Below are 109,620 nucleotides of genomic sequence, written 5' to 3' on the forward strand. Positions count from 1 at the left end.
TGTTTCTAAATCTGATGGAGCAATATCTGTAATCAATTACCATTCGGTCCATTTCGTACAAAGGAGATATGCATTAGAGATTGTGAAATCATTGTAGCTGCCGCTTGTCTAATGAAGGGAAGCAAATTTATGAAGAATATGAAGAACTGAAGAAGAAAACAATTAAGGTTATACTAAGAAAGAACTGCTCAATTAGAATTATTGACCAAAAATTTGAGGATGATAACTTAGATCAGTTTTACAAAGAAGTTACGAGATTGTTATTTGAAAGGGCTCTGAAAAAGAAAAATAAGAATTGACAATCAGGGTAACTGTGGAATGTAACCGAGCCTCCAATTCAAAATAAATTTCTCTAACATTCTTTTTTTATTTAAAGAGGGACTGTATATCCCTCTTTAAAATTAAGCCTTAGATTGCTGCTGGAAGTAATAAAAATTGTACTTTTGATCAAACGCTTCTTCGCTTCCACATAGAAAAATAATGAATTCAATAAATGCGATAATAGACGGAATACCAGTCCAGCAAAACAAAATATATAGAATACCTTGTCCTACTCTTCCCAAATAAAACTTATGTATTCCCAGACCCCCGAAGAAAAATGCTAATAATGCCGCTACAATTTTGTACTTCTTGCTTACCATGACTTCCTCCTAGTTCATTGCTACCTTTTTTTAAAGTGATGCTTTCATATTTATAATGCATTTCCACCATAAATCGTGAAAATTTTGTAATTCTTTTGAGATATTTTTATTTTATTAAGAAATGAAAACTCATATAATTGATGGTTTTGGGAGGCGTTTATTCAAAATCTATGGCCAAAGATTACGTCAATTACGAAAGGCACACAAATTAACAATGGAACAGTTAGGTGAGAAAATTGGAATTGCAAAATCAAGTTACGGTGGGTATGAAGCTGAAAGCAAAAAACCACCATTGGACAAATTGGTTACTTTAGCTAGACTATAAGATGTTTCAGTTGATTACATACTTGGGTTAACAGATGATCCTGATCCTAAAGTGAAAAGAAAGAATCTAAAAGAGTTTTTAGAAATCCGATATTCACTGGGATGGATATAAACTTACCCCTGAGATGTTAGATCCTATCCGGAAAATTTTGAAGTTGATTACTGCAAACAACAATTAGTAAAGTCCGCATAAGGGCTTTTGCATAAAACAATTATTTTATTGAATTTTCTGGACTCATTTCAAGAAGTTTATTCAAGATGATAGCTAAACTTTCACCAGCTTTTTGTGGCTTCTCACCTGGTTTTATCAGAGTAATTAAAGCACTTAAAAAGTCCACTAAGCAATTTCGATTTATTTCAACTGTTTCTTTATTAGCTTTGTAAGCTTCCTCAAACTGATCAAATTGCACACCCTTCATAGCAGCAACAGCTAATTTATCATAAATATTCCATATGACTCTGTTAAACTAAAAAATCTTTTGACATTGATTAGTAAGGCAATGCACTTTAAATAATCGTACCCCAGACCAATATGTAAATTGCCTGCAGCAAACAGCAAATCGTTCAAAACTGTGTACGGTTCACCATTCCTTGCAACTGTCTCAATCCCTTTGTATAAGTATAATAAAAAGACAAATGAATTTTTATCTGTGGAACGCTCAGGTAATAAGGACACTATAATAACTTACTTTAAGCCAAAACATCCAAATAAAAAAGGCTGGTTATAATTATTATAAAAATCAATAGGAACTATAAATATATAAAGAGGGATTGCTATGGCAAAATTATATACATGTTTAATTTGCGGATATAAAGGATTAATTCAAAACCCATTAAACAATGAGGGTGAGTATCAAAAAACATTTGATATCTGCCCTTGTTGTGATTTTGAATACGGATACAGTGAAGATCATGACGTAAGCTTAGGTTTTATTGTAACTCCAGATTATTTAATTGACGCTGCAATTCAGTTATACCGAAAACAGTGGATTGAGAATGGAATGAAAATTGCAAATCCTGAAGATATTCCAGAAGAATTAAGAAACGGTGACTGCTTAAAATTCGAGGTGTTGTTAAAGCAATTGAATAGCCTAAATCTCGATACAGAAAACTTTGAAATCAAGGGATTTAATGGTTATTAGGCAGCTTCAAGCCCCCGGTATGGGGGCTTTCTTATTATTGTAAAGACTATCAGAAGACTGTTTAAGTATTAATATCATTGATTATTCTTTCTCCATATTCCCCTGACCAACACTTCAACTTCTTTAACCTCAACTGTTTGCTGCATCACATCCCTCCTTTTTGTTTTTCGTGTATCAAGCTTGTACAATGACTTCATCAAGCAATTCAACATAGATCACTTCTTACCTGAAGACGAATATCATCCAAGCTATAATATCGCTCCTTCACAAAACATCCTTACAATCATTAACGATGGATCAAACAACCGTCTGGTCAAACTTAGATGGGGGCTTATCCCTCCTTGGGCTAAAGATGAAAAGATAGGCATAAAATGATTAATGCTCGAGCTGAAACATTGGCCGAGAAGGCAAGCTTTCGAAAACCGCTCGTAAGTAAACGTTGTATCATACCCGCTGACATTTTTATGAATGGAAACGCCTTGATCCAAAGACTAAGATTCCTATGCGGATTAAACTTAAAATCGGCGAATCTCTTTGCTTTTGCCGGCTTATATGAAAAGTGGAACACGCCAAAAGGCAATCCTTTATACACATGCACAATCATTACAACTAAACCTAATGAACTTATGGAAGACATTCATGATCGCATGCCAGTTATCCTTACTGATGAGAACGAAAAGGAATGGCTTAACCCTAAAAATACTGATCCTGATTATCTACAAAGCTTACTGCAACCTTATGATGCTGATGACATGGAAGCATACCGGGTTTCATCTTTAGTGAATTCACCTAAAAACAATTCACCTGAGCTCATTGAATCCCATTAAGTACCACTGCCATATCGCTTTATATATCACCTTCGCTTGGCTAATATGTTCTAAGTAGGAGGTGATATTTTGTTTGTATCGCCAAAGCTATTGCATTCAATAAAAGAGCCATTTGACGACGAGAACTATATCACTGAGTTTAAGTTATCAAGACTAAATTTAAAATAATATAGATAAAATAAGGGGTCACACATATAATATATGTCTAATATGTATGACCCCTTTATTCAACAAACGCCCCCGTTTGTTGAAGTGCATTCTTTCACAAAATACAAAATTACCACAATCGATGCTATAACAATGTGCAGTTATTTTACATTTGGATTCATTATAAACTTAATCACTCTCTGTTCTATACGATAAATATTCTAAAAACTTTTTGGATGCAATAGAAAGTGATTTATGCTCTCTTGTTGCAATACCAATTTTTCTGAAAGCAGGTACTTCAAGCTCTTTTGCTATTATTTTGTGAGGAATACGCTTCAATATTAATTCTGGCAATATACTGATTCCAAGTCCGTTTTCGACCATAGACATAATTGCATAATCATCCCATGTGGTAAAATTAATTTGTGGTGAAATTTGATGTTTCTCAAAAATCTCGGAAATTTCTGCTTTTGCTCCCTTTTCCAATAGCATGAAAGGGTTATTCATTAATTCCTCAATTGGAAACTTTTCCTGATTAGCAAGAGGATGATCTTGCGGAATCACTACGAGCAATCTATCTTGTTCTAAGAATGTTGTTTCAAGTTCTGCTTTTGATGGTAATCGCAAAAAGCCGAAGTCAACACGTCCATTTAAAATCCAACTTTCAATCTCTGTATAATCACCAAGCAAAATTTCAAAGTCAATTTTAGGGTAATCTTTCTTAAAAACTCTAATAATGTTAGGTATCCAGTGGGATGCTATGCTAGAAAATGTCCCAATACGTATCATACCAGACTCCATATTATGTAAGTCTTCGATTTGCGTCATTAAAATTTCCTGCTCATTACAAATCCTTTTTAATTGAGGTAGTAATTTTAATCCATCCGTTGTTAAATTGATACCTGTTCGTCCTCTTTCAAATAGGAAAACCCCCCATTCCTTCTCTAAATCATTAATCATACGGCTAATTCCAGACTGCGTGTAGCCCAATACTTCCGCAGCATTTGTAAAGCTGCCAAATTCTACAGCTTTTACGAATGCCTTATATTTTTGGATATTCATTCCCTTTCCCACCCATCTGTTTTTGTCATGGATACTATGCTAAAAATTCGTTTTTGTAATACATGTGAACATGATATGTTATTACTATTATAAATTCAAGTTAAGAAAGGAAAGGGATATTAAGATGTTTTTTGTTAGTGATATTTTAGAAAAAGCTCCAGATAGCTATAAGTCTCCACTTCAAGAAAAGGTCTATAAAACACTGGAAAACTTACAGATTTCATTTGAACGAGTCCTTACAGATGAAGCCATTTCAATGGACGACTGTATCGAGATAAATAAAAAATTGGATATGAAGATGGTAAAAACACTATTCCTCTGCAATAATAACAAGACTGAATTTTATCTATTTATTACTACTGCCGATAAACCATTCAAGTCAAAAAATTTCAGCAATGCACTTGGCATTTCTCGTGTATCCTTTGCTCCAGTAGAGCTTATGGAACATATACTTGGCGTAAAAGTTGGGGCTGCTACTGTATTCAGTGTATTAATGGATCAGGAAAATCTTGTTAAGGTTGCTATTGACAACGATGTGCTTTTAGACGAGTGGTATGGTTGTAGTGATGGAACGACAACTGGATATTTAAAAGTTAAAACGAACTTAATCGTCAATAACTTCCTTACCTATGCAAATCACATTCCGACAATTATTGAAATGTAATATTAAGAAAAAGTTGTACTAAAAAGTTAAATCTAGCTCTAATAAACTTTTTCGCACTCGATTGGACGTAGATAAAGAAATAATGAATTAAAAGGAGGAATATGATGAATCAAAAGCGACTATTCCTAAATTATGGATTATTAGTTTTTGTCACAGCTTTATGGGGACTTAATATGGTTATGATTAAAGTTTTGGTGGAGGTTTTACCTCCACAAACCATGACGGCTTTTCGAATTATGATGGCTGGAATTACAGCATTAATTTTAATTGTGCTTGGGAAATCCTTTCGTCGTTTATCAAAAAGAGAATGGCTATATACACTACTTGGAATGCTATTTAGTGTCATTCTTCATCATGGGCTTATTGCAGTAGGTTTAACAATGATTGATGCTTCGAATGCTTCTTTAATTCTTGCATTAGTGCCGCTTACAACAGCAGTTCTAGCTGTCCTTTTTTTAGGTGAACAATTAACAAAACTACGAACAATTGGTTTTATCCTCGCATTAATTGGTGTATTTTTTATTAAAGGTGGTTCAATTAGTAACATACAATTCTCTCAAGGAGAAATAATTATATTTATAGCTATGTTAGTTCAGGCAATTAGTTTTATTTTTGTAAAAAAGGCAACAGCAACACTTGATTCAAAACAGGTAACAACTATAATGTACCTAGTAGGTTCAATAGGTTTATTAATTATAAGTTTTATAACCGAACCTAAAGGCGTTAGTGAGATGGGTTCCGCCAATATATATATTTACTTACTATTCATTTTGTCGGGGGGAGTTGCAACAGGAGTTGGGTATATTGTTTTTAATGCTTCGATTCAGCAAATTGGAGCAGGAAAAACTGCCATATTTAATAACTTTGTTCCTTTTTTTGGTCTTGTGTTCTCCGCAATATTCTTAAAAGAAACCATTAAATCTTCACAATTAATTGGATTTTTATTTATTGTAGCTGGAGTTCTATTTGGGACAGGTTATATCGAAAAGAAATGGGCGAAAAAGCATAATCGTGTTGATAATACCAGTAAGAAGAGTATAGTCTAATTAACACTATTTTTCATTCGCCACTATAAAAGAATTACAGGAATTATTTCAATTAGATAGAAAAAAACCGATCTTATATTTATTATTAAGGTCGTTTTTTTGGTTTAGTACTATTTATAGTTAAAATATCAAGTAGTTCGTGAATAAATGTATGCCATGTTTGTGACACAAGAAAGATTCTCTTCATTTATTACAGGAATGCTGCCACGATAGTTGCATAAGAAAAAGCTCCACATTAGAGAATATGGAGTTTTTAGTGCGAGTGTTTGATGTTTTTATACATTATGCTTTATTTTCTTTCTCAAGTTTTTTTATTCTTCGTCTCAAGTTTTATTTGCTCTTGATTTGGCACTATGCTTACCCCTTTCGGATAAAATAAATATTTTATTTTTATTCTGTAATTCATCACCAATCCAGTTCTAAATCGTTCATAATACTTGTCAAAGCATCGTGCTCTTCTGCTGTTATTCCGTAATCAGCAAGCCTGTTTAAATAGTCTTCTCGTTCGTGTTTGGTCAATTCTTTTCCCTCTTTAATTCCAATCCGAAACTGTTTGATATACCCTAACGCCAGATTCCGCTTTCCTTCAATCACAACGTACTCCAACTTGATGCGCCAAGTGTTTCGTCAGCCGCCAGTAGATGGATTTTTTCGTTTGACTTCGTCATTTACTCGGTCTCCTCTTTCAAAGGTCATATTAAACCTTATAAAATACCCTACCAAATCCTGATTTTTATAGTATACAAAGCACTTTTCCTTAAATACCCAAAAGTTTACAATAAAGATGCATCATAATTTAAAAGAATGGAGATGGTTAAAATTAATTACAAAAAAGTGCTGACGGGCTCTGTTTTATCACTAGGTCTTTTAATTCCAGTTTCTCCAACTTTTGCAGCAACAATCGATCATAACTCAACCCTAAACGTAAGAGCTGATGCTCCTCACGTAGAAAGTAAAGCTCAAAAAATTCTAGTAAGAAAAACAGTTTCACAAGTCTCGATGGATATAGCTAGATGGAAGGTTGAAATTGGTGACACTATTAAGTATGATGAAAATGGCTATTATGGTACTTTAACCGCTAATAGAGCATATTCTTCTACTGACAAATACGGCACCAAATACTATGTTGAATATGTTGGGTATGCGTATTCTGATATTGGTACTTGAGTCGAGAAGGCGGGATTTTCCGCCTTTCGTTCTTTCTCAAATGTTTTTATGTGATTGCCTTCGCATCAAACCCTTACTTTTGTTCCGTTTTCAAATTCATTATTAAAAGCAGCTACTTTCTCAGTTCCTGCATAAATACATTTATACTTGCAGTCTCGACTACATAAGTTTTCATTATCTCCGCTCCTTGGAATCTAATTAAAATCACGATTTTAAGTTAACTTTAAAGTACATCGTCTTGAGAAATTCACCTTTAATTGGTGAGCTGGCACCTAGGATCATACAAAGCAGGTGATGTCTTGAATAAAATAATCGGAATAATTGGATTAATTGTTTCCTTAATTGTGCAAGGGTTTTCAGCAAGTGGTTCGTTGACTCATGAGATTGCTATGGCTTGTCTATTTGTATTCCTAATAATTTATAATTTTGAACATGCTAAGGATTTCTCAAAAAAATCTCTAATTGTTTTAGGAGCAACCTTTATAGTTCTAATGCTAGGGATTTATCAACTCATTTTCTTTACCGGTGATTACTTTGATAGGCTTAACTTAAATATTGGACTTATCATCTTACTTGAGAACGCTTTGATCATTGTTTTGGTATCTATTGCAGTAAATTTAATGAAACTTATTGCGAATCGGTTAAGGAAAACACCTCCTGGTAAAGAGTTTTAACTCATTGCCTTGTGGTCTCTTATGTATGAAATCAAATGCTTTCCCTAATTCCTTCTCTTCTGTTACGCTGAGTAATAACAATTACTTGCCATATCTTATATTGCATAATACGGTTAATCAGTCGAGATCATTGAGGGATCAAAATATGGCCAAATAAAAAAACGATGGATGTTCCATTTCCATTAAAAAGACAAAATTAAATATGTAGTACTTCACTCAGAACATTTTTCTTATTAAAGATATAATAAGTGTTCGTATTAATTTTTCCTGTTACGATAACGATCAAAAACAGAGTTATCTTTCTCAATTCAAACTAGAAATTATTGTGCTTTTTTAAAAATTTTTCTTTACCTTCACTTTTATATATGCAATCACAAAACATTCGAGCGGAACCATTATATGTAACTGAAATGCAGGTATAAGCGCTATTATATAGGGATTTCACTACCAATATATAGGGGGTCTATTAACATCCAAATACTCAAAAACAAGAACGAATGTACCCATAGCACTTCCATTTCCACCCCTTTCCCAAATTTTCATTTTCCTAATTCCACCTCAAAATCACCCTTTCCTTTACATCGTAATCGTTATCGTAAAAGCCTTTAGTATCAACGTTTTTCCTTCTTAAAATTTTCCCTTTTTCATCAATATCTCCTTAAAACAACCACTTTCCCCTACTCCCGCTTATGTTTTCCGATCGTTTACCCCCTATTCACTAATTAAAGTATCAAAAATCCTTATGTTTACTGTCTTTTTTAGCTCATTATAAATTTTTACGATAAGCATGTTATTCGTGTACGATATACGACTTGACTGTATTTGGCGACAATTTGACAGAGAAATTTAATGCACTTCTAACTTTTTTGACAGCAATGGGGATCATTGTTGACCCTACAACTCAAGGTATTTCTGATAGTGAACAAGCAATGGATTATGATTCACCGAGATAAAATCCCTACCCTTCTCTTAATTGAGGAGGGTATTTTTTCGTTTTTTAAGAAAACATTAATCTTCCTTATTCATTTAAATATGATAAAATATTACATATTTAGTCTATTGGATACATAGAGGGAGGGATTTTAATGGAGCAATTAATTCCGTCATCCACAGTTGGAGTTAAAATCAATGAGTGGTATAAATACATACGGATGTTCGCCGTTCCAGATGCAGAGATATTAAAAGCAGAGGTTGAAGAAGAAATAAAATATATGAAGGAAGATCAAGACTTATTGCTGTATTATTCTCTAATGTGTTTTCGTCATCAGCTAATGCTGGATTACCTTGAACCTAAGTCATTGAATGAAGAACGCCCTAAAATTTCAGACTTATTAGAAAAGATCGAAAGCAGCCAAACAAAGCTTAAAGGTGTCCTGGAATACTACTGCAATTTCTTTAGAGGAATGTATGAATTTGATAAGAAGGATTATATAAATGCAATAAGATCATATAAAATTGCTGAGAAACAGCTCGCTTTAGTAACAGACGAAATTGAACGAGCTGAATTTTATTTCAAAATGGCTGAAGTGTATTATCACATGAAACAAACCCATGTATCAATGCACTATGCAGAAGCAGCCCTTAACATTTATAAAGGCCAAAAAACTTATACTGTTCGCCGAATTCAATGTGCATTTGTTGTAGCAGGGAACTTTGATGATTTGGAAAGTCACGAAAAAGCTATTCCACACCTTCAAAGATCCTTGAAAGATTCGAAAGCTATAAACAAGCACAAACTAATTGGGGCATCATTATATAATTTGGGAAATTGTTATTATAAGATGAAAGAGTATGACAAAGCTGCTGAATATATTGAACAAGCAGTCTTATTGTACGAAAACGATAAAAGTGATCTTCTCCCTCATACGTTATTTACATTGACACAAATTTACTTCAAAATGAAGGATATTGAAAAAGCCTTTATACTTTATAAAAAAGGAATCGAGAAAGCGCAAGCCATAAACGATGATGTTTTAGTTGCTGAGTTTAATTACTTAAAGGCTTTATATATCGACTCTATAGATAAACGCACAGTTTTTCAAACTTTTTCTGTACTTAAAGATAATGTAATGTATCCAGATTTAGAGGAATTAGCACTCGACACGGCTAATTATTGTAAGGAGATAGGGCAATATGAAAACTCAACCACCTTTTTTGACGTTATGGTGGATGCCCGAATCCAAATACAAAGAGGAGAGTGTTTATATGAAATTTAAACTTGCATTAGCCACCTTGTCAGTTGTCGTTGGATTAGCAGTGTTTAGTGGCTTTTCATCCTCGAATGACAAAGAGTTCCATGAAGCTAAAAGGAATATTACTTCTATTCAACCGACCAAGTTTAATGTTTAACTCACTAGAAACATTATCGAGCAATGGGTGCTACGAATTTGTCAACTCTTGATTAATCAATAGCTAATTAAATTTAAAAAGACCGCACTACGGAAAAACAGTCAGTGTGGTCTTTTGTCTTCCACATAAAATTTTAATGGAAAGTTTGTTACCACAAATGCAAGGCAAGAAACGAAAGTGCCCATGCAAATATGCCGAACATTACGAAGAACCTAAGAAAAGTTTCATATTTTGTAAGTCTTCGTTCTCTTTTTATTTTACTCAATCTCCAATAAAGAGCGTAGCCAGAGAACAATAAAATTATTTGTCCCAGTTGTGACACCGATTCTAAAAATTCTATCCCATTCATTGATTTTCACCTCGTTTATTTATGAGAAAAGTAGGTTTTATTATCTCAGATGAAAAAACCATTTCCAACTGTTTAAGTAAAAATAAGTAAGCCATATTGTGTCTAATGGTATAAGAAAAGATGTCCTCTGTGTCTAGTAAAACCATAGTGTATGGTGGCAGAATACTTATGTTTCTCTATTAAAATTAGCAAATTAACATTGTAGTTTTATCATCTTAACTTTATGATTTATGTCCACCAGTCAGCTCTGCTCTTTGAAGCGCAGTACCAGCAGATGTATAAGAAACTGCTCTAAGAATCGCTTTCGATCCGTATTTACCTCTAATCCCATCCATTACAAACCCAAGTTTCCTTCTCTTTTCATTATCCACTTCAAATAAACTCAACTGTTGATTAACATCATCCTCAATATTTGATAACGTAACTGAGATACTTCTCACTGTTTTACCCAGTAAAACTTATCAAGCAACATCTATATATGTCCATCGCGATATTTGTGGGAAGATCTATTGTTTTGGCTCGGTGAAATCCACCACCAAGATCATCTTTACTGTATCCAATACCCAGGCTGATTGTTCAACCAGCTTTGTTGTCTGCACCCTTACCGGAAAACTCGGTGTCATCTAGGTCAGCTACAGACTTAAACGCTTTTTTAAGCTTCACCATTAGCGACCTTAGTTACTTGTACTCTTTAGTTCTTTTGTCTGCTTCTGAGAGCAATGAATCAGCTTCAAATACCTTCATATTCTCCTTCCTAGACTACTCTATGTAAATTTTACCACAGTAATCTATTTGAATAACAGAAAAAGACAGCCAAAATGACTGTCTTATACATCACACTATCTTGTTCTATAATAATTTTCTGCGGTATAGTAGCGCCAATCCCAAAAAGGTTCCCCATTGGCCAATATATACCGGTCTAAAAATATTTCAAAGTTTACATTTAATGGATTATATTCTAAACCACTTTCAAATATATAGAGATAGTTGGGATCACCTTGGTTCACTTTATCTTTATCGATCATTAAATGGCATTCTTCCAATAAGTAGCCAATTGGAATACCATTGATATCTTCAAACAAATCCTCATATTTTAACTCCTCTTCAATCTCTTCAAGGCTAAATAGCTGAAGTCCTCCACCTATATTCTCCCCATCAGAAAGAATCTCAAAAATTTTCGCACCGTTATGCAGTGTCATGAACTTCTGATAATCCTCTGGAAGGGTAATCTGATGTTTAGCTTCAAAGCTTTGAATGTCGTTAAGGGTTGCTTTGTCCTGTGAAAATGTAACAAGGAACTCCATGATATCCCCTTCAGAACAAAACAATTGAATGGCTCCTTTTTCATCTACAAGACTTTTCAAGCCATTTACCGTCTTATGAACAAAGTTAGTCACATACATCACCCCTTTATTTCCTTTTAACAATAACCCTTCAAATTCCAAAAGATGTGAACAGATCGTGATAGGTGCTCTTTTCAGTGAATATAATGCAATAAATTCTAAAAAGAGGTGCCTCTAAAAATTGAATTCTCTAATGAATGATGACATGGTAAAGATCATTAGAAATGGCCTTAGCGCATCGCAGCATCCAAAGCACATTCTTGTTATAGGAGCTGGATTGTCCGGGCTTGTATCAGCATCTTTGCTGAAAAATGCCGGTCACAGAGTAACGATTCTCGAAGCGAGCGGCAGAGCGGGCGGCCGTGTCTGCACTTTGAGAGCTCCCTTTAGTGATGATTTGTATTTTAACGCTGGCCCGATGCGCATACCGAATAACCATTCGTTAACCTTAGAATATATAAAAAAATTCAAATTGCCAACAAATGTATTTATCAATAGAACCCCTATGGACATCATTTATGCAAATGGAATCAAAACACGTCTCCAAGTTTTTGAACGAGCTCCTGGAATATTGAGATACCCAGTTGCACCACATGAACAAGGGAAAACGTCTGAAGAGCTGATGCTTTCTTTACTGCAGCCTATTCTAAATTTTATCAATCAAAATCCAGCGAGAAATTGGCGGATTGTCGAAGAACAATACAAAAATTATTCGTTAAGCTCTTTTTTAAACACGTATTTTTCATATGGCGCGATCGATATGATCGGTGTACTTTTGGATATGGAAGCGTATATGGGGATGTCCCTTGTTGAAGTATTGCGGGAATTTATCTTTTTTTCATCGCCCGCTCACTTCTATGAGATAACCGGCGGCATGGATCTGCTGCCTCACGCGTTTCTTCCTCAATTAAAAACAAACATTCTATACCATCAAAAAATGATGAAAATGTCTCAGGGTGAAAATAGTGTTACGATCCATTGTCAGCATCAACAAACGGCAGAATTCACATCATTCACAGCTGATCTCGCTATTGTAACCATTCCTTTTTCAACATTGCGATTTATAAAAGTCGAACCATACCATTCATTCTCGTACTATAAACGGAGGGCAATCCGTGAGCTAAACTATATCAGTGCAACAAAAATCGGCATAGAGTTTAAAAGCCGATTTTGGGAAAAAGCCGGGCAGCGCGGCGGCAAATCTATTACTGATCTACCGATTCGTTTTTCGTATTATCCAAGCAGAAATATTGGAGCAAATGGACATGCCGTCATTCTGGCCAGCTATACTTGGGCTGATGAGGCACTGATATGGGACAGTCTTTCAGAAGGAGAGCGAATCCAGTATACTTTACTGAATTTATCTGAAATCTATGGCGATATTGTATGGTCTGAATTTGTGTCTGGCACTTCTTTTAGCTGGAGCCAGTACCCGTATTCTGCGGGAGGTTTTACAGCTTTCGAACCAGGACAAGAATTAGAGCTGTATCCCTATATCCCTGTCCCTGAGGGCAGAATTCATTTCGCCGGAGAACACGCCTCACTCACTCATGCGTGGATGCAAGGCGCGATTGAATCTGGAATACGTGTTGCTTATGAGGTCAATCGCTTACCTTAGATCATGCTCACCTTCTGTACTAAAAGATTATTACATTTCATATAATAAGATCTTGATTAGACGGACAAATTCAATCACAAAAACAAAGTAATCCTTGCATTCCTTCGCCCTCCATGCTATATTCATATAGCGATGAGCTGAATTGTGTAAGCCGATGTACATGCCCTTTGCGGCACACACGAATGTGGCGTGTGGTGCATTGCCTCAATACGCAAAGACGTTTGCCTTAGGCAAACGTCTTTTTTGTGTTATCCGATTTTTGTGCCGTTTGAAACAGGCTGATCCGGCTGCAGCAGAACAACATCGCCCTGGCCGGGAATGCCGCCGAGGACCAAGACTTCCGATTTAAATCCGGCGATCCGGCGGGGCGGAAAGTTCACGACTGCTATGACTTGCTTGTTGATGATATCTTCCGGCTTGTAACGCTTCGTGATTTGTGCGCTGGATTGTTTTATGCCGATTTCAGTCCCAAAATCTATCACAAGCTTGATTGCCGGTACTCTTGCTTCAGGAAATTCTTCAGCTTTTACAATTGTTCCCGTTCTGATATCCAATTTCTCAAAGTCTTCAATAACTGCCATATCAATAACTCCTTTTTCTCCTATTGTAAAGGAGATATACAATATTCTTTTAACGAAAGAGCCATCATTTTTTATCCGAATATAAGGTGTTTCGATACAGGCGGGGCGACATTCCTGTGCTTTTCGTGAACCATCTTGTAAAAGAAGAAAGGTTTTGAAAGCCCAGCGCCTCGCTCACGACGGTAAGGGTTTCATTTCTCTCCATCAGCATTCGTTTTGCTTCCTCAAGGCGAAGGTCGGCAATATAGTTCTGAGGGGACTTCCCTGTCTGTTTTTTGAACCAGCTTGAATAGTAAGCTGGGTGATAATGCTCGATTTCTGCCAGCTTCTTAATCGTCAGCCGCTCAAATAAATGGCTGTGAATGTATGCAATTGAGGCATAGCTATGGGATTGAAGCTTTTCTTTTATGTATTGTACTAGCATATGAAGCGAGTTGGCTGTTCCGGCCTTTGCTTCCTCTGTCAGCAAGTACCTGATCGAAGACCAGAAAGGATCGAGTGCAGCTTCAATTCCCGATCCTGCACGAAACTCATCAATTTTCATTGCATGAAGCGGAACATCCAGTACAAGACATTCATTTCTTCCGATAGAACGGAAGCGATGCTCGCACTGCGGCGGAATATATAAAAAATGATCCGGATTTAATTTCACCTGGCGCCCCTCAGTCTCAAGATCTATACTCCCTTCAAGCGGAAAAAGAAATTGGCTGTACGCGTGCTTATGTGAATGATATAGGCGTGTGTATGTCCGTTTTTCGCAAATCATCTCTTGAAGCGAATCCATCAGCAACCCCCTTCCTTTGGTCATCTTTTAATCCGGTAATGGTGTTCCGATATAGGCGAAAATCCGATTTATTCATATAAAGAAACTGCCGCCAGATTTTCTTTCATCACTTGTAAAAACATGCGTTCCGCTCCGTTGTTTTTTGCCCATTCAGTCAACACCCTGATCACTTGGGTTCCTGCCCCTTTTCCTCTGTGCTCCTCAGCTACAACGATATTACTAAGTCCGCCATAACCATCAATGACAGAAACCGTGCCAAGCGCTGTCAGGCTTTCTTTGTCATACATCTTGAAAAAAGTTTTACACGGCGGCATGCGTTCGAAAATGTGTTTGTAACCTTTGTGACGCTCGGGCGAAAACCCTTCTAATTGAATAAATTCATCTATCCAAACAGATGATGGCTCTTGTTCCCACTTGTATGTAAATCGGCTGTTGTCATTTGTTCGGCTCATAATCGACCGGCACAACGCTGTCATCTGGAAGCACTCGTCTACCTTTTCATAACAGCTGTCTGCCAATGCGCCATCAAGCCCTTTCGGTGATGCGTTGCTAATATGAAAACAAACAGGTAAGCCTAAACTTTGATAAAAAAGTTCGGCTTCTAGCTGAAAATTCCCTTCAGGCATATCCGCAGACGTCCATACGCTATTTGCCCTTTTGGTTACGCAAAAATTCGCTCTGAGAAGCCATTGCCCTATGCTTTTTTGAAAATAAGCCGGCCATGAAGCTGCCGCTAATCGTTCAATCTTGTGAATGTCATCCAATTGCATAATGCCTCTCCCCTATGTATACTCCCTTGATATTATACAATATTCAGAAATATAAGACATCCATTTGTTTGTTTACATAATATTTTTATTGTTTATTAATAATCCTGACAAAAATGTCCTAACTGAAAATGATAGGCTTTCTAAAATGTCCTCCTCACGTTCAAATGCTTCTTTTGCGATTAAAGCAGTAAAGCCATGCAGCAGGCTTCTAAGCCCCCTTGTCGCATGAATGGCAGTCTTTTCACTTGCATAGCCGTTTTCAATGAGCAGCTTCGTCACAAGACAGACAATTTGGTCAGAGACGATTTCCGTCCGTTTGTCCTGAACCTTAAGCAGAGCCGCTTCATAATATCCGGGATTTTCAATTGCAAAATCAACATATGCATGAGCTAAAGAAAGCATAGCGGAATCTCCCTTTCGTTCGGTTACGGAGTCCGCCATTTGATCAAAAAGCTTTGTCAGTCCTCTGACAGCAAGTTCTGCTCTGATCGCTTGCAGCCCGTTGATATGGTTATACAATGACGGGGGGCGCACATTCATTTTTTTAGAAAGTGCTGCAAGTGAGACACCATTTACCCCTTCCTGATCGGCAATCTCCGCTGCAGCGTCTACAATCATTTTTTGGGTCAAACCTATTCTCGGTGACATGCTCATCATCCTTTCTTTGCTTTTTGGATCGACTGTCTCATCCGCTCTGAAGGTGATCGCAGGAATTTTCCATGTCCGACAGCGAGACAGGAAGGCGCCTTATCGGCGAGCAATTGTGCACTTTTGATGGCCTCCTCCTTATTCCATGTAGCGAAAGCGGGAAAAGGAAACGTCCATTTTATCTGGCCTGAAACAGCGATTCCTCCGCGCAACTGAAACGCATCTCCTGCTATTAAAGTGCCGTTTCTTGTATCAAGAAATGACATGCTGCCCGGTGTATGGCCCGGTGTTGGAATGGCAAGCAGGGAACCAATTGTTTCACCGCCCGTCAGCAGTTGGTGAGGCTTTGTTTGTATGTGTTTCGGAATACCTCCTTTTATAGGCGTCTGCGGCTCATCTTGCCGCAAGGATGTGTCACCTTGAAGCAAGAATGAATCCCGTTCCGAGATCATGACCTTTGCATGCGGAAATGTTTGTGCCAATGTATCCAGTGATCCGACATGGTCCCCATGTGCATGAGTCAGTAAAATATGCTGAAGCGGTTTTCCAAGCTGATTCACAGCTTGAATAATCCCTTTATAGCTGCCTGGCAGTGCGGCATCAATAAGGGTGACTTCGTTTTCTTCCTCTACTAAATAGCAATTAACCGGAAACAATGCTGGAAAAAAAGTCAGCTGCCAAACCGTTTGGTACTGAGTAATTCTCATCTTTTTATTCCTCCTAACAAAAACTAATGGTGTTAGTTTTATTATTAACTAACACCATTAGTTTATCAAGAGTTTATTATTTTTTTATCGCTACATAAATGTTAACTTGTGCTCGCTGTGGCACTGCGGCACTTTGATCATACATCTCAAAGTCACCTGTAAACGTGCGCAGATGCCGCTTATCCCAAGTCCAAATTTCCTTCCACGTTTCAAGCACAATCTCTTCAATAGGGCCGATTCTGGAAGTGAAAACGGCGTAAGCGGAAGCCGGCAAATTAATGTTTTCATATGGTTCCGGAAGAGTACTGCTGTGTTCCTGAAACGTTCCGACTGAAAACGTATAAAACCCATTCGTCTCTTGTTCATAATTCGAATATAAGGCAATAATGCTCTTGTCTTTTTCAGCCTGTGATAAAAGAGCGCTCATATCCTGCTTCCAGAATTGATCCCACAGTGCCGGAATCCTCCTTTCTTCCGTCATTTCCAGTGCGTTGCTTGTCCGTTGTGACAGTCCGGCAAATCGTTTCCGGTCTAAGTGTGTTATATGTGAAAAGCCCATACGTTCTCCTCCTTTTGTTAAGATTATAGACAAAGAAACCTGACAGCAGTGTGTCAGGTTTCATATATTTTTTGCATGTGATGAATGGTTTCTTTTACTTTATCCCGTATATGAAGAGGCTGCAGAACCTCAATATCCTTTCCGAACTGGAGCAAAAAACCGATCAGCCATTGATCTTCTGGAAGTGAAATCACTGCCCGGCAGATTTCATCTTCCTCACAGTGAAGGACATCATATCCGAACCATTCACCTATACGCTGACGTGCTGCCGGCTGAACAAGAATAACCAGTTCAGTTAAACGGCCCTTCTGGTACCAATTCTTATCCCATGGCAAAGTATCCAGCTGAATGTCTTTTCTGATAAAGGTTTGATGTAAGATAGCCAGATCTTTCATCCGGTTTAGTTTAAAAAAACGAAAATCATTTCTTACCAGGCAGTAGGCATATAAATACCAGTGCCCCGCCTTGCAAACCAATGTATAAGGTTCAGTTTCCCGAAGTAGTGTTTCCCCGCTTGCGCTTGTATATGTAAAAGATATCGTTGACAATCGATCGATGGCGGCGCTTATTTTCTCGCGCAGCGTCTTTTGATCCTCAGTATGGCCCCATGCCGTCATGTCAATAAACCATTTTTCTGTTTGGTGCTTAAATGCTTGAGCAGATTGCTTAGGTATAAGGTGTTTGATTTTTTGATAGGCTGTGCTGTGAGAAACGGGTTCATACATAGATGAAACGCTCTGCAAAGCGGAAGCAATTGCAAACAATTCCTCCTCCTTCAGCCACTCTCTTTCAAGCCGATACGTTTCCATGATGCCAATTCCGCCCCCGGAACCCTGTGAGGTCACAATCGGAATACCAGCCCTATTGATCGTCTCAATATCACGGTAAATTGTTCTGACAGATACTTCAAACAGCTCAGCAAGCTCTGCAGCCTGCACTTGTTTTTTGCTGATCAATAACACAACCATCGCTAACAAACGTTCCAGTTTCATTCTGCGCACCTTTTCTTCTTGTATTTTCCAACAAAACAATCATAACATTTTGATAAAGCTTGGGCATATCTATTATGCGGCGGAATACACCTCGCATATGCTATGAAAACAGGGGTTTCCCCTTCTTTTTTGTGTTCAGTATTTTATTTCAGCTACTATTTCCAACCGGATAAGCATACACTTCTCAACGGAGGGGATTTCACATCATGCATCTTACATTTCAGAGCGTTTATCCTGCCATGATCATCATCTTTTTTCTGTATAAAAAAATTAAAAGGTCCATCGGATACCAGCCGCTGAAGCCCCGCTGGCTGTTCACCCGCGTCATTCTTTTCTCGCTGTTTGCTTTTGGCCTTTCAATCTTCAGCGCCATTCACCCTTTTTTATATGGATATCTCATTTTGGGCATTCTTGGCGGATGGCTCCTTGTCTTTTTCGCTAAGAAAAACATCTCCTTTGAAAAACGCAGAGGAAAGATCTATTTTCGGACTCATATTTGGGTAGAAATGATTCTCTTAACCTTATTCCTGTCAAGATTTCTATATCGAGTGACAGAGCTTTATCTTACCTCGCCTGATCTAAACCGCCTTGGATCATACAGTCAGTCAATCGGAACGGACCCTCTGACAATTGGCGTCTGTTTTCTGATAGCCGTTTATTATATCGGTTTTTCTTCTTTTGTCATCAAGCTCAGCAGAAACGAACTCGAACAGCACGGACACAATAAAGAAAAAGACATCCTTGCCCGCTAGCAACGAGTTAAGCAAGGATGTCTTTTTCAATCATGCTGTGTATGATGGATCATTTGCTGAAGAACATCTAAAACATGTTCATCCTCCGGAGAGTAATAAATCGATGTTCCTTCTCTGCGCGATTTGACAAGTCGAAGATTTTTTAAAAATCTAAGTTGGTGGGACACGGTGGATTGCAGTAAATTCAGCTTTTCTGCAATTCCGTTTACTGCATGCTCACCCTGGGACAATAAATGGAGAATTCTGATTCGGGTAGGATCAGAAAGCGCTTTGAATGTTTGCGCGACTAGAAACAGCGTCTCCTCGTCCAGATCAGCAGCCGATTGTTCCGTTTCTCTAAATTCAGTCATATGTATCACCTTTCTTTATTCATAGTTTTATCTTATAACAAATGCGCTTGAGTGCAAACCAGCCTGCTTGTATTCCATTTCAATCTCATAGTTTAAATTTATGTTTCAAATCAGGTTTTTACTTGGTCTGATATACCGTCTTATGTCATAATAAAAAAGGTCATACTGCTCCAAACATTGAGGGTGAAACACAGTGAAGAAAAAGAGAAAAGGCTGTTTCGCTGCTGCGGGTTTTATGATGATTTTTGTCTTTGTCATCGCCTCTTTTTTATTGGTCCTGCTTTTTTTCAACCGGGATTTAATCAAAAAACTTCCGATCGATACGAAAACGATTGTTTTGGAACGTTTAACCGATTACAAACCCTTGGTGGAAGAAGAGCTTGAAAGCCAAGGACTCTCTAATTATACATCACTCATATTAGGCATGATGTATCAGGAGTCAAAAGGAAAAGGCAATGATCCCATGCAGTCCTCTGAATCTCTGGGGTTAAAACGCAATGAGATAACAGACCCTCAACTCAGTGTTAAACAAGGCATCAAGCAATTTACCCTCATGTACAAGACCGGTAAGGAAAAAGGCGTGGATTTGGATACCATTATCCAAAGCTACAACATGGGGGCAGGTTACATTGATTTTGTAGCTGAACATGGAGGAACGCATACTGAGGAATTGGCAAAACAATACTCCGAGCAGCAAGTCAAAAAAAATCCTGATCTGTATACTTGCGGGGGAAATGCGAAAAATTTCCGCTATCCGTATTGCTACGGTGATTATACGTATGCAGAAAAAGTAAAAGAAAAAACAAAAACTGTTGAAGAATCTTTGCAGGTTGCAACACTTGAAACCATGGAATCCAAGGCTCATGAATAAGAGTCTATCAATTTACTGACAAAAGCCCAAAAATGATTTTGGGCTTTTGCCATGTTTACATGTAAAAAAAGCCATACTGAGTATGGCTTTTAATAATACGGTGAAATCATCAAATATACAATAACGCCTGTAAGGCTTACATACAGCCATAGAGGCATTGTCCATCTCGCAATTTTTTTGTGGCGCTCTACCTGCATGCTGAAGCCTCTGATCAGCGTAAACAGCGCAAGCGGCACAATGATTGCAGAAAGGCAGATATGTGTAATTAAAATAAAGAAATAAATCGGGCGCATAATACCTTCTCCGCCATAGAGCGTGTTTTCCGCAATCGAGTGGTACGTCACATAGCAAATCAAAAATAGTAATGTTGTTGTGAATGCGGCCAAAATAAAGCGTTTGTGAGCTTTGATATTTTTCTGTTTAATCATAATCAGCGCGGCCAATAAGAAGATAAACGTAAAGCTGTTGAATATCGCATTCAGCATTGGCAAAATGTGAATATTCGCATGGCTGAACTGATCTAATTTAGGCATAAAAAACAGCACTGCGATTAAACCGTTAATCAGAACTGTCAGCGTAAGGACAATTCCCGTGTAATTTTTCGGTTTATTTTCTGTTTGGTTCATTTGGTGACCTCTCCTAATTTGTACTGGCTATCCAAATCGTATGCAAATTCAAAGAAGATGTCAACGGTTTCGATTGCTTCGTCAGAAATTAGACACACTTCAAAGGCCGGAGGCTATTAGCCCCGGCCTGTTAGGTTTACGCCTCTTTTATCAAATGTTCAATGACCTTATGTTCATTTTCATTCAGCAGGTTCTTTTGAATTTTCGAATGAATGGGTTTATTCATATGCTGATCCAAGATATCGGCCGTTTCTTTATCCCCGGCGATAACCATTCGTTCCCATCTTTTCGCGGCAGCTTTTTGATCAAGGCTGGCAGCCAGCCGCTTATACAGTCTCGATTGGTTCTCTGTTACATGTTCCCTCATCCGGTTCTCTTCAAATCGTGCCGCTTTGTCTACAGCGGAATGGCAATTCTTCCAAGACTCATTGATCATATCATACTCATAACGCTCCACCGCCTCAATTTTTCCTAAAACGGTTTCAATAATTTTCACTTCATGCTGCTGAGTTAAAATAAACGCCGTACTTGGGTATGCCTGGCGCAAACCCTTTAGCTGATCCAGGACAGCTGTTTCTTCCCAGTAAAATCTTGTATCTACAGGGACTTGAAGCTTAATAGGCTCCCATATGCCGCTGTCGGAAACAAAAAACACGAGACTGCGGGGCATGTCTTTTCCTATTGCATTCAAGTATTGATTCATTTTAGCTCTGATTCCATCCAGACACTTTTCCTCCTCTGGATCACTAACTGCCAAATACTCTTTTAATCGGCTGAATCCTGACTTTAGGGCAATCTTCCATTCTCCCCCCTGCTGCTCTGGATCTCTCATGTCTGTATTGAGATACAGGGAGAGAATTTTATCCGGCGGTTCCAATTGGACATACTGTAATTTGTTAATCAATGAATCAATCGCCATTCTGATTCCTCCTTTTTCACAGGTTAGTTTTCTTTTTCCTCTCTTAAAAACGATCAAACCTGACTTTGCGCTAATTTCTAGTAATAATGGAATTGTTGTTTACAATACGCCTCTCTTCTAATACAATTGGTAACTGTGTTTCTAAGCTGTTTTTTGAAAGGAGTTTGATCTTGTTTACTATTAAAGAAAAAAATCGTCAAGAGCTTGAAGAAGAATTAAATGATTTAGAATTTCAAATTTATCGCATGCAGGAGAATATGAAGGATTTATCTAAAGATGCCAAAGTGCTTGGTATTGATCAATCGAACAATGAAGAATGGATGATTGTTTCCTCGATTGATGATGGCCAAACATGCAAAATTATGCTAACTGATTGTAAAACGGCTTACCGAGGAAAAGGCTGTTTTTCACTTGTAGCGTCTTACAAGGACGATGCCATTCATATAGGCGATATAAAAGGCCCTCCGAATCACGGGTTTGGTTCCATTTGCATGAAATATTTAAAAGATATAGCAAGAGACCACAATATACCGAAAGTCACCGGAGACATCGCCAAACGGGATTGGAATCATGTAGACCGGCTGATTCACTTTTATGAAAAACATCAATTCAAAGTATGTATCGATCATGATACCCAATCCGGTAGCATTAAGTGGGTTGATTTGTAAAAAAGTCTGGAAGAAAGAGCCAAGATATGCTGTAATGGTATAAAACCATTGATGGAGGGTTCTATGTACGCCTCAAAACTGAAAATGGGAGACGAAATCCGGATCGTGTCTCCCGCGACCAGCATGTCTATATTATCAAATGAAGCAAAAATCCAAGCAAAAACGGCGTTAGAACGCTTAGGTTATCGGGTAACCATCGCTGAACACGCAAATGAATGTAACGAATTTGATTCATCCTCTATCGAGTCAAGAGTCCAAGATCTGCACGCTGCCTTTTTTGATCCAGGCGTCAAAGCGATTTTAACGACACTCGGAGGGTTTAATTCAAATCAGCTGCTGCGTTATCTTGATTACGAGAAAATCAAACGACATCCAAAAATTCTGTGCGGCTATTCCGATATAACCGCTCTTTGCAACGCTATTTATCAAAAAACGGGTCTTGTTACGTATTCAGGTCCCCACTTCTCAACATTTGCAATGAAAAAAGGACTCGATTATACAGAGGAGTATTTTCTTTCTTGCTGCGCTTCGGACGACCCGTTTGAAATTCTTCCTTCAAGTGAGTGGAGCGATGACCGCTGGTTTTTGGATCAAGAAAACAGGCGTTTTTATCCTAATAACGGCCCTGTTGTAATCCAAGAAGGTTATGCGGAAGGCACTTTAATTGGCGGAAACTTATGCACGCTTAATTTGCTGCAGGGAACGGAGTATTTTCCTGAAACAGAACATACTATTTTATTGATTGAAGATGATTATATGTCAGACATCCACATGTTTGACCGCGATCTGCAATCACTCATCCACCTCCCCGCTTTTTCATATGTAAAGGCGATTTTGATCGGCAGATTTCAGAAAGCATCAAACGTATCAATGGATCTTGTAAAAGCCATGATCGAAACAAAAAAAGAATTATCCGGCATCCCGGTCATCGCAAATATAAATGCCGGACATACCTCGCCAATTGCCACGTTCCCTATAGGAGGAACATGCAGGATTGAAGCTATTTCGGGCACATCACGAATATGGATTGATAAGCATTAATCAGCTTGTAAATTTTTTTACAAGCTTTTTTAGCGCAATCGGTTATGCATGCCGCACGAGACATGACAAATGTCATATAGGAGGCATGATGTGTGCTACTACAAAAGACTTCTCTCATTAGCGTATACTGAACCGAGACACACAATGAGAGGATACTTACTATGACTGAACAAACCATTGCACATAAACAAAAACAGCTGACAAAGCAAGTCGCTGCATTTGCTCAGCCTGAAACAAAAAACAGCCTGATTCAGCTTTTGAACACGTTTATCCCATTCTTCGGCCTGTGGTTTCTTGCTTATCTCAGCCTCGATGTCTCCTATCTTCTTACGTTAGCATTAACGGTGATTGCCGCAGGTTTTCTAACAAGAATTTTTATCATCTTCCATGACTGCTGCCATCAATCTTTTTTCAAACAAAAACGCTATAACCACATTCTCGGTTTTCTGACAGGTGTCCTGACTTTATTCCCGTATCTTCAATGGCAGCACAGCCATTCGATTCATCATGCAACTAGCAGCAATCTGGATAAACGCGGAACAGGAGACATCTGGATGTTAACAGTAAACGAATATAAAGCTGCATCCAGACGAACAAAGCTTGCATACAGACTTTATAGAAACCCGTTTATCATGTTTATTCTCGGACCGATTTATGTTTTTCTGATCACGAACCGTTTTAACAAAAAAGGCGCAAGACGCAAGGAACGTGTAAACACATACCTTACGAATCTGGCAATTGTCGCGTTGGCTGCCGCTTGCTGTCTGATCTTTGGCTGGCAATCGTTTTTACTGGTGCAAGGCCCGATATTTCTGATTTCAGGTTCAATCGGTGTTTGGCTGTTTTATGTGCAGCATACCTTTGAAGATTCTTATTTTGAAGCGGATGAAAACTGGAGCTACGTTCAGGCTGCTGTTGAAGGCAGTTCATTTTATAAACTCCCGAAACTGCTTCAATGGCTAACAGGCAATATCGGTTACCACCACGTTCATCATTTGAGTCCAAAGGTGCCTAACTATAAGCTTGAAGTTGCTCATGAACATCACGAACCATTAAAAAACGTACCGACAATCACCTTAAAAACAAGCCTGCAATCACTCGCCTTCCGTCTATGGGATGAAGATAACAAACAGTTTGTGTCATTTCGGGCTATAAAACATATACCTGTAAGCCTTCCGCCTGATTCACCAGAAAAACAGAAGCTGCGGAAGAATGCCTGATGATAAAGGAGGTCTTCTAATATACTAGAAGGCTTCCTTTTTATTGTTGGAGGGTGCATTCTGGCTTTCACAATGATAAAGTTACAAGTAAGATGAAAAGCTGAAAATGAGGTAAGATCATGATTAAAAATCATTTTACATTTCAAAAACTAAACGGGATTACGCCCTATATATGGACGATATTTTTCATCCTCCCCTTCTACTTTATATGGAAATCATCATCTACATTTGTTATTATTGTCGGCATCATTTTGACGCTTTTATTTTTTTCGGTATATCGATTTGCTTTTGTCTCAAAAGGCTGGACCATTTATTTGTGGGGATTTTTATTAATTGGCATTTCAACCGCCTCCATTACCCTGTTCAGTTATATTTATTTTGCTTTTTTTATCGCGTATTTTATTGGAAACATTAAGGAACGCGTCCCTTTTCATATTTTATATTATGTCCATTTAATAAGCGCAGCCGTCGCAGCCAATTTCAGTCTCGTATTAAAAAAGGAATTCTTTCTGACACAAATTCCTTTTGTCGTCATTACCCTCATCAGCGCAATTTTATTGCCCTTTAGTATAAGAAGCCGCAAGGAGCGCGAACGGCTTGAAGAAAAGCTCGAGGATGCAAATGAACGGATTGCAGAACTGGTAAAATTAGAAGAGCGTCAGCGAATTGCCCGCGATCTCCATGATACGCTTGGGCAAAAGCTTTCTCTTATCGGGTTAAAAAGCGACTTAGCAAGAAAATTGATTTACAAAGATCCCGAACAAGCAGCTCGTGAGCTGAAAAGCGTTCAGCAAACAGCGCGAACTTCTTTAAATGAAGTAAGAAAAATCGTTTCCTCTATGAAGGGCATCCGGCTCAAGGATGAACTGATCAACATCAAACAAATTCTCGAAGCAGCTGACATTATGTTTATCTATGAAGAAGAGAAATGGCCTGAAAATATCTCATTGCTGAATGAAAACATTTTGAGCATGTGCTTAAAGGAAGCTGTCACAAATGTCGTCAAACACAGCCAGGCTAAAACTTGCCGAGTAGACATTCAGCAGCTCTGGAAGGAAGTTGTGATTACAGTCTCTGACGATGGAACATTCAAAGGAGAAGAAAATTCCTTTTCAAAAGGACATGGCTTACTCGGGATGAGAGAACGGCTTGAGTTTGCAAACGGAAGCCTTCACATCGATACCGAAAACGGAACCAAGCTTACCATGGCAATTCCTAATAATTCAAAATAAACATAAAGGATGGCTTATATGATTAGTATATTTATTGCAGAAGATCAGCAAATGCTGCTGGGCGCTTTAGGATCACTTTTAAACCTAGAAGACGATATGGAAGTCGTAGGCAAAGGTACAACCGGCCAAGATGCTGTTGATTTTGTCAAAAAACGCCAGCCTGATGTATGTATTATGGACATTGAAATGCCCGGAAAAACAGGGCTTGAAGCTGCTGAGGAGCTAAAAGATACAGGCTGCAAAATTATCATCTTAACCACCTTCGCCAGACCCGGTTACTTTCAGAGAGCTATTAAAGCTGGCGTTAAAGGCTATTTGTTAAAAGACAGTCCTAGTGAAGAGCTGGCCAACGCCATCCGTAGCGTCATGAATGGAAAACGCATCTATGCACCTGAGCTGATGGAGGACTTATACAGCGAAGCTAACCCTCTTACAGATAGAGAAAAAGAAGTGCTTGAACTTGTGGCTGACGGTAAAAACACAAAAGAAATCGCTCAGGAACTCAGCATCAAAAGCGGGACGGTGCGGAATTATATCTCAATGATTCTAGAAAAGCTTGAAGTGAAAAATCGAATTGAAGCCATTACCCGGTCAAAGGAAAAAGGCTGGTTTAAATAAAAAAGGATCTTGGCATCTGCCAGGATCCTTTTTTGTTAACCTGAAATTCCCGTTTGAGAACCTCGCCGCAACCAGAATTAAATTGATCCATATCCTTGCTCCTATACCCGCTGAACGATTGCTTGGTTAACAGCCCAATAAAAGACTGGATTGAATGATATCCCTGTTAAAATGGTCGGCCATTGCACATCAGCAGAATTTCTGATATTGATTATATTGTATTTTCAGTATGACAAAGTTGTGCCACTTCGCTCCCGAAGCTGCCATGCCCAACTGCAAGAGCCTAATAACACAATAAAAGACCGTCTGAAATCAATCCGATTCCGTAAATGGCATCTGCTACATCCAACTGCTTATTATCTGCCAAAAAAGATACAACATTTCGCTGATCAAAGATATTAACAACCAGCTATAAATGTCATGATGCCGAATGTCTTTGTAATGTGGAATCAATCTTTTAACCCGAGAGCTCCCTGAATCGCACATAAAGAGAAAAACGGGACCACTTTCTTTTATCAGCATATGATATAAACAGCTCTAAGCAGAACAAAAAAAGACACAAGCCAAAAGCTCATGTCTTTTATCACAATCTATATTATTAGTTTAAGACTTTAACACTTACAGTTTTGACGCCCCAATTAGAAGCATCACTTTTATTTGGTACAAATACGTCGATTTTATTTCCTTTAATAGCGCCGCCAGTGTCTGCTGCTGTTGCTTCTCCGTAGCCTTCAACATAGACTTTAGAACCTAGCGGAATTACATTAGGATCAACCGCAATAACTTTCGCGTTCGGGTTCTTATTTAAGTCAATGCCTGTAGCTGTAACGCCGGAAATGCCGCCGTCGTTAGCAGTGTAAGCAGTAGCAGTAACTGTTAGTTCTTTTGAAGCTTCTTGATTATTTGTATTTGATTGAACAGCCTTCTCCTCTGTGTTAACAGAAGTTTCTGCCTCAGCCTTTGTTTCTTGTTTAGGTTGCTGTTGTACAGCTTCTTGTTTAGGTTGCTCTTTTTGCACAGCCTCTTGTTTTGGCGCAGCTTGAGGTGCGTTTGTTTGCGCATTCTCAGTAGCTGTGTTTGCTGCTGTTGCCTGACCTTTTACTGAAAGAGTTGATCCAGCATAGATCATGTCAGAGCTTAAGTTATTCCAAACTTTCAGGTTGTTGACTGTCGTTCCGAATTTTTGAGCAATCTTAGAAAGCGTGTCTCCCGCTTTAATTGTATATTGCCCAGTCGTGGTTGTTTCTTCTGAAGAAATGGTCAGTTTTTCTCCTGCAATGATTTTATCAGAAGTTAACTTGTTCCATTCTTTTAAGTCCTTTAGGTTCACTCCATTTTTCTGAGAGATTCCCCAGAGCGTATCACCCTTTTGCACCGTAATTTCTTTTGCAGAAGCGTGAGCTCCGAATGCAGTTGTTGAAAGTGCAGCAACTGCCACAAAGGACATAATCGTCTTCTTCATAAGTAAATCCTCCCTTGTTAGCTTTTTATTGGCGGCTAACAGGTGATATCGTAACACACGTAAATGTCAAATCAATAACAAAAAGATATGATTTAGATTACAGTTCCTTTACATGAAGGATTTCTCTCTGATGGAAAGACTTGCTGAACCCTTGATATAATAGGCTTCGCAGGTCTTTTTATTTTGAGGTAAAACAGAGAAAATAAAATGTGTTTTTTATAGAAAAAAAGATTGTTTTTCTGTTTTTTTAGTCTGTCATCCTTGCATAAGCTTGTATTTCTTGTAAAAAAAGCCGGCCGTATTTTGCTCTTTTTTGTTCTCCGACTCCTTTTATAGACAAAAGTTCATCATCATTTACGGGCTGTTTTCCTGACATTTCTTTTAACGTTTGGTCAGAGAAAACAACAAATGGCGGAACGCCCTGCTCAGCCGCAATTTCTTTCCGAACCATGCGCAATCGTTCAAATAGCTCGTCATTTTCAGTAATCGCTGCCGCTTTTAACGCTTCTTTTCTCGCTACTGATAATTCTCCTTTCAGCACATTCCTTCCTTTACTGCTGACAAAAAGAGTCGGAAACGTTCCGTCTGACATCCTAATGAAGTCGTCAGAAATAAGAAATTCGATAAAATCACTGATTTCGCCAACGGATTGGTGTTTTAATATCCCGTATGTTGAAAGGTCTGAAAAGCCATTTTCAAGAACTTTTTTATTTTTGGAGCCGGCAAGCACCTGGGCAACCATCGTCTTGCCAAACCGTTCTTTCATACGAATGATACAGGATAAGACCATTTGCGCCTCCCGCGTCACGTCATGGGCCGCTCTTGTATCGGTACAGTTTCCGCACTGTCCGCACGCATCAGGCTCCTTTTCTCCGAAATACATAAGGATAAAACGCTGCAGACAATCTTCCGTATGACAGTAGTCGACCATTTGTCTCAGCTTTTTTAAATCCTGCTTTTGTTTCTCTTCATGTTCTGATTGCTCAATTAAGAAGCGCTGCACCATAATATCCTGCGGTGAAAACAGGAGAACACATTCACTGGCAAGACCGTCTCGTCCAGCTCGTCCTGCCTCTTGATAATAGCTTTCCATATCTTTCGGAATTTGTGCATGCAGAACAAATCTGATATTTGATTTATCAATACCCATTCCAAAAGCAGAGGTTGCCACCATTACTTGAAGCTCATCATTAAGAAACCTTTCCTGCTGCTCTTTTCTCACATCATCAGCCAAACCTCCATGATACCGGCCTGCCCTGACCTGGTTTCGTTTCAATCTCTCATATATCCGATCAGCTTCTTTTCTGGTCGCTGTATAGACAATTCCTGCTTCATGCCTGTTGTTTTGCACATATTCGTCTATAAACCGATCTTTATTTTCTCCTTTTACTACTTTAAAGGTTAAATTCTCTCGGGAAAATCCGGTATATACCGTGTTTTCTTTTTGAATATGCAGCTGTTTGCAAATATCATCATGAACCTCGGGTGTGGCTGTTGCTGTTAACGCCATGATGACAGGCTTGTCGTGTAATTCACGGAACAAGATTTCAATATTCCTGTAGCTTGGCCTGAAATCATGGCCCCATTGAGAAATACAATGCGCCTCGTCTATTGCGACCAAAGGAACATCTATGCCCTGCAAAATCCGGATAAACTCTGTGGACGTTAGTCGCTCTGGTGTAATGTAAAAAAGCTTATAAGCCCCTTCTTTGAGTCCGTTCAGCCTCTCATATATTTCCTGATTGGATTGTGTGCTGTTAATGTAGGCGGCGTTAATCCCCGCTTCTTCTAACGCATCAACTTGATCCTTCATCAAGGAAATCAACGGTGATATGACGATCGTCGTCCCTTCAAACATTAATGCCGGAATTTGATAGCAAATCGATTTGCCGCCTCCCGTCGGCATAATGCAGGCCGTATTTTGCCTCGCTTCCGTCACCAAGCGGATCGCTTCATCTTGGCCGCTCCGAAACTTCTCATAACCAAAATAATGAGCCAGAAGGGATTGGGCTCTATGTAACATAACGTGTAAACCTCGCTTTTCCTTGAATTTCTCCCATCATATCATAAAAAAGCGGCCTTCATTTCTTTCACACAAAAATGGAATATTCACTATACCAAACCTTTTTAGATAAAATAAAAAGCCATTTCCAAAAAAGGAAATGGCTTTCGCTACGTCTTGCCGTATGCAAGTAAGAAAGTTTTAAACCACCACTCCTCAAAGTGGGTGTTTGCAGAAACGTTCCTGTCGTCCTCTGCAATGGAGGCATGACATTCCGGCTTCGATATAAAACTCCCTATTACAGCTTAAAGGTTAAAACTTAATTAACAATACGCACAAAGTAGCTTCTTTAATATAGTACACCATCAGGCGGTTTTAATCAAGAGGTCAGAACAATTGTTTAGAAAAACTTTTTCCAGTGAATAAAACTGCTTTTTCTCCAAAATACCTGACAATTCGACAAACAAAAAATATATTACAATAAAAAAAACAGCCTTTTTCGCTAAAAGCAAATGATTATTTTCTTCTATATTAATGTGTATATACAAAAAGACTCCTATTTGTAACGATAGGAGTCTTGGCTTTATTAGAATTTTGCAGCAAGATCTTTTGCTTCTTGTAAACCTTTTTCAACGATTTCTTGCGCTTGATCAGGTGCTGCGTTATGTCCTTCGATGACAACTGTGTGCAAGTCTTGAACACCCCAGAAACCAAGAACTGTTTTCATGAAGTTTAATGACATTTCAAGTGCAGCCATTGGTCCTTCTGAGTAGACACCGCCGCGAGCGTTAAGAAGCGCAACTTTTTTGCCGCCCATTAAACCGACTGGTCCTTCTTGTGTGTATTTGAATGTAACGCCTGCGCGAGACAGATAATCAACATAAGTATGAAGCACTGCTGGCACTGTGAAGTTCCAAAGCGGGAATGCGAAAACAACTTTGTCAGCTTTTACAAACTGGTTCAGATATTTGTCAGCAATTGCTGCTTGTTTTTTCTCATCTTCTGTCATTTCCATTCCTTGACCTGCTTTAAATGTTCCGTTAATCATATCTCTGCCAAGGTAAGGAAGGTTTTCCTTATGAAGATCTAATTCAACCACTTCATCATTAGGGTTGTTTTCTTTATAAGCAGCTAAGAAAGCTTCGTAAAGTTTAGTTGAAACGCCTTCTTCAGCTGTACGGTCGCTTGATTTTACAAATAAAACTGTAGACATTTGTATTCCTCCCGGTAAACTTTTTATATTTACTTACAAATAGTATGTTACTTTCTTTTTTACGCAAAGTCAATCACTTTATTTTGAATATGAGATTTTTTTTCAAAAAAAAGCAAGTACATCTAATATCGGTGTACTTGCTTGCCATTTTTACTTCGAATCTTGTTCACGATCTAAGATTTCATACGTCTGCGAGCTTTTTTGATCAATTGTTTCTTTGTTGGATAAGTCTTTTACCTGTTCATGAAACTCTCTTTCATAAGAAGGAGCATCTGTCTCCAGATCATCCTCCACATCAGCTTGGGCCTCAACTGTCATTCTTGCATAAGGAACAGCTTCAAGTCTTTCGTAAGGAATCTCTTGACCGGTTTTTTCACACACGCCGTAAGTTCCGTCTTTCATCTTTTGTAATGCACGGTTGACCTCCTCTAACAGCTCCCGGTCAATCTCTTTCACTGTTTGGTCTGTCATCCGGTCTGTGACGAGCGTCCCGTGGTCTGCCATATGGTTGTCAACCCCGTTGGAAAGCTCCCCCACTTCTTCCGTCATTGATTCTGTTTCCTTTTTCTCGCCAGACAATTCTTTTTGCATATCGAGCAATTTATGATAGAGATGCTGTGTTTGTTCTTTTGTCAGTGCCATGTATATCCTCTCCTTTCTATCCTGTTTCCCGTTTTGCCTTCTGTCAAACATGGGAACATCGATGGAAAGATGAGCTACTGCCTTTTTGAACGGATCGTGACCGCTGGCGTCGATGGTGCTTCGGGTTTTCGTTGGCACTTTTTGTCCTTCTCTTCTGGCGGTATATAATAGGTTGCGCCTATATTTAATCTGCCGCTCAGTTCATCAATGGTCAGCTCGCCGAATTCAAGATGATAGTCAACTTTTTCGACATTCAGCGTTTCAATATGTATATAGGTTTCTTCAGACTCCTGTTTGCTGCTTTGTTTCTGTTTCTCAAGCACTGAAAGTTTTTCTTCACATTCACGCAGTTTGTCAAGTTCTGGTTTCAAGCAATGCCTGATCAGCGACCGGAACATTTTTTTCATGACATCACGACCCTTTGCATACTCCTCTTTCGTCTACATATATAATGAGGTATATCCCATAGAAAGGAGAGGTTTTCATGCTTCCGACTAACATCAATATTTCTCATCTCAAGACTAACTCGATAGGCACCGGCTCATCCCTTACCTTTGGTTCTGCGGAGTTAAGGAACAGGTGCTCTGCTATCAAAAGAAATAACGGTTTTGGGGAACAAAATGCAGATGCTATTGTCATGGTCATTCCGATTGAATCAATTGATGACCGTGATGGGGCAGATGCACTCAGTATGAAAATCAATCATCAATAACAATGGTTTTCGCTTGACCTTCGTCTTTTTGAATGGTGATGTATAGGATTCCGTCTTTAAAAATGGCATTCATCTTTCCATGAAGATGGTCGGAAAGCGGAATTTTCTTTTCAAAACTTCCGTATTTCCCTTCTTTTTGGCGAAAGTCCTGTTCATTAAAATAGGAAAAGCGCTGCCCCTTCACCACTAAATAATCTCCGTACGATAATATGTGAACGTCTTGTTTACGGTAGCCTGGAAGATAAATTAAAAACTGCACTTCCGTAACGGTATCTACAATATCCATGCTCGGAAATGAAGCATCTCCTTTCCCTCGCTGATCTTGCTGCGCAAACGGAAACGGAGATTGGCCATTTGTCATAAAAGGGGTTTTTTGGTCTTCATCAAATACCTGTTTCCAAAAGTCACCGCCGTACATCTGCTGTGCGAATTCCATCCACTGCTTCATCTTTTCGAAATCCATTTGAAGCCCCCTGTCTTAACATACTTTATAACCGCCAGCATACAACTATAGAAAGGAGGTTTGCCTGTGGTTCAACCAACTCCGTATATCAATATTAATATTTTCATGCTGAAAATTAATTCCTTTGAAAATGCTTCAGCTGTAAACGTAGGACAAAATTTATTGGCAGAATGGCAAAATTCAGATAAAAAAAATCAAGGCTACGGACAGAATTTTGGAGATGCGAGCGGATTTATGGGCACGAGAAGCCATGTGGATGACAGAGACCAAATTGATTCTCCGGCCTCTTTTGAAAGTGAAGCGGTTAACTCCTCAATCAAAAGGAAGTGATGAGATGTTCTTTTCACCCTCCGTCGTGAATGTCGGTGGATTTAAAATCAATACGATGGACCGTGGTTCCTCTTTAACACTCGGTCCGTATCAGCAGGTCGATTACTTTTTATCAGCTAAAATAAATCAAGGGTTTGGAGAAGAAAATGGCGACTTTACTCCTCTTGTCGTACCGATTTCAAATGTATTAGATGCAGATCTCGTTGATTCGAACTCAGCGAAAAACAGTGTGGTGTAATAAGAACAGGGCGCACATGCCCTGTTCTTGTTTTTATATATAAAAAAAGCCTAACCATTTTTTGAACGGCTGGCTCATCAAATATTCAGCTGCACAAATGCTTTGTCAGCACCGCCTGAACCTCGCTTAAATCGGTGTCTTTCGCAAATTCTAATTCGAACGTTTTGCTTCTTGTCATCAATAAAAGCCCAGTGTCCGGATCAAACATTCCCGCTTCTTGGATGGCAAAGCTTTCAATTGTTTTATATGGAAGAAATACACGAACCTTCTTTTTGGAAAACATTTTATTGTCAAAGAAAATGATCCGCTTATTTGTAAAGCAAATTTGGTCCACTCGGAGCTTATAAATCGATTCTATTCTTTCCCCTTCAACGAGCAAAGCCTCAAGCTTCTTTGCGTCCGTTGATCTGCTAACAGAAAAAATACCCAATGAAGAACCCCTCTTTCTGCATTTATCTATTTGTTTTATCATTCACTACATAAAAATAAGTCCTTTATCCCTATATAAGAATACGACATAGAAGACATTTAAACCATTACGAACAGATTACATTTTTCAAATTTTTGATTTGTTTTTGGCTTTTAAGCTGTTGTCATCAAGTAATACGCACATATAGAGAAAAAAGTTTCAATATTCAGCAATGTTTTTATAAAAAAGTGGTTTTTAATGATTTTTTTAATTTTGTTTTATATTTCCTGTTTTAACCACAAAAAAACCGCAGCTGAGCTGCGGTTTTATGTATCGACTGCTTTTAACAAAATCTGTTTGATGCTTCAAGGAAGCATTACATCTCTTCGAAGTATTCTTTATAATAGCCGCCGACTTTATTCGTATTGTCGACCACAAAGAGAAACTCCTCTGTTTCATTTTTTACTTCATATTCTTTTCCCGGCGTTAAAACGCGGTTTACGATATATTTTTTTGCGTTTGTCTGCACACACTTTACTTTTTTAATTGTTTCTTTTTCAAGCCAATTTTTATGAATCATGATGAAATCTCCTTTTCTTATCTATAAGCTTATTGTAGCTTTTTTCTTTTGTAAATTGCAATATCGGTTATTCATTGATTTTGCCTTGATTTCTATTATAGAATGTTTGTATACGCTTACGTTTGAAATAAATATCACAGCTTATTTCTGCTATTCAATTCAGGAATCAATGTGCTATCACCAAGAATCTCAGAACAGACCATAAAAAATGACTGGAGGTTTGTTACGGATGAGTTCTTTAACGATGCAAGTGACGAAAAGGCTGGAGACATTTTTACAGGGAACAAAGAAGCTTTATATTGACGGAAAGTTTGTTCCGAGTGCCTCAGGGGCAACCTTTGACACTCCAAACCCGGCGACTGGCGAAACCTTGATGACGCTGTATGAAGCCCAGGCTGCGGATGTGGACAAAGCGGTTAAAGCTGCCCGGAAAGCCTTTGACCAAGGTGAATGGAGAACAATGTCTCCAGCTTCGAGAAGCAGACTGATGTATAAGCTGGCAGACTTAATGGAAGAGCATAAAACTGAGCTTGCTCAGCTTGAAACACTTGATAATGGGAAACCGATCAATGAAACGACTAATGGAGATATTCCGCTGGCTATTGAGCATATGCGTTATTACGCCGGCTGGTGTACAAAAATAACAGGACAGACGATTCCGGTTTCCGGCGCTTATTTTAATTATACGCGTCATGAGCCTGTCGGTGTCGTCGGCCAGATCATTCCATGGAATTTCCCGCTCCTGATGGCAATGTGGAAAATGGGCGCGGCACTTGCAACAGGCTGTACAATCGTCCTCAAACCGGCTGAACAAACACCGCTTTCAGCTCTTTATTTGGCAGAATTAATTGACCAAGCCGGTTTCCCTGCCGGTGTAATCAACATCATCCCAGGATTCGGTGAAGATGCGGGAGAAGCGCTGACGAACCACGAAGCGATTGATAAAATTGCCTTTACCGGTTCCACTGAAATCGGAAAGAAAATCATGTCCACCGCAGCGAAAAGCATTAAGCGTGTTACATTGGAGCTGGGCGGAAAATCGCCAAATATTCTTCTGCCGGATGCGAATTTGAAAAAAGCCATCCCGGGCGCTTTAAACGGTGTGATGTTTAACCAGGGTCAAGTCTGCTGTGCGGGCTCACGTGTCTTCATTCATAAAGACCAATATGATGAAGTTGTTGATGAAATGGCATCCTATGCTGAGTCACTCCGCCAAGGAGCGGGACTTCATAAAGATACTCAAATCGGGCCTCTCGTAAGCAAGGAACAGCATGAGCGCGTTCTTTCCTATATTCAAAAAGGAAAAGATGAAGGAGCAAAAGCAGTGACCGGCGGAAGCTGTCCTTTTGAAGCAGGATATTTTGTCGCACCGACTGTGTTTGCGAATGTTGAAGACGAAATGACCATCGCAAAAGAAGAAATTTTCGGACCCGTGCTGACTGCAATTCCGTACGAAACAGTCGATGAAGTTATTGAACGGGCAAACCATTCAGAATATGGGCTTGCGGCCGGACTATGGACAGAGAACGTCAAGCAAGCACACTATATCGCGGACCGACTTCAAGCCGGAACCGTTTGGGTGAACTGCTATAATGTGTTTGACGCGGCGTCTCCATTTGGCGGTTATAAACAGTCAGGACTCGGACGAGAAATGGGATCATATGCCTTGGATAATTACACAGAAGTCAAAAGTGTATGGATAAACCTTGAAGACTAACATGTATGTTTAAAAAACTGCTGCCTGCCAGCAGTTTTTTTCTTTCTGTAATGGCAGTAAAAGACGCTGAATATATATGCTTCTGAAGGAGTTGAGCGTGATGGGCACACTTCAGGAGAAAGTGAGGCGTTTCCAAAAGAAAACCATTACGGAGTTAAGAGACAGGCAAAATGCTGATGGTTCATGGACATTTTGCTTTGAAGGACCAATCATGACAAATTCCTTTTTTATTTTGCTCCTTACCTCACTAGATGAAGGCGAAAACGAAAAAGAACTGATATCAGCCCTTGCAGCCGGCATTCATGCAAAACAGCAGCCCGACGGCACATTTATCAACTATCCCGATGAAACGCGCGGAAATCTAACGGCTACCGTCCAAGGATATGTCGGGATGCTGGCTTCAGGATGTTTTCACAGATCTGAGCCGCACATGAAGAAAGCTGAACAATTTATCATCTCACATGGCGGTTTGAGACATGTTCATTTTATGACAAAATGGATGCTTGCCGCGAACGGGCTTTATCCTTGGCCTGCTTTGTATTTACCATTATCACTCATGGCGCTCCCCCCAACATTGCCGATTCATTTCTATCAGTTCAGCTCATATGCCCGTATTCATTTTGCTCCTATGGCTGTAACACTCAATCAGCGATTTGTCCTTATTAACCGCAATATTTCATCTCTTCGCCATCTCGATCCGCACATGACAAAAAATCCTTTCACTTGGCTTCGGTCTGATGCTTTCGAAGAAAGAGAACTCACGTCTATTTTGTCACATTGGAAACGCGTTTTTCATGCACCATTTGCTTTTCAGCAGCTGGGCCTACAGACAGCTAAAACGTATATGCTGGACCGGATTGAAAAAGACGGAACATTATACAGCTATGCGAGCGCAACCATATATATGGTTTACAGCCTTCTGTCACTTGGTGTGTCACGCTATTCTCCTGTTATTAGGAGGGCGATTACCGGCATTAAATCACTGGTGACTAAATGCAACGGGATTCCTTATCTGGAAAACTCTACTTCAACTGTTTGGGATACAGCTCTAATCAGCTATGCCCTTCAAAAAAATGGTGTGACTGAAACGGATGGCTCTGTTACAAAAGCAGCCGACTTTTTGCTAGAACGCCAGCATACCAAAACAGCAGATTGGTCTGTCAAAAATCCAAATTCAGTTCCTGGCGGCTGGGGGTTTTCAAACATTAATACAAATAACCCTGACTGTGACGACACTGCAGCCGTTTTAAAGGCGATTCCCCGCAATCATTCTCCTGCAGCATGGGAGCGAGGGGTATCTTGGCTTTTATCGATGCAAAACAATGACGGCGGATTTTCTGCTTTCGAAAAAAACGTGAACCACCCACTGATCCGCCTTCTGCCGCTTGAATCCGCCGAGGACGCTGCAGTTGACCCTTCAACCGCCGACCTCACCGGACGTGTACTGCACTTTTTAGGCGAGAAAGTTGGCTTCACAGAAAAACATCAACATATTCAACGCGCAGTGAAGTGGCTTTTCGAACATCAGGAACAAAATGGGTCATGGTACGGCAGATGGGGTGTTTGCTACATTTACGGCACTTGGGCTGCTCTTACCGGTATGCATGCATGCGGGGTTGACCGAAAGCATCCCGGTATACAAAAGGCTCTGCGTTGGCTCAAATCCATACAAAATGATGACGGAAGCTGGGGAGAATCCTGCAAAAGCGCCGAAATCAAAACATATGTACCGCTTCATAGAGGAACCATTGTACAAACGGCCTGGGCTTTAGACGCTTTGCTCACATATGAAAATTCCGAACATCCGTCTGTTGTGAAAGGCATGCAATACCTTACCGACAGCAGTTCGCATAGCGCCGATAGCCTCGCGTATCCAGCAGGGATCGGATTGCCGAAGCAATTTTATATTCGCTATCACAGTTATCCATATGTGTTCTCTTTGCTGGCTGTCGGGAAGTATTTAGATTCTATTAAAAAGGAGACAGCAAATGAAACGTGAATCTTATCAAACGGAAATGTTCAATTGGTGTGAAGCCCTGAAAGATCAGATTCAAAAGCGAGGTCAGCTTGACCAGTTTGAAGATCAAATCGACAAGATGATTGAGGCTCTGGAAGATGAGCAAACAACAGAAGAAGATTGGTATAAACAGGCCGCTGCCCTTTATCGGGATATTACAGAATCAGATGATACAAGTGAAAGACGCGCTTATGTCCCTATAGGGAAACACGTGCTGCCAAAGCTTCCTTACAAATACTCCGCCTTAGAACCTTATATTTCACGCGATATTATGGTCCTTCATCATACAAAACATCATCAAAGCTATGTCGATGGCCTGAACAAAGCAGAATCAGAGCTTAAAAAAGCGAGAGCAACAAAGAATTATGACTTAATCACTCATTGGGAAAGAGAGCTTGCGTTCCATGGAGCGGGCCATTATTTGCACAGTATTTTTTGGTTTTCTATGCATCCAAACGGAAAGCGGCGTCCTACAGGAGCATTGTTCCAAATGATAGACCTTTCATTTGGAAGCTATTCCGCTTTTAAAGAACATTTTACCCAAGCCGCTAAAAAAGTGGAAGGCGTCGGCTGGGCCATTCTGGTCTGGGCACCTCGATCAGGACGGCTGGAGATTTTAACGGCAGAAAAACACCAGCTCTTCAGCCAATGGGATGTAATCCCCCTTTTACCGCTTGACGTATGGGAGCATGCCTACTATTTGCAATACAAAAATGACCGGGCCAGCTATGTCGATCACTGGTGGAATGTCGTGGATTGGCGCGAGGCAGAAAAACGTTTTGAGCAGGCAAAAGAAGTCGTTTGGAAGCTCTATTAAAAAAAGCCCCCTTTCCCCGGGGGCTTCGTGTTTTAAAAAATCCCTACCACATGCAAAAACACGATGATAATGGCAACAGGAGATAGATATCGAATGAGCAGCAGCCAAACAGCAAACCACTTTCGTTTGAGATTGGAACCGCTTTTCAGCTCGTCAAACAAATCCTGTTTCGGTATTTTTAGTGGGACAAAAATCGAAATCAGTAACGCACCTAACGGCATTAAAATATTGCTCACAAGATAGTCGGCGGCATCAAAAATAGACAGATGAAATATAGAGACGTCACTTAAGACGCCGTATGATAATGCAGACGGCACACCGACAATAAAAATAGCAATTCCGCCTAACCAAGCGAATCGTTTTCTCTTATTGACATCGCCTTTCGAAAGTACTGCGACCAAAATTTCCAGCATTGAAAAAGCAGATGTCAATGCAGCAAATAAAAATAGAAGTAAAAATGCTAATAAAAAGATAATTCCGAACGGCATTTGATTAAACACAGTCGGCAGCACGTTAAATAACAGAACCGGGCCTTGGTCTGGTTTGAGGCCGAATGAAAAGACAGCTGGAAAAATCGCAATTCCGGCCATTACAGCAACAAGCATGTTCATAACAGTTACAGATACAGCGGACTGTACCAGATTTTCCTGTTTCTCTAAATAAGCGCTATACGTTACCATGACAGATACACCGACACTTAATAAGAAAAAGGATTGTCCCATTGCATATAAAATGGTATTGGCATCAATTGCAGTTAAATCAGGCATCAGGAAAAATTTAATTCCTTCCATCGCGCCATCAAGTGTAACCGAACGCACCATTAAAATGATGAATAATAGAAAAAGCGCTGGCATTAATACTTGGCTTGCTTTTTCAATTCCGCTGCTTACCCCTTTTGCAACAACTAAAATTGTTACCACCATAAAGAGCAGCTGGCCTCCCACAGCCAAATAAGGATTTGAAATGGTACTTGCAAATATCGTATCAAAACCAGATGTCTGCGATAAACCGCCAGTGAAGCCTTTTATAATATAAATTAAAATCCATCCGCCGACGACACTGTAGAAAGATAGAAGAATAAAGCATGTCACCATGCCTAAATAACCGATCCAATGCCACTTCGTTCCTGGAGCAAGTGTTTTATAGGACTGAACGGCATCTTTCTGTGTTCTTCTGCCTATGATGAATTCACCTAACAATAAAGGCAGTCCGATTAAAACCGTAAATAAAATAAAAATAAGTAAAAATGCGCCTCCGCCGCTGGTTCCGGCAACATATGGGAATTTCCATATCGCACCAAGCCCGATAGCTGATCCTGCCGCGGCTAAAATAAAGCCGAGCTTCGAAGACCATTGATTTGCTTCCTTCACCGTATCACTCCTATTTGATCTAACCATTATAAAGGTTCATTGTAAGAATATCTTCCTATATAGTCAAGAACATTTTGATTAGTTTACATCATATATCTATAGACATCTGCCAAAAACTAATATTGAATTATTCAGAAAATTATTTATAATAAGAGAATGTTATGAAATTTGTAAGAATTTCTGCTGAAGTTCTTGATAAGTGTATTAGGAGTGTTTTTATGGACATCATTAGAAAAATAAGTCATTTTGCAGGACAAACCTTTGGCATATGGGTCATTGTTTTTGCAGTGCTGGGATTTTCTTTCCCATCTTTATTTACGTGGATCAGTTCTTATATTACGATTTTTCTTGGCATTATCATGTTTGGGATGGGCCTTACACTGCAAGCCGATGATTTCAAAGAGCTGGTCAGAAAGCCTTGGCAAGTTATTATTGGAGTAATAGCTCAGTATACGATCATGCCGCTCGTTGCTTTCGGCCTCGCATTTGGGCTTCATCTTCCAGCTGAAATCGCAGTTGGTGTTATTCTTGTCGGCTGCTGTCCCGGGGGAACTGCATCTAATGTTATGACATTCTTAGCAAAAGGAAATACTGCCCTTTCTGTTGCGGTTACAACCATTTCTACCTTATTGGCACCTGTTGTAACACCGTTGTTGATTATGCTGTTTGCCAAAGAATGGCTTCCTGTCTCACCGGGGTCTTTGTTTATCTCAATTTTACAGGCGGTTTTATTTCCGATCATTGCAGGTCTGATTGTCAAAATGTTTTTCAGAAAACAAGTGGCAAAAGCCGTACATGCCCTTCCGCTTGTTTCTGTCATTGGCATCGTTGCGATTGTCTCAGCTGTCGTCAGTGGCAATCGGGAAAATCTGCTTCAATCGGGGTTGCTCATTTTTTCAGTTGTTATCCTGCATAACGGTATCGGTTATTTACTTGGGTTTTTTTGTGCAAAGCTTTTAAAAATGGATTACCCGTCTCAAAAAGCGATTGCAATCGAAGTCGGCATGCAAAACTCCGGGCTTGGGGCTGCACTTGCCACGGCTCATTTCTCACCGCTATCGGCCGTACCAAGCGCAATATTCAGTGTGTGGCATAACCTTTCAGGTTCTATGCTTGCAACATATTGGTCAAAAAAAGTGAAAAAGAAACAAGCTGGATCCAAAAGCAGCAATCTATCACTTTAAATATGCATCAAAAAAGGTACATCACTTTATCGTGATGTACCCTTTTTTATTATCCTTCTAATAAAAGCTGTTCAGGATCTTCCAGTAAATTTTTGATTGTCACGAGGAAGCCAACCGCTTCTTTACCGTCTACAATCCGGTGATCATAAGATAAAGCGAGATACATCATCGGACGATTTTCGAAACGCTCTTCATCAATTGCTACTGGGCGCAGCTGAATCTTATGCATGCCCAGTATACCGACTTGAGGGCTGTTTAAGATCGGAGTTGACATCAGTGAACCGAAAGTCCCTCCGTTGGTAATCGTGAAGGAACCTCCCTGAAGCTCGCTAAGGGTTAATTTATTGTTTCTTGCTTTTTTCGCAAGCTCGCCGATCTCTTTTTCGATTCCTGCAAATGTCAGGCGGTCCGCATCCCGCACAACCGGAACGACAAGGCCTTCATCAGCCGCAACAGCGATTCCGATATCGTAGAATTTTTTAACGATCAACTCATCGCCTTGAATTTCTGCATTCAACAGCGGATATTTTTTCAATGCAGCCACGACCGCTTTCGTGAAGAAAGACATAAAGCCGAGCTTCACTTCATTTTGCTCAAAGAATTGATCTTTGCGGCGTTTTCTGAGATTCATAACAGCCGTCATGTCCACTTCATTAAATGTAGTCAGCATCGCCGATGTTTGCTGCACCTCTACAAGGCGTTTTGCAATCGTTTGTCTGCGGCGTGACATTTTTTGCACTTCGACAGGTTTATCAAAGCTTTGCTGTGCTTTTTGAGCCTGAGGCTGCTGCTTTTGCTGAGGAGCCGGTTTTGATGCCGGTTTTTCGTACGCTTCGACATCCTGCTTGCGCACTCTTCCAAGCGGATCTCCAGTTGGAACTTGAGACAGGTCAATTCCTTTTTCTCTCGCCAGCTTACGGGCCGACGGAGAAGCGATCGTTCTTGATTTTGCTTCAGATTGTGCTTCCTCGCTCACCTCTTGTGCAGCTGGTTCAGCCTGTTTCTCTTCTTTCACGCTTTCCTTGCTTTCTGCTTTCTCTGTAGGAGCAGGGGCAGAACTTTCACCCGCGCCTTCTGAAATCGTACCGATAATTTCTCCGACCTGGACGGTATCACCCGAATCTTTCAATACCTCTTGAAGTACACCCGATTCTTCTGCTGTCAATTCAACATTCACTTTATCCGTTTCTAGTTCAAGCAGATATTCACCCTGTTCTACATAGTCACCAGGCTGCTTTAACCATTGGGCTATTGTTCCTTCTGAGATTGATTCTGCTAATTCAGGTACCTTAATTTCCGCCATTTTTTCATTTCCCCCTTAGTTTTTGCGAGTCAAGCTATCAGATACAATACGTTCCTGTTCTTTTTTATGAACTGTCGGATCTCCCTCTGCAGGGCTGGATCGTCTTCTTCGTCCAATATATTGAACGCTTACTCCCTCTGGTGCAATCTCTGTCAAATACGGGCTGATATAACCCCAAGCCCCCATGTTCTGCGGCTCTTCCTGCACCCAAACGATTTCTTTCAGGTTCGGAAGTTTTGCAAATAACTCTTTGACTCCTTTTGCCGGGAATGGATACAACTGTTCAATTCTCGCAATGTGAAGCCACTCTTTACCGTCTTCTAACTTATTAAAATGATCACTGATGTCTATAGACACTTTACCGCTGGATAATACAAGTCTGGTTACTTTTTCATAGTCATGAGAAAGTCCCGACTGTTCATAAACAGGCTGGAAGCGGCTTTCGCTGAGCTCCTGCACTTCTGACACCGTATTTGGGTTGCGAAGAAGGCTCTTCGGCGTCATAATGACGAGCGGTCTGATTTCTTCACGAAGCAGCATTTTAGCCTGTCTTCTTAAAATATGGAAATACTGTGCCGCGCTTGTCAGGTTGGCAACCGTCCAGTTGTTTTCTGCTGCAAGCTGCAAGAATCGCTCGATTCTTCCGCTTGAGTGCTCAGGCCCCTGTCCCTCGTAACCGTGCGGAAGCAGCATGACTAATCCGGATTTTTGGCCCCATTTCGCGCGTCCGGCAGAAATAAATTGGTCAAAATACACTTGAGCAGCGTTGGCAAAATCTCCGTACTGTGCTTCCCACAAAACAAGCGTTTCCGGTGAATGCACGTTATAGCCGTATTCAAAACCGAGAACCGATCCTTCAGACAGCGGGCTGTTATGAACAGCAAATGATGTGCTGCAGTCAGATAAGTGATGAAGCGGCACAAATTCTTCGCCCGTCTCACTGTCATGAAGCACAAGGTTTCTTTGGGCGAACGTTCCGCGCTCGGAATCCTGTCCTGTTAAACGAATCGGTGTTCCGTCTTTCAAAATTGAAGCAAACGCGAGTGATTCTGCCAAAGACCATTCCACTTTTCTGTCATCATCGAACGCCTTGGCGCGTCTTTCTAAAATGCGCTTTAGCTTGCCGAAAACATTAAATGACTCCGGCCAGTTGATCAATTCGCCATTCAGCTTGCGGAGCACATCAAAATCAATCGAAGTGTCCACATCTGGGAAACCGTTTGATACAGGCTCTGGAAGTTCAATTTCACAGGCAGTGTGTTCCTTTTTAGACGGAACTTTCTGATATGCATCCTCAATGCGCTTCGTTACCGATTTTTCGATGTTTTGAACAACTTCCTCGGTAAGCACGCCTTCTTTTACCAGCTTTTCAGCGAAAATTTGTTTGACGGTCGGATGCTTTCTGACAGCATCATACAACATTGGCTGAGTGGTTGACGGTTCATCCATTTCGTTGTGTCCATAGCGTCTGTACCCGATCAAATCAATCAGAAAATCCTTGTTGAATGTTTTTCGGTATTCGACCGCAAACTTAACAGCTGAAAGACAAGCTTCAGGATCGTCCGCATTCACGTGAACAATCGGAATTTCATAACCCTTGGCCAGGTCGCTGGCATATTTTGTCGATCTGGATTCAGCGCTTTCTGTTGTAAATCCGATCATGTTATTGGCGATAATATGAATCGCACCGCCTACTTGATACCCTTTTAAAGAACTTAAATTCAATGTTTCAGCTACAATTCCTTCCCCAGGGAATGCAGCGTCTCCATGGATTAAAATAGCCAGCGATTTTGTTTCATCTTGTACCGGGTATCCGCTTTGTGTTCGCGTTTCCTGTGCCGCTCTTGTGCTGCCTTCAACAATCGGATTGATAAATTCCAAGTGGCTCGGGTTGTTCGCTAACGTAATGCGCGCTGATTTTGTTTCAGCGTCTTGAAGCTCCCGATTCGCCCCCAAATGGTATTTGACATCCCCTGTCCATCCGTAGCTGATTCCAATTGATCCCTCAGACGGGACAAGATCTTTATTCGGCGCATGCTGGAATTCAGAGAAGATGATTTCATACGGTTTGCCGAGCACATGTGCCAAGACATTCAGGCGTCCCCTGTGCGCCATCCCGATGTTGACACTTGTCGTGCCTGATTTGACAGATTGTGCAATAATGTCATCAAGCACTGGAACAAGAGCGTCCAGACCCTCAATGGAAAAGCGCTTCTGCCCGACGAATGTGCGATGCAAAAACTGCTCGAAGCCCTCTACTTCAGTCAGTCTTTCCAGCACAGCCGACAGCTTTTCAGCTGAGTTCTTCTGGAACAGCTCGCCAGATTCAATCTTTCTTGTCAGCCACTCGCGCTCTTTGAAGTCATGCACATGGTCAAATTCAAAAGAGATGGTTCTTTTATACGTATTTCGTAAATACTGAATGGCTTCTAAACCGTTCGTAATGTTTTTAGGAGCGTCTTTGCAGATGACAGACGCAGGTATTGCTTTTATTTCCTCTTCTGTTAGCCCGTAATCGGATAATGGAAAAAGTTCGCTCTTTTTCCCATCCTTTCTGAGCGGATTGACGGAAGCGTTCAAATGGCCATAGGTTCGGATATCTTCTGCAAGTCTGACTGCGGATGCGATCTTTTGAATCAGATCGGCTGTAACACGTCCCTTTTCTTTTGTTCCCGAGGCCTCTTTTATATCGCTTGGCGGAGCACCGAGCTCGTCGAACATTTCCTTCAAATCCGGGTCAATGCTGTCCGGATCCTGGGTATATTGATCGTAAAGCTCCAGCGCATAGCCGAGGTTCGGACCGTAAAAATCTTCCCAATTCATTCGTTGTTTCATACTATTTTGAAACATTTGAATATTACCCCCAACTTAGATAATCAAGTGATTGATTCACTATCTTGAAATAACTTTCGAACGCTGTGTCCAAAATTATGTAATAAAAACGCTTCCAACGATATTTTACCACTGTTTGCAATTTGATTCTACCTTGATTGTTCACAAAATAGTAAAAAACCTTTATAAAAAACAAAAAATTTAATCATTCGAAAAAACAAACGCCAAAAAGCATAGGATTAAGGGCTACCCTATGCTTTTATGAAGCAGTTTTTTCAGCAGCGGATACAGAACATCCGGTAACTGATCAACATCCGGGACAAATATACTGAATTTTCCGTACATATCCTGGATCGTCTTCATTTGCGATTCTTCTATTTCTGAGTTGGAGAGAAAAACATTTATCACTTCTATTCCTCTTTTTCGGGCTTCGATAACCGCCTCACTTGTATCGACGATCCCATTTTGTTCGTAGCCAAATGCGGCCGGCTCTCCATCTGAGAAAACAATTAAGAACTTTTGCGCCTCGCTGCGATGCAGCATTTTTTTCGTCATCTGCCTAATTGCGTACCCGTCACGGTTATCTTCTTCTGGCTCAAGCTGCATAATGGCCGGTCCAGACTCTTGTCTTAATGATGATTGGAAGGGAATAACCGTATTGAAATAGTTTGGCTGGCTTGTTTCGGTTGCATCATTTGTGTCCTCCCAGAACCCGACAATCTGATGCGGAACCGCTACCGATTTCAACGCTTCGTGAAACAGCACGATTCCACGTTTTGTTTCGTCCATTTTGTCGAACATGCTGGCTGAACAATCGACCAGCAATGTAAAAACTGCGTCGATTTCTGAAGATGGTTCTTGCTTTTTGTAGAACAGGCGCGGATTTCGCTCAGTGAAGTAGCGAAGAAGCTTATTGTTCAGTCTCCCGGCATGAAGGTCTGTTCTCGGCAATGTTTTTTTATGCTCCAGCGTTTTTTGAATCATTTGTTTCAAACGCTTTTGATACGATTCAATCGTTTTTGCCTGCTGTTTATAAGAAAGCTCTTCTTCACTGGTTGCCGGCTGCGGTTCTTTATAAATTGGAAATGCATATTTATTTTCTTTACCGTCAGCCATACCCGCTCCGTTCGGCTGGTCTTTTTGGGACTCCAGCGCTTCCAGCTTGGAATAGTCTTTCCGTTTCGTTTGTCTGGCTGATCCTTGAACAGAGCCAAGGGCCTGATCTCCATCGTCGCCTTCCCTTGAAGCATCTTTTCCTAAATCTGATTTTGCGCCGTGTTCAATATCAAATTGAAGGAAGCTTTTGGACGGTGCTTCTGTTTCCCGGTGCCATGTCGGCATTTCTTCTTCATGGATATCCTCATCACCGTCTGATTGTTTTGGAAGCGTGATGTCATCACTCAGCTTCGGCGCTTTTTTCTCTTCTTCAAATAACGGCTGTTCTGCAGCTTTTGCGTAGTCAAGCTCAGGCAAAAAGAAGTAGGTGTTCAACATGTCTTTATCGAGCACCTCTTCAAGCCCATCCATGAGGTCCTCAACAATTTTCAGAACCTGCCGTGTCGAATCTGCTTCATACACACGCAAGAGCTGCTGCTCAATAAACGGGCGCATCAGATCGATATCTTCACGCATGGACGGAAGGGTCTCAAGCGGCGATTCCGCTGTGAGCTTGACATAGATCGCGCAAAAGAGCGCATCGGTAAAAATGCTTCGTTCCAAATTTAAGGTCAGCTGGGTTGAGAAATGTTTTCTGTACATGTCTTTTCGCTTCGCAAATACATGTTTCGTACCCGGACGCTCATGTTTGATGCGTTCTTCGATTCTAATGTCTTCAAGCAGCATAAAGAGCTGCTTGGCAAAACTTTTAAACGTAAGATGGCGATGGATATCATTCAAAAAGTTCGCAAACTCATGCAGCGAGCTATATCTTGTTCCGACTGAACGCAGGTAGACGTCGCTTTTCAGACCCGCTTCCATGTCCTCAGCTGCCCTGTCTTTCCAAAAGTGGCTCATATAGATTTTCTTTTCAAATGGATTGTAATAGGACTGAACGCCATACTCCACTTCTACCACTTCACTCTTGGTGAGTGTTTTGGCCAAATCAGTCAGCATCATAAATAAAAATGAATCAATTGTGCTGTCGTTAAATTTGATAAATTTCATCGCAGCCCCCTCATTCAAACAGAGTTTCTGCAATATTTCGGACGGCCGCTTTTTCCCGATCATCATCAAGCTTTTCTACAATTCCCCGCTCAATGGCACGACGCGGCGGAATATAAGCAGCTAAATCACATGTATCGATTAAAGCTCTGATGGATGCCGCTTCTTCAGACACCTGTCCGTTATTGGCCTGAACGATCAAGTCAGAGGAAAGCGTGATAAATCTGTCAATCAATTTCTCGTCTTTCAAGGCTGACTGAGACATGAGCACTTGTTTCAGCAGCTCGCCTTTAATATAAGGCACATCAATGATGACAAAACGGTTTTTCAACGCTTCATTCAGAGGAACAGTTCCGACATAGCCTTCATTGATGGCTGCAATGACCCCGAAACCGCTTTTAGCCCGTATGACCTCGCCTGTAAACGGATTTGTCATCATTTTTCTGTAATCTAATACACCGTTCAAAATAGGCAGTGTTTCCGGCTTCGCCATATTGATTTCATCTATATAAAGAAAATGGCCTTCCTTCATTGCCTTTGTAACAGGTCCTGAAACAAACTCGATTGTTGCCTGGCCAGATTGATTTTCAATCGTTTTATAACCGACCAATGCCTCAGCGTCCAAGTCGACTGAACAGTTGACGCTGTGCATCGGTTTATGAAAATAGCTGGACAATGTTTCTGCCAACTTTGTTTTTCCTGAACCTGTAGGCCCTTTCAGCAGGACATTTTTCCCCATGGCTAATGCAATAATGGCGTCAAATAAAATGGCTTCATCCTCCGCCTCATAGCCTGATGTTCCTATAAGCGATTGAAACTCTGGGGAAATAGGCTGCTCTTTATATGATAAAAGCTTTTGTTGTATATCTTCCGGCAATGTTAAGTGCTGTAGTTGTGTTGTCATAGACAGATTCCCTTTCCTATTCATATTCCTTAATGAGTATACTAAAAAAGCCCCTGTATGCTCAATACAAAAGGGCTTGGATGATATTACTGCTTCTCGTTATTTCCCAAAAGGGCTCCGCAGACAATACGCGCACCGGAATTGCCGCTTGGGTTTGTCAGATAATCGTCCGCTTGTTCATGAATAATAAATGCACTTCCGTCCTCGTCGAGAATATTTAGTTTACTTCCTTTTTTCAGTGAAGTGTCAGGCGCATTCATTATGACATCTACCTTTCCATCAGCACCGACTTCAAGGTTCGGCAGATCTCCGGCATGATGCCCCATCGGATTATTGAAGCCGTGTTCTTTGTTCAGTGGATTAAAGGGACCGCCCGCTGATTCAAAATCCGGCCTGACACAAGAACCTTTCTCATAAATATGAAAACCGAGAGATGCACCTGGACGCAGGCTGTTTGCGGAAATATGAATATCGAGGCCTTCATCATCTGATTCTTTGATCTCTATAAAGCCGACTGCTTTCCCTTCACGATTGACCAACTGGACATGATGACCAAACGCTGACGTTTCAACCACTTTTTTTTCCGGCACCCGGTTAGGAGGGTCTGGAGGTTTTTTTTGTCCGCATCCGGCAACTCCCAGTGCCGTCAGCATCATCAACAGCAAGAGACGGTACATACTGTCTCCCCCTTGTTTTTTCTAACAGTGTGGTCAATCATTGTCTGGTATAAACAAAAAAGCCTATAAAAGGCTTTTTGTCATACTCATTTTTAAAAATAACTTCTTGCGCCCAAGTACCGCTGTTTCCAATACGAATTGCTGAGATTGGAAATGTCGACGCCCGATGAGCTTGCATGAATAAAATCACCGCCGCCTAGATAAATCCCCATGTGAGACGGGCCGGATTTATATGTGGTAAAGAAGACAAAGTCTCCTACTGACGGCTGGCTGACTTTCTGCATGACATTCCAATACCCTGCCGTACTCAATCTTGATATAGATGATACATTATTAATGAGGTAATAAATGAAGCCGCTGCAATCAAAACCGGCAGGCGTGTTTCCGCCCCATCGGTAAGGCACTCCGACATATTTTTTCGCTTCCGTTATCATTCTGTCAATCTTCGAACCTATTTGAATGTTTGACCCTGAGTTATCTTTTGGCTTTGTTGGCTTTGTCGGATTTGAAGGATTAGATTTTGATGCTCCCGAAATAGTCAGAACCTGCCCGATTTGCAACACATCCGATGATAAATTGTTTTTATCACGGATGCTTTGGACAGTGACTCCAAGCCGATTTGCAATTTTCCACAGCGAATCGCCTGCTTTTACCTTGTACGTCGTTGTTTTTGAGGGATTGGAGTTTGACGGCTTTTTGGAACCGCTGTTTCCGTTCTTAGGTGAACTGCTTCCTTTTATTTTGAGCACCTGTTTAGGATAAAGTGTATCTGATGTTAAGCCATTTAAGGTTTTTAATTCGGCTACAGTCATATTTAAGCTGTTTGCGATTTTCCACAGTGAGTCACCATGCTTGACCGTATATGTACTTTTTGAAGAACCTGAAGAATTGGAACCGCTGTTTTTCTTTGATCCATTTGATCCGCTTGAACTGCTTGTCCCTTTGATCTTAAGCCTTTGCCCCGGACGAATCAGGTCACTGCTCAGGCTGTTTAAGCTTTTAAGCTCAGAAACACTCATTTTATGATTTTTAGCAATCATCCATAGGGAATCACCATATGCAACTGTGTATGTTGATGTTTTGCTTGAATTAGATGGGGATGTCGTGCTTTTTTTGCTGCTTTCAGGAACCTTAAGGCTTTGTCCGACATAAAGCACCGTTGATTTCAATTTGTTTTCGGATTTCAGAGCTGATATTGTCGTATCATACTGGCGGGAAAGTTTCCAAAGAGAGTCACCGCTTTTTACTTTTATCGTTTTTGCTTCCGCGGGTGCTGCGGCCATCGACGACCCAACAACTGCAGAAACAGCCAAGCTGGCTACAATCTTCTTTTTCATTCATTCAACCTCCTAAACTGTTTTTTTGCAAAAACAGCTAGTATTTTGTTTCCAAAAATGGCACACAACTGTTTTATCGTCAATTTTTCAGCAAGTTAAACCCTTTTCAAACATTTGGCAGCATTTTCAGCATCATTCGACCTTTTAACCTTTAAATAAACACCTCACATTTTACATAAGCACGATATGTTTTTCGAAAGTCTAAGGAACTATTTAAGCGAGGGTAAAAATGATGGTTTTCTATTGATGAACGAAGCAGTTTCTCCTCCTTTCTTGTCTATTTTTCTAATCAATTCTCTATCGGCGTGTCAAATCCCTTCCTCTGCATTCTTATGAAATGGCAAAAAGCCTGTTCTTTCGATAAGAACAGGCTTTTACACTATGCATTTGCTGATTGAGTTTTTTGTTTTACAGCTTCAAGAATGCTGTCGGCTGCTTTTTTAGAGCCGCCTGCCGCTTTCAGTGATTGTCCAATTTCTTTTGCCTTTTCAGCATACGAACGATTATTCATTACTTCTTGTATCGTCTCTTTCAGTAGGCTTTCAGACAATTCTTCCTTTTTAATTACTTTTCCTGCGCCGACTTTTTCTACCTGATCTGCGACAACAAATTGGTCGCCTCCCATCGGAATGACAACGAGCGGGGTTTCAAAATACAAACCTTCACTTGTGCTGTTCATCCCGCCGTGGGTCACAAATAAGCTGGCTCTTTTCAAGATCTCAAGCTGAGGGACATACGGGCGTACAATGAAATTCTCCGGAATGTCGTTTAACTCACTTGTTTTAATATGCTTGCCGATGGAAAGCACAACTTTACCGTCAAAGTCCTTACACACTTCAAGGCATTGATTAAAAAACTGCTTTTGATTGTTAAAAATGGTTCCCATTGAAATAAACAGCACGTTTTCATTGTCAATCTGATCAAATGGGAAATCATTGTTTCCGGCTCTTTCTGTAATGGAAGGACCGACAAATACATATCGCTCGCCAAATTGCTCATCCAGTGGCTGAAATCCCCTTGATGTAAAGATGATTGTCAAGTCACCATCAGCTAAAAAAACATCAAATGGCTTCTTGATCTCTGCTTGAAAATCAGCATTTAAAGTTTCTGCAAGCTGCTGGTATGATTCATAATGAGGCGAATCTTCAAGTGATCCTTTCATGTACGCTCCCATCATTTCCTTAGCAAATTCCTCATTCATCGCAAAGGTTGTACACAATGAAAATCTTGGCAGCTTCAGCATGTTGGCAATGACTTTACCCGCGAGAAGATGGTGATCATATATGACATAATCATACGATTCATGTTTGACTTCCTCATAAATATGAGTCGCGATATCCTTACAGGCTTTCAAAAAAGCGCAGAGCATTTCTGTGAAATCTCTTTCTTCATCGCCGGTTGCGTTTTTCCCGAAGTAATCTCCTCTGAAATCATGATACTCACGAAACTCTATATCAAGAGCTGTGATTTTTTCTTTATATTCCTTCACTGCGTAGTACGTAATGTTTTCTCCCCGGGATTTCAGCTCCTTCATCACACCGATAGAGGGATTAATATGCCCTTCACCGGGGAAACCGATCATTAATACATTAGCCATGCGGCAGCACCCTTCCTTTGAGAATTTATGTAATATTTTATACGGTACTATAAATGCATAAACAGGTAAAGTATTTCACTTAATTAATATTAATCATATATAACTTTTCTACCAGTTTATATTCCCTGCCTTCAAGACAAAAAGCATTCAGCTTGAAGCGAATGCTTTAATAAAGATGCGAATTCAGTCATTTTGTCTCATGATAGGATTCTTAATCAGGCCCTTTTTATTATTTTTACGTTCTTGGTGAAATTAACGGATATAATACACCGTCTTTGGCAAACGACATCTTCCCTGTTTCCTCTGAAACCACGAGCACCAGTGCATCCGTATAGCCCGACATACCGAGAGCCGCCCGGTGCCGGGTTCCCAAATGGATATCCACTTCCTTCGTCGTCAGCGGGAGCACATTGGCTGCTGACACGAGTTTGTTTTCCCTCACTAATAAAGCGCCGTCATGAAGAGGGTTTCCGGGAAAAAAGATGCTTTCAATTAATGAAGAGCTGATCTCGGCGTGTAGGGAGGTGCCTTTTTGAATAAAACGTTCAACCGGGTCTGCTCTTTCAATCACAATTAAAGCTCCATGCTTATGTTCCGATAAGGCTTTAATCGCCTTGGCCAGCTCAATAAATGCCGGCGTAAATTCCTCAATGTATGATTGCAAATAAAAGGAGGATGCAATCCCCTGCATGTCCTGAAAAACGTGCCCCAAATCATCTAATTCACAAAGGAGACACTGGTCTTTTTCGTGAAGCGTTTTCAAGATTAGAGATGCATCACCTAATATTTGCTCTAAGTACACCTGTATTTTCCCCTTGAACGCATTTTCTGATATCTGCTCATAGCGCATAGCCTTCATCTCCTGTTCAAATTTCCAACTTTTCACGAATGCTTATCTTATTGATGCACATTCTATTGGTAAAGGAGGGATGTAAAGAATGGAAATCGAAAGAATCATTCAGTATATTTGCACCTTTTTAGGCGTGATTTCGCTTTCTTTTATTTATGCCCAAATGTTTAGAAAAACGAAACCGACAAAAAAAGAATAGGCCCGGCGTTCATTGCTTTTTATACATAAAATGTTATAATTTCTCTCGTTATGAAAAAGAAACGGAGATCAATGTATGAAAGAAACTCAAAACGCCCGGGAAAAAATCAAACAGCTCTTGCACATTTTAATACCGATATTCATTACCCAAGCGGGGCTTTCTCTGATCACTTTTCTAGATACTGTGATGTCAGGGAAAGTCAGCCCCGCTGATTTAGCTGGTGTCGCCATTGGCTCAAGCCTTTGGACCCCTGTTTACACAGGACTTGCAGGTATATTAATGGCGGTCACCCCGATTGTCGCTCAGTTATTAGGTGCAGAGAAAAAACAGAAGATTCCCTTTACTGTTTTACAAGCTGTATACGTAGCCGCGCTTCTTAGCATCGCCGTTTTAGTGATTGGATATGCTGCAGTTGACCTTATTCTTGGCCGATTGAACCTTGATATTCACGTGCATCAGATTGCTAAACACTTTTTAGGCTTTTTATCACTGGGAATTTTCCCTTTATTTGTTTACACCGTGTTGAGATCATTCATCGACTCATTAGGAAAAACGAGAGTCACCATGATGATTACACTCAGTTCTCTTCCAATCAATTTTGTATTGAATTATGTATTTATCTTCGGGAAGTTCGGAATGCCGGCACTTGGAGGTGTAGGCGCGGGACTGGCATCCGCGTTAACTTACTGGTGTATCTGCATCATCAGTTTTTTCATTATTCATAAAAACGCACCGTTTTCTGAATACGGGATTTTTCTTACCATGTATAAGTTCTCTTGGAAAGCATGCAAAAATTTGCTCAAAATCGGGCTGCCTATTGGGTTCGCCGTGTTTTTTGAAACGAGCATTTTCGCAGCTGTCACGCTTCTAATGAGCCATTTTCATACAGTGACCATCGCGTCCCACCAGGCAGCCATGAATTTTGCGTCTCTTTTATATATGCTGCCGCTTAGCGTGTCCATGGCTCTAACAATTGTTGTCGGATTTGAAGCGGGTGCAGCCCGTTTTAAGGATGCACGCTCATATAGCTTAATCGGCATCATGATGGCGATCGGCTTTTCTTTGTTCACTGCCGCCTGTATCCTTTTATTCAGAGAGCAAATTGCGGGCATGTACACTTCTGACCCCGATGTGCTCCGGCTGACACAGCACTTTTTAATTTATGCGCTATTTTTTCAGCTTTCCGATGCTGTTGCCGCACCGATCCAGGGAGCACTCAGAGGGTACAAAGATGTGAACTATACGCTTGCGGCCGCTTTTGTCTCTTACTGGGTCATTGGCCTTCCGGTCGGTTATATGGTCGGTACGTTTACAAGCCTCGGTGCATTCGGCTATTGGATTGGATTAATAGCGGGACTCGCCGCCGGAGCAGTTGGGCTGTTTTTCAGGCTGGCAAAACTGCAAAAACGTTATTCGCAAAAACAACACATTTAAAAGAGGTGATCAATCATGGCAAAAAACAAAAAATTATTCGAGTATCTTTCCCAGCATGCGGAAACCATCAGTTCAACATGGTATGAAACAATCGAGGAGACTGATCCCAATTCCATTTATGCCTCAACAGACCCTGTTGTCATTCACAATTTAAAGAGCCAGAATCTTGCCTTTAACTATAAAATAAACCGTATTTTTATAGATGATGAGGACGTATACTTGCCTATACTGAAAGAATGGGCCTTTGAAGTCACACAGGATCAAGAGCATTTAAAAACTCCTATCCACTATATTATTCGGGAGTTTGTCAGAGTGAGAGATTTATATGTTTCCTATGTGAAAGAATTTGTCCATCTCAATCAGGATACTGTGAAAAGCGAAGAAGCCGAAGACCTGTATCACGCCCTTATAAAAGCGTTTGATCTTGTGATTCATATTTTTATAGAAGAAATGTACAAAAACACAAGCCTTCAGCTTCAGGCCCAAAAAGATATGATTACTGAATTGAGCGCTCCGGTCATCGTGCTGTTTCACAGCGTCGGACTGCTACCTTTAATCGGAGATATTGATACAGTCCGCGCCAAGCTGATTATGGAAAACACACTGCATCAATGTGCGAAAAAAAAGGTGACACAACTGTATATTGATTTGTCAGGAGTAGCTGTGATTGATACGATGGTTGCCCATCAGCTGTTCAGTCTGATTGAGGCGCTTCGTTTAATCGGTGTTTCTTCAACTTTGTCTGGAATCCGTCCGGAAATCGCGCAAACAGCGGTTCAGCTAGGTTTGTCTTTCGAAGGTATTTCCTTGAGATCCACTCTCGCTTCAGCAATTGCATCGGACTTAAAATTAAAAAAGGTATAAGGCTTAAGGCCTTATACCTTTTTGATTAATCATTCCATTGATACGTCCAATATATTTCTTCTTCAAACCATGTTGCCATAACAGGTTCATTATTTTTCAATTTCTCTTCAAGCTCTCTGAGCATGCCTTCTGTTTGTGTGCGGTGAGCTCTTAACGCATTCATTTTAATATCAGCTACTTCTTTGATATCAAGCACGACATCAGCTTCGCCGAGAACCTCTTCTCTGTTGCGGGTAATGGCCATGCAGATTGTACGCGGACGGTCTTCTTTCTTTTTGCGATATAATGCACGGATAACCGCTTCCCCGCATGCATCATGGTCAGGGTGCACACCGTGTCCGGGATAAAATGTGACAATTAAACTTGGTTTTACATCATCTATGATCTCTTCCATGATATCAGCTAAATACTCATCGTCTTCAAATTCGAGCGTTTTGTCACGGAGTCCAAGCATACGAAGGTCATTGATATCCATTTCTTTGCAAGCATTGATGAGCTCTTGTTTTCTTAGCAGCGGCAACGTTTCCCGATTCGCGAAAAATGGATCGCCCATATTTCTGCCCATTTCACCTAAAGTGGCGCAGGCATACGTAACGGGAATGTCTTTTTTTCTGTTTAAGGCAATGAGGCCTGCCACTCCATATGATTCATCATCAGGGTGAGGCAGGATTACTAGTACATGTTCTTTCATTAATATTCACCCTTTTCTTTAAACTGTGAACGGTTTTTCGCTGATTTGCAGAGAAATAGCCAGTTTACCGCCCGGCAGGTGTCCCGCCATTAATAAACGGTTTTCTTCATCTACCGTGTATTCAGTCAAGCCTTCAGCATAAATCCAGCCTTCTTCTGTTTTCAAGCCAACGCGGTAAGGCCCGTTGCCTTTGATTTTTGCCTGATGATAAGTAACTTTTGCATTGCGAATATACGCAACAACCGTCATGTTCTTTTCATTTAAGTGCGCTGAATAAGAACCTGTGGTGGTTTCTAAATGGATATATACAGGGCGGTCCGCATATCGTTCTAAAGATGCTTGCACATCTTCTTTTATGATCGCTTTCATGATTGCTCCCCTCTTTCTTCTTTTAAATACTCTGCACGTTCTGTATGTAATTTGACCAGCTGATATTTCACAGCCGGTTCGAGCTGTGAATTCACAATGCGCTGAATCGCGGCAAAATATTTTTCCAGCATCGGTTTTCGGAGTCTTGGATGTGTTCGTTTATCCAAGAGCTCAAGATCAATCGCCTCTGCTACCGCTTCTGCGTCATCATGTGCGAGAGATCGGTTATTCCAAAGTGAAGCATAGGCTTTCACTATCTCTTTATCATTGTCCATCGTCTTGCTCCTTTATGTCTTACATACATGAAATGATTATACATAATATATGCATCAGCTGAAAAGCCAAAGGCCTCAATGGCTTTTTGACGCCCGTTTCCACTTCACTTGTGAAAACGTAAACAAGAGCAGCGCAGCCCATATACAGCTGAATGTAAAAGCCTTCGAGCTTGAAAATGGCTCATGGTAAACAAACAGCCCGATCAGCAGGGTAATGGTCGGCGCAATATATTGTAAGATACCGACTTGATACAGCGGCAGCCGTTTCGCTCCTTCCGCAAACAATAAGAGCGGCAAAGCCGTAAACACACCGGCCAAAAAGAGAAGCAGCCACGTCCCTCCGCTTTCTGCACCCGCTGGCTGAACATGTCCGCTGAACAGCAAATACCCCAATGCAATGGGCATAATCATGAATGTTTCCAGCGTTAAACCGATGGCGCTCGGCAGGCTTGTTCTTTTTTTGCTTAACCCGTACAGCCCAAAGCTGAATGCGAGCAGAAGCGCAACATAAGGAATGGAGCCGTATTGGAACGCCGAGATGATGACACCGGCTGCCGCAATCGAAACGGCCACTAATTGCAGGCGATTCAGTTTTTCCTTTAAAAATAAAATCCCAAGGAGCACTGATACAAGCGGATTAATGTAATAGCCAAGACTAGCCTCAAGCAAAAAGCCATGGTTGACAGCCCATATGTATACAAACCAGTTGATCGAAATCAGGATAGAAGCAAGAAATAAAGAGAGGATCCCTCCGTTCTTTTTCAGAGAGCGCAGCTCCTGCCATCCTATTTTCCATTTCCGCAAGAAAAAAAGTACGATACACATAAAAACAAAAGACCATATAATACGATGAGCCAAAATATCAAGAGCCGGCAGCTGTTCGAGAAGCTTCCAATAGAGCGGAAACAGGCCCCACATGATAAAGGAAACGGCTGTGTAAATAACGCCTTTTTTTGTTTCTGAATATTGCATTTATATCCCTGCCTTTCTTTAGAGCATCTTATATTATATCACGTGAAAGATCTGGCGGGCATATACTATTTTGTCCGTGAAGAAAGGATGTGAAGACAATGTTTGAGTGGAACAAGTACTTTCCTTTCCACAATCAATTTTCTAAAGAAGCATTAAAAAAAGCTGATCCGAAAGAAGTTGAAACGTATGTCAATCGTGTGATGGAAAGTGTGTTCGGCAGTGATTATGCGGCTCAATTTCCTTTCCGCGATCCTCTCCCCCAAAAAGAACATCCCGCCAAACCTGATGCAAAACCTGATATCAAACCTGATATTGATATATTCGAAACAGCAGACCATGTGTTTGTAAAGGTGCCAATCAGCGAAGAATGGCTGGAACAAGTGAGAATCAAACACACATCTCACGAATTATGGTTGGAAAACTTCCCAAGAGCAGATCATCCGAAAAAAGTAAACCTTCCTTGTTTAGTCAAACGCAAAGGAACAAAAGCCGTCTATAAGGATGGCCTTCTGGAAGTCATGTTTCAAAAGCAGCAAGACTACAATATGTCCGAGGTAGAAATCATCCGATAAAAAACGGCCTGCAATCGATGCAGGCCGTTTTTTATTAATAGAAGCCGGGATATCCCCCGTATGGCACGCCGGCACCAAAACCGTACGGTCCGCCTCCATATCCATAAGGGCCAGGAGGATAGGCATAGGGACGAGAATAGTTAAACAGCGCACTCCCGAGAAAACCGCCTAATAAACCGCCGACTAGAGGAGCGCCAAACAAAAAAGGACTACGCGCCGGATATCCGGCTGGACCTGGGATTCCGCGTAAATACGAATGATGAGGGTACATGATTTTTTCCTCCTTTATGTCTGCCTATACGTAAAGTATTCAGCAAGGAAGAAAAACGATTGGGCTACGGACTGTCTATGATTGTTACATCACAAGCCCTGCCAATAACACACAGCCGAGTCCTGTAACCGAAAGAACTGTTGTAAGCAGCGTCCAAGTTTGAAATGTTTCTTTCATGCTCAAGCCGAAAAATTCCTTTACCATCCAAAATCCTGCATCATTTACATGACACGCAATGACACTGCCGGCTCCTGTTGCAAGCACCATTAACGCGGGGTTTACACTGCCAGCCTCCATAAGCGGAGCTGCCATTCCCGCTGTGGTAAGCGCAGCCACGGTAGCAGAGCCTAGACACAGACGCAGAACCGCGGCGATGGTCCATGCAACGAATAGCGGCGACATGTTTGTTTGACGGAAAAAATCAGCGACATAATCGCCGACCCCGCCGTCAATCAGCACCTGTTTAAACGCTCCTCCCCCTCCTATGATGAGCAGCATCATCGCAATTTGGGAAATTGATTCTGAAATAGATCTGCTGATTTCCTGCATAGATATTTTACGGGCATATCCCATCGTATAGAGTGCAAGCAACAGCGAAATGAGCATTGCCGTTCCCGGAGTGCCGATAAATTCTATAATGTCTTTTCCTTTTGAATGTTCACTCAATAATAAAGAAAAAACTGTTGCCATTGCCATAAAGATAACCGGGAATAAAGACGTGACAGCACTGATCGCAAAGCCCGGTGTTTCATCCAGCTGAAATTCTTTCCTCGGTCCTAACCCCGATAAGTTTCCATGCTTTTGATACGCACCAGGAAACCGTTTCATCGCAAATTTATTAAATAAAGGCCCGGCAATCATAGTTGTCGGAACAGCGATGATGATTCCCAAAAGCAGCACCTGGCCAATATGGGCACCGTATGCAACTGAGATAGCAGTTGGAGCAGGATGCGGGGGCAAAAATCCGTGAGTAACATTTAAGGCGGCGGCCATCGGGATTCCCAGATACAGAAAAGGCATTTTTAATTCTTTAGCAATCGCGTATACAATCGGTATCAACAGAACAAGACCGACTTCAAAAAACAGCGCAATACCGATGATAAAAGAGGCAACCACAACCGCCGCCTGTATTCGTTCCTTCCCGAATTTGTCAATCAGCGTAATGGCAATCCGGTAGCCGCCCCCAGCATCTGAGACAAGCCTCCCGAGCATCGCGCCAAGTCCAAACACTAAAGCTAAATGCCCCAGCTGCCCGCCAATTCCAACCTCAATTGAAAGAACAATTTTATTGATATCCATTCCAAGTCCGATGGCTACTAAAAATGAAACGACAATCAGTGAGACAAAGGTATTTAATTTTACTTTAATAATGAGAAATAACAGAATCAGCACTCCGACAGCTACAATTAAAATCGGCATGGTACCCCTCCAAAAGTGTTTTATATGATTCTCGCGACAATGTTTTGGCGCTTTTCATGCCTAGATGAACAGAAAGCGCTTTCATTAATAACTAAAAACGTCTTGGTTATATGATTGTTATCTTTTGATCAACTAATATGTTCATACTAATCTCCTAATCAATGACTGTCAATCGTTTTTATGAGCTTGTCTCGATTACCTACCGCCTAACCCAATGATTTATTAGTTATATGTTGATTAACTTTTGGTTATATGTTATGTTTTTTAAAGTTGACTGCCAATCATTATATCTCTCCATTGTCTGGAAGCAAATGAGACAATATGAGAACAGACGGATAACAACTTCACAAGAGGAGGAGTACACATGCCATTATTGCGTTTTGATGTAATTGAAGGCCGTGACGAAAAATCGCTGCAATTGTTATTAGATACTGCTCACCAAGCGATGGTTGAAGCGTTTGGCGTTCCGGAAAGAGACCGTTATCAAATTGTCCATCAGCATCCCGCAAACGAGCTTATAATCCAAGATACGGGATTAGGGTTTCAGAGAACCAAGGATCTGGTCATCATTAGCATGACAAGCAAAGCAAGAACCGAAAGCCAAAAGGAAAAATTGTATGCTCTGCTTGCTGAAAGGCTAGAAGAAAAATGCGGAATTTCCCCTGAAGACCTCATGGTATCTATTACTGAGAATGGTGACGCAGACTGGAGTTTCGGTCTCGGTGAGGCGCAATTTTTGAATGGAAAACTATAAGATTTCGTCTCCCCATAAAAAAAAAGAGAGAGCTCCAAAGAAGCTCTCTCTTTTTTTCATAAATGCGGAAGTCATCAGTATAGAAGCATCCAGCAATACGAAAAACCTGGATCTCCTTATTAGATCCGGTTTAAACGCCAATTGGATGCTGACTGGGTTTTGGCCGAAAATATAAAATTTTGCTGATTTGCATAATAAGATAACTCATAATCCCCATTTACAACAGGTTGGATGCTATAACTTATTGATCATTTCCATGAACATGACACTTTTGCCAATCCGGAAATGTCAGTCTGACAAATATAAAAAGTCATGTAAACGGGGTGCGAACCGTACTTACATGACTCACCATGGAAACAAAGGCTCTTTTTCAGACGCCGCTTTCCTTATTTCTCTTCTTCACACACTGTGTCACCAGGCTCGCAAAATTGATCGGCCCATGCCTGCATCTCTTGAAATACAGCTTGAAGCGCTGTTCCTTTTTCAGTCAGCGTGTAGATGACTTTGACCGGCGTTTCAGGAAGAACCTGCCGCTGGACGATCTCGTTTTGTTCAAGCTCCTTAAGGCGTTCCGCAAGCATTTTTTGGCTGATCATCGGTATTGTTTCCGTTATCTCTTTAAACCGTTTCGGCCCATCCATTAGCACATGGATGATCAGACCGTTCCATCGTTTTCCCAGCAATGAAAAAGCGGATTCCATTTTAGGGCACATTGTATTTCCCACAAGTCTTCATCCCTTCATCTATTGATTGACATGTAGTCAATGATCCATTACAATAATCTTTCAAGTTACATTTAGTAAGCTTCTAACTTTTCTATTATCATACCACGTTTATCCGAAGGAGGAAACACTATGACGAATACTCTGGATGTTTTAAAAGCACGTGCATCTGTAAAGGAATATGATACAAATGCCCCGATCTCTAAGGAAGAGCTGACTGAGCTATTGGACCTTGCCGCTAAAGCGCCTTCAGCTTGGAACCTTCAGCACTGGCATTTCACAGTATTCCACAGCGATGAATCAAAAGCGGCGCTTCTTCCTGTAGCGTATAATCAAAAACAAATCGTTGAGTCTTCTGCTGTTGTCGCTATTTTAGGCGATTTAAAGGCAAATGAAAACGGTGAAGAAGTTTACGCTGAATTGGCAAGCCAAGGCTATATTACAGATGAAATCAAACAAACATTGCTCAGCCAAATTAACGGCGCCTACCAAAGCGAGCAATTCGCACGTGATTCTGCTTTCTTAAATGCTTCTTTAGCTGCTATGCAGCTTATGATTGCCGCAAAAGCAAAGGGTTATGACACTTGCGCAATAGGCGGATTTAACAAAGAGCAGTTCCAAAAGCAATTTGATATCAGTGAGCGCTATGTTCCGGTTATGCTTATTTCAATCGGAAAAGCATTGAAACCTGCCCATCAAAGCAACCGCTTATCACTTTCAAAAGTGTCAACTTGGCTGTAAGGATATGAAAAACCTTAGTCCGAAATACGGACTAAGGTTTTTTTATACAATCGCATATTTGTACCATTCACGAGCCTGTTCAGCTTCATGCTGCGTCAGCTGATGGCCCCCATCCTGCCAGAATACGGAGGCTGATGCCCCGCTGTCACGTAAATAGCTGTGAAGCTCTTCTGATTCTTCCTTCGTGCAGAGAGGATCGTATTTCCCGGCACCGATAAAAACTGGGAGTCCCGTCATATCAGGCAGCGTGATACCACGAACCGGAACCATCGGATGATGCAGAATAGCCCCTTTTAAGACATCTTTATAATGGAAAAGCAGGCTTGCTGCAATATTTGCGCCGTTTGAATAACCGACTGCAATCACTCGGCCGCGGTCAAATTGATGCATTTCTGCAGCCTCGTCGATAAAATCTTTCAATTCTCTTGTCCGCTCCACGAGGTCCTTTTCATCAAAGACACCTTCACTCAGGCGTTTGAAAAATCGCGGCATTCCATTTTCAAGCACCGATCCTCTGACACCAAGCAAATGGGCATGAGGGTCTATAAACCGTCCCAATGAAAGCAGATCGTGTTCATTACCGCCTGTTCCATGCAGCAGCAGCAGTACGTTGTCAGATGTGCCTTTTTCGTAAATATGCTTCATCGTAAATTCCCCCTTTTAAAGTTCAGGTAAAATGTCTGTAATTTGGTGTCTATGTTTCTCCAGCCATTCAGGCAGTTTTAAGGAAGTCCCTAGCTCAGAAAACGTTTCATCTGTCATAAAGCCCGGTTCATCTGTGGCAATTTCAAATAAGATACCGCCTTTCTCCCTGAAATAAACTGATGTAAAGTATTCCCTGTCGAGAATTTCTGACGAAGGCAGATGGTTTTCAGCAATAATCGGCAGCCATTTCGCCTGTTCGTTTTTCTTTGTCCGAAACGCTACATGGTGTACCGTACCATATCCTCCGACTCCTCTTTTTTCAGGGTGTAAATGGACATCAATGACACCGCCGACGGCCGCTGAGGTTGCCAGTCTGACAATCTGGTCTTCTTCGGCCACTTTGGTGTATCCAAAGCTTTCCGTTAACAATTGTATGGTCGCCTGCGGGTCGTAGGAATATAGCAGCACACCTTTCATTCCCGTAATTGCTTCATTTGTTGTGATCCCGTCAGGCGTCCACTCGCTTTTGCCGCTTTTCGCATCCTCCATGATCGCCAGCGGAAGGTCTTCTGTATCATCAAAAATAAGACCTTTTTCACCAAACAACGTTTTTTCCTCTAGGCTCAGCCCGCTTTTCTCAAGACGCTCCTTCCAAAAAGACAGGGAGCCTGAGGGAACTGAAAAGTACACCCGGCCCGCTTGGCCTTTTCCTACCGTTCCCTGTCCGCTTCCTTGGAACGGAAAAAAGGTCATTATTGTACCGGGATCTCCGTTTTGATTCCCAAAGTAAAAATGATACGTTCCGGGATCATCAAAGTTTACTGTTTTTTTAACGAGCCTGAGCCCAAGCACTTCTGTATAAAATCGCAAGTTTTCTTGCGGATCTCTGGCGAATGCTGTGACATGGTGCAATCCTTCTGTTTTCATTTTCTCACTCCTATTTATCTCGATTTCAAGATATTTATTATTTTAAACCTTTATTGAAAAGGATGCAAACCATGTGTTTTGATTAAATAATTGAAAAAATCATTTTTTTCTAATAATTATCTTGTGATCTTTTCTTACAACTGCTATTATAGTGAGCATTATCATGTTTCAGGAGGAAAGTAAATGGTTAAAAAAGCACTTATTGTTATTTTCATTCTTTTGCCATTCGTTCAGCTCGCGCTTTTGCCGCTTGTGAATCGAATAGAACCGATTATGTTCGGCCTGCCGTTTTTCCACTTTTGGCTGCTGCTGTGGATTATTGTTACGCCGTTATGCTCGTTTGGCATTTATCAGATGCAAAAAAAAGATGGAGGACTTGAATAATGCAAGGGAATCTGACTGCACTTCTCATTACTGCTATTATTGTTTTAACCGTTGTCTGTATCGGCTTTCTCGCCGGAAGAGACAAATCCTCACGCACTTCTGTGGAAGAATGGTCTGTCGGCGGCAGACGCTTCGGCGGTCTTCTCGTCTGGTTTTTAGTAGGCGCTGACCTTTATACGGCCTATACTTTCTTAGGGTTGACCAGTACTGCTTTTACAGGCGGAAGTGTTGCATTTTTCGCCATTCCTTATTCTGTGTTGGCCTACTTTATCGCCTACTTCTTCTTGCCAAAACTTTGGAAAGTTGCGAAAATTCATAAATTAACAACACTCGCGGATTATGCCCGGGAACGTTTTAACAGTAAGCTTTTGGCAAGCCTCGTTGCCATCGTTGGGGTACTCATGCTTATTCCGTACATATGCCTTCAGCTGAGCGGCATTCAAGACACGCTTCAGGTTGCCGGCACCGGATATATTAACGTAAAATTCGTTGTGATCATTTCATTTATTCTTGTTGCTCTTTACACATTCTTCAGCGGGATTAAAGGGCCCACATATACAGCCATCATTAAGGACATTTTAGTATGGGTCATTATGCTGTTTATGGTGGTGTCCCTCCCTCTCATTCATTTTAACGGCTGGACGCCAATGATTGACACGTTAGTGAAGGAAGCGCCGCAAATGCTGACGATACCTGCAGAAGGGCCAAAAGGCATTCCTTGGTTTATCACAGCATCTATTGTTTCCGCTTTGGCACTTTTTATGTGGGCACATGCCGCTACAGGTGTTTTCACGGCGAAAAGCGCTGATGCAGTAAGAAAAAACAGCATGTTTTTGCCGCTTTATAATATCGTGTTAATATTGGTTATTTTTCTTGGCTTTATCGCCTTTCTTGTCCTGCCGGAAGATACAAATCCAAGGCTGGCGCTGCTGCATTTGATTCAAACATCTTACGGCGGCGTGGCACAAGGCTTTGCATATGCCACTATCGCTCTTGCTTCATTAATACCTTGTTCCATTATGGCAATCGGCGCATCGAATTTATTCGCCAACAACCTATACCGGGATTTGATTCATCCGAATGTGTCGCAAAGCAAGCTGACCCTCGTCACACGTTCAATGGTCTTTGTTGTCATCGGTCTTGCGCTGCTGTTTGGAATGCTGTTCCCGACTGCCTTAGTGACACTTCAGCTATTAGGTGTATCCGGTATGGTGCAAATCTTCCCTGCGATTGCTGTCAGCCTGTTCTGGAAAAACCAAACGAAAGAAGCAACGGTTATCGGATTATTAGCCGGCCTAGCGGTAACGTTTATTGTGTATATCACTCAATCCGCACATGGCATTTATGAAGGATTCTGGGGATTGGCCGCCAACATGATCGCTGTGGTTATCCTGAATCCGCTGTTCGTTAAAAACGCGGGATCCAATCCTGTCATTGAAGGTTTATTTGGCAAAAAACAAGACGCTAATCCAAATCAAAAGGGCGCATAAAAAAACCATACGCGGCAGCCGCGTATGGTTTTTTTTACATTTCTTTTTTCAGTGTTTCAATTGCCTTTTCCATTTGCGTATCATTATCAGACAGCTTCTTTTGAAGTTCTATCATTAATTTCGTTGTTGTATCGCCAGTCAGTATGCCTGTTTCATTCAGCTTCTCTTTTTTCTGGAACTGTTTGACGACAGATACAAAATCCTGGTCATACGTACTGTTAACCTTTACCTTGTAACCAAGTGCTTTGAGCATTTTCTGAGCCACTTTGACGTTTGTGCCTGTATCACCTGATTTGTACGTTTTATCTGCGTCCAAATACGGCAGCTTCGCGTAATCAGGCAGCTCTGCTTTCACTTGAGGCTTGATGCCTTTTTTGTGAATCCATTCGCCGTCAGCAGTCAGCCATTTGGCAACTGTCAGTTTGACGGTAGAGCCATCATCATATTCTTTTGCCGTTTGTACTGTACCTTTGCCGAATGTCGTCTCGCCGATTAACGGTACGTCTGACGATTCATGAAGGGCAGCGGCCATAATCTCGGCTGCGCTTGCTGTACCGTCATTTACTAAAACGACGGTCGGCTTGGTCACTTTCCGTTCTTTTTCGGCCTTCATGACTTCTTTTGAACCGTTTTTGTATTCAACCTGCATGATGTTTTTCCCTTTATCAATGAACAGGTTGCTCATCGTAATCGCCTGTTCCATTAAGCCGCCCGGGTTGCCTCTCAAGTCTAAAATATAGCCTTTGGCGCCTTTTTTCTCTAAACTGTCAATCGCATCTGTCAGTTCTTTAGCTGTTGTTTCAGAGAAAGAAGTGATTTGAATTTCTCCAATGTTGTTGTCTTTCATCTCTGAATAGACAGTCTCTACAGGAATGGTATCGCGCTTAATGGAAAGATCGATATTCCCCACTCCCGCTCTGTTCAGTTCAAGCTTCACCTTTGTGCCCTTTTTGCCTCGGATTAAAGCGACGGCTTCATTTACATTCATTCCTTTTACGCTTTTTCCATTTACCTTAATGATTTGGTCCCTCGGTTTGATACCGGCTTTTTCAGCAGGTGAACCTTTAATTGGGGATACAATAAGGATTTCTCCGTCTTTCTCCTCTACTTGGGCTCCGATTCCTTCAAAAGATGCTGAAATCGTCTCGTCGAATGATTTCGCTTGCTCTTGATCCATATATGTAGAATACGGATCATCCAGTGATTGAATCATTCCTTTAATTGCTCCGTCTACTAATTTGTCATCATCTGTTTTTTGGTAATAATCACTTTTGATTTGCTCATACGCTTTATTTAATTTGTCGAACTTGCTGTCTCCTGTGCTTGTTGATTTTTGGCCCAGGATACTGGAATTGCCCGTAATAAATAAAGTAAGCGCCGAAGCGACAACTGCAGTGATCAGCACAATAAAAAACAGTTTTAATTGCCGTTTCAATTAAACACCACCTTTTTCTTCTTACATTATTATCATGGACGAATTCTTATTCGTCAACTCGGAGCAGAAATGAAAGAGAACCGCCCTTCTTTTGCTTTTCATAAACCTATGTCTTTATACGACATATGATAAGGAAAAAGGAGGATTCGATATTGAGCCGATATTTAGAAATGCTGTCCTTATTCGGTGTCGCAGGGGCGCACCCAGGCGGGCTGGCTTTTTCAAAAGCGGTCTTGCAAAAGGCTGCACCCTCTCCAAATCAGCCGATTCTTGATGCCGGATGCGGAACAGGGCAAACGGCGGCTTATTTAGGACATTTGCTGTATCCTGTAACAGTCGTTGATAAAGATCCTATTATGCTTGAGAAAGCGAAAAAAAGATTTGCGAATGAAGGGCTTGCCATCCCTGCATATCAGGCGGAGCTGGAACATCTCCCGTTTTCTTCTGAGTCCTTTTCCTGCGTCCTGTCAGAATCGGTCCTCAGTTTTTCACGCCTGACATCCTCTCTTCAAGAAATTTCAAGAGTTTTAAAACCCGGCGGGATGCTGATTGGTATCGAAGCTGCTTTAAAAAAACCGATGCCCCCTGCAGAAAAGAAGCAAATGATGGATTTTTACGGATTTACTTGCTTACATGAAGAAAGCGAATGGCATAAACTCCTTAGATCCTATGGCTTTCAAAAAACAGAAGCGATGACACTTCTTCCGGAAGACATGGAATTTGAACCAACCACAGAAATGGATTTATCGCAAACGATTGATCCCATCTATTACGATACGCTTCAAACACATTATCAGCTCATGCAGTTATATAGTGAATACATGGGTCATTGTATTTTTATCGCGTACAAGTAAAACGGCGTATCGCCCCCTGTTTTCGTCCAACCTTTTTTTCCTATCTATCATATGCTGATAGAAAGTCAGGATAGGAGGGGAACAATATTGGAGAGATATTATCATCTTTGCAAAAACCATCAAGGTAAAGTCGTCAGAATTACAGAGAGAGGCGGGAGAGTTCACGTCGGCAGAATTACCCGTGTAACAAGAGACAGAGTTTTTATAGCTCCGACCGGCGGAGGGCCAAGAGGTTTCGGTTACGGATATTGGGGCGGTTATTGGGGATACGGAGCAGCTTACGGTATTTCCCTCGGTTTAATTACAGGGGTCGCTCTTGCTGGTTTATTCTTCTGGTAAGCATAGAACAAATGCTAGATTCACCAGACACAATGAAGCCCGCTTATCTAGTGTAAGCGGGCTTTTCATTTTAAATTTTCTTCACTTTTTCAAAGTACTCTTCAAGCGTTAAATCATTATCTTGGATGACCTTTGCGGCTTTTTTGCCTACATAGCGCAGATGCCATGGCTCATATTCATATTTCGTGATATCTTCTTTATTTTTCGGATAGCGAATGATAAAGCCATATTTATAGGCATTGTCCTGCACCCATTTCCCGTCTGCTGTGCTTCCGAACGCTTCATTTAGCTCAAAGCCATTGCTCCGGCTCGAAATGTCCATCGCAAGGCCTGTTTGGTGCTCGCTTTCACCCGGGTAAGCGACCGCTTCCTTTGCCTTCTTTTCTCCTTTTAGGCTTACTTCATTGTCAAAAATGACTTTCTGTCTGTCATACGAACGGTACCCTGAGACAGCAGCCAGTTCATAGCCTTCCTTTTTGGCAGCATCGAACATCGTTTTTAACGCGTCTGCCGCTTCCTTTCTGATGTAACGTTTTTGAATCTTTTCTTCAAAAGAAAACTCTACATCAGGTATGACAAGATCGCTAGGTTCATAGTTTCCGGGCAGTGCATATTGTTTATTGACAAGCGCGAGTATATTTTCTGGATTTTGAATGGTTTCCAGACCATCGACTTTTTTAATATCATTGAAATACTGGCTTTCCAATGAAAACTCACTGTTTTGAGTGTTTGATTTTTTGCTGTCAGCTGTTTTTTGTTCTGTTTGCTTTGTTTCTGCTGTGGTTTTCGTATCCTTTTGAGCATCTCCGTTCGACATGCTGCAGCCGGCTCCGACTATTGCCGTTACACTCAGAGCGGCAGCCAGTGAGAACCATTTACCGGACTTTTTCATATTACATTACCTTCCTTTTATCAATCGTTTCCGCATTCATAAAGAAGAGGCTGCCGGCACCCAGCACGCCTCTTGATATATTTTATTGTGATACGGAATGTAAAGCCACTTCTATCATATCATGAAATGTCGTTTGACGCTCTTCCGCTGTCGTTTCTTCTCCTGTTAATACGTGATCACTCACGGTGAGAATTGACAGTGCTTTTCTTCCGTGCTTCGCTGCTAATGTATACAATGCGGTTGTTTCCATTTCAACGCCAAGCACACCGTATTTTGCAAGTTTTTCAATTTGCGAATCGTCGTTGTAGAACTGGTCAGCTGTAAATACGCTTCCTACAGTCACCGGCACACCTTTATCCTTTGCGGCATCATAGGCATTTTTTAAAAGCTCGAAATCTGCGCAAGGCGCAAAATCAATGCTTCCGAAAGCGACTCTGTTCATTTGTGAATCAGTTGAGGAGGTCATCGCCAAAATGACGTCTCGCACTTTGACATCTTTACGAATAGCGCCGCAAGAACCGACTCTTATTAGATTTTGCACATCGTAGCTTTGAATTAATTCATTCACATAAATTGAAATAGACGGAACGCCCATTCCCGTGCCTTGTACTGAGATTTTTTTACCTTTATATGTACCCGTAAATCCATACATGCCTCTGACTTCATTGTAGCATTCTACATTTTCAAGATACGTTTCTGCAATAAATTTTGCTCTGAGAGGATCTCCCGGCAAAAGCACAGTATCCGCAATTTGTCCTTTTTCAGCACCTATATGTACACTCATCTCATATCCTCCTGTAAATCTAAATTATCATCCAGCCCGTCCATTTTACAACGAATGTCATGATGAAACAAACTTCAGCATTGATTATAAAGGAATATGTCGAAAAAAGAAATGTTCGAGGATCTGTTAGGCACTTCCTCAGAAAAACGGATAATCGGGTTGTTAATTTGAAAACCTAACCGCAGGAAGGAGGGGTGGGACATGGGTAAAAAACATCGCAACCGGATCACCGGCCAAAAAAAGAACAATCATATACCTGAAAAAGATATCATTGCAGCTGAAGAAGCACACGGGAAAGAATATTCCGCTGCCAAACGCAAGCCTTAAAACTGCAGAAAACTGCGGGTTTCCGCAGTTTTCTTTTCATTATGTCGTTTGTACAATCAGACGATTGATTTTCCTCCAGCCGGCGGGAAGCAGTTGATAATATGTTTTCCCTTTTCTGCCTTCATCAATCAGGATCACGTCCCCTGTGGCCATAAATCTTGCATCATAATCACTCGGAACAGTGTCGAATACATTAAACAAAGAGAATGCTCTTTTCAGCACGTCTTGATGATCGCTCCCGTTCAGTTCAGTTCGATAGACGGCTCTGTAGCCCTTTTTTTCGCCAAACCGGGGTGTCTGAAATATTGTCACGTCATAGGAACAAGACTTTTTTTTAAACACGGATAACATCATCAAGATCCCCTCCCTTTTATTTCTTTAACATATTGGCGTTTTTGCTGTGTTTTCCTCTCTCTATTTTTGTCGAAACCGCTTAATCTTTTCGTCAAAACCTTTTACTAGGAAAAACAGAAGCAAGCCGAGGCTAAAGCCTCCTAACACATCTGTCACAAAATGTACCCCCAGATACACTCTGCTTATGCCGACTAAAACAGTAATTACACTGGCTATGATATATACCATTTTTTTATGCTTGGACAAAAACGGGAGGTGTTTCACTAAAAAGTAAGCAATAACGGGATAGACACAAGCAGCATTCATGGAATGGCCGCTCGGAAAACTGAAGGATGATTCATGAACCAGCGGTGCAAAATCAGGCCTCACTCTTTCGATCCATTCTTTTAAGACTTTGTTTAACAGCCGATCTGTGCCGAATACTAAGAGGATCAACAGGCCGTCCCATGTTTTTCTGTAGAAAAACAGGCCCGCTCCAATGATGACAATTAGAGGGAGCAGAAAAGAAGAAGCACCAAGATGCGTGATCCCCGTCATAACTTCATTAAGCCATGGCTGACGGATCAAAACAGCTGCCTTGCTTATTGCTTCATCTGCAGATTGAACAGCATTTGTATGAATGGCCGCAGCTAGAATGAGAAAGAAAAGAAACAAACTAACAGGCTTGTACAATTTAACCACCTCAATTTTCACAGAAGTCATAGAACATGAATAATAAAACCGGAGCTGACCGCTCCGGTTTTAAGCCTCACTCATCTTCATCCAGCTCTTCATCTATCATACATTTTTCTATCAAATAATCAAAGGTAATATCAGCGATTTCAAACAGCTCATCCTCACTCGGTATGTAGCCCCGTCTTGCAAGCTCTCTGTAAAAAAATTCAGCGATTTCTTCCGTATCAATCACAAGATCTATTTCTTTCATCTCCGTACCGCCTCCTTTTTTATGTTTTATGAAAAAACAGGCTGAATTATACCCGGTGTTCTAAACAATTCTTTCAGTCATATATTGAATAAAAAACGAGCCATGGGAGGCTGACGCTATGATTGCTAAAATGATGGAAGCACTGGACGGAGAAAGATTTGATATCATAATGGAAAAAACGCTCAAAGGGATGACGCGTGTGATGATTTGGGGCTGTCTGCCATATTTTTTATATGTCTTGATCCGTATGTTCACAAACTAACTGAAATGCTCTTTTAAACTTTCCAAAACAAACATCATCATGTCTTTATATTCTTCATCCTGAAACATTTCGTACAGTATTTTGTAGTCATTATAAATATCCAGAAGCTCATCAACAATTGACACAGCAAGGATGTGAAGGGTATCTTGATCTTCATCATCGCCTTCAAACTGAAGAAGAGCAGACGATGCGATATCTTCGCCGATCTCATGGCCAGTTTCTCCGACATAATGGACAAACAACAGCTGATGCACAAACTGGTCCATTTCATATTTTCTAAGCACCAGCGTGAGATCCTCTTCCTCCGTTTCAAGCCACTCTCCATCCTTTAAACGGGTCAGCTCATAAATGATATCTTCCCAGCCATCTTCTAAATATCTCCAAATTTCTGTTCTATGGCCGATAATGCGAAAGAGTTCTTTTCCATAATCTTTTACATAAACAACGTCCCCAATAAGGAATTCATACTCAATATCAAGCTTCTCCATGTCGACAATGACACCCTCATAATCTTTATAAAGCTGAATAGATGATTCAAAGTATAAAACTTCGTTATGATTGACTTCATAAAGATAGTGTTTATCAATTTGGTGTACTTTTGTGATGGTGCCGACTGTTCCATACATAATGACGACTACGATATCCCCTACTTGGAATTTCGGTTTATTTTGCTTCATGGTGTCTCCCCCTCGCCGCAACATTTCTCATACGCTATCGTATGCCGGGTGAAGCCAATTCGCATGGGCATGAAAACCAAAGGAAATATCCAATTATGGTATGGGTATGGACATAAAAAAATCCGCAGTGATCTGCGGATGAAACAGCTATTATCTGCCGTGCACTTCAGACTCGTATTGATCCCAAGCTTCATCAAACGTCGCCATCGTGTGAAGGTAATCAGCATTCAGCTCCAAATATGAACTGATTTCATGATAATCGGTTGATGTTTTTGGAAAGCTGTGATCCTCATACGCCTGATTGGCAAATTCACTGATGCTGTCCTTCGGCTTAGGGTGTCTGTATTTCAATAAATAGTGATAAAAGGATTTCATGGGTTTCCCCTCCTGGTGTCTGTCTTTTGTTGTTCTATTATACAGTTCAAGTGTAAAATTACAACAAAAGAATACTGAAACATGACTCAGGAGAAGTCAAAATAGTTGCGTTTCAAAATTCTTTCTGTCTCCATGAGCTGCTGATATGTCAGGCTTTCAGGCAGTTTGTTTGTTTGAATTAAAAGCAGCTGATCCTCAATCTCCTTAACCGTGTTTTCCTCTTGATAGGTCATACCGCAGGAAGAACATACCATGGCAGGAGTGTCTGTCAGTTCTATAGCCCTCGTTCCATCAGGAAGCTCCCAGTACACCGTGTTCCTGCCGGGCACCGCTTCAAGCTCGCCGCACCATTCGCATGTTTTCATGAAGAATCCCCTCCGCATTCAGTCTCTTTCTGTTTTTTCTGCTGCGCCAAAAATTTCTTTTCTTTGAGCTGATCTCTTTTCTCACGCCGATCTTTTAATGTTTCATGCTCCGGATTTGCGATGTATGCCTCTCTCCTTTTGATTCTGTCTACATTTTCAGGTGTAAACGAAACTTCTTTGTCAGCAAAAATGGCACTCAGCCCGATCGGCTCCTTTTTGTCAGCGGTTTCAGGGAAAACGGACTCAAAATAGGCGTCTGCCTGATTGGGGATATAATTCTCTGGTTCCGGATATGACGTAATCACACCTTCAAAATTTCTTAAGATCACTTTGTCAGGACTTTGTGACAGGACATAGTTTGGCTGCAGGGCGATTTTACCTCCTCCGCCTGGTGCGTCAACGACAAAGGTAGGAACCGCATAGCCTGAGGTATGACCTCTCAGCCCTTCAATGATCTCCAAACCTTTGGAAACAGGAGCTCTGAAATGCCCGATTCCCTCTGACAGATCACATTGGTAAATATAATAAGGACGGACTCTGATTTTTACCAAGTCATGCATGAGCTTTTTCATAATTGGAACCGAATCATTAATACCTGCTAATACGACAGCCTGATTTCCGACCGGCACTCCCGCGTTCACCAGCTTTTCACATGCCTCAACGGATTCTTCTGTCATTTCGATGCTTGTGTTAAAATGGGTATTCAGCCAGACCGGATGATATTTTTTCAATATCTCGCACAGATGATCGGTAATGCGCTGCGGAAAGACAACGGGCGCTCTTGTTCCGATTCTGATGACTTCCAGATGCGGAATGCTGCGCAGCTCTTTTAAAATATATTCTAAAATTTGGTCGTTGATGAGCAGCCCATCACCGCCTGAAATTAAACAATCGCGGATTTCGGGTGTTTCCCGGATATAAGCAATTGCAGCATCAAGCTGTTTTTTTGGGACGCCCATTCCGATTTGTCCGGAAAAGCGCCTTCTTGTGCAGTAGCGGCAGTACATAGAACATTGATTCGTGACAAGAAACAGCACACGGTCGGGATAGCGGTGTGTCAGACCGGGTACCGGTGAATCTTCATCCTCATGAAGCGGGTCTTCCAGATCGTATTTTGTTTTGTGCATTTCTTCAGAAAGCGGCACAGACTGCATGCGTACCGGGCATCTCGGATTGTCGGGGTCCATTAAAGAAGCATAGTAAGGTGTAATATTTAAGGGGATCGTTTTAGTAGAAATTCTGACGCCTTCCTCTTCATCCTCAGTCAGATTGATGACTTTCTTTAAATCATCTAACGTTCTTACAGTATGTGTCAGCTGCCAAAGCCAATCGTTCCATTTCTCTTCCGGAACGTCCTTCCATAACTCGATCTCCTTCCAATGCCGTTTCGGTTTATACCATTTGTTTTTCAAACGAATTCCTCCTCGCGCATATTTTGACTTACAGTTGCTTGCACCAAATATTCATGTTTTCAAGGCCTTCGGCTATAAAGCAATTATTGATCAGCCTTCCGCCATATTGATAACCTGAATGGTACAACACAGCATTCATCCCAAAAGACGAAGCACGGGCGAGAGAAAATACATGAAAGATATCCTTTCCAGCCATTTCTTTTTCTAACGCCTCGATTAAAAAGCTTGTTAACGAATGGCCGCGATATTCCGGCAGCACAGCGCAATCGGTTATTTCTGCATGCCCAAGCTCTGGATTGATTTCTGCGCTTGCTGCGCTGATCAGGCGGTCATGATCAAGCATGATATAATACACCGTATTTGCATTCATCGTCTTTTCAATATAAGCGGGGTCAAATACCGGTGTTGGGTACGTGCGGAATACTTTTTTATACAACATCGATAGCTGGTACATGTCATTTGTTTCTGCTTTTCTCATCGTAAAAACGGGTGTACTGTCGTTGTGAAGACGGGGCGCTGTGCGATATATGGCTTCGATGATCTCCTGTTCCTCTGTATAAGAATCTGTTTGTCTCCGGCTTTCTGAAAGGTAACGTACCATGACACAAGCCGAATAGCCGAGATAATAGCCCTTTAGATAGCCCTCCGGCGCAAATAATTGTTTGGCAAGGATCGGCTCATCATGCTGCTTCGCATAGACAATGATTTTTTCTGCATTCTCTTCTTTTGCCGCTGCCAAGATATCCGGCAGGGCCTTCTCAATAGCTCCGTCATAACGGACCACTCTGATTCGTTTATTAAAGCCGTCATGGTCCAAAACTGCTGTGACACCGCTACTCTTTATTGACTTGAGCATCCGCATCCTCCCCATCTGTATGAAGCCCGCACCAATCCATGACAAAAAGTGCAATAATTTTAGCAGATTCTATCATGGCTTCAACCTCAATGTATTCATTGGCCTGATGAGCCGTTTTTGTTTCCCCCGGCCCGAAAACGATCACTGGTGTATCTCCTGCATGGTACAAAAGCCCTCCATCCGTTCCCCACGGGGAAGCCTCAATAATCGGCTCTGTCTGTTTCATTTTTTGATAGGCTGATTGCAGCACAGAAATTAAAGGGTGATCATCAGGTAAATCATTCGGCAGCCATTGAGCGCCAAACCATTCGACTTGTACGGGATGGCGTTTAAACCATTCGTCATGGTATTCTAAATCCTTCAGCCAGTTTTCCAATTCAAGTTTTACAGCTTCTGGTTTCTCATGGGGAGCAATTCCGCATCTCCCTTCTATAACGACACGGTCTGCAACTGAAGATGGCCAGGCACCGCCCGAGATCGTGCCGATATTCACCGGTACCGGTATTGGGATATTGTCATACAGCGGATCTGAAATTCTCGCATTGCGGACTTTCTCCAGCTCTTGTATCGCTGTGATAACGTGCATGCTTTTTTCAATCGCGCTTACCCCTTCATAGCGTGTGCCCCCATGTGCGGCTAATCCCTTCACAGTGATCCGAAACCACATCGAACCCTGCTGCTTAATAAATAGTTTCATATTCGTCGGTTCAGGAATCAACGCCCCGTCAGCACGATAGCCTCTCATGATGGCGGACAGTGTACCGGCGCCGCCGCACTCTTCATCTACAACACTCTGAAACAATACATCTCCCTTCAATTTGACATCGCAAGCGTGCAGGGCTTCTAAAGCAAAAAGAAGGGCTGTATTGCCTCCCTTCATATCCGTTGAGCCGCGGCCGTATATTTTACCGTTTTCTTCGACAGCTTGATACGGTTCATACTTCCAATCCTTTACGCTTCCTTCAGGCACAACATCGATATGACCGTTCAAAATCAGGGACCTGCCTCCGCCGGCTCCCGTTTTTTTAGCCACGATATTCGGGCTCTCATGAAAATCGGATCGGTTAGATTTAAAGTAGGGATGCTGTTTTAATTGCTTTATGCTTGGCTCCCATACATCAATGTCCATCTGAAATTGCCGCAGCTTTTCAAGCACAACAGCTTGGGCGTTAAACTCTGACCCCAATGTGCTTTTTTCCCCAATCAGCCTTTTGAGAAGACGAATGGCTTTGGCCGAATGCTGATCAAGCCACCCGATTACTTTTCTTTCAATGTCTTGCATCCTCATTCCCCCTCTTAAGAAAAAGGCATATCTATTTTGATTTCAGCATCTGTCAGCCTCGTCACCTCATCGATTGTCGAGCCATTCATCAGCTCTTTTAAAATGAAGTGATGGCTATCGACCTCAAGAACCGCTTTTTCGGTAATAATCAAATCTACACAGCCTGCAGCAGTTAATGGCAGCGTGCATCTTTCTGTTAATTTAGGTCTTCCCTTTTGATCTGTATGACTCATGACAACAACCACTTTTTTCGCTTTTTGGGCAAGCTCCATCGCCCCGCCCATACCAGGCACCTTTTTTCCCGGAACAAGCCAATTTGCCAAATCTCCTGATTGGCTCACCTGCAGGGCGCCTAAAATCGTAATATCAATTTTGCCTTTTCTGATCATCGCAAAAGACATGGTTGTATCAAAATAAGAAGCCCCTTTTACAGCGCGGACAGGATAGCCCGCGGCGTTGCATAAATGCGCATCCTCTTCTCCCTTTTCGGGACTTTCTCCAATGCCAAGGACACCGTTTTCCGCTTGAAACATGACCTGTATGTCAGGCTTCAAAAAGTTCGGTACCAAGGATGGGATACCGATACCGAGATTCACAATCATGCCCTGCTTAATTTCAGCAGCAGCCCGTTTTGCAATCTGTTCTCTTTCTGCTACTCCCAAGCCCATTTCCACTTCACTCCCTCGCTTCTTACAACTCCCTCAACAAAAACCCCCGGTGTGACAATCATTTCTTCAGAAATCTCACCCATCGGAACGATACGCTCAGCTTCGGCAAAGGTTCTCCTGGCGGCCATTGCCATAAGCGGATTCATATTGCGCGCGGTTTTGTCATACGTTAGATTGCCGAATTCATCTGCAATGTAAGCATTGATGAAAGCAAAATCAGCCGTCAGCGCCTCTTCAATCAAGTATCGTTTTCCCGCCACTGTTACGATGTCCTTTTTTTCGCAAACCATTTGATTATCAATGCCCACATCGGTTAAAATACCGCCAAGCCCCGCTCCGCCGGCGCGAATCCGTTCCGCAAGCGTTCCCTGAGGTGAAAATTGAACCTCTAACGTCCCCTCTGTCATCTGTTTTCCGGCTACAGGATTGGAACCGATATGCGAGGCGATCAGGGTTTTGACCCGTTGATTAACAATAAGCGGGCCGATCCCGATATCCGGGAAACCGGCGTCATTGCAAATCACAGTTAAATCCGTTACACCGCTGTCCAATATCGCTTCAATCAATGAAGGAGGCGACCCGACTCCCCCAAAACCGCCAAACATCAGAACCGATCCATCCCGAACATCTGCAATTGCTGTGTCAATGCTGATTGCTTTTTGAAATGGCGCCATTTAATGTCAATCCTTTTTTAAGTTTTTTTCGACCGCTGCAACTGTTTCTGAAAAAATAGAGATAAGCTCTTCCATTTCACCGTCTGAAATGGTAAAAGGAGGAGCAATAATGACAGCATCTCCTTCTCCACTGTCTATTCCAGCTTTGGAAGGATAAACAATCAGCCCGCGTTTTTTCGCCTCGCTGACAATAATCTGAGTTATCGCCTGCTCTGGCGGAAACACTTTCTTCGTTTTTTGGTCTGCTACAAATTCAACGCCTAATAGCAGTCCTTTTCCGCGCACATCACCTATAATGCCGCTTTGAGATGCCGCCTCATCAAGCTTCTTCTTCAGCACAGCGCCCTTTTTTTCTGATTGTTTGATCAAGCCGTGCTTTAACACATATCGCAAAACTTCAAGAGCAGCTTTGGCTGAATAGGGATGTGCACTATATGTGTGACCGCTCATAATCACACCTGACCCTTGTTTTATCGTTTCAATAATAGAATCAGATACGACGGCAGCAGCAATAGGCGCATACCCCGCACCGAGTCCCTTCCCCAGTACAGCAATATCAGGTACGGTGTCCCAATGCTCTGTCGCGAGCATCCTTCCTGTTCTCCCAAGCCCCGTCATCACTTCATCTGCAATAAAAAGCACATCGTGTGTGCGGCATACCTCACTTAATCTCTCATAATATCCCGGAGGCGGAGTAATCGCTGCTCCGGCAGCACCAATAATAGGCTCAGCCACAAAGCCGGCGATGAATTGGCTTCCGATTCTTTTGATCATAGTGTCCAGTTCATCAGCTGCAGTCTGAACAAAGTCTTCTTCTGTCTCGTGATTCAGCCGATAAATATGTGGAGCTGAGATAGCTGGATACCGCTCAATGAGATGGGTGAACCGGTATCTCCTTTCATAAAAACCAGACAATGAAAGCGCTCCCAAAGTTATTCCGTGGTAACTGCTCCATCGAGACAAAAAGATGGATTTTTGTGTTTGCTTTTTTTCCTGCCAATACTGAATGGCGATTTTCATAGCTGTTTCTATCGCTTCTGATCCGCTGTTGACAAAAAAAGACCAATTCACATCTCCGGGCAGCTCCTGTGCCAAGAGAGCGGCTAATTGCTCGGCGGGCTCACTCGTAAACTGTGAGCGGTAAGCAAAAGACACCTGATCAAGCTGTTCTTTCAGCTTCTCAGTCACATCACGAACTCCGTGGCCGATATTACATGTCACCGCACCTGACGAGCCGTCGAGATATTTTTTTCCGGTCTGATCATAAACATATGAACCCTTCGCATAACTGACAACCGGATAGGCCGAGCTAAGCTCTGGCTTAATCAAATAACTGCTCATGCTCCCACCTCAAAACCCCTTTTACCATATTGTATGAGTGTCCAAATGGCGGCATGACGTTCCCCGCAAAAACTTTTTCACATAAAAAGAGCCTTCCTAATAGGGAAGGCTCTTTTGGAATTTCAGCATCTAGCAAATAAAAGCGGCTCCAACAATAATTAATAAAATGAACAAGACAACAATTAACACAAATGTATTTGTCCCGCAGCCAAATCCGTAACCGTACCCAGAGTATCCATACATGCTGTTTTCATCCTTTCTTATCACGATATACGGCATTTTATGCGGGCCAAGTCCCAAATGGTTTGTGCAAACGCCTATTTCATGTAAGGAAATAATGAAATACAGTATGCACCCGCTCATATTTTTTAAACGTCAGCTTTTCGTAAAACTGAGTTGCACCGTCAGTGCTTGCAGCAACTAAGTAGGCTGCTTCCATTCCTAGTGATTTGGCGATGGACAGCATTTCTTTCACTAAGATACTGCCGTAGCCCTTCCTTTGAAACTGATCTAAAATTGCCACTTCTTCGATTTTAGCCGTTTTCTCTTGATGATCGATAAACAGCTCGCCGCACCCAATGGGAACTTTCTGTGCCTGGTCGCTGTAACAAACAACAAGAATGATTATACCTGCTTCATAGAAAGGATATTTTCTTTTTAATTTTTGTTCAGCGATTGCTTCTCCAATATAAATGGAATCGTAAATTTTCATAATAGAAGATCCGTCGCTAAGACTTTTCGCCGTCCCCCATGCGGTTAAAGGATGTCCCATCTGCCCCTTCCAGTCACTAAGCTTCATGTCATATAGTAGCTCATCCTCGACGACAAAACCGCTTTTTACAAGCGACTGCTTCAAACCGAGCGGAAAAACATGCTGCGGCGACGCTTTTAAATGGAGATAATTCGCATCAAGCAGCTTTGGTACGGATGGTAAAAAGTTAAGTAACCGCTCCAATGGAAACGTATCATGGAGCTGAACAAAGTTATGAGAAAAAATTTGCGGAAGCTGCGGATCTCTGTATACGCTGTAATGATCAAACGATGCCGATTCAGACGTTAACAATATATATTGATGTTCCGTTTTTGAATAATGTCCTGTCATGAACGTCTCCTTTTTATGACCTATACCTTTACTCTGTTGCAATATTCAATTTCTTTATAATCTCATCGTACACCGGATAAAACGGCTTTCCAATTGGAAATTGCTGAATATTTCGGAAAGAAGCGGAGATTGGCTTCTGGTGTAAAAAAAACTTCCTTGCTACTTGTTCACTAATCGGGTGAAAGACGCCGTTTAGAAACAAAAACGGCTCGCGTTCGATGAAAAACACCCGTCGGCCAGGCGGATTTTTGATCAATTCAGATCGTTTCCACGTAATCGGCGGCCCTTCCGGAAGCGTCTCCATCTCTTCTTTTCCAATTGTCACTATGTCTTTTCTTTGAAATTGATAAAATTGAAACGCATACTGGTCCACAATTCGCCTTTTTTTTCCGGCTTCGATATAAAATATTGCAGGATGATTAGCTTCCTTTACTAAAATATAATTCGGAATGTTTAAAATTTTGCCAATCCTATATTGGAATAAATATGGGTCTGGAACAGCGACAGTCCGATTTAGATACAAAAAACCCCACTTTTCTCCAACAGGATGCCTTACACCCTGATCAAAAAAATACACATATTGATCTGAACCTTTTACAAAAGAGCCGTCAATCAAATCGGCGGGCAGAAACCGATATGCATTTTGAAATGAATCTGGGGTTTTATAGGTTGTGTCTAATACTTCATTTATCGGCAGAAATGGGGTAAAGTTGTTGAGTCTCGCCCAAAAAATTGCGTCGCCATGATTCCAATGCTTCATATCATCATCCCAGTAGCCTCCAAATTTATGGTGGATGAGATTAAGTAACGAACGGCGATGCATAACTGAGCAATGATCAACTTGAAATGCGGCCTGATCAAGCACTGCATTGGCATTTCTGTAGAAATGTGAGATTTCCTCTCCCCTTTCGTTTACATGTACAACTTTTTGTTTTGAATAGACCGCCTGCGCTTCAGGCTTATGTGAAAACTCTTGCACCATACGGCTCAGCCGCTCAGGATGATAAACAGTGTCGTCAGTAAGATAGGAAATGTAATCGCCGTCTGCAAATGGGAGCGCACTGTTAATTAATGTGGCATAACGGGCTGTTTTTAATCGATCTGCAGGATGCACGAAACTGTTATGATATTGAATGCGCCGGTCATGGAGATACTTGTGAATCACCGCAGTTGTTTCTGCATTCGAATGATCATCCATGATAAAAAGCTCCCAAAGATCATGCGTTTGCTGTATCACGCTTTCGATCGCTTTTTGCAAATAATCGGGTTTGTTGTAACTTGTTAAAATAATAGACACTTTCTCTCCCATCTATACCGCCTCCCGCCGTCAAACATAAAAACGGCTCCGCAGCAAGCAGAGCCTCTGTCATCATTTAAAAAGCACCCCAGCTTACAACACTTGAGAGTGAAACATGAGATCTCGTGTTATGTAACGGGTTTTGGAAAATAACCAAATCAGTCAGAACTTCTTTTACGATTACATTTTGAAGTGTATCTCCGTTCATCAAATTGACTTTTGAAACCGGTACGCCCAGCTCTTTTGCAAAAACAAGCTGGCGTCTGAGGTCAGATGGATTTCCTTCAGAAGACGATTGACGTATAAGCAGAATCAGCAAAAGCAAAATAAAATGCAGATCATCTTGGTTTTCTTCTCGATCCACTTGTTTCTCTAAATCCAAATCATCCCTCTCCCTTATCCTTATCTCTGTTTCACAATATGTGCGACTTCGATTTATGGTATAGGCTATGTCCACTCCATTAAAAAATCAGCATTTTCCTTAAATAGATGAAAAATAGATCAGGTACGGCGTTCGACTCATACCAAATAACAGCCGGAAGAATATGAATAACGTGAGTTCACTATCGAATAGGAGGTGTGTGTAATGAGCTCTGAAAATGCACAGTTAAAAAAGGATTTAATTAAAGCCGTTTTAAGCCCTTTATTTCCAACTGCAACAGAAGGAGGAGAAAATATGGATAGTAATCTTAAAGCCTTGCTTGATGCTGCCATCGATCAAAAAGTAGATGAAAGTGAAACGGTTACGGCAGAATCTATTTTAGACCCTTCTCTTCCGGCAAGATGGATTTTTGCCAGAATTACGCCAGGCACGACAATCAGCATTGTGACTGATTCAGGTGACATGATCGGACCGGTTGTTTTCGTTGCTTTCGATCAAGTTCACGGTATCGTCTTTGTAACACAGGAAAGCTCCGTCACTCCGGCAGGCCAAGCTACAACATTAATTGATGTAGACAAAGTAGAAAGCGTTACGTTCTTTTCATAACATCCGATGAAAGTCTTGTATATCCAGTCGGGATACGGAGGAATATACAGTTATTTTGATCGCTGGGCTGAAGAATGTTTTCAGAACACTCATACAGAGTATATGATTGCAGATAAACCTGAAGCAGAATCTTTGATGAAGATCGAAGCGTTTCAGCCGGACTTCACACTTATGATGGTTGGAGACCGCGTTCCTCACGACTGGCTGACCTGGTTAAAGGGTAAGGATATCCCCGTGTATGTTTGGCTGACCGAAGACCCATTTTATATGGATATCAGCCTTCAGGTAATTAAGCTTGCTGACGCCATATTAACGATAGAACAAAATGCAGCTCTCTACTATCAAGAGCTCGGCTACCAGAACGTCTATTATGTTCCGATACCAGTTAACCATCGGCTGTTTAAAAAAATGGGCACCGAACATTCCTATCATTCAAATCTGTTAATCATCGGCTATCCTTACCCTAATCGGGTTCAGCTTATGAAAGAAGCGGTCCATCTGCCATTCACGGTTCGGGTAATCGGCAAGGAATGGGGAAAATATCTGCCTAAAAAAGTGCTCAAACAGCCGCATATTGATGTCGTCAGCACATGGGTTCCACCCGAACAGGCCGTTCATTATTATAATGGGGCAGACATCGTAATTAATGCGCATCGTCCCTATCATTTTGCTTTCAACCAAAATACTATGCACATCAAAAATGCCAGTTTTAATAACCGAACGTTTGATATCGCTGCATGCGAAGCATTTCAATTAACAGATTTACCCGCGGCGCATCCTTTTTCATCCTTTATTTCTTATCACGGCATGAACGACTTTAAGGAAAAAGCCGCTTTCTATATCAACCACCCTGAAGAACGGCAAAAAGCTGCAGCAGCCAATTATAAAGAGATCGTACCCGCATTTACGTTTGATGAGCTTCCTGCAAAACTAAAAGCGATTCATCTGGCGCTCTCATGAAAAATCGTTCATTGCTATGAACGATTTTTTTATTCATAGAAAAAAGCAGCCGCACAAGCTGCTTTCTTTTCTAGCCGTCAGAACGGTCTTTCAGCTTCCTCGGGTTCACCTGTTTATGAAGATCAGGCATTTCGCCGAGATGCTGTGCAATTTGTTCCCACGATACAATTTTGAAATTTTGATTGACGGCTTGTCCGTTATCGATATTTTCGCCATCCTGCGCCACAAAAATCCCGTACGGATATTTTGGGCCAAGTCCGAAACCGAGAACATCAATACCATCCGTGTCACTAGTACCGTCTATCTTCTCGCCATCTGTAATCTCAAAGTTGGCTACATAGCGATTTTTCCCCTGCCGTTCATACATTGCATAGCTGTTATTTCCTTGACTTGAAGCCATGAGATATCCTTTGCCATTTGGTGCATAATAGATTGTCAGTCCTTCAATATCAGCTGTCAAATGATCTCCTGTCGCACGGTCAACAACCTGCCCCTTTGATCCTCCGCCGGGCTCAGCGTTAAATTTCCAGATGGCCTCATCTTCCTCTGCTATGTATAGGTTTCCGTACTCATCATCCGCAACAAGGCCTTCGGTCTGAGAATTCAACTTAAATTCACGCACTTTTTTCCCTGTTACATAACCCTTTCCACCATCAACAATTTCATACTGCTCAAATTCCCCTTGTTTGCCTGTCACTAATGCGTAAAATGCTCCTGTTTTCTGGCTGTGATACAAGCTGAATCCATAAACCTCAGAAATATTGGTGGAAATAGGATGTTTCGGATCTGTAATGCTTTTCAATTTTCCTTTATCCCCATCTATTGCATATACTTCAATTGTATTTTTTCCTTCGGACCGGTTGGATGCGGCAGCAATATCAATTTTTTCGCCGTTCAATGGAAAATCATAGCGCAGATCGACATTATTGAGCTTGCCAAACTCATAAGTATGAAGCTGTTTTCCGTCTAAATCATACACGACGAGCCCCGACTTCTTATTTGTCGTAATCAGCTTGCTTTTTTCCGGGTGTTTTTCATGAACCCAAATGGCCGGGTCATCTGCTGCGTCATCGCCAGATGCGACCGGATCTGTCTCCGTGTGTGCAGTCACTTTGAAATGATGTTCCTCATTCACATAATGAGCCAACACCGAGGTTGCTGTCAGGCTAAGCAATAAACCCGCGGCAGTGCTTAGCAGCATTGTTTTTGAAACCTTCATTTGGTACCCTCCTCTTTTATCACTATCACTACTATTGTAAAATATATACAGGTGATTACCGTGAGGAAAATGAACCTTTTTTTATAGGGTTTCTGACTCATAAACAACTTTTCCCCAAAGAGGTACATGGACTTTGCCAGATTTCCTTTTGCGGAGCGAAATAAAAATATGTTGAATATTTAGTACATTGTTTATTTAGTTTTGTTGTTCCCTAGTTACGTCCGTTTTTCCATTATCTATTAAAAAAGAACACTTTGTGACATGATCATTCCCCTAAATTTTGTTTTATTGGTTGCTTTCATTAATTCGATTACAAAGTTGAACATATGATGCATGGTAGAGAAACGAGAGTTGGAGGATAAGCCATGCCTAAACAGCAAACAGCAGAACTAAAACCATTTTTCCATAACAAAACAGTTTTAGTCACTGGCGGAACGGGTTCAATCGGGAGTCAAATTGTCAAACGCCTTTTGCTGCTTACACCTAAACAGGTGATTGTATTCAGCAAAGACGACAGTAAACAGTATGTCATGAGCCAAAAGTATGCGGAGGATAAGCGGCTATTATTTGTACTCGGAGATATACGCGATCACAGAAGGGTGAATCAGGTGATGAAAGGCGTCGATATCGTCTTTCACGCGGCTGCGCTGAAACAGGTTCCGACATGTGAGGACCATCCATTTGAAGCGATCCAGACCAATCTCATCGGCGGACAAAATGTGGTGGAAGCTGCCCTTTCACACCGAGTGCAGCATGTCATTAATATCAGTACAGATAAAGCTGTTTTTAAAGATACTTACTACAATTTGATAAAAAAGAAAGGGCTATTCTGAACTTTTCAGAGCCCTTTCAAATAGTAATCTTGCAACTTCTTTATAAAACTGATCTAAGTTATCATCCTCAAATTTTTGATCAATAATTCTTATTGAGTAGTTCTTTCTGTGAATAACCTTAATTGTTTGCTTCTTCAGTTCTTCATATTCTTCATAAGGCATTTATCGTACCCCCGTTTTTTACAGGAGTATTATATGTATGTAATGGTTTGTCTCTTGACTGTTCTTTCTTAATTAATTCCCCGCAAAGTTTGTTTAGATAATATGTATAATTCACTTTCTTTTTCATCCAGCGTAATTCTGTACCGATCTCTTCACAAATTGCTATCGGGATACTGGATTTGTTAACTTTATTCTTATATGTATGTTCCAACTGTTTTTCGGCTATGTTTTTGTATTTCAAAAAATCATCAATATGTACGAAATAAACTTTGTTCTCAGGCTCTCTGAATTGAAACAGAAAGCCAGGGATTATATTTGGATATTGTGTTGCTTCCTTTAAATATTTAATCTGCTGCGGCTTTATAATCTTCTCGCTGAAGGAAATGGATTTGTTCTTTGTCGACTTAAGCTCAAAGGGGAACAAGTATCCGTTAAAATGCAAAAAACAGTCATATTTGTTTTTTGATACTGCTGCCCCCCTTTTCAAGAACATTGGATTAACATCTTTAATCCGGTAGAAGAACAACTTTTGATCTGCTGCAGATTTTTCAATGTTCGCTTCAAAAACTTTCCCTTGATTGTTTGCTCCCAATCAATCACTCTCCTAATCTATATTGAAGGTAAAATATGTATGTGTTAAAATTGGTCTTACATTTGTTAATTGAGGATAATAATCCAGAAAGGTTGATTAATATGAACCTTTATTTAGTTCCGGCGCTCGTTATTTCACTTTGTTTGAATGTGGTTTTATATATTCAATTAACAAAGAATAAAACTGCTGAATCCACTAAAATAAGATGGAAAGAAAGGATAGGACTTAACAATCCCTTAACCGCTTTGATTTGGGCTTTTCTTTGCATTTCAATAGTGTTAAGTCTCTTTGGCTTATTAGTTGGACTTTTCAATTCATAAACACCTTAACTTATCCACTAATTTTATTTTTATTCTAAATAAAAGACCGATTTTATTTAGATTTTAATTGCTTAACTTCATTTTCTAGCCATTCAACATATGAAATTTCTTGAGGGACTTTTGCATATTCATTTAATAAAGAATCTTCTTCTGTAAAATCAAACGCAATTTCTGTTCTTTCATTAATTGGTAAGTAAATAGTTTCAATTCCGTTTTTCGGATAAAAAGAAGTGTCAAACCATGTTAAAACACAATTCCCTTCATCATCTCTCCAATCATGACGCGCAACGCTTCGATTGTATGCTTCAAAAGGATTCAAATCTATTAAAAATCTAACGCTATCCTCATATTCTATAGAAGCTCCTATTATTTTTCCCATCATCATGGTATCGACTGATTCTTCAATCCATTCATACACATTATCATTAAATTTAATAATTGGTTTTTTACCTTCTGATACAAGTTCATATAGTTTAATCGTCTTCATTGAAACAACCCTCCCAAAATTACTCCTGCAGCTATAGCAACTATAAAGACAGAAACAAATTTCATTATTATAAAGAATTTGATATGCTTTGTTTCATCTTCAGTTAAGTTCAAATCTGATAAAGCGAATAAACCAAACATAATCAACAAAATCCAAGCTGTTACAATCATCTACTTAGAACCTCTTTCGACTGTGTAACCACTAGTAATGTCATTTAAGATCGTGCTGCTTGGGGACAGCTTTTCACTCTCAATATCTTTATTTTTAGTGTAATTAATGAAATCCTCGAACTGGATCAAATACACTCCGTAAGCTGAGTTATTCAATTTATCAATGGTATCGTCACTTGGTTTCAAAAACCAGGTGACGATACCTTGCCCGTACACTTCATAAATTTGAACAATCTCGTCCTTATACTCAAAATAAGCCAGCTTATTTTCAAATTCACATTCCTCATCAACTGGGTTTCCTACATGATTTGTCGCATATTCCATCATTGAAGTAAGCATGTAGCCTAATTCAACGTCCGAGAAACTTAGTTGAGGTTTAGGAGTTCCGTAATAAATATCAGCCTCATTTAGTGATCCCCTTTGATTAACTTCTTTAATGATCTCTTCGATAGCAGTATAGCCTTCATGAACGATGAAATCTCTTCGCATCTCGTCCCCTCGTTTATATTCCTCTAAAAAACTTGTTATCTTAAACTCTGTATTCTTCATTTAACTCCTCCTTACATAGGTCAATGTATTGTTGAAGACTGCTCACAAATGAAATTATGTAGCTTCTTATTTCCTCTGGATCTGCAAAGTCCATTTCGCTTTTTAGGATATACTCATCAAGTTCCAACATCGCAAGAAAACGATCATCTTTTGGCAAATTGTTAATGTCAATGCTCTTTAATTTAGGAATTCCATTATTTATAAACCATTCAACAAAAAGGTTATCCTTGCTTTGTCTTTTAGCCTGGGACAAAAAATCATAAATATCTTTAGAATTCTTTATATTGAAGTATATGTGCAAGCTCTCTTTTATAAGGTCAAACAGTCGCAGAAAACAACAGCTAATTTTAGACTCTGAACCAGTTCTATAATTTAAATCAAACCAGGTTAATTTGTTCTGCACTTAATCCCTCCTTGTACAAATCGATTATTTCTGGTATCCATTGAAAGAAAGTTATAATGCAACCTCTAGCATCAAAGGGGTATTCACAATCAATTTCAGCACTGGATATGTAGATTTCGTATTCAATGCTCGATATTAGTTTAGGATTATAGGGTAGCTCGACTTGTAAGTACCTCCTCAGATTAGGTAGCTGCTCATTGACATACTTCAAGAACTTCTTCTCATACTCAGGAACCTGTTCATATAGTTTGTTTACAAGTTCTTCAATTGTGTCTGCTTGCACTTTGTAGAGGTTCTCGATCAGTGTTTTGTTGATGTCCATTAGCCACTTAAAGCTTTTATGGTTTTCTGATTTCCAGTCAGAGTAACTCCCCACCACTCAAAGCATTTATCCATTGTTGGTTATCCTTCTTAGTCGTTCAACTTCAGTGATATAAAACTCTGCTTTATAAACTTTCGTCATACTCTCCTCCTAATTTTTAATCAACTTCATCTGGAAGGACAGGGAATCCATAATCTAGGCAATAACTATCAAAGTCAGTTTCCTTTTCATCGCCGCATTTCGCACATTCTTCAATCACAATTGACGAATTATAACAACAAACTTCATATTCGTGCTGGCACTCCATTTCTTCACCGCCATTCAAGTTGTTTCTATACTAATAAAATCAACATATTTTTAAACAGTCTGGCTCTTTTGTTCAGATTCCCCTGCAATCTTTACTGCTTTAGTTAGTTCATTACGATGCTCTTCTTCTTGTGCTAACTTCTTTCTTACCAAATTCATAAATTTGTTGAACTCACTTTGTCCCTGACTCCCCCACTTAAAGTCATTTAATAAGTGTGCATTTGTTCTTGACAAATAGTCATCTAATTTAACCACCGATACCCCTCATTTCTGAATAAAATTAGAATTTTAATTGAATCTAAATCTCAAATGTTTTTAGCTCAAACGTTTTATACGAATCTACTTCATCACCAGGTATCACATTGACACTCGGATAATTATCATAGTCATACGGGTATCCGATGCAATTCATGTGAAAACTCATTCCCTCTTTATCAAACTCAGCTTGTAAATGATCATGTCCACAAATCCAATGTTTTGCGTTAATGAATGGGACATCAACCATATAGCAGCTGTTTGGCTCAAACGGGGAATAAGGATTGTGAACAGGTGGAACATGAGAAACAAAAACATCAACTTGGGTGTTTTCAAGCGTTTCATACCAATCCATTGATTCTTTCCACATTGCTCTTACTCCATCTTCTTTGCTGTATCCATTAATGGAAATGTAATTAGAATCATTTGATACCCCTCTATAGAAATCCCATCCTTCAATTCCTTTTGGTAGGTACCACATAACATCTCCTGCAAAAACTTTACCTTTGTATGTATCAGTTGTCTTAATTAATGGTGTTACATTTTTCAAGTCAGCAGCTTTTTGAATTAGATCATTCAACCTGCCTAACGAGTCTGAGTATTTCCTTTTTTGGCTCTTGCTAAGTAAATAAAGATCATGATTACCATATGTAAAGTAAACCTTCTCGTATTGCTTTGCTGCCTCATCTAAAACCCATAAAGTTTGTTGATTCCATTCAGTAAAATCGCCGGCAATGACCAATACCTCCCCATTACCGTTTGAGATTAACCTATTTACAATTTCTCTTGTTCGCTTCTCCCACTTAATCTGATTTACATTCCAAGGAATCCAATGATTTATATGGAGATCTGAAACATAATCAATTTTCATTTTGTCTCCACCTTTCTTAATGAAAAATTTATTTCTTTGGCGTGTATAAATTAAAATAATCTCTCCATAATATGATTCAAACAAGCTTGTTTTCATTACACTTTAGGAGATGAATAAGATGGCTCAACAAAGTAGATCAAGATCAAACAACAATAATGATTTACTAATTCCTCAAGCAGCTTCAGCTATTGAACAAATGAAACTTGAAATAGCTTCTGAGTTTGGTGTTCAATTAGGCGCTGAGACTACATCTCGTGCAAACGGTTCAGTTGGTGGAGAAATCACTAAACGTTTAGTTCGCTTAGCTCAACAAAACATGGGCGGTCAATTTCATTAATTTATGAGGGGGATAATTCCCCTCTCTTTTTTAAGTCTCTTCTCTAAATCCATACAGAACTAATGGTATGGTATTGTTTCCACCTCTTTTTATGTTACTACTATTATTAATCTCCTCGACTTGCACTGTGTAATGTCTGTACCATTTTATTGCCTCCTTTGATTAGCCACTCTATAAATTGCATTCTCTTTAAAATACAGATTTCATTTAGAATATATCCAGCGCTCCGTCACAATAAGGACATTTGCCACTACCCTCTTCACATGTACACATATATTTGTCACCTCCAATTTCGCTACCGTCAACTGACAACTCCTCATATCTCATGTAATTGTAGCTTCAATTCAAAGAATTCATCATGAAGAACTTTAAATTTATCCTTATTTACGTATGCTTTATCATCATTTAGATCAAACAGATCTAAATACTTTCTTTTATTTCTTCTAATAATTTGTAAAGCAATCATGCAGCTTACCCATTCTTCATCTTGCAATTGGGTTAAGACTTCGCTTAGCTCGAATAAAAATTCAAGCTTCTCTTTGTTTTGCTGAGTTTCAAGTCTTAAAAGATCCCTCTGTTTTTCAAGTAACTTAGTTTCGATATGATATTTCTTTTGCTCTAAGGCTGATATTTGTTCGTTGGTGCTATGTATTCCATTTTCCTTTATCAATAAATCACCTCCTTAAAAGTTTAAAAAGAGAAATTTACACTCTGTTCAGAAACTTCACCATAATTTCACAACATTCACCATTTTTTTCAAGATTAACTGCTATAATAAAGAAGTATCATAATTTTCTAATAAAGGGAGATGTTTTTGGTGAAGAAAACAGCAATTGCTTTATTAGTTTCAACTCTCGGCCTTACTGGTGCAGCTGTCTCAGCCGATGCAGCTACTAAAAGTGAACCAACTACCTTACCTCAAAATAATCTAGTGGCATCAGCAAGTACTGGTAGCTTCCATGCGTTAGGTTCAGCTACAGCAGTTAAAAATGGCATCGGTGAGGCTTATTTAGGATCATCTAAATCTGGCAGTTTGTCTTACAAGACAGTAGTAAATTCATTTACACCAAACAATGTTACTAAAATATCAATAATGGGATACCAATGGTCAGCAGGCAATGGAAGCAGTTCTGCTAACGTCACTTACATCTTACGCAAATCCAATGGAACTGAAGTTGCCCGAGTCACGCCAAGTGGTGGCAACTATATAAGTAGCCAGTTCTACAAAGTGTTTAGCGTTAACCTGTCTGATGTGTCAGGTAAATCACTTTACGTGGAAGCAAAAAATAACGATAGCAACGCTGGTGTAACAGTTAATGTGGATGTTTACTGGGACTACAATACTTAATGATCTGAGAGGGCTCCCCTCTCTTTTTTGTTTTCTGGATAAAATATTAGTTTTATAGTAATTTTATTTTTATTCTAAATTTATCGAAAGACAAGCTGTTTAACTTGTATCTATCTTATCACCTGAAAACATATATGTCTAGGTAATTTTTATTTTATTCTTTATTTCTAATATTAGCTTTATTAGCCTTTTGATAAGCTTTTATGCACTTAACCAAACCCAACCTAAAATGTATATTCTCTGGTAGTTCAAGTTCGGTAAATAAGCTTCGAGTATACTTCATTCTTTTTCGGTCATTGGTAAGGCTAGCGAACAACTCTGTTCCTTTGATCTTGTCTAATATCAAGTTAGCAGCTTTCTCATAATCATCATTTTTGAAAATATATTTGTCCATTACATTTCCAGGCATCTTATTATACCCATTATGGAATGAATCATAAGCTCTTATAGCATTGTCTTCTAATTCATTTAGCGTTGAATATGAAGTGATGTTTAAAGGAATACAACTAATGCTAAATGTATCCCCTAAGGAAAAGTCTTTATATACCTCTTCATTTCCTGCATTGGCAAGAAAATGCATACGAGCTCGATCAACTACCTTTACTGCTTGTCCGATGTAATACTCATCCAAGTTGCAATTGTGGATAATATAAATCCCCGAAAAATTTTCATAGTCATGAATATCTCTGTCACTAATTTTCCTAAATGAGAGCAACTCATCCGGGGTATACTTTCTCATTTTATTCCTAAGAGTATCCAACTCTTTTCGGACTATTCCTCTGTTGCGATTGCGTTCAATTTCTGTTTTCTTTTTATAAAAATATGAAGGTGAAATTTCGCCAAACTCATAATCCCTGAGTACCTCTCTCATCCATTTAAGCTCATCTTCAGTTAGCATATACAACACCTCCCAATACTCCAACTTTATTATTTTTCGTTAAAATTAGCAATAAAGAGGCAGCATTAAACCGCTACCTCAAATGAAAGCTTGTCCCCATGCTTATAGTTGATTAACTTGAAATCATCAATTGTAAAGTCATAAAAATCTTTCACTTTAGGATTGATCCATAGTTCAGGTGCTTCAAACTGTTCTCTTTCCATTTGGATTTTCAAATTGTCTATATGACGTGTGTACACATGACAATCCCCAATATTAAAGATAAATTCACCAAGCTCATAACCTGTGACTTGAGCAATCATGCGCTGCAACACATTGTACTGGAATACATTGAATGGATTTCCCAATGCCATATCATTGCTCCGTGCTCTTACCTCAAGGTGGAGTTTCCCATGTTTAACGTACCATTGTGTCTCGTATACACATGGCGTTAAGGCCATTGCGTCTAAATCATCAGGATTCCACAGCATTGTAATGTGTCTGCGTGAAGACGGGTTGTTCTTCAATTGATGCAGAAGATAATCAACCTGATCTACCTTTTCTCCATTTAGATTTCTGTTTTTCTTGGCCAGCTGGAATCCATATGCATGTCCAATGGTGCCATCTTCTTGTTTCCATTGATCCCAGATATGTACGCCCATTTTGTTTAAATCATTAACATTGTTCGATTTCAGCTGCCAAATCCAGAGCAGCTCTTTAATCGCTGTTTTCCAGGCAACTTTTTTTGTCGTTAAAATCGGAACCTCTGCGTTATCGAATCTCATTTGCTTACTAATCACGCTTAGTGTATGAGCCGGTGTTCCATCTGAATCCCACTTTGTTCTTACTTGAAATTCTTCGTCTGAGATTCCATTATTTATAATGTCATTTATGATTGAGTTGTATTGTTTATCGAATTGAGTCATTTAAAATTAACTTCCTTTCATTTACACACTTTGGTAAGATATTCTTAGTTATAAATTGGAAAGGGATGGTCAGTTATGCCTGTTTATAAATATAAGCCGGAGTTTGTTAGCAAAGTTATTGAGTGTAAAACTGAAAGATTAACAGATTCCATCGAAGCTAGATACTGTTTATCGATTAAGTTAAACAACTCTTTAGACTCCTCTTTTGTTTATATGATGTTAAATCCAAGTATAGCAGGCAGGGATGTTTCTGACCTAACCATAAATAAGCTTTGTAAATTCAGCCACACCCTTAACGAAGTAGGTACAATACATATTGCCAATCTGTATCCCTTTTATGAAACCAATTCTACAATGTTATCTTCTCTAATTAAAAACTTACAACACGAAAATACAAATTTATTTGATACAGTAATGGCAACTAATCGGCAGGTATTGAGCTCCCTTGTAAGAGACTCAAAAAAAATCGTCTTGGCTTGGGGAGATTGCCCTGATTTATTTGATAAGCAATTCCATATAAAACAGTGTAATGACTTTATGTTGTTGCTTAAAGAAGCGAATCAGAATCAGGTTTATGTAATAAAAACTCATTTTGACAAGCTTCTAACTGTGAAAAACTCTCCAAGACATCCTTCAAGACCTATGCTAAAAGGGCTTGAGCCGTATAATGAGTGCAGCTAAACACAATTTCACATTATATGAAAATAATACTCAATGCAAAGATAAGGTTCCCAAAGACATAAGCCAAATAAATATATCTACTATGGCTTACTGTTTCGCCCTCCAACACGTCTAAAACCTTAAACATGCTTAGGACTGTGTATATAACTGAAAATGCTGTCCAACAGAGTATAAGTATATTTTCATGCATAATTAAACCGTTATATGCCAAGGGGATGATTAAAGAAATCCCCTTAAGCAAAGTAAACAGGTAAATTAAATTCTTATTTCGTTTCGCATCTTCTGGAGTTGAATTATCAAGTACACTCTTTACTTTTATATACGTATTGCTTTCCCCTCGCATAATCAACCTTACCTCATTAATGTTTAATACAATTAGATAAGCTGCTAGAAATAAAGTTACATATGTTATAATAAACATCTCCTTATTTTATATTTGTGTTTGATTTAACTACTGCTCTATCAAGAGATAACTAAGCATTTAGGCGAGTCATGGAAATCATAATCCCATACTTTAAATAAATTAGTCGGTCTTAATTTATTCACTCGGCTAAGCTGTTCAAAGTTTCTCATTAATAATTCATCTTGCAGCATATTCTTATATCCCTGTAAATTGATCAATTCGTTTATTTCTTCGGGTGTACCTTCAAATTCAACACCATTAATATTTGCTTTCATTCAAATAGCTCCCCTTTAATATCATTCACTTGATCAGCAATACTTTCTCTAATTGTATTTGGCAACTGTTCAATCCCTTTTCCAATTCGTTTCTGACCAGTGTTCCTGATTTTTGTAGTCATATCTTTAAAACACTCTAAGGCATTATCTGCGATTTCATCATATAGCCCTTGAATTTTCACTAATACACTTAAATACTCTTCGTCACCTTCTTCAAATAGTGCCAACCCTTCTTCAAGTTTATTGATCTTTTCAATACTCTTTATTATTTTATTTTTATCCTTAAACAATTAATCACCCGCCCAGTTTATTTTGGTCATGTATCTTAATGAAGTTAGCCGCTGCCTTTTTGTATCTCAGGTCTTTCTCGTACTCAGCAACTTGTCTCATATGGTCAATAAATTCATCTTCAAGTCCTTGCAACTGAAGAAACCCAAGGCAAAGACCATTCCTATAAAGCATGTCGTCATATTTTGCTTGTAAAACTCTTTCTTTGCTGTTAATGATCTCATTCCTCCTTAAATATTAGATAAAAGTATTCTTTTATTTAGATATCAAGGGTAATTATTATCCATTTTTCCAATGATCTGGTATAATTTTCTGTGAACAATATATTATGGATGGAGATGATGCTGGATGAATATCACTCAAGAACCAGTCGTTCAGGGAACTATTACAGACCTTTCTTATAATACTTCTGAGTATAGTAGGACTTTTACATACACATTAGAAATAGAGAAAAACATTCTTCATGTTTATGACTCCAATAAGGAACCTGGAACATCGTTTGAATCGCTTGTTAGCAGTGCATCATATGATTTGGCTACTCATTTTAAATCCTCAAACAATATCAAAATAAATAAAATCATTGTTTACACAGAACCAATAGATGACGATTTAAATATTCTCGATATACAGGGTTATGACGTAGATCTTGAGGAATTCACGGGTTATAAAACTGACGAGTTGTACTCTCTATATGTATCTAATAAAAAAATAGGCGTTTTTTAAAAGCTGTTAAGGAAATATACTACCTTGGCTGCTACCTGTATTGTGAACAGCCAAGGTATTTAATTTTACTTACTTCGTCCCCGTTGAACCGTGCCCGCCTCTGTTCTGGTTCTCTAAACGCTCAACTTCAATCAACTCTACTACTGGCATCTTTTTCATGACTCTAAATTGACAGATCCGATCCCCTTTCTTAATCTCTGTATCACGCAATGCATAAGCAGGGAAAAACCAGAAATCGTTGTCTCCTTTGTAGGACTCATCAATAACACCCATTGAATTTGTTTGAATGACGCCAAAGTTCTTATAAGTACTTGAACGAGGAACGACATGCGCCTCATAACCCTCAGGCAATTCCATAGCCACACCTAATGGGACAAGTTTAAATTCATCTTTTTTGATCGTTACATCTTCAGCTGCACGAAGATCAATCCAATCACCTTGCTCAATTTTGCTGATTCTTGTTTGTTTTTCATCTAGATATTTGATTTTAATTTGCATTATGTATTAACTCCTTTAGTTTTTTTGTGAAACATCTGTTATCCAAAAATTAAATAAGCAGCCCAATCTGAATACCGTTGAATAATCCAGTCTACACGTTTAATCTTACAGAAGGTTATCCAATCAATTATCCATAAGGGCATTATAGTGATTAAAAAAATCAACAACAATATGTACTTCCACCATAAAAGCCTGTTAAAATTCCAACCGAATATGGTCAGCCCTCCTTTTAATTACAATAAAGTTACCCTTTTATTGTAATTCCTTTAATAACTCATCAAGTTCATCTGGCTTAAAACCAATACTTCGTTTTACTTCCTCGCCTTGATCAGACAGCAGAATGGTTACCGGTACTCCCATAACACCAAATCTTGCGGCTACTTCTGGTTCCTGTGTAACATCAACTTTCTCAAACAGAATATTTGCTTGTTCTAAGTAATTGGACACCATTTTACATGGATTACAATTAGGCTGTTCTAATTTAATCAATCTCATCGAATACATCCTTCCTCAGTAAAAATAAAATCAGAATCCTTTAATGGCTCAACAGTTGCTTTTTTATACCCATTTCCTTTAGTCGAAAAGAAGTCATGGGATTTGGTCTTAGTGCTTAACCCATTGATAACAATTGGGTTAACATCTTCTTCCTCGAACAGATGATCGTATCCCAGGTTGTTTAAAGCTTTATTTGCGTTGTATCTGATGAATTTCTTCACATCTGGAGCTAAGCCAACCTGATCATAGACATCTTCTGTATACTCTAATTCATTTTCGTAAAGCTCTTGCAGTAAGTTTAAAGCCCATGCATGCAGTTCTTTTTGCTTCAGAGGAGTTTGTTTCTTATATATCTCTTGAGCTAGCAATCCGATGTAAACGCCGTGTATCGCCTCGTCTCTAATACCCTTAGTTCAACCGATTTCGCTACTATCGGTTCGTTGCCCTACCGCAACCGCCTTATGTTACCGTAAGGAGCAGACTATATCATCATCCCAGTAGGATGCCTCCCGTTTCGATTTAAGGGGTTCTCACCCACGCCAATAGCTTGCGCCCTACTCGTTTTGCGGAATTTCGCCGCCTATGCGATAGTCGTTGAACGTTCTATGCGATCCCATAAAGTCTTCCATCTTCTTTTATGTCGAATTAGACTAACGTAACGAGGATGTAGGCTGTATTTTTCACCAGCTTCAACATTGTTCATTCCAGCAATCAAATCGTAGATTAAATTTGCTGCCTCCATATTTGTGAGCTTTGACATTGAATTACTTTCTCCAGGTTGTCCTGACATTAATCCAATTTTCATTGCATGTAGAGTATTTTCTTTAGGTGTAACTATCTCTAAGTTCTGAACGTGATTGTTAAGTTTATTTCCATCTATGTGGTTTACAAACATTCCTTTCGGTATGTCATGAATAAAATATTTAGCGACTAACCTATGTACTAAAAAGTTCTGTGTTCCTTTTTTCGGATGCGTATATCCTATCATTTCATAGCCTTGTGGAGTAGTAAATGTCTTTCTTGGTTTCTTTAATTTTTTTGATATGATAATTCCCGTTTCCGTTATCCACCACGGCGCTTCTTCGACTTCCTTTCTTATCACTTTCACCTCCTTTGGGTTCGCATAGCTTCGCTGCTGATTGTCCTAAAAAGGATTTTCCAGCAATTAGAGAGGTTCACATTTGCCGTTGCCGACAAAAGGGACTATTAAATAATCAGGTTAATGATCTCACCGCTTTGCATCAGTTTTCCTTGTCCGTAGAAATATAACGGATAATAGAAACCGCTGTAGAAAAGGAAGCTTTCCAGATAGACGGAAGCAACCATCGCTTTGAATAAGGAAATTTCATCTTTTTTCTCAATTGCTTTATAAATTGAAACAATTAGTCCCGCTTTCTTTTGAAGAAACTTATTGTTTTTTACCCATTCAAACACTTCGTTGATCTGCTCGGTTGGAGCTAATGTAAGAAAGATATTGCTGTAAGACTTCGCATGAACAGCGTTTTCCATCATGGCCATGAAGTTTAAAACTGCCTTTCTTTGATGTCCATCTACATGTTCTGCAATGATAGGCATGCCAGTGTTGCCTTGTTCTGTATCCAACAACGTCAAACCAGCCAGTACCTTCATATAAGTGTCCTGCTCGTTTTTCCCGAGGTACTTCCATGTGAGGAGATCGCCGTTTAAAGCAATCTCTTCCGGAAGCCAGAACTGTTTCACGTTTTGGTTATAGAACATTTGGGTAAAATCGTCTTCATGCTTTGACCAGTTTGCTGCGTCATAAATTTTTGTCAAAAATATTCTCCTATCCTAAAAAATTTTTGATTTGACACTGTAAAACCACCCCTCTTTGAAGCCCTTATAGACGGGGCAACAAAGCTCCTAAAATAATTAAAGGATGGTTTTACGTGTGATTAAAAAAGCGAAAAAAATTATTTTTATGTTTTTTGTTAATCTAGCTCTATCTCTGTGTTTTGAGGGAAATTTTAAAAATACTATTCTAATGAATATCCTTCTTTTAATTTCTGAACTATTATATGAATACTATTTTTATAGAGTTAATCAGACAACACAAGATAGACATGAGTCCTGACCTGTATCCTTTGTTCTTGCATAATACAAGGTCTTAATTCCTTTATGATGAGCGTAGAGGTCTATTCTATTTAGATCTCTCGTCGTCATCGTATCCTTCAAGAACAACGTAAATGAAATCCCTTGATCGACGTGCTGCTGAATTGTTGCAATAAGATCAACTACCTTAAACATATCCATGTCGTATGCTTCTTTGTAGAAGAACCAATTCTGAGCCGATAAACCTGGCATCGGATAATATGTCTTACTGTTTCCGTATGTGCGTTCCTCAATTCGTTCCATAATCGGCATAACACCAGCTGTAGATGATTGTACATATGAAATACTTCCTGTAGGTGCAATAGCCTGCCTATAGGAATGGTATAAGCCATATTTCATCACATCTTCTTTAAGCTTCATCCAATCTTCAATATTAGGAATATGTTGATCTCCAAATAGCTTTTTAACCTTTTCATACTGAGGGCTATAATCATTTGTTACGTACTTTTCGAAATACTCACCTGATTTATAAGTCGAACCATCAAACTTGTAGTATGTCTCCCCTGTTTCTCGAGCAATTTCCATAGAACGCTGCAGGGAGTAGAAGTTAACCATCATAAAGTATGTATTTGCAAAATCCTTAGCTTCTTCACTTTCATAAGCAATATTATTTTGAGCTAGAAATCCATGGAGGTTCATCTGCCCTAGACCAATTGATCTCATTAGTGTATTTGCTCTCGCAACTGCTGGAGCATTTACAATGTTTGTTTTCCTTGTGACAGTTGTCAATGAGTCAATTGCTATTCTTACTGTTGAAGCAATTGATTGATTACTCATTACATTTACAATGTTCATTGAGCCAAGATTGCAGGAGATATCTAAACCAATTTCATCCTCTTTATCGTAATCCGTATAAATTGATACTTGTGATGATTGGAGGACTTCAGAACACAAATTAGAAAACTTCACTTTTGAAATATGTTCATTTGGATGCACTTTATTTACATTGTCAGCAAACATGATATATGGATAACCAGATTCGCTTCTTAGAATGGCCAATTGCTCTAACAGCTTTCGAGCATTTCCCTTTGATTTTCTAACTCTTGGATTTTCAACAAGCTCATCATACATTTCATTAATGTCTAACTCATCAAGATATTGTCCATATTCCTTGTATACTGAATGCGGATAGAACATGTAATAATCCTTGTCTTCCCTTGCAAGTTCAATAAACTTATCAGGAACAACTACACCAATGGATAGTGTTTTAACTCGGACATCTTCATCAGCACTTATTTTTTTGGTCAACTATCCCCTTATTTCTAAGGGGGTTGGACTATATCTTCATCTTAGTAAGATGCTTTGCGCTTCAACCGGCGCTAATCTCCGGCTTACAATTAGTCTCTACACCTTCCGAGCACCTGTAATAATTTTTGAATTTAGGGTTGTTTACACGACTGTTTATTGTGTTTCTACTAATATTTAGTCGCCTACCTGCTTCTGACATAGAATGATAGTAAACTCCGTCTACAATAATCCCAACCCTATTTCCGTTGTTAAGACTAAGCTTAAGACAAGTTTCTTTTGTCTTCTTTCTTCCCTTACGAGATAAAGACATTTTTCGCTTAGTTTCCTCAGTGTGCTTCCTTCCATCAAAACGCTTCTTTATTTTGCTCCGCATTTTCTCCATATGTTCGGGCTTGTCATACCAATAATTGTTTTTCCCTGAATTAATTTTGGATGAGTTACATCTAACTGCCTCTGAATGAGTCTTCCCAAACATAGGATTTTTTTCTCCCTTGTAAGACATTCCAAATGCATTGTCATAAAGATTGTACAATTGTTCTTTTTCAAAATTAGATAAGAATTCTTGTTCCTTTTTATATAGGTCAAAACGTTTTATGTAATCAGAGTGATACAAAACTTCAAATCGAAAATTATTCTCTCCGTATGTATTAAAGTCTTCTTGTAATGGTTTGTTGTGATGGGAACCAGTCTTTAGTAATCTTATGTGCGCTGTCTTCCTTTTTCTAAAATTTGCGCTACTTCCTATGTAGAACTTACCGTTTTTAATATTTCTTATTTTGTATACAGCCTTCAATGTTTCACCTCCTTTCGTGCTCGGCTTGGCACGGGATTGCCACCACCTTTATGTGCTGAGGTTCCCCCGTTAGCCCTGAACCAGGACACCGCTTTTGCTTGCGTTCACAAAGTTTTCACTGCCATATTGCTATAACAGGCGACTACCAATTAATCGAGAAAATCAATAATGTCTGGATGGAATACACTTAGATAAACTGCTCCTGAACCTTGTCTTTGTCCCATCTGATCTGCATATCTAAAAGCATTATCCAATAGCTTCATGACACCTACGACACCCTTAGTCGCATTCTCTACGTCTTTTATAGCTTCACCTTTGGCTCTTAGTTTGTTTAGATTTAATGCTACTCCTCCACCTAGTTTAGAAAGCTGCATGGAGATATCAATGGCTCTAGAGATAGCATTCAAACTGTCATCCACTTCAAGTAAGAAGCAGCTCACCATTTCACCTCTTCGCTTACGTCCAGCGTTAAGGAAAGTAGGTGTTGCCGGCTGATACTCTTGTTTCATCATAGTATGTACTTCCTCAACAGCTTTCTCGTAATCGCCATCAGCGCAATACAAAGCCACAATTGAGACACGATCCTCGTACCTCTCCAGGATCTTTGTTTTATCGTTTGTCTTTAATGCATAGTCATTGTAGAACTTAAACGCACTCATAAAAGATGGGAATCTAAATTTGTAACTGTAAGCAATCTTATAGATTGACTTAATCTGTTCAAATGTATATTGATCTAAGAATTCTTCTTCGTAATAATCATTTTTAATCAAGTAGTCCAGCTTCTCTTTTAGATCATGGAAAAAGACTGTGTTTTGATTAATGTAATCAACAAAGTAACTATGTACGGCCTCCTTATCCTTTTCGAATTGATACTTCCCATCTTTCTGAATCATGATCTCATTATTGAGCTTGAACCACTTTGGCATTGTGTTTGTCAATAAGTTGTACCTCCTGAATGATCTTCTGTAAGTCTTGTTTCGTTCCACTAAGTTCAAACTTTAATAACAATGGTGTTTGGAACTTAGCTGAAAGCTTGTCTCCAGCTAAACCATAGTTATCACCCCAAACCTTGTTACCACTAACAGCAACTCCTCTTATTTTATTTTTATTCTTATTGATAAAACTCAAAGTCCTTTCAGGTACTTCCCCAAAGCCTATCGTGTATGTAATATGTATAAACTCTTGATTGATGATCGTATCATCAGTTATTTCAATGGTCTCAATATCTAACTTGTGTTGAAGCGCTTTTACAAACCTTCTTACATTGCCAGTTTTACTCTCATATGTAATGACCACTAATCGTTATATGCCCCTGTAATTAATTTTGTAGTCACTGTTTCAGCTTCATTTTCAGCGTGATTGAATGCTTCTGATATTTCACGATTAATGTCGCCCATTTCCATGTAGCCCTGTGCCATACTTTCATATAAGGAACTCTTTTTAACTGGAACGTAATCATCTAGATTCTTTTCTAATTCAACAAATTGATTTCCCTGCTGGTCAGTTGCAATAATCTCTCCTTTGAATACTGGAAGAGATTGCCCATCAGCTAAATGAATATGAGTGTTCTCAGTGGCTACTGTAAAGTTAATAATGTTCTTCTTTTTTACATATGGTTGAGTTGGATCAATACGTCTAGCTGCCCCCATTTTACATCTCCTTATTTTTTGTTTTTTATTTAAAATAAAACTGTGATTTTATTCAGATTTTTTTAATTCTAGGTGATAATCTTTATGGCTAAAAATTTTGGGATTCCATCTGAGTCCATATAAAGAATCTAAAAGTGATTCTAAAGTGGGGTGGTGACCAGTGGCACCTGTCCATCCTTTAAAATTCCTTGCAATATAACCCTCAATCTCTTTGACAACCATGTAATAATCATCACTTAGTTTAACAATGTCCGTATTCTCTAATTTTTGATCTCTTTTAATTGTTTCAGCAAATATTAATTCCATGTATACACCTTCCTTTTTATTGTTTAGGCCATCCTTCTCCAAGGAGCTTTTTAGCCTCTTCAACATCTGTAAATCTCTCAATTTTGTGTCTATAGTCATCGATCCATCGGTAAACACATACTGCATTTTCTTCAACTTTCATGACAGTGTACTGCTGCATAGGATCTTCCAAAAGGTGAAGTTTCTGATCTTTATAGAACCCTTGAATCATTTAATGTCCCCCTTTTATTTTATTGAATTTCTTTTACTTCATGCGGTACTCCACTTTCTTCTTGAGCAAACACTGCGTCATTATGAGCTTCAATAGCATCATCATAAATGTTAACAAGTGATCCCATACAATAAAGTCCATATTTCATTTTCATCTTCATCATCCTCTTAATTTATTTTTATTCTTTAAAGTAAACTTCCATCCATAATCAAAACTCTTTCTTCATTACTTTGAAGTTCTTCGAGAACATCTGATATTGGAGACAGTTCTTGATCCTCGGTTACTGTTCGACTGTGTTTAACAGCTGCGTACAACATACCAACTTCTTTGATCTCATCTCTTAAGTTCCCGTCATCGTCCGCAACTTCTTCTGTATATAGCTTTATTGCCTTTTCCTTTGTATTAGCTTTAATTAATGCATAATATGGGTCGCACACCTCAAAAAATTTCATGTTATTACATCAACTCCTAATTTATTTTTGTGAACCTTTTTATCTCTTTTCCATCAACAACAACTGTTCCAAAGAACATTTTCTTAGGTCTTGCCCACAGAATGCCATCCATGTCTTCATATGTAACAAGCTTCTCTTCTGTCTCAGTATGAATTGCCTCTCCAATAACCTTATATAGACCGCCTTTATAATGTTTAAACCGACAACCGATAAAATCAAAAGTGTCTATTCTAATCCCCTCTTTCTATTTTTAAATCTTCTTATCAAGAATATCTTTGATGCCTTGCAGAGTTGCTTTATACTCGCTATCCAGGCCATCTACATCTAATTTTGTTGAGACTCGATAGTTTCCTGAGTTGTCGTACATTGTAATGAAAGCTTCCGTATCATCCTCTTTAGCACTAAAAGTGATATTGTAAAGATCAACCTGATCTGCTCCGTTTTCATTTTTTAACTCCTCAATAAAATCAGGCTGCATTATGTTGAATAATTCTTTAGCTGTTGTGAATTTTATTTGTTCTAGCAAGCTATCTTCTTTATAATCAAATGTCTCGAAATAAAGATTGAACGTGATATAGCCTTCTACAGAATTTCCATGTTTGGTGTATTCCATCCTATTCTCCTTTTCTGATTTCTCTTTAAAATCATCCTTTTATTCAGTTTCCAAAAGCTCTTTCATTTGGCTTCTCTCCACTCAAAACCGATATTAACGTTTGCTTGTTTAGGTCTGATAACTTCAACCGTGCTACCCCTGTCAGATAGTCGACTTTTTAGCTCCTGCATGTTCTTATACAGTCCTATTCCAAAGGTACTCAGACTAATAAGCATGACTTCTTGTGTATCGGTATTAGCTTGATATTCCCTTTCTAGCGCCTTAACTATATACACATCATCCTCATGCATTCTAATAAAATAGCCGTCCTCTATCTCTTTCACCTTCGGCTTATCTGCTTCGTTCTTTCTAATCTTTAAATTTATTGGCATTCTCTTACCCCTTATTTCTTTCTATAAAATAAAACTTTTATTTAGATTTCAATCAACTGATTCGTATCTAATCTTTGGATATGTTGTTTTCTTATGAACTCTTTTCCTACACAATGGGCACTGAAACGGATATTGTGGTGGGTTTGATGTGAGCATCATATTTACAAACACAAGCTCTGGAGCTTCTTCGCATTCATCACAATGTAACGTCTCTCTAAAAACTTTAACTTGCTGCGATTTAATCATATTCAGATTTCTCCTTCGTTAAATAAACAATGTACTGACATATAGAACAATTAATGCTAAAGCTGAATGCAGTAAAGACTTACCGGCCTTCTTGAAGATGTTCTCATCTTTTTCCTGGTCTGACTGTTTGACACCTTTGACAAATATATTTAGTAAAACACCAATAACAAAGGCATGAGGTAATGTGACATGAACATTTTGAATGTTGTATGTATGGATGAGTAAAGGATTTAGAACATGATTTAATCCGTAATAAACAATTAGTGACATAGTCAACGCTTCAACAAAAATAAGTAATCCAACTAAAATTAACGAACCTGATCCAATTAAGAAACCGTTCCAAGTATCTTTTGTATCCTTATTCAATAAAAATCTCTCCTTTAATTTTTAGTAATTAGTCTCTTCCACCAGGAAGTTTTGCGATTGTCATTTTGTTCTTTAACAAATTGATTCTCTTGTCTGACACGCTGTTGCCATTCTTCTTCAAGTTTCGTTTGTTCTTGAATTGCTCTTTCAAAGCTTTCTTTGTCTTCAATTGTTTTAATAATCTTATCAGTCTGATACGTCCATTCATTATTTGTGTTGCGTTGTCTGTCAGTAACAACTACGTATTCATTAAAACCAGGGATATATACTTTGCCTCCAATTTCAATAGGTTCTAAATCAATAATCCCTTCGAAGAAACAGTTAAACTCTATTTTTTCCTTTTCAGAAAAACGACCGAGTACATCCAATCCATAAGATTTATTGATTATCTTGCCTTCAAACTTAGCTTGATGTCTCCCCACTTATTCACCTCCTTATAAGTCTCATTAAAAATTGAATTTTATTTAGATAATATTGATAATTAATAAAACTAAACTGATTAAGAATGACAACCCAGCTAAAACAGCTAGAACTAATAATACTAAAGCGATTTGAGGTTTTATTCCCTTTTTAGTTCCATATATATCTAGTGATACTATTCCAATCAACAAAAGACCTACGATTTCAAGAACGTTAATGACTAGCTGCAACTTGCTCCTCCACATGCTGAACGACTTTACACCAGATGCCCAAAGTACCTTTTGCTTTAAACTTTTGTGCCTCATTAATTGCTTGTTCTCGTTGATCAAATACTGCTACCTTTCCATCTAAGCCAGTCATCTTCCCAACGAATTCTTTTCCTGCATAGACCTCAACTACCCACTTTTCTTTGTCCATATTAATCTCTCCTCGTTATTTGTTTTGATTTGTCGTATACTGCGCTTGCCCGGGAAATTATTTTCTATTTCCAATACGGATTTCTTGCCCCTTCCCACCTTTTCGAGTTAATCCAATCCATCGTAACTGGTTTAAAGTCGGTATTTTCAACACTTACACAAACATGACTTAGCTTTTCGAGACCAGTTTCCTCACTGTGTGTATGCCCATGTACATTACAGCAAAGTTGAAATTCCTCAATTAATCTGTTCATATTCACCTGAGAAATTGGTTCATGAGTAAGGATGTAATCCTCATAGAGATACATCCTATGTGGATCAAAACCAAGTCTTCTAAACTTTGTATCTGAAATTCCTTTGTCATGATTTCCTCTAATAAGTATGTTTCTAGTTTTCTTTAACCGACTCACTATGTACTCAATTCTTTTTGAATTACAGAAAAACATATCTCCAAGCCAAAAGACTGTATCCCCTTCGCTAACCGTTTTATTGAAATTCTCAATAATCACATTGTCCATATGTTCAGTATCTTTAAATGGTCGTTTATCACCATCATATTTGATGATATTCTTATGGCCAAAGTGCGGATCACTGATGAACCATGTATTTGTCATTTGATCATCCCTTTCTTATCAATTGAGCTGAATTTTAGACAAAAACTTCATTTTTTCTTATATAGACTTAAATCCATGTCGAAATATATCGTTCCGCATATCATGTTCTATCTCCCTAAAGGAGGTGGAAATATGGGATTCTTCGGTGGATACTCTAACGGAAATAACGGTTACTCAAACGGTTATGGCAGCTCCTTCGCTTTGATCGTGGTGCTATTCATTTTGTTAATCATTGTTGGAGCTTCTTTCTTTGGTGGTTATCCAGAGGGTGTTCCAATCTAGTTTGGTATAAGCACCTCCCTGTTCGACAGACGCCATAAGAATTTTTATGGCGTTTTTACTTTTGAAAACAAATCACGATAAAAGGAATATTATATAGTAATTTTATTTTCATTCTAATTGCAACTTCAAAAATTTTAGTGTCTTTTCTAATTTCATGGCCTTACAATGTTCCAAACAATTTTTCTGTAATTCTTCACCACATTCTTTATGTACCGGAAATTCTTTATAATCTTTGTCGTCAGTAATTCTTATGTAATAGACAATCCCATCAATATGCTCTTTACATTTTGCGCACCCCATATCCTCACCTCTCTTCTTATGAATCTAGCATACTCTTTATTGTCTACTCAGTCAATAGTAATTTTATTTTTATTCTTTATATTGTTTCTTTAATATTTCTTAACTTCTCAAAAGCAGCCATTATATCTTTATCACACCGTTTCCAAATCCGACTCTCTTCTGGCCTAAGTGTGTTCTCCAAATAAACATAAAGCTTATCTAATATTCCTTCAACAGCATCAATATCATCAATTACAATATCTCTGACTATATCCTTAATGATACCCTCTCCCTATGAAAAAATGGTTATTGCTTTTCCGTTGTCATTTTTTATGTATGGGGAATATTTTCGCTCTAGGTAATTCCTTGATGCTCCTTCTCCCAGACTTACATTATAAATATCCCTTACCTCATGTACTTCGTATGCTTGTTCTTTTGCTTGTTCAGGTGATAGCGCCTCAATAATTAGAGACGCATTTTCACCTTTGCTGTCTTTACACCTTACATAATACTTTTTCAATAAACATCCCTTTATCCTTTCGTTTTTTCTTGAAACAATTTAATGAATCAAGCCTCGATATGTATTTGGTTTAATATTGTGTAGATCGATTAGGTTAGTTAACCGCTCGATTTCCTTACTCATCGCATAACATTGATCAACATAAAATTTCTTTGGCATAATCACAAACTGGCCATCTTTAAACCCTTCCGCACCGGCTTCTTGCATAGCTGCTGGAAAGATATCAATTAGACTCCCTTTATTAAAGCTCTCAATATACTCATCTACAGAAATATTGTGCAAAACCTTAGCTAATACTCCACTGGTCTTTTCATCGTTATGTACGTAAATGCTTTGTGTATGTGGTTCAATAACTACAAAATCAAGAGCGTTTACCAAGTCAATTTTTTCTTGATCAGTTAGCATATTTCACTCTCCTTTTAAATACGACTTGAAAAACTCACTTAAGTTATCAGCCATAGCTGCAGCAACTTCTGAAAAGTATTTATGTCTTTTCTCCTCTGATTGCAAAAACTCAACTGTCGTTTCTGCAATTTCTTTAATCCTGTCTTCGCTGATATTTCCATTCCTAACACGCTCTTTAATCTCCTCTGTCTCTCTTTTTAGGGACTCTGGGTAGCTATCCAACCATTTCACTCCTCTAATTTTACCTTTGTATAAAAGACAAATTTTATTTAGTTTAATTTAGTGCTTTCTCTACCTGGATCCCTAATTTATATGCAATTAAAGATGGAATACCGCTGCATCTCTCATATTGCTTGTCTAGTTTTATACTGTCATCAAAATAAAACCAGTCTGGCACAGATTGTATTCTTAAGCACTCTCTAACTGTAAATCTCCTTGGGGGATCGCAATCATAGTCATCAATTTTTCTAATATCGTAATTTGGAGGACTGGGATGTAAAGGCAGCTGTCTTGCAGTAGCTACTATAGTAAAACTTGGTTCATCCCATTGTCTT

142 protein-coding genes, 1 other RNA gene and 12 pseudogenes (1 of these 155 cut by a window edge) are annotated in these 109,620 nt (G+C 39.9%); 46 read left to right on the top strand and 109 right to left on the bottom strand.

Features of this window, described 5'->3' with window-relative positions; translation table 11 throughout:
- Window positions 1-401: 401 nt before the first annotated feature.
- Window positions 402-641 (bottom strand): TM2 domain-containing protein, encoded by a 240-nt coding sequence (locus tag ACZ07B_RS00285; protein WP_464876742.1) that lies wholly within the window; start codon window positions 639-641, stop codon window positions 402-404.
- A gap of 166 nt (window positions 642-807) precedes the next feature.
- Between ACZ07B_RS00285 and ACZ07B_RS00290 the strand changes: the two are divergent.
- Window positions 808-1,144: pseudogene (locus ACZ07B_RS00290) on the top strand (helix-turn-helix domain-containing protein).
- 33 nt (window positions 1,145-1,177) lie between these two features.
- On the opposite strand, the pseudogene ACZ07B_RS00295 reads toward ACZ07B_RS00290, so the two are convergent.
- Window positions 1,178-1,533: pseudogene (locus tag ACZ07B_RS00295) on the bottom strand (hypothetical protein).
- Window positions 1,534-1,579: 46 nt separating this feature from the next.
- Between ACZ07B_RS00295 and ACZ07B_RS00300 the strand changes: the two are divergent.
- The 4 genes and pseudogenes from ACZ07B_RS00300 to ACZ07B_RS00315 all read left to right on the top strand — a co-directional run.
- Window positions 1,580-1,712: pseudogene (locus ACZ07B_RS00300) on the top strand (SAR2788 family putative toxin); the annotation flags it as partial.
- A 29-nt stretch (window positions 1,713-1,741) separates the two neighbouring features.
- Window positions 1,742-2,107 carry a hypothetical protein gene (locus ACZ07B_RS00305; RefSeq protein WP_251217969.1) on the top strand — a complete coding sequence of 122 codons (366 nt, stop codon included), beginning with the start codon at window positions 1,742-1,744 and terminating at the stop codon, window positions 2,105-2,107.
- Window positions 2,108-2,287: 180 nt separating this feature from the next.
- Window positions 2,288-2,934: pseudogene (locus tag ACZ07B_RS00310) on the top strand (SOS response-associated peptidase).
- 69 nt (window positions 2,935-3,003) lie between these two features.
- Window positions 3,004-3,096, top strand: a pseudogene (locus ACZ07B_RS00315) (ATP-dependent DNA ligase); the annotation flags it as partial.
- A gap of 174 nt (window positions 3,097-3,270) precedes the next feature.
- Here ACZ07B_RS00315 and ACZ07B_RS00320 read toward each other — a convergent pair.
- Window positions 3,271-4,143, bottom strand: a complete 873-nt coding sequence (locus ACZ07B_RS00320) for a LysR family transcriptional regulator (protein ID WP_014477037.1) — start codon at window positions 4,141-4,143, stop codon at window positions 3,271-3,273.
- A gap of 124 nt (window positions 4,144-4,267) precedes the next feature.
- Between ACZ07B_RS00320 and ACZ07B_RS00325 the strand changes: the two genes are divergently transcribed.
- Together ACZ07B_RS00325 and ACZ07B_RS00330 are read left to right on the top strand one after the other, a co-directional pair.
- Complete coding sequence (locus ACZ07B_RS00325) at window positions 4,268-4,807, top strand: YbaK/EbsC family protein (RefSeq protein ID WP_251217743.1); 540 nt, start codon at window positions 4,268-4,270, stop codon at window positions 4,805-4,807.
- Between the two features lie 104 nt (window positions 4,808-4,911).
- The gene (locus ACZ07B_RS00330; protein WP_464876743.1) at window positions 4,912-5,853 is read left to right on the top strand and encodes a DMT family transporter; all 942 of its coding nucleotides are present in this window, start codon (window positions 4,912-4,914) and stop codon (window positions 5,851-5,853) included.
- A 405-nt stretch (window positions 5,854-6,258) separates the two neighbouring features.
- Here ACZ07B_RS00330 and ACZ07B_RS00335 read toward each other — a convergent pair whose 3' ends face one another.
- Window positions 6,259-6,447 (bottom strand): hypothetical protein, encoded by a 189-nt coding sequence (locus ACZ07B_RS00335; protein WP_464876744.1) that lies wholly within the window; start codon window positions 6,445-6,447, stop codon window positions 6,259-6,261.
- 216 nt (window positions 6,448-6,663) lie between these two features.
- On the opposite strand from ACZ07B_RS00335, the gene ACZ07B_RS00340 reads away from it, so the two are divergent.
- Entirely contained in the window at window positions 6,664-7,020 is a 357-nt protein-coding gene (locus tag ACZ07B_RS00340; protein WP_251217740.1) for a hypothetical protein, read from the top strand.
- 68 nt (window positions 7,021-7,088) lie between these two features.
- On the opposite strand, the pseudogene ACZ07B_RS00345 reads toward ACZ07B_RS00340, so the two are convergent.
- A pseudogene (locus ACZ07B_RS00345) lies at window positions 7,089-7,195 on the bottom strand (hypothetical protein); the annotation flags it as partial.
- Window positions 7,196-7,319: 124 nt separating this feature from the next.
- Here ACZ07B_RS00345 and ACZ07B_RS00350 point away from each other — a divergent pair.
- From ACZ07B_RS00350 to ACZ07B_RS00365, 4 genes are all read left to right on the top strand, one after another.
- Entirely contained in the window at window positions 7,320-7,694 is a 375-nt protein-coding gene (locus tag ACZ07B_RS00350; RefSeq protein WP_251217739.1) for a YoqO family protein, read from the top strand.
- 833 nt (window positions 7,695-8,527) lie between these two features.
- Window positions 8,528-8,647 (top strand): phage holin, encoded by a 120-nt coding sequence (locus ACZ07B_RS00355; protein ID WP_251217749.1) that lies wholly within the window; start codon window positions 8,528-8,530, stop codon window positions 8,645-8,647.
- 132 nt (window positions 8,648-8,779) lie between these two features.
- Window positions 8,780-9,910: a response regulator aspartate phosphatase gene (locus tag ACZ07B_RS00360; protein ID WP_464876745.1), complete on the top strand. Its 1,131-nt coding sequence runs from the start codon at window positions 8,780-8,782 to the stop codon at window positions 9,908-9,910.
- Entirely contained in the window at window positions 9,900-10,043 is a 144-nt protein-coding gene (locus ACZ07B_RS00365; protein WP_251217738.1) for a hypothetical protein, read from the top strand. Before ACZ07B_RS00360 ends, ACZ07B_RS00365 begins: the two co-directional genes overlap by 11 nt.
- A 570-nt stretch (window positions 10,044-10,613) precedes the next feature.
- Here ACZ07B_RS00365 and ACZ07B_RS00370 read toward each other — a convergent pair.
- The 3 genes and pseudogenes from ACZ07B_RS00370 to ACZ07B_RS00380 all read right to left on the bottom strand — a co-directional run.
- A pseudogene (locus ACZ07B_RS00370) lies at window positions 10,614-10,968 on the bottom strand (DinB/UmuC family translesion DNA polymerase); the annotation flags it as partial.
- Window positions 10,969-10,980: 12 nt separating this feature from the next.
- Window positions 10,981-11,136: pseudogene (locus tag ACZ07B_RS00375) on the bottom strand (T7SS effector LXG polymorphic toxin); the annotation flags it as partial.
- 95 nt (window positions 11,137-11,231) lie between these two features.
- On the bottom strand, window positions 11,232-11,789 hold the full coding sequence (locus tag ACZ07B_RS00380) for an SMI1/KNR4 family protein (protein ID WP_464876746.1): 558 nt from the start codon (window positions 11,787-11,789) through the stop codon (window positions 11,232-11,234).
- Between the two features lie 127 nt (window positions 11,790-11,916).
- Here ACZ07B_RS00380 and ACZ07B_RS00385 point away from each other — a divergent pair, with 127 nt between their 5' ends.
- Complete coding sequence (locus ACZ07B_RS00385; protein WP_464876747.1) at window positions 11,917-13,353, top strand: flavin monoamine oxidase family protein; 1,437 nt, start codon at window positions 11,917-11,919, stop codon at window positions 13,351-13,353.
- A 248-nt stretch (window positions 13,354-13,601) separates the two neighbouring features.
- On the opposite strand, the gene csaA is transcribed toward ACZ07B_RS00385, so the two are convergent.
- From csaA to ACZ07B_RS00420, 7 genes are all read right to left on the bottom strand, one after another.
- The gene (csaA, locus tag ACZ07B_RS00390; RefSeq protein ID WP_024571452.1) at window positions 13,602-13,934 is read right to left on the bottom strand and encodes a chaperone CsaA; all 333 of its coding nucleotides are present in this window, start codon (window positions 13,932-13,934) and stop codon (window positions 13,602-13,604) included.
- 64 nt (window positions 13,935-13,998) lie between these two features.
- Entirely contained in the window at window positions 13,999-14,724 is a 726-nt protein-coding gene (locus tag ACZ07B_RS00395) for an AraC family transcriptional regulator (RefSeq protein WP_144482679.1), read from the bottom strand.
- A 62-nt stretch (window positions 14,725-14,786) separates the two neighbouring features.
- A complete protein-coding gene (locus tag ACZ07B_RS00400; RefSeq protein WP_464877026.1) occupies window positions 14,787-15,482 on the bottom strand; it encodes a GNAT family N-acetyltransferase in 696 nt (231 codons plus the stop codon).
- Window positions 15,483-15,560: 78 nt separating this feature from the next.
- Window positions 15,561-16,136 (bottom strand): TetR/AcrR family transcriptional regulator, encoded by a 576-nt coding sequence (locus tag ACZ07B_RS00405; RefSeq protein WP_101502351.1) that lies wholly within the window; start codon window positions 16,134-16,136, stop codon window positions 15,561-15,563.
- Window positions 16,137-16,141: 5 nt separating this feature from the next.
- Window positions 16,142-16,843 (bottom strand): MBL fold metallo-hydrolase, encoded by a 702-nt coding sequence (locus tag ACZ07B_RS00410; RefSeq protein ID WP_185183849.1) that lies wholly within the window; start codon window positions 16,841-16,843, stop codon window positions 16,142-16,144.
- A 76-nt stretch (window positions 16,844-16,919) separates the two neighbouring features.
- Window positions 16,920-17,402, bottom strand: a complete 483-nt coding sequence (locus tag ACZ07B_RS00415) for a GyrI-like domain-containing protein (RefSeq protein ID WP_086343936.1) — start codon at window positions 17,400-17,402, stop codon at window positions 16,920-16,922.
- A gap of 53 nt (window positions 17,403-17,455) precedes the next feature.
- Window positions 17,456-18,394, bottom strand: a complete 939-nt coding sequence (locus tag ACZ07B_RS00420; protein ID WP_130572466.1) for a helix-turn-helix transcriptional regulator — start codon at window positions 18,392-18,394, stop codon at window positions 17,456-17,458.
- 206 nt (window positions 18,395-18,600) lie between these two features.
- Between ACZ07B_RS00420 and csk22 the strand changes: the two genes are divergently transcribed.
- The gene (gene csk22 / locus ACZ07B_RS00425; RefSeq protein ID WP_015251914.1) at window positions 18,601-19,146 is read left to right on the top strand and encodes a mother cell-specific sporulation protein Csk22; all 546 of its coding nucleotides are present in this window, start codon (window positions 18,601-18,603) and stop codon (window positions 19,144-19,146) included.
- A gap of 26 nt (window positions 19,147-19,172) precedes the next feature.
- On the opposite strand, the gene czrA is transcribed toward csk22, so the two are convergent.
- Window positions 19,173-19,496, bottom strand: coding sequence for a Zn(II)-responsive metalloregulatory transcriptional repressor CzrA (czrA, locus tag ACZ07B_RS00430; RefSeq protein ID WP_003231284.1), 324 nt, complete (start codon window positions 19,494-19,496; stop codon window positions 19,173-19,175).
- A gap of 193 nt (window positions 19,497-19,689) precedes the next feature.
- On the opposite strand from czrA, the gene ACZ07B_RS00435 reads away from it, so the two are divergent.
- A complete protein-coding gene (locus tag ACZ07B_RS00435; protein ID WP_003231283.1) occupies window positions 19,690-20,367 on the top strand; it encodes a lysozyme family protein in 678 nt (225 codons plus the stop codon).
- An 89-nt stretch (window positions 20,368-20,456) separates the two neighbouring features.
- Here ACZ07B_RS00435 and ACZ07B_RS00440 read toward each other — a convergent pair whose 3' ends face one another.
- Window positions 20,457-20,993 carry a DUF420 domain-containing protein gene (locus ACZ07B_RS00440; protein ID WP_003231280.1) on the bottom strand — a complete coding sequence of 179 codons (537 nt, stop codon included), beginning with the start codon at window positions 20,991-20,993 and terminating at the stop codon, window positions 20,457-20,459.
- A 136-nt stretch (window positions 20,994-21,129) separates the two neighbouring features.
- Window positions 21,130-21,912, bottom strand: coding sequence for a VLRF1 family aeRF1-type release factor (locus ACZ07B_RS00445; protein ID WP_348710473.1), 783 nt, complete (start codon window positions 21,910-21,912; stop codon window positions 21,130-21,132).
- Window positions 21,913-22,082: 170 nt separating this feature from the next.
- Here ACZ07B_RS00445 and ACZ07B_RS00450 point away from each other — a divergent pair, with 170 nt between their 5' ends.
- From ACZ07B_RS00450 to desR, 5 genes are all read left to right on the top strand, one after another.
- Window positions 22,083-22,580 carry an N-acetyltransferase gene (locus ACZ07B_RS00450; RefSeq protein ID WP_024573291.1) on the top strand — a complete coding sequence of 166 codons (498 nt, stop codon included), beginning with the start codon at window positions 22,083-22,085 and terminating at the stop codon, window positions 22,578-22,580.
- 63 nt (window positions 22,581-22,643) lie between these two features.
- A complete protein-coding gene (locus ACZ07B_RS00455; RefSeq protein ID WP_348710476.1) occupies window positions 22,644-23,621 on the top strand; it encodes a S66 family peptidase in 978 nt (325 codons plus the stop codon).
- 161 nt (window positions 23,622-23,782) lie between these two features.
- A complete protein-coding gene (gene desA, locus ACZ07B_RS00460) occupies window positions 23,783-24,841 on the top strand; it encodes a Delta(5) desaturase DesA (protein WP_004399588.1) in 1,059 nt (352 codons plus the stop codon).
- A gap of 119 nt (window positions 24,842-24,960) precedes the next feature.
- The gene (gene desK / locus ACZ07B_RS00465) at window positions 24,961-26,073 is read left to right on the top strand and encodes a two-component sensor histidine kinase DesK (protein WP_015251908.1); all 1,113 of its coding nucleotides are present in this window, start codon (window positions 24,961-24,963) and stop codon (window positions 26,071-26,073) included.
- Between the two features lie 18 nt (window positions 26,074-26,091).
- Window positions 26,092-26,691, top strand: a complete 600-nt coding sequence (desR, locus tag ACZ07B_RS00470; protein ID WP_004399356.1) for a two-component system response regulator DesR — start codon at window positions 26,092-26,094, stop codon at window positions 26,689-26,691.
- Between the two features lie 598 nt (window positions 26,692-27,289).
- On the opposite strand, the gene ACZ07B_RS00475 is transcribed toward desR, so the two are convergent.
- The 6 genes from ACZ07B_RS00475 to ACZ07B_RS00500 form a co-directional block, all read right to left on the bottom strand.
- The gene (locus tag ACZ07B_RS00475) at window positions 27,290-28,153 is read right to left on the bottom strand and encodes a LysM peptidoglycan-binding and 3D domain-containing protein (RefSeq protein WP_153256123.1); all 864 of its coding nucleotides are present in this window, start codon (window positions 28,151-28,153) and stop codon (window positions 27,290-27,292) included.
- Window positions 28,154-28,400: 247 nt separating this feature from the next.
- Entirely contained in the window at window positions 28,401-30,176 is a 1,776-nt protein-coding gene (gene recQ / locus ACZ07B_RS00480; RefSeq protein ID WP_041351145.1) for a DNA helicase RecQ, read from the bottom strand.
- A gap of 142 nt (window positions 30,177-30,318) precedes the next feature.
- Window positions 30,319-30,505, bottom strand: a non-coding RNA gene (gene ssrS, locus ACZ07B_RS00485) — 6S RNA.
- Window positions 30,506-30,741: 236 nt separating this feature from the next.
- Window positions 30,742-31,368: an FMN-dependent NADH-azoreductase AzoJ gene (gene azoJ / locus ACZ07B_RS00490; protein ID WP_003231260.1), complete on the bottom strand. Its 627-nt coding sequence runs from the start codon at window positions 31,366-31,368 to the stop codon at window positions 30,742-30,744.
- Window positions 31,369-31,518: 150 nt separating this feature from the next.
- Window positions 31,519-32,010 (bottom strand): TraR/DksA family transcriptional regulator, encoded by a 492-nt coding sequence (locus ACZ07B_RS00495; RefSeq protein ID WP_003231259.1) that lies wholly within the window; start codon window positions 32,008-32,010, stop codon window positions 31,519-31,521.
- Between the two features lie 74 nt (window positions 32,011-32,084).
- A complete protein-coding gene (locus tag ACZ07B_RS00500) occupies window positions 32,085-32,417 on the bottom strand; it encodes a hypothetical protein (RefSeq protein ID WP_464876748.1) in 333 nt (110 codons plus the stop codon).
- 77 nt (window positions 32,418-32,494) lie between these two features.
- Here ACZ07B_RS00500 and ACZ07B_RS00505 point away from each other — a divergent pair, with 77 nt between their 5' ends.
- Window positions 32,495-32,722 (top strand): hypothetical protein, encoded by a 228-nt coding sequence (locus ACZ07B_RS00505; RefSeq protein WP_185183845.1) that lies wholly within the window; start codon window positions 32,495-32,497, stop codon window positions 32,720-32,722.
- Here ACZ07B_RS00505 and yocM read toward each other — a convergent pair.
- Window positions 32,709-33,185, bottom strand: a complete 477-nt coding sequence (gene yocM, locus ACZ07B_RS00510) for a salt stress-responsive protein YocM (protein WP_042976035.1) — start codon at window positions 33,183-33,185, stop codon at window positions 32,709-32,711. The genes ACZ07B_RS00505 and yocM overlap by 14 nt on opposite strands.
- Before the next feature lie 66 nt (window positions 33,186-33,251).
- Here yocM and ACZ07B_RS00515 point away from each other — a divergent pair, with 66 nt between their 5' ends.
- On the top strand, window positions 33,252-33,515 hold the full coding sequence (locus ACZ07B_RS00515; protein ID WP_004399338.1) for a hypothetical protein: 264 nt from the start codon (window positions 33,252-33,254) through the stop codon (window positions 33,513-33,515).
- Between the two features lie 4 nt (window positions 33,516-33,519).
- A complete protein-coding gene (locus tag ACZ07B_RS00520) occupies window positions 33,520-33,753 on the top strand; it encodes a hypothetical protein (protein WP_003231251.1) in 234 nt (77 codons plus the stop codon).
- An 85-nt stretch (window positions 33,754-33,838) separates the two neighbouring features.
- On the opposite strand, the gene ACZ07B_RS00525 is transcribed toward ACZ07B_RS00520, so the two are convergent.
- A complete protein-coding gene (locus tag ACZ07B_RS00525; RefSeq protein ID WP_003220141.1) occupies window positions 33,839-34,183 on the bottom strand; it encodes a PH domain-containing protein in 345 nt (114 codons plus the stop codon).
- 355 nt (window positions 34,184-34,538) lie between these two features.
- Window positions 34,539-34,742, bottom strand: a complete 204-nt coding sequence (locus ACZ07B_RS00530; protein ID WP_003231245.1) for a DUF6501 family protein — start codon at window positions 34,740-34,742, stop codon at window positions 34,539-34,541.
- Window positions 34,743-34,971: 229 nt separating this feature from the next.
- Here ACZ07B_RS00530 and dhaS point away from each other — a divergent pair, with 229 nt between their 5' ends.
- From dhaS to ACZ07B_RS00545, 3 genes are all read left to right on the top strand, one after another.
- Complete coding sequence (gene dhaS, locus ACZ07B_RS00535) at window positions 34,972-36,459, top strand: aldehyde dehydrogenase DhaS (RefSeq protein WP_153256127.1); 1,488 nt, start codon at window positions 34,972-34,974, stop codon at window positions 36,457-36,459.
- 100 nt (window positions 36,460-36,559) lie between these two features.
- Window positions 36,560-38,458, top strand: coding sequence for a sporulenol synthase (sqhC, locus tag ACZ07B_RS00540; RefSeq protein WP_464876749.1), 1,899 nt, complete (start codon window positions 36,560-36,562; stop codon window positions 38,456-38,458).
- Complete coding sequence (locus tag ACZ07B_RS00545; protein WP_217003133.1) at window positions 38,448-39,293, top strand: superoxide dismutase; 846 nt, start codon at window positions 38,448-38,450, stop codon at window positions 39,291-39,293. Before sqhC ends, ACZ07B_RS00545 begins: the two co-directional genes overlap by 11 nt.
- 32 nt (window positions 39,294-39,325) lie before the next feature.
- Here ACZ07B_RS00545 and ACZ07B_RS00550 read toward each other — a convergent pair whose 3' ends face one another.
- The gene (locus ACZ07B_RS00550; protein WP_014480024.1) at window positions 39,326-40,663 is read right to left on the bottom strand and encodes a sodium-dependent transporter; all 1,338 of its coding nucleotides are present in this window, start codon (window positions 40,661-40,663) and stop codon (window positions 39,326-39,328) included.
- 218 nt (window positions 40,664-40,881) lie between these two features.
- Between ACZ07B_RS00550 and ACZ07B_RS00555 the strand changes: the two genes are divergently transcribed.
- Window positions 40,882-41,847, top strand: a complete 966-nt coding sequence (locus ACZ07B_RS00555; RefSeq protein ID WP_024572776.1) for a bile acid:sodium symporter family protein — start codon at window positions 40,882-40,884, stop codon at window positions 41,845-41,847.
- A 49-nt stretch (window positions 41,848-41,896) separates the two neighbouring features.
- Here the strand turns inward: ACZ07B_RS00555 and odhB are convergent, their stop codons facing one another.
- The 8 genes from odhB to cdaS form a co-directional block, all read right to left on the bottom strand.
- Window positions 41,897-43,150: a 2-oxoglutarate dehydrogenase complex dihydrolipoyllysine-residue succinyltransferase gene (gene odhB, locus ACZ07B_RS00560; protein WP_137200818.1), complete on the bottom strand. Its 1,254-nt coding sequence runs from the start codon at window positions 43,148-43,150 to the stop codon at window positions 41,897-41,899.
- 15 nt (window positions 43,151-43,165) lie between these two features.
- Entirely contained in the window at window positions 43,166-46,000 is a 2,835-nt protein-coding gene (sucA, locus tag ACZ07B_RS00565; protein WP_024572778.1) for a 2-oxoglutarate dehydrogenase E1 component, read from the bottom strand.
- Between the two features lie 228 nt (window positions 46,001-46,228).
- On the bottom strand, window positions 46,229-48,145 hold the full coding sequence (locus ACZ07B_RS00570) for a vWA domain-containing protein (protein ID WP_464876750.1): 1,917 nt from the start codon (window positions 48,143-48,145) through the stop codon (window positions 46,229-46,231).
- 10 nt (window positions 48,146-48,155) lie between these two features.
- A complete protein-coding gene (locus ACZ07B_RS00575; protein WP_010886530.1) occupies window positions 48,156-49,070 on the bottom strand; it encodes an AAA family ATPase in 915 nt (304 codons plus the stop codon).
- Between the two features lie 62 nt (window positions 49,071-49,132).
- Window positions 49,133-49,723, bottom strand: a complete 591-nt coding sequence (locus ACZ07B_RS00580) for a superoxide dismutase family protein (RefSeq protein ID WP_015251895.1) — start codon at window positions 49,721-49,723, stop codon at window positions 49,133-49,135.
- Between the two features lie 92 nt (window positions 49,724-49,815).
- Window positions 49,816-51,060 (bottom strand): D-gamma-glutamyl-meso-diaminopimelic acid endopeptidase CwlS, encoded by a 1,245-nt coding sequence (gene cwlS, locus ACZ07B_RS00585; RefSeq protein WP_464876751.1) that lies wholly within the window; start codon window positions 51,058-51,060, stop codon window positions 49,816-49,818.
- A 379-nt stretch (window positions 51,061-51,439) separates the two neighbouring features.
- Window positions 51,440-52,657 (bottom strand): macrolide family glycosyltransferase, encoded by a 1,218-nt coding sequence (locus ACZ07B_RS00590; protein WP_086343945.1) that lies wholly within the window; start codon window positions 52,655-52,657, stop codon window positions 51,440-51,442.
- A gap of 235 nt (window positions 52,658-52,892) precedes the next feature.
- On the bottom strand, window positions 52,893-53,516 hold the full coding sequence (gene cdaS / locus ACZ07B_RS00595; protein WP_010886531.1) for a cyclic di-AMP synthase CdaS: 624 nt from the start codon (window positions 53,514-53,516) through the stop codon (window positions 52,893-52,895).
- 265 nt (window positions 53,517-53,781) lie between these two features.
- Between cdaS and ACZ07B_RS00600 the strand changes: the two genes are divergently transcribed.
- Together ACZ07B_RS00600 and rsbRC are read left to right on the top strand one after the other, a co-directional pair.
- Complete coding sequence (locus ACZ07B_RS00600; protein WP_003231218.1) at window positions 53,782-55,140, top strand: MATE family efflux transporter; 1,359 nt, start codon at window positions 53,782-53,784, stop codon at window positions 55,138-55,140.
- Between the two features lie 15 nt (window positions 55,141-55,155).
- The gene (rsbRC, locus tag ACZ07B_RS00605) at window positions 55,156-56,004 is read left to right on the top strand and encodes an RsbT co-antagonist RsbRC (RefSeq protein WP_014480032.1); all 849 of its coding nucleotides are present in this window, start codon (window positions 55,156-55,158) and stop codon (window positions 56,002-56,004) included.
- Between the two features lie 25 nt (window positions 56,005-56,029).
- Here rsbRC and bshB2 read toward each other — a convergent pair whose 3' ends face one another.
- The 4 genes from bshB2 to rarD form a co-directional block, all read right to left on the bottom strand.
- On the bottom strand, window positions 56,030-56,695 hold the full coding sequence (gene bshB2, locus ACZ07B_RS00610; RefSeq protein ID WP_003231215.1) for a bacillithiol biosynthesis deacetylase BshB2: 666 nt from the start codon (window positions 56,693-56,695) through the stop codon (window positions 56,030-56,032).
- 18 nt (window positions 56,696-56,713) lie between these two features.
- The gene (locus ACZ07B_RS00615) at window positions 56,714-57,064 is read right to left on the bottom strand and encodes a YojF family protein (protein WP_003231213.1); all 351 of its coding nucleotides are present in this window, start codon (window positions 57,062-57,064) and stop codon (window positions 56,714-56,716) included.
- Window positions 57,061-57,339 (bottom strand): hypothetical protein, encoded by a 279-nt coding sequence (locus ACZ07B_RS00620; RefSeq protein ID WP_003231211.1) that lies wholly within the window; start codon window positions 57,337-57,339, stop codon window positions 57,061-57,063. The genes ACZ07B_RS00615 and ACZ07B_RS00620 overlap by 4 nt, the downstream gene beginning before the upstream one ends.
- 75 nt (window positions 57,340-57,414) lie before the next feature.
- Window positions 57,415-58,311 (bottom strand): EamA family transporter RarD, encoded by an 897-nt coding sequence (gene rarD / locus ACZ07B_RS00625; protein WP_042976059.1) that lies wholly within the window; start codon window positions 58,309-58,311, stop codon window positions 57,415-57,417.
- Window positions 58,312-58,409: 98 nt separating this feature from the next.
- On the opposite strand from rarD, the gene ACZ07B_RS00630 reads away from it, so the two are divergent.
- Window positions 58,410-58,883 carry an Hsp20/alpha crystallin family protein gene (locus ACZ07B_RS00630; protein ID WP_217003129.1) on the top strand — a complete coding sequence of 158 codons (474 nt, stop codon included), beginning with the start codon at window positions 58,410-58,412 and terminating at the stop codon, window positions 58,881-58,883.
- A gap of 34 nt (window positions 58,884-58,917) precedes the next feature.
- Here the strand turns inward: ACZ07B_RS00630 and ACZ07B_RS00635 are convergent, their stop codons facing one another.
- Window positions 58,918-59,154, bottom strand: a complete 237-nt coding sequence (locus ACZ07B_RS00635) for a hypothetical protein (RefSeq protein WP_004399366.1) — start codon at window positions 59,152-59,154, stop codon at window positions 58,918-58,920.
- Window positions 59,155-59,238: 84 nt separating this feature from the next.
- Complete coding sequence (locus ACZ07B_RS00640) at window positions 59,239-60,573, bottom strand: gluconate:H+ symporter (protein WP_134157061.1); 1,335 nt, start codon at window positions 60,571-60,573, stop codon at window positions 59,239-59,241.
- A gap of 364 nt (window positions 60,574-60,937) precedes the next feature.
- Here ACZ07B_RS00640 and ACZ07B_RS00645 point away from each other — a divergent pair, with 364 nt between their 5' ends.
- On the top strand, window positions 60,938-61,327 hold the full coding sequence (locus ACZ07B_RS00645) for a tautomerase family protein (RefSeq protein WP_014477090.1): 390 nt from the start codon (window positions 60,938-60,940) through the stop codon (window positions 61,325-61,327).
- Window positions 61,328-61,713: 386 nt separating this feature from the next.
- Here ACZ07B_RS00645 and yodB read toward each other — a convergent pair whose 3' ends face one another.
- Window positions 61,714-62,052: a transcriptional regulator YodB gene (gene yodB, locus ACZ07B_RS00650; RefSeq protein ID WP_464876752.1), complete on the bottom strand. Its 339-nt coding sequence runs from the start codon at window positions 62,050-62,052 to the stop codon at window positions 61,714-61,716.
- Between the two features lie 129 nt (window positions 62,053-62,181).
- Here yodB and ACZ07B_RS00655 point away from each other — a divergent pair, with 129 nt between their 5' ends.
- Complete coding sequence (locus tag ACZ07B_RS00655) at window positions 62,182-62,790, top strand: nitroreductase family protein (protein ID WP_084991922.1); 609 nt, start codon at window positions 62,182-62,184, stop codon at window positions 62,788-62,790.
- A 42-nt stretch (window positions 62,791-62,832) separates the two neighbouring features.
- On the opposite strand, the gene ACZ07B_RS00660 is transcribed toward ACZ07B_RS00655, so the two are convergent.
- Both ACZ07B_RS00660 and ACZ07B_RS00665 read right to left on the bottom strand, forming a co-directional pair.
- Window positions 62,833-63,435, bottom strand: a complete 603-nt coding sequence (locus ACZ07B_RS00660; RefSeq protein ID WP_464876753.1) for an alpha/beta hydrolase — start codon at window positions 63,433-63,435, stop codon at window positions 62,833-62,835.
- A 15-nt stretch (window positions 63,436-63,450) separates the two neighbouring features.
- Window positions 63,451-64,362, bottom strand: a complete 912-nt coding sequence (locus tag ACZ07B_RS00665) for a ring-cleaving dioxygenase (RefSeq protein ID WP_029318029.1) — start codon at window positions 64,360-64,362, stop codon at window positions 63,451-63,453.
- Between the two features lie 183 nt (window positions 64,363-64,545).
- On the opposite strand from ACZ07B_RS00665, the gene ACZ07B_RS00670 reads away from it, so the two are divergent.
- Entirely contained in the window at window positions 64,546-64,746 is a 201-nt protein-coding gene (locus ACZ07B_RS00670) for a DUF3311 domain-containing protein (RefSeq protein ID WP_464876754.1), read from the top strand.
- Window positions 64,746-66,236, top strand: coding sequence for a sodium:solute symporter family protein (locus ACZ07B_RS00675; RefSeq protein ID WP_015714110.1), 1,491 nt, complete (start codon window positions 64,746-64,748; stop codon window positions 66,234-66,236). Before ACZ07B_RS00670 ends, ACZ07B_RS00675 begins: the two co-directional genes overlap by 1 nt.
- A gap of 34 nt (window positions 66,237-66,270) precedes the next feature.
- Here the strand turns inward: ACZ07B_RS00675 and ctpA are convergent, their stop codons facing one another.
- Window positions 66,271-67,671, bottom strand: a complete 1,401-nt coding sequence (gene ctpA, locus ACZ07B_RS00680; RefSeq protein WP_464876755.1) for a carboxy-terminal processing protease CtpA — start codon at window positions 67,669-67,671, stop codon at window positions 66,271-66,273.
- A gap of 152 nt (window positions 67,672-67,823) precedes the next feature.
- Between ctpA and ACZ07B_RS00685 the strand changes: the two genes are divergently transcribed.
- The gene (locus ACZ07B_RS00685) at window positions 67,824-68,525 is read left to right on the top strand and encodes a class I SAM-dependent methyltransferase (RefSeq protein WP_014480045.1); all 702 of its coding nucleotides are present in this window, start codon (window positions 67,824-67,826) and stop codon (window positions 68,523-68,525) included.
- 87 nt (window positions 68,526-68,612) lie between these two features.
- A complete protein-coding gene (locus ACZ07B_RS00690) occupies window positions 68,613-68,864 on the top strand; it encodes a hypothetical protein (RefSeq protein WP_014477099.1) in 252 nt (83 codons plus the stop codon).
- Between the two features lie 70 nt (window positions 68,865-68,934).
- On the opposite strand, the gene ldcB is transcribed toward ACZ07B_RS00690, so the two are convergent.
- Both ldcB and deoD read right to left on the bottom strand, forming a co-directional pair.
- Entirely contained in the window at window positions 68,935-69,756 is an 822-nt protein-coding gene (ldcB, locus tag ACZ07B_RS00695) for an LD-carboxypeptidase LdcB (protein WP_014480046.1), read from the bottom strand.
- An 82-nt stretch (window positions 69,757-69,838) separates the two neighbouring features.
- Complete coding sequence (deoD, locus tag ACZ07B_RS00700) at window positions 69,839-70,540, bottom strand: purine-nucleoside phosphorylase (protein WP_003241589.1); 702 nt, start codon at window positions 70,538-70,540, stop codon at window positions 69,839-69,841.
- Between the two features lie 201 nt (window positions 70,541-70,741).
- Here deoD and ACZ07B_RS00705 point away from each other — a divergent pair, with 201 nt between their 5' ends.
- Window positions 70,742-70,867, top strand: coding sequence for a hypothetical protein (locus ACZ07B_RS00705; protein WP_003231174.1), 126 nt, complete (start codon window positions 70,742-70,744; stop codon window positions 70,865-70,867).
- A gap of 39 nt (window positions 70,868-70,906) precedes the next feature.
- Here the strand turns inward: ACZ07B_RS00705 and yodL are convergent, their stop codons facing one another.
- The 3 genes from yodL to ACZ07B_RS00720 all read right to left on the bottom strand — a co-directional run bounded on the left by yodL (window position 70,907) and on the right by ACZ07B_RS00720 (window position 72,146).
- On the bottom strand, window positions 70,907-71,221 hold the full coding sequence (gene yodL / locus ACZ07B_RS00710) for a shape determination protein YodL (RefSeq protein WP_004399431.1): 315 nt from the start codon (window positions 71,219-71,221) through the stop codon (window positions 70,907-70,909).
- A 60-nt stretch (window positions 71,222-71,281) separates the two neighbouring features.
- Window positions 71,282-71,893: a phosphatidylglycerophosphatase PgpB gene (gene pgpB / locus ACZ07B_RS00715; RefSeq protein WP_014477101.1), complete on the bottom strand. Its 612-nt coding sequence runs from the start codon at window positions 71,891-71,893 to the stop codon at window positions 71,282-71,284.
- A gap of 76 nt (window positions 71,894-71,969) precedes the next feature.
- Entirely contained in the window at window positions 71,970-72,146 is a 177-nt protein-coding gene (locus tag ACZ07B_RS00720; RefSeq protein WP_003231166.1) for a YozD family protein, read from the bottom strand.
- A gap of 118 nt (window positions 72,147-72,264) precedes the next feature.
- Here ACZ07B_RS00720 and ACZ07B_RS00725 point away from each other — a divergent pair, with 118 nt between their 5' ends.
- Entirely contained in the window at window positions 72,265-72,408 is a 144-nt protein-coding gene (locus ACZ07B_RS00725) for a hypothetical protein (protein ID WP_003231164.1), read from the top strand.
- On the opposite strand, the gene ACZ07B_RS00730 is transcribed toward ACZ07B_RS00725, so the two are convergent.
- The 14 genes from ACZ07B_RS00730 to cgeC all read right to left on the bottom strand — a co-directional run bounded on the left by ACZ07B_RS00730 (window position 72,405) and on the right by cgeC (window position 82,839).
- Complete coding sequence (locus tag ACZ07B_RS00730) at window positions 72,405-73,085, bottom strand: hypothetical protein (RefSeq protein WP_014477102.1); 681 nt, start codon at window positions 73,083-73,085, stop codon at window positions 72,405-72,407. The two genes, ACZ07B_RS00725 and ACZ07B_RS00730, sit on opposite strands and share 4 nt — an antisense overlap.
- 150 nt (window positions 73,086-73,235) lie before the next feature.
- Complete coding sequence (locus ACZ07B_RS00735) at window positions 73,236-73,460, bottom strand: YozE family protein (RefSeq protein ID WP_003231160.1); 225 nt, start codon at window positions 73,458-73,460, stop codon at window positions 73,236-73,238.
- 86 nt (window positions 73,461-73,546) lie between these two features.
- Entirely contained in the window at window positions 73,547-73,825 is a 279-nt protein-coding gene (locus tag ACZ07B_RS00740; protein WP_024572727.1) for a YokU family protein, read from the bottom strand.
- Window positions 73,822-75,237, bottom strand: coding sequence for a lysine 2,3-aminomutase (kamA, locus tag ACZ07B_RS00745; protein WP_004399420.1), 1,416 nt, complete (start codon window positions 75,235-75,237; stop codon window positions 73,822-73,824). The genes ACZ07B_RS00740 and kamA overlap by 4 nt, the downstream gene beginning before the upstream one ends.
- A gap of 28 nt (window positions 75,238-75,265) precedes the next feature.
- Entirely contained in the window at window positions 75,266-76,093 is an 828-nt protein-coding gene (ablB, locus tag ACZ07B_RS00750) for a putative beta-lysine N-acetyltransferase (protein ID WP_134157088.1), read from the bottom strand.
- A complete protein-coding gene (locus tag ACZ07B_RS00755) occupies window positions 76,071-77,381 on the bottom strand; it encodes a peptidase (protein WP_464876756.1) in 1,311 nt (436 codons plus the stop codon). The genes ablB and ACZ07B_RS00755 overlap by 23 nt, the downstream gene beginning before the upstream one ends.
- Before the next feature lie 8 nt (window positions 77,382-77,389).
- Window positions 77,390-78,043, bottom strand: a complete 654-nt coding sequence (locus ACZ07B_RS00760) for a 3-oxoacid CoA-transferase subunit B (protein WP_464876757.1) — start codon at window positions 78,041-78,043, stop codon at window positions 77,390-77,392.
- Window positions 78,028-78,717, bottom strand: coding sequence for a CoA transferase subunit A (locus ACZ07B_RS00765; RefSeq protein WP_003230839.1), 690 nt, complete (start codon window positions 78,715-78,717; stop codon window positions 78,028-78,030). The genes ACZ07B_RS00760 and ACZ07B_RS00765 overlap by 16 nt, the downstream gene beginning before the upstream one ends.
- Before the next feature lie 6 nt (window positions 78,718-78,723).
- Entirely contained in the window at window positions 78,724-80,058 is a 1,335-nt protein-coding gene (locus ACZ07B_RS00770) for an aspartate aminotransferase family protein (RefSeq protein ID WP_129137697.1), read from the bottom strand.
- Complete coding sequence (locus ACZ07B_RS00775) at window positions 80,039-80,194, bottom strand: hypothetical protein (RefSeq protein WP_015714119.1); 156 nt, start codon at window positions 80,192-80,194, stop codon at window positions 80,039-80,041. The genes ACZ07B_RS00770 and ACZ07B_RS00775 overlap by 20 nt, the downstream gene beginning before the upstream one ends.
- The gene (locus ACZ07B_RS00780) at window positions 80,188-80,337 is read right to left on the bottom strand and encodes a YjcZ family sporulation protein (RefSeq protein WP_015251877.1); all 150 of its coding nucleotides are present in this window, start codon (window positions 80,335-80,337) and stop codon (window positions 80,188-80,190) included. Before ACZ07B_RS00780 ends, ACZ07B_RS00775 begins: the two co-directional genes overlap by 7 nt.
- 43 nt (window positions 80,338-80,380) lie before the next feature.
- The gene (cgeE, locus tag ACZ07B_RS00785; RefSeq protein WP_015383898.1) at window positions 80,381-81,160 is read right to left on the bottom strand and encodes a spore maturation N-acetyltransferase CgeE; all 780 of its coding nucleotides are present in this window, start codon (window positions 81,158-81,160) and stop codon (window positions 80,381-80,383) included.
- A gap of 28 nt (window positions 81,161-81,188) precedes the next feature.
- On the bottom strand, window positions 81,189-82,469 hold the full coding sequence (gene cgeD, locus ACZ07B_RS00790; protein WP_124058296.1) for a spore maturation glycosyltransferase CgeD: 1,281 nt from the start codon (window positions 82,467-82,469) through the stop codon (window positions 81,189-81,191).
- Window positions 82,470-82,533: 64 nt separating this feature from the next.
- The gene (gene cgeC / locus ACZ07B_RS00795) at window positions 82,534-82,839 is read right to left on the bottom strand and encodes a spore maturation protein CgeC (protein WP_464876758.1); all 306 of its coding nucleotides are present in this window, start codon (window positions 82,837-82,839) and stop codon (window positions 82,534-82,536) included.
- Between the two features lie 204 nt (window positions 82,840-83,043).
- Between cgeC and cgeA the strand changes: the two genes are divergently transcribed.
- Together cgeA and cgeB are read left to right on the top strand one after the other, a co-directional pair.
- Entirely contained in the window at window positions 83,044-83,445 is a 402-nt protein-coding gene (gene cgeA / locus ACZ07B_RS00800) for a spore crust protein CgeA (protein ID WP_003230824.1), read from the top strand.
- 6 nt (window positions 83,446-83,451) lie between these two features.
- Window positions 83,452-84,405, top strand: a complete 954-nt coding sequence (gene cgeB, locus ACZ07B_RS00805) for a spore maturation protein CgeB (RefSeq protein WP_042976310.1) — start codon at window positions 83,452-83,454, stop codon at window positions 84,403-84,405.
- Between the two features lie 70 nt (window positions 84,406-84,475).
- On the opposite strand, the gene ACZ07B_RS00810 is transcribed toward cgeB, so the two are convergent.
- Entirely contained in the window at window positions 84,476-85,624 is a 1,149-nt protein-coding gene (locus ACZ07B_RS00810; protein WP_464876759.1) for a phytase, read from the bottom strand.
- A 365-nt stretch (window positions 85,625-85,989) separates the two neighbouring features.
- Between ACZ07B_RS00810 and ACZ07B_RS00815 the strand changes: the two genes are divergently transcribed.
- Window positions 85,990-86,457, top strand: coding sequence for an SDR family NAD(P)-dependent oxidoreductase (locus ACZ07B_RS00815; protein ID WP_464876760.1), 468 nt, complete (start codon window positions 85,990-85,992; stop codon window positions 86,455-86,457).
- Here ACZ07B_RS00815 and ACZ07B_RS00820 read toward each other — a convergent pair.
- The 9 genes from ACZ07B_RS00820 to ACZ07B_RS00860 all read right to left on the bottom strand — a co-directional run bounded on the left by ACZ07B_RS00820 (window position 86,449) and on the right by ACZ07B_RS00860 (window position 90,894).
- A complete protein-coding gene (locus ACZ07B_RS00820; RefSeq protein ID WP_464876761.1) occupies window positions 86,449-86,619 on the bottom strand; it encodes a hypothetical protein in 171 nt (56 codons plus the stop codon). The genes ACZ07B_RS00815 and ACZ07B_RS00820 overlap by 9 nt on opposite strands.
- Window positions 86,609-87,211 (bottom strand): hypothetical protein, encoded by a 603-nt coding sequence (locus tag ACZ07B_RS00825; protein ID WP_464876762.1) that lies wholly within the window; start codon window positions 87,209-87,211, stop codon window positions 86,609-86,611. The genes ACZ07B_RS00820 and ACZ07B_RS00825 overlap by 11 nt, the downstream gene beginning before the upstream one ends.
- A 372-nt stretch (window positions 87,212-87,583) precedes the next feature.
- Window positions 87,584-88,018 carry a hypothetical protein gene (locus ACZ07B_RS00830; protein WP_464876763.1) on the bottom strand — a complete coding sequence of 145 codons (435 nt, stop codon included), beginning with the start codon at window positions 88,016-88,018 and terminating at the stop codon, window positions 87,584-87,586.
- Window positions 88,015-88,188, bottom strand: a complete 174-nt coding sequence (locus tag ACZ07B_RS00835) for a hypothetical protein (protein WP_464876764.1) — start codon at window positions 88,186-88,188, stop codon at window positions 88,015-88,017. The genes ACZ07B_RS00830 and ACZ07B_RS00835 overlap by 4 nt, the downstream gene beginning before the upstream one ends.
- Entirely contained in the window at window positions 88,189-88,737 is a 549-nt protein-coding gene (locus ACZ07B_RS00840) for a hypothetical protein (RefSeq protein WP_464876765.1), read from the bottom strand.
- Entirely contained in the window at window positions 88,718-89,140 is a 423-nt protein-coding gene (locus ACZ07B_RS00845; RefSeq protein WP_464876766.1) for a hypothetical protein, read from the bottom strand. Before ACZ07B_RS00845 ends, ACZ07B_RS00840 begins: the two co-directional genes overlap by 20 nt.
- Window positions 89,115-89,462, bottom strand: a complete 348-nt coding sequence (locus tag ACZ07B_RS00850; RefSeq protein ID WP_464876767.1) for a hypothetical protein — start codon at window positions 89,460-89,462, stop codon at window positions 89,115-89,117. Before ACZ07B_RS00850 ends, ACZ07B_RS00845 begins: the two co-directional genes overlap by 26 nt.
- A gap of 357 nt (window positions 89,463-89,819) precedes the next feature.
- Entirely contained in the window at window positions 89,820-90,023 is a 204-nt protein-coding gene (locus tag ACZ07B_RS00855) for a hypothetical protein (protein ID WP_166852021.1), read from the bottom strand.
- Between the two features lie 43 nt (window positions 90,024-90,066).
- Window positions 90,067-90,894, bottom strand: coding sequence for a metallophosphoesterase family protein (locus ACZ07B_RS00860; RefSeq protein ID WP_464876768.1), 828 nt, complete (start codon window positions 90,892-90,894; stop codon window positions 90,067-90,069).
- Between the two features lie 118 nt (window positions 90,895-91,012).
- Between ACZ07B_RS00860 and sspC the strand changes: the two genes are divergently transcribed.
- The gene (sspC, locus tag ACZ07B_RS00865) at window positions 91,013-91,231 is read left to right on the top strand and encodes an acid-soluble spore protein SspC (RefSeq protein ID WP_009967454.1); all 219 of its coding nucleotides are present in this window, start codon (window positions 91,013-91,015) and stop codon (window positions 91,229-91,231) included.
- Window positions 91,232-91,547: 316 nt separating this feature from the next.
- On the opposite strand, the gene ACZ07B_RS00870 is transcribed toward sspC, so the two are convergent.
- Window positions 91,548-91,901, bottom strand: a complete 354-nt coding sequence (locus tag ACZ07B_RS00870) for a hypothetical protein (RefSeq protein WP_464876769.1) — start codon at window positions 91,899-91,901, stop codon at window positions 91,548-91,550.
- 147 nt (window positions 91,902-92,048) lie between these two features.
- Between ACZ07B_RS00870 and ACZ07B_RS00875 the strand changes: the two genes are divergently transcribed.
- Window positions 92,049-92,579 carry a hypothetical protein gene (locus ACZ07B_RS00875; RefSeq protein ID WP_464876770.1) on the top strand — a complete coding sequence of 177 codons (531 nt, stop codon included), beginning with the start codon at window positions 92,049-92,051 and terminating at the stop codon, window positions 92,577-92,579.
- A gap of 154 nt (window positions 92,580-92,733) precedes the next feature.
- On the opposite strand, the gene ACZ07B_RS00880 is transcribed toward ACZ07B_RS00875, so the two are convergent.
- Window positions 92,734-93,477, bottom strand: a complete 744-nt coding sequence (locus ACZ07B_RS00880) for a GIY-YIG nuclease family protein (protein ID WP_464876771.1) — start codon at window positions 93,475-93,477, stop codon at window positions 92,734-92,736.
- Window positions 93,478-93,542: 65 nt separating this feature from the next.
- Window positions 93,543-94,382: a thymidylate synthase gene (locus ACZ07B_RS00885; RefSeq protein WP_464876772.1), complete on the bottom strand. Its 840-nt coding sequence runs from the start codon at window positions 94,380-94,382 to the stop codon at window positions 93,543-93,545.
- Window positions 94,383-94,457: 75 nt separating this feature from the next.
- On the opposite strand from ACZ07B_RS00885, the gene ACZ07B_RS00890 reads away from it, so the two are divergent.
- Entirely contained in the window at window positions 94,458-95,063 is a 606-nt protein-coding gene (locus tag ACZ07B_RS00890; protein WP_464876773.1) for a DUF1643 domain-containing protein, read from the top strand.
- A 13-nt stretch (window positions 95,064-95,076) separates the two neighbouring features.
- Here the strand turns inward: ACZ07B_RS00890 and ACZ07B_RS00895 are convergent, their stop codons facing one another.
- The 4 genes from ACZ07B_RS00895 to ACZ07B_RS00910 form a co-directional block, all read right to left on the bottom strand.
- Window positions 95,077-95,412 carry a hypothetical protein gene (locus ACZ07B_RS00895; protein WP_464876774.1) on the bottom strand — a complete coding sequence of 112 codons (336 nt, stop codon included), beginning with the start codon at window positions 95,410-95,412 and terminating at the stop codon, window positions 95,077-95,079.
- Between the two features lie 113 nt (window positions 95,413-95,525).
- Window positions 95,526-95,741, bottom strand: coding sequence for a hypothetical protein (locus tag ACZ07B_RS00900; RefSeq protein ID WP_268291875.1), 216 nt, complete (start codon window positions 95,739-95,741; stop codon window positions 95,526-95,528).
- Entirely contained in the window at window positions 95,738-96,031 is a 294-nt protein-coding gene (locus ACZ07B_RS00905) for a hypothetical protein (RefSeq protein WP_464876775.1), read from the bottom strand. Before ACZ07B_RS00905 ends, ACZ07B_RS00900 begins: the two co-directional genes overlap by 4 nt.
- Window positions 96,032-96,035: 4 nt before the next feature.
- Window positions 96,036-96,203: a hypothetical protein gene (locus tag ACZ07B_RS00910; RefSeq protein ID WP_464876776.1), complete on the bottom strand. Its 168-nt coding sequence runs from the start codon at window positions 96,201-96,203 to the stop codon at window positions 96,036-96,038.
- A gap of 174 nt (window positions 96,204-96,377) precedes the next feature.
- On the opposite strand from ACZ07B_RS00910, the gene ACZ07B_RS00915 reads away from it, so the two are divergent.
- Window positions 96,378-96,752, top strand: coding sequence for a hypothetical protein (locus ACZ07B_RS00915; protein WP_464876777.1), 375 nt, complete (start codon window positions 96,378-96,380; stop codon window positions 96,750-96,752).
- Window positions 96,753-96,821: 69 nt separating this feature from the next.
- Here the strand turns inward: ACZ07B_RS00915 and ACZ07B_RS00920 are convergent, their stop codons facing one another.
- The 22 genes and pseudogenes from ACZ07B_RS00920 to ACZ07B_RS01025 form a co-directional block, all read right to left on the bottom strand.
- Window positions 96,822-97,250 carry a dUTP diphosphatase gene (locus tag ACZ07B_RS00920; protein ID WP_464876778.1) on the bottom strand — a complete coding sequence of 143 codons (429 nt, stop codon included), beginning with the start codon at window positions 97,248-97,250 and terminating at the stop codon, window positions 96,822-96,824.
- A 252-nt stretch (window positions 97,251-97,502) separates the two neighbouring features.
- Window positions 97,503-97,745, bottom strand: coding sequence for a thioredoxin family protein (locus ACZ07B_RS00925; protein ID WP_268277393.1), 243 nt, complete (start codon window positions 97,743-97,745; stop codon window positions 97,503-97,505).
- Window positions 97,742-98,149: pseudogene (locus ACZ07B_RS00930) on the bottom strand (ribonucleotide-diphosphate reductase subunit beta); the annotation flags it as partial. The gene ACZ07B_RS00925 and the pseudogene ACZ07B_RS00930, both read right to left, overlap by 4 nt.
- Before the next feature lie 176 nt (window positions 98,150-98,325).
- A complete protein-coding gene (locus ACZ07B_RS00935; RefSeq protein WP_217002380.1) occupies window positions 98,326-98,847 on the bottom strand; it encodes an HNH endonuclease signature motif containing protein in 522 nt (173 codons plus the stop codon).
- A gap of 107 nt (window positions 98,848-98,954) precedes the next feature.
- Window positions 98,955-99,539, bottom strand: a pseudogene (locus ACZ07B_RS00940) (ribonucleotide-diphosphate reductase subunit beta); the annotation flags it as partial.
- 267 nt (window positions 99,540-99,806) lie between these two features.
- Window positions 99,807-101,120, bottom strand: a pseudogene (locus ACZ07B_RS00945) (ribonucleoside-diphosphate reductase subunit alpha); the annotation flags it as partial.
- Between the two features lie 64 nt (window positions 101,121-101,184).
- Window positions 101,185-101,916 carry an NUMOD3 domain-containing DNA-binding protein gene (locus ACZ07B_RS00950; protein ID WP_464876779.1) on the bottom strand — a complete coding sequence of 244 codons (732 nt, stop codon included), beginning with the start codon at window positions 101,914-101,916 and terminating at the stop codon, window positions 101,185-101,187.
- 152 nt (window positions 101,917-102,068) lie between these two features.
- Window positions 102,069-102,854, bottom strand: a pseudogene (locus ACZ07B_RS00955) (ribonucleotide reductase N-terminal alpha domain-containing protein); the annotation flags it as partial.
- A complete protein-coding gene (gene nrdI / locus ACZ07B_RS00960) occupies window positions 102,817-103,212 on the bottom strand; it encodes a class Ib ribonucleoside-diphosphate reductase assembly flavoprotein NrdI (protein WP_464876780.1) in 396 nt (131 codons plus the stop codon). The gene nrdI and the pseudogene ACZ07B_RS00955, both read right to left, overlap by 38 nt.
- A complete protein-coding gene (locus ACZ07B_RS00965; RefSeq protein WP_229042921.1) occupies window positions 103,212-103,565 on the bottom strand; it encodes a hypothetical protein in 354 nt (117 codons plus the stop codon). The genes nrdI and ACZ07B_RS00965 overlap by 1 nt, the downstream gene beginning before the upstream one ends.
- Before the next feature lie 48 nt (window positions 103,566-103,613).
- Entirely contained in the window at window positions 103,614-103,871 is a 258-nt protein-coding gene (locus ACZ07B_RS00970; RefSeq protein ID WP_072183737.1) for a hypothetical protein, read from the bottom strand.
- A 16-nt stretch (window positions 103,872-103,887) separates the two neighbouring features.
- Window positions 103,888-104,082 carry a hypothetical protein gene (locus tag ACZ07B_RS00975; protein WP_004399360.1) on the bottom strand — a complete coding sequence of 65 codons (195 nt, stop codon included), beginning with the start codon at window positions 104,080-104,082 and terminating at the stop codon, window positions 103,888-103,890.
- 19 nt (window positions 104,083-104,101) lie between these two features.
- Window positions 104,102-104,236 (bottom strand): hypothetical protein, encoded by a 135-nt coding sequence (locus tag ACZ07B_RS00980; protein WP_406900621.1) that lies wholly within the window; start codon window positions 104,234-104,236, stop codon window positions 104,102-104,104.
- Between the two features lie 31 nt (window positions 104,237-104,267).
- Window positions 104,268-104,534: a hypothetical protein gene (locus ACZ07B_RS00985; RefSeq protein WP_041338464.1), complete on the bottom strand. Its 267-nt coding sequence runs from the start codon at window positions 104,532-104,534 to the stop codon at window positions 104,268-104,270.
- A gap of 16 nt (window positions 104,535-104,550) precedes the next feature.
- Window positions 104,551-104,769, bottom strand: a complete 219-nt coding sequence (locus ACZ07B_RS00990; RefSeq protein WP_464877027.1) for a DUF1653 domain-containing protein — start codon at window positions 104,767-104,769, stop codon at window positions 104,551-104,553.
- 15 nt (window positions 104,770-104,784) lie between these two features.
- Window positions 104,785-105,147, bottom strand: a complete 363-nt coding sequence (locus ACZ07B_RS00995; protein WP_345806234.1) for a hypothetical protein — start codon at window positions 105,145-105,147, stop codon at window positions 104,785-104,787.
- A gap of 62 nt (window positions 105,148-105,209) precedes the next feature.
- A complete protein-coding gene (locus ACZ07B_RS01000) occupies window positions 105,210-105,518 on the bottom strand; it encodes a hypothetical protein (RefSeq protein ID WP_464876781.1) in 309 nt (102 codons plus the stop codon).
- Window positions 105,519-105,782: 264 nt separating this feature from the next.
- Window positions 105,783-106,130: a hypothetical protein gene (locus ACZ07B_RS01005; RefSeq protein ID WP_464876782.1), complete on the bottom strand. Its 348-nt coding sequence runs from the start codon at window positions 106,128-106,130 to the stop codon at window positions 105,783-105,785.
- A 14-nt stretch (window positions 106,131-106,144) separates the two neighbouring features.
- On the bottom strand, window positions 106,145-106,498 hold the full coding sequence (locus tag ACZ07B_RS01010) for a hypothetical protein (protein WP_464877028.1): 354 nt from the start codon (window positions 106,496-106,498) through the stop codon (window positions 106,145-106,147).
- Between the two features lie 96 nt (window positions 106,499-106,594).
- Window positions 106,595-106,780 (bottom strand): hypothetical protein, encoded by a 186-nt coding sequence (locus ACZ07B_RS01015; RefSeq protein WP_061187805.1) that lies wholly within the window; start codon window positions 106,778-106,780, stop codon window positions 106,595-106,597.
- Window positions 106,764-106,967, bottom strand: a complete 204-nt coding sequence (locus ACZ07B_RS01020; protein ID WP_464876783.1) for a hypothetical protein — start codon at window positions 106,965-106,967, stop codon at window positions 106,764-106,766. Before ACZ07B_RS01020 ends, ACZ07B_RS01015 begins: the two co-directional genes overlap by 17 nt.
- Window positions 106,968-107,031: 64 nt before the next feature.
- Window positions 107,032-107,580: a metallophosphoesterase gene (locus tag ACZ07B_RS01025; RefSeq protein ID WP_120363419.1), complete on the bottom strand. Its 549-nt coding sequence runs from the start codon at window positions 107,578-107,580 to the stop codon at window positions 107,032-107,034.
- A 132-nt stretch (window positions 107,581-107,712) separates the two neighbouring features.
- Between ACZ07B_RS01025 and ACZ07B_RS01030 the strand changes: the two genes are divergently transcribed.
- A complete protein-coding gene (locus tag ACZ07B_RS01030; RefSeq protein ID WP_071579003.1) occupies window positions 107,713-107,862 on the top strand; it encodes a YjcZ family sporulation protein in 150 nt (49 codons plus the stop codon).
- A gap of 376 nt (window positions 107,863-108,238) precedes the next feature.
- Here the strand turns inward: ACZ07B_RS01030 and ACZ07B_RS01035 are convergent, their stop codons facing one another.
- The 5 genes in view from ACZ07B_RS01035 to ACZ07B_RS01055 are tightly spaced (at most 52 nt apart) and all read right to left on the bottom strand, a layout consistent with a single transcriptional unit that may run on beyond the window.
- On the bottom strand, window positions 108,239-108,421 hold the full coding sequence (locus ACZ07B_RS01035; protein ID WP_064814911.1) for a hypothetical protein: 183 nt from the start codon (window positions 108,419-108,421) through the stop codon (window positions 108,239-108,241).
- A 12-nt stretch (window positions 108,422-108,433) separates the two neighbouring features.
- Window positions 108,434-108,661: a hypothetical protein gene (locus ACZ07B_RS01040; protein ID WP_464876784.1), complete on the bottom strand. Its 228-nt coding sequence runs from the start codon at window positions 108,659-108,661 to the stop codon at window positions 108,434-108,436.
- A 39-nt stretch (window positions 108,662-108,700) separates the two neighbouring features.
- The gene (locus tag ACZ07B_RS01045) at window positions 108,701-109,066 is read right to left on the bottom strand and encodes a hypothetical protein (RefSeq protein ID WP_160245161.1); all 366 of its coding nucleotides are present in this window, start codon (window positions 109,064-109,066) and stop codon (window positions 108,701-108,703) included.
- A 3-nt stretch (window positions 109,067-109,069) separates the two neighbouring features.
- The gene (locus tag ACZ07B_RS01050; protein WP_464876785.1) at window positions 109,070-109,288 is read right to left on the bottom strand and encodes a hypothetical protein; all 219 of its coding nucleotides are present in this window, start codon (window positions 109,286-109,288) and stop codon (window positions 109,070-109,072) included.
- Between the two features lie 52 nt (window positions 109,289-109,340).
- Window positions 109,341-109,620 carry the end of a DNA cytosine methyltransferase gene (locus tag ACZ07B_RS01055; RefSeq protein ID WP_464877029.1) on the bottom strand. Its footprint extends 686 nt past the window's final position, so 280 of the gene's 966 nt are visible here — the last part of the coding sequence; its start codon lies off the right edge, out of view — the gene reads right to left on this strand; its stop codon occupies window positions 109,341-109,343.

Source organism: Bacillus sp. 9.4 (genome assembly GCF_055486415.1).

Coding starts and splice junctions, on each gene's coding strand:
- ACZ07B_RS00705 (WP_003231174.1), top strand. CDS start 70,742: ATGGGTAAAAAACATCGCAACCGGATCACCGGCCAAAAAAAGAACAAT.
- sucA (WP_024572778.1), bottom strand. CDS start 46,000: ATGTTTCAAAATAGTATGAAACAACGAATGAATTGGGAAGATTTTTAC.
- csaA (WP_024571452.1), bottom strand. CDS start 13,934: ATGGCAGTTATTGAAGACTTTGAGAAATTGGATATCAGAACGGGAACA.
- ACZ07B_RS00635 (WP_004399366.1), bottom strand. CDS start 59,154: ATGTACCCTCATCATTCGTATTTACGCGGAATCCCAGGTCCAGCCGGA.
- czrA (WP_003231284.1), bottom strand. CDS start 19,496: ATGACTGAATTTAGAGAAACGGAACAATCGGCTGCTGATCTGGACGAG.
- cgeB (WP_042976310.1), top strand. CDS start 83,452: ATGAAAGTCTTGTATATCCAGTCGGGATACGGAGGAATATACAGTTAT.
- ACZ07B_RS00575 (WP_010886530.1), bottom strand. CDS start 49,070: ATGAATAGGAAAGGGAATCTGTCTATGACAACACAACTACAGCACTTA.
- ACZ07B_RS01020 (WP_464876783.1), bottom strand. CDS start 106,967: ATGGACAAAGAAAAGTGGGTAGTTGAGGTCTATGCAGGAAAAGAATTC.
- ACZ07B_RS00675 (WP_015714110.1), top strand. CDS start 64,746: ATGCAAGGGAATCTGACTGCACTTCTCATTACTGCTATTATTGTTTTA.
- csk22 (WP_015251914.1), top strand. CDS start 18,601: ATGCATCTTACATTTCAGAGCGTTTATCCTGCCATGATCATCATCTTT.
- ACZ07B_RS00780 (WP_015251877.1), bottom strand. CDS start 80,337: ATGCCGTATATCGTGATAAGAAAGGATGAAAACAGCATGTATGGATAC.
- ACZ07B_RS00835 (WP_464876764.1), bottom strand. CDS start 88,188: ATGATTGTAACAGCTTGGATTTTGTTGATTATGTTTGGTTTATTCGCT.
- ACZ07B_RS00740 (WP_024572727.1), bottom strand. CDS start 73,825: ATGAAAACATGCGAATGGTGCGGCGAGCTTGAAGCGGTGCCCGGCAGG.
- deoD (WP_003241589.1), bottom strand. CDS start 70,540: ATGAGTGTACATATAGGTGCTGAAAAAGGACAAATTGCGGATACTGTG.
- ACZ07B_RS00900 (WP_268291875.1), bottom strand. CDS start 95,741: ATGAAAGCAAATATTAATGGTGTTGAATTTGAAGGTACACCCGAAGAA.
- ACZ07B_RS00810 (WP_464876759.1), bottom strand. CDS start 85,624: ATGAAGGTTTCAAAAACAATGCTGCTAAGCACTGCCGCGGGTTTATTG.
- ACZ07B_RS00915 (WP_464876777.1), top strand. CDS start 96,378: ATGAATATCACTCAAGAACCAGTCGTTCAGGGAACTATTACAGACCTT.
- cgeD (WP_124058296.1), bottom strand. CDS start 82,469: ATGGGAGAGAAAGTGTCTATTATTTTAACAAGTTACAACAAACCCGAT.
- rarD (WP_042976059.1), bottom strand. CDS start 58,311: ATGCAATATTCAGAAACAAAAAAAGGCGTTATTTACACAGCCGTTTCC.
- ACZ07B_RS00440 (WP_003231280.1), bottom strand. CDS start 20,993: ATGAACCAAACAGAAAATAAACCGAAAAATTACACGGGAATTGTCCTT.
- ACZ07B_RS00640 (WP_134157061.1), bottom strand. CDS start 60,573: ATGCCGATTTTAATTGTAGCTGTCGGAGTGCTGATTCTGTTATTTCTC.
- ACZ07B_RS00645 (WP_014477090.1), top strand. CDS start 60,938: ATGCCATTATTGCGTTTTGATGTAATTGAAGGCCGTGACGAAAAATCG.
- ACZ07B_RS00765 (WP_003230839.1), bottom strand. CDS start 78,717: ATGGCGCCATTTCAAAAAGCAATCAGCATTGACACAGCAATTGCAGAT.
- ACZ07B_RS00630 (WP_217003129.1), top strand. CDS start 58,410: ATGTTTGAGTGGAACAAGTACTTTCCTTTCCACAATCAATTTTCTAAA.
- ACZ07B_RS00600 (WP_003231218.1), top strand. CDS start 53,782: ATGAAAGAAACTCAAAACGCCCGGGAAAAAATCAAACAGCTCTTGCAC.
- ACZ07B_RS00735 (WP_003231160.1), bottom strand. CDS start 73,460: ATGAAATCCTTTTATCACTATTTATTGAAATACAGACACCCTAAGCCG.
- ACZ07B_RS00620 (WP_003231211.1), bottom strand. CDS start 57,339: ATGGACAATGATAAAGAGATAGTGAAAGCCTATGCTTCACTTTGGAAT.
- ACZ07B_RS00665 (WP_029318029.1), bottom strand. CDS start 64,362: ATGAAAACAGAAGGATTGCACCATGTCACAGCATTCGCCAGAGATCCG.
- ACZ07B_RS00670 (WP_464876754.1), top strand. CDS start 64,546: ATGGTTAAAAAAGCACTTATTGTTATTTTCATTCTTTTGCCATTCGTT.
- ACZ07B_RS00910 (WP_464876776.1), bottom strand. CDS start 96,203: ATGCTTTATAGGAATGGTCTTTGCCTTGGGTTTCTTCAGTTGCAAGGA.
- ACZ07B_RS00985 (WP_041338464.1), bottom strand. CDS start 104,534: ATGAAATTTTTTGAGGTGTGCGACCCATATTATGCATTAATTAAAGCT.
- ACZ07B_RS00415 (WP_086343936.1), bottom strand. CDS start 17,402: ATGGGCTTTTCACATATAACACACTTAGACCGGAAACGATTTGCCGGA.
- ACZ07B_RS00965 (WP_229042921.1), bottom strand. CDS start 103,565: ATGGGGGCAGCTAGACGTATTGATCCAACTCAACCATATGTAAAAAAG.
- ACZ07B_RS00975 (WP_004399360.1), bottom strand. CDS start 104,082: ATGATTCAAGGGTTCTATAAAGATCAGAAACTTCACCTTTTGGAAGAT.
- ACZ07B_RS00850 (WP_464876767.1), bottom strand. CDS start 89,462: ATGGACATCAACAAAACACTGATCGAGAACCTCTACAAAGTGCAAGCA.
- ACZ07B_RS00505 (WP_185183845.1), top strand. CDS start 32,495: ATGCTTCCGACTAACATCAATATTTCTCATCTCAAGACTAACTCGATA.
- ACZ07B_RS00755 (WP_464876756.1), bottom strand. CDS start 77,381: ATGAGGATGCAAGACATTGAAAGAAAAGTAATCGGGTGGCTTGATCAG.
- ACZ07B_RS00820 (WP_464876761.1), bottom strand. CDS start 86,619: ATGCCTTATGAAGAATATGAAGAACTGAAGAAGCAAACAATTAAGGTT.
- cgeE (WP_015383898.1), bottom strand. CDS start 81,160: ATGACAGGACATTATTCAAAAACGGAACATCAATATATATTGTTAACG.
- cwlS (WP_464876751.1), bottom strand. CDS start 51,060: ATGAAAAAGAAGATTGTAGCCAGCTTGGCTGTTTCTGCAGTTGTTGGG.
- ldcB (WP_014480046.1), bottom strand. CDS start 69,756: ATGAAAAAGTCCGGTAAATGGTTCTCACTGGCTGCCGCTCTGAGTGTA.
- odhB (WP_137200818.1), bottom strand. CDS start 43,150: ATGGCGGAAATTAAGGTACCTGAATTAGCAGAATCAATCTCAGAAGGA.
- ACZ07B_RS00840 (WP_464876765.1), bottom strand. CDS start 88,737: ATGAAGAATACAGAGTTTAAGATAACAAGTTTTTTAGAGGAATATAAA.
- ACZ07B_RS00340 (WP_251217740.1), top strand. CDS start 6,664: ATGGTTAAAATTAATTACAAAAAAGTGCTGACGGGCTCTGTTTTATCA.
- yodL (WP_004399431.1), bottom strand. CDS start 71,221: ATGATGTTATCCGTGTTTAAAAAAAAGTCTTGTTCCTATGACGTGACA.
- ACZ07B_RS00410 (WP_185183849.1), bottom strand. CDS start 16,843: ATGAGAATTACTCAGTACCAAACGGTTTGGCAGCTGACTTTTTTTCCA.
- dhaS (WP_153256127.1), top strand. CDS start 34,972: ATGAGTTCTTTAACGATGCAAGTGACGAAAAGGCTGGAGACATTTTTA.
- sqhC (WP_464876749.1), top strand. CDS start 36,560: ATGGGCACACTTCAGGAGAAAGTGAGGCGTTTCCAAAAGAAAACCATT.
- ACZ07B_RS00760 (WP_464876757.1), bottom strand. CDS start 78,043: ATGGGCTTGGGAGTAGCAGAAAGAGAACAGATTGCAAAACGGGCTGCT.
- ACZ07B_RS00325 (WP_251217743.1), top strand. CDS start 4,268: ATGTTTTTTGTTAGTGATATTTTAGAAAAAGCTCCAGATAGCTATAAG.
- ACZ07B_RS00980 (WP_406900621.1), bottom strand. CDS start 104,236: ATGAAAATGAAATATGGACTTTATTGTATGGGATCACTTGTTAACATT.
- ACZ07B_RS00445 (WP_348710473.1), bottom strand. CDS start 21,912: ATGGCGATTGATTCATTGATTAACAAATTACAGTATGTCCAATTGGAA.
- ACZ07B_RS00725 (WP_003231164.1), top strand. CDS start 72,265: ATGATTGCTAAAATGATGGAAGCACTGGACGGAGAAAGATTTGATATC.
- ACZ07B_RS00860 (WP_464876768.1), bottom strand. CDS start 90,894: ATGAAAATTGATTATGTTTCAGATCTCCATATAAATCATTGGATTCCT.
- ACZ07B_RS00520 (WP_003231251.1), top strand. CDS start 33,520: ATGTTCTTTTCACCCTCCGTCGTGAATGTCGGTGGATTTAAAATCAAT.
- recQ (WP_041351145.1), bottom strand. CDS start 30,176: ATGTTACATAGAGCCCAATCCCTTCTGGCTCATTATTTTGGTTATGAG.
- ACZ07B_RS00890 (WP_464876773.1), top strand. CDS start 94,458: ATGCCTGTTTATAAATATAAGCCGGAGTTTGTTAGCAAAGTTATTGAG.
- desK (WP_015251908.1), top strand. CDS start 24,961: ATGATTAAAAATCATTTTACATTTCAAAAACTAAACGGGATTACGCCC.
- azoJ (WP_003231260.1), bottom strand. CDS start 31,368: ATGTCTACAGTTTTATTTGTAAAATCAAGCGACCGTACAGCTGAAGAA.
- ACZ07B_RS00885 (WP_464876772.1), bottom strand. CDS start 94,382: ATGACTCAATTCGATAAACAATACAACTCAATCATAAATGACATTATA.
- ACZ07B_RS00770 (WP_129137697.1), bottom strand. CDS start 80,058: ATGAGCAGTTATTTGATTAAGCCAGAGCTTAGCTCGGCCTATCCGGTT.
- ACZ07B_RS01045 (WP_160245161.1), bottom strand. CDS start 109,066: ATGCTAACTGATCAAGAAAAAATTGACTTGGTAAACGCTCTTGATTTT.
- ACZ07B_RS00545 (WP_217003133.1), top strand. CDS start 38,448: ATGAAACGTGAATCTTATCAAACGGAAATGTTCAATTGGTGTGAAGCC.
- ACZ07B_RS00660 (WP_464876753.1), bottom strand. CDS start 63,435: ATGAAGCATATTTACGAAAAAGGCACATCTGACAACGTACTGCTGCTG.
- ACZ07B_RS00555 (WP_024572776.1), top strand. CDS start 40,882: ATGGACATCATTAGAAAAATAAGTCATTTTGCAGGACAAACCTTTGGC.
- cgeA (WP_003230824.1), top strand. CDS start 83,044: ATGAGCTCTGAAAATGCACAGTTAAAAAAGGATTTAATTAAAGCCGTT.
- ACZ07B_RS00365 (WP_251217738.1), top strand. CDS start 9,900: ATGAAATTTAAACTTGCATTAGCCACCTTGTCAGTTGTCGTTGGATTA.
- ACZ07B_RS00720 (WP_003231166.1), bottom strand. CDS start 72,146: ATGAAAGAAATAGATCTTGTGATTGATACGGAAGAAATCGCTGAATTT.
- rsbRC (WP_014480032.1), top strand. CDS start 55,156: ATGGCAAAAAACAAAAAATTATTCGAGTATCTTTCCCAGCATGCGGAA.
- sspC (WP_009967454.1), top strand. CDS start 91,013: ATGGCTCAACAAAGTAGATCAAGATCAAACAACAATAATGATTTACTA.
- ACZ07B_RS01000 (WP_464876781.1), bottom strand. CDS start 105,518: ATGCCAATAAATTTAAAGATTAGAAAGAACGAAGCAGATAAGCCGAAG.
- yocM (WP_042976035.1), bottom strand. CDS start 33,185: ATGGATTTCGAAAAGATGAAGCAGTGGATGGAATTCGCACAGCAGATG.
- ACZ07B_RS00330 (WP_464876743.1), top strand. CDS start 4,912: ATGAATCAAAAGCGACTATTCCTAAATTATGGATTATTAGTTTTTGTC.
- ACZ07B_RS00815 (WP_464876760.1), top strand. CDS start 85,990: ATGCCTAAACAGCAAACAGCAGAACTAAAACCATTTTTCCATAACAAA.
- ACZ07B_RS00995 (WP_345806234.1), bottom strand. CDS start 105,147: ATGGAATACACCAAACATGGAAATTCTGTAGAAGGCTATATCACGTTC.
- ACZ07B_RS00455 (WP_348710476.1), top strand. CDS start 22,644: ATGTACGCCTCAAAACTGAAAATGGGAGACGAAATCCGGATCGTGTCT.
- ACZ07B_RS00475 (WP_153256123.1), bottom strand. CDS start 28,153: ATGAAGAAGACGATTATGTCCTTTGTGGCAGTTGCTGCACTTTCAACA.
- ACZ07B_RS01025 (WP_120363419.1), bottom strand. CDS start 107,580: ATGACAAATACATGGTTCATCAGTGATCCGCACTTTGGCCATAAGAAT.
- cdaS (WP_010886531.1), bottom strand. CDS start 53,516: ATGAAGGCTATGCGCTATGAGCAGATATCAGAAAATGCGTTCAAGGGG.
- ACZ07B_RS00305 (WP_251217969.1), top strand. CDS start 1,742: ATGGCAAAATTATATACATGTTTAATTTGCGGATATAAAGGATTAATT.
- ACZ07B_RS00920 (WP_464876778.1), bottom strand. CDS start 97,250: ATGCAAATTAAAATCAAATATCTAGATGAAAAACAAACAAGAATCAGC.
- ACZ07B_RS00495 (WP_003231259.1), bottom strand. CDS start 32,010: ATGGCACTGACAAAAGAACAAACACAGCATCTCTATCATAAATTGCTC.
- ACZ07B_RS00880 (WP_464876771.1), bottom strand. CDS start 93,477: ATGCTAACTGAAGATGAGCTTAAATGGATGAGAGAGGTACTCAGGGAT.
- ACZ07B_RS00615 (WP_003231213.1), bottom strand. CDS start 57,064: ATGAAAGCGATCATAAAAGAAGATGTGCAAGCATCTTTAGAACGATAT.
- ACZ07B_RS00320 (WP_014477037.1), bottom strand. CDS start 4,143: ATGAATATCCAAAAATATAAGGCATTCGTAAAAGCTGTAGAATTTGGC.
- desA (WP_004399588.1), top strand. CDS start 23,783: ATGACTGAACAAACCATTGCACATAAACAAAAACAGCTGACAAAGCAA.
- ACZ07B_RS00590 (WP_086343945.1), bottom strand. CDS start 52,657: ATGGCTAATGTATTAATGATCGGTTTCCCCGGTGAAGGGCATATTAAT.
- ACZ07B_RS00530 (WP_003231245.1), bottom strand. CDS start 34,742: ATGATTCATAAAAATTGGCTTGAAAAAGAAACAATTAAAAAAGTAAAG.
- ablB (WP_134157088.1), bottom strand. CDS start 76,093: ATGCTCAAGTCAATAAAGAGTAGCGGTGTCACAGCAGTTTTGGACCAT.
- ACZ07B_RS00970 (WP_072183737.1), bottom strand. CDS start 103,871: ATGGAATTAATATTTGCTGAAACAATTAAAAGAGATCAAAAATTAGAG.
- ACZ07B_RS00285 (WP_464876742.1), bottom strand. CDS start 641: ATGGTAAGCAAGAAGTACAAAATTGTAGCGGCATTATTAGCATTTTTC.
- bshB2 (WP_003231215.1), bottom strand. CDS start 56,695: ATGAAAGAACATGTACTAGTAATCCTGCCTCACCCTGATGATGAATCA.
- ACZ07B_RS00500 (WP_464876748.1), bottom strand. CDS start 32,417: ATGAAAAAAATGTTCCGGTCGCTGATCAGGCATTGCTTGAAACCAGAA.
- ACZ07B_RS00420 (WP_130572466.1), bottom strand. CDS start 18,394: ATGAAACTGGAACGTTTGTTAGCGATGGTTGTGTTATTGATCAGCAAA.
- ACZ07B_RS00730 (WP_014477102.1), bottom strand. CDS start 73,085: ATGAAGCAAAATAAACCGAAATTCCAAGTAGGGGATATCGTAGTCGTC.
- ACZ07B_RS01030 (WP_071579003.1), top strand. CDS start 107,713: ATGGGATTCTTCGGTGGATACTCTAACGGAAATAACGGTTACTCAAAC.
- desR (WP_004399356.1), top strand. CDS start 26,092: ATGATTAGTATATTTATTGCAGAAGATCAGCAAATGCTGCTGGGCGCT.
- ACZ07B_RS00580 (WP_015251895.1), bottom strand. CDS start 49,723: ATGTACCGTCTCTTGCTGTTGATGATGCTGACGGCACTGGGAGTTGCC.
- ACZ07B_RS00405 (WP_101502351.1), bottom strand. CDS start 16,136: ATGTCACCGAGAATAGGTTTGACCCAAAAAATGATTGTAGACGCTGCA.
- ACZ07B_RS00830 (WP_464876763.1), bottom strand. CDS start 88,018: ATGAAGACGATTAAACTATATGAACTTGTATCAGAAGGTAAAAAACCA.
- ACZ07B_RS00360 (WP_464876745.1), top strand. CDS start 8,780: ATGGAGCAATTAATTCCGTCATCCACAGTTGGAGTTAAAATCAATGAG.
- ACZ07B_RS00570 (WP_464876750.1), bottom strand. CDS start 48,145: ATGAAATTTATCAAATTTAACGACAGCACAATTGATTCATTTTTATTT.
- ACZ07B_RS00655 (WP_084991922.1), top strand. CDS start 62,182: ATGACGAATACTCTGGATGTTTTAAAAGCACGTGCATCTGTAAAGGAA.
- ACZ07B_RS00925 (WP_268277393.1), bottom strand. CDS start 97,745: ATGAGATTGATTAAATTAGAACAGCCTAATTGTAATCCATGTAAAATG.